The 115,343-nt window shown below is 66.5% G+C and carries 98 protein-coding genes, 2 tRNA genes and 2 pseudogenes (1 of these 102 running past the window's edge); 56 read left to right on the top strand and 46 right to left on the bottom strand.

Annotated elements, in window-relative coordinates:
- The 4 genes from LGY53_RS06790 to LGY53_RS06775 form a co-directional block, all read left to right on the top strand.
- Nucleotides 1-169, top strand: the 3' end of a protein-coding gene (locus tag LGY53_RS06790) for a hypothetical protein (protein WP_225725782.1). The gene continues 194 nt to the left of window position 1, outside the view; the window shows 169 of its 363 coding nt (coding positions 195-363); its start codon lies beyond the left edge, outside the window; the stop codon is at nt 167-169.
- A 484-nt stretch (nt 170-653) separates the two neighbouring features.
- Nucleotides 654-1,484 carry a hypothetical protein gene (locus LGY53_RS06785; RefSeq protein ID WP_225725781.1) on the top strand — a complete coding sequence of 277 codons (831 nt, stop codon included), beginning with the start codon at nt 654-656 and terminating at the stop codon, nt 1,482-1,484.
- A gap of 31 nt (nt 1,485-1,515) precedes the next feature.
- Nucleotides 1,516-3,456 (top strand): fumarate reductase/succinate dehydrogenase flavoprotein subunit, encoded by a 1,941-nt coding sequence (locus LGY53_RS06780; protein ID WP_225725780.1) that lies wholly within the window; start codon nt 1,516-1,518, stop codon nt 3,454-3,456.
- Between the two features lie 2 nt (nt 3,457-3,458).
- Nucleotides 3,459-4,205, top strand: coding sequence for a succinate dehydrogenase/fumarate reductase iron-sulfur subunit (locus LGY53_RS06775; protein WP_225726258.1), 747 nt, complete (start codon nt 3,459-3,461; stop codon nt 4,203-4,205).
- Nucleotides 4,206-4,262: 57 nt separating this feature from the next.
- On the opposite strand, the gene LGY53_RS06770 is transcribed toward LGY53_RS06775, so the two are convergent.
- The 4 genes from LGY53_RS06770 to LGY53_RS06755 all read right to left on the bottom strand — a co-directional run bounded on the left by LGY53_RS06770 (nt 4,263) and on the right by LGY53_RS06755 (nt 5,969).
- On the bottom strand, nt 4,263-4,460 hold the full coding sequence (locus LGY53_RS06770; protein ID WP_225725779.1) for a hypothetical protein: 198 nt from the start codon (nt 4,458-4,460) through the stop codon (nt 4,263-4,265).
- A gap of 144 nt (nt 4,461-4,604) precedes the next feature.
- Nucleotides 4,605-4,832 carry a DUF397 domain-containing protein gene (locus LGY53_RS06765; RefSeq protein WP_167478811.1) on the bottom strand — a complete coding sequence of 76 codons (228 nt, stop codon included), beginning with the start codon at nt 4,830-4,832 and terminating at the stop codon, nt 4,605-4,607.
- A 13-nt stretch (nt 4,833-4,845) separates the two neighbouring features.
- Nucleotides 4,846-5,043, bottom strand: coding sequence for a DUF397 domain-containing protein (locus tag LGY53_RS06760; RefSeq protein ID WP_167478812.1), 198 nt, complete (start codon nt 5,041-5,043; stop codon nt 4,846-4,848).
- Nucleotides 5,040-5,969, bottom strand: a complete 930-nt coding sequence (locus tag LGY53_RS06755) for a helix-turn-helix transcriptional regulator (RefSeq protein WP_225725778.1) — start codon at nt 5,967-5,969, stop codon at nt 5,040-5,042. Before LGY53_RS06755 ends, LGY53_RS06760 begins: the two co-directional genes overlap by 4 nt.
- A gap of 466 nt (nt 5,970-6,435) precedes the next feature.
- Between LGY53_RS06755 and LGY53_RS06750 the strand changes: the two genes are divergently transcribed.
- Nucleotides 6,436-6,621: a hypothetical protein gene (locus LGY53_RS06750; RefSeq protein WP_308102823.1), complete on the top strand. Its 186-nt coding sequence runs from the start codon at nt 6,436-6,438 to the stop codon at nt 6,619-6,621.
- 53 nt (nt 6,622-6,674) lie between these two features.
- On the top strand, nt 6,675-6,875 hold the full coding sequence (locus LGY53_RS06745) for a hypothetical protein (protein WP_225725777.1): 201 nt from the start codon (nt 6,675-6,677) through the stop codon (nt 6,873-6,875).
- 5 nt (nt 6,876-6,880) lie between these two features.
- On the opposite strand, the gene LGY53_RS06740 is transcribed toward LGY53_RS06745, so the two are convergent.
- The gene (locus LGY53_RS06740) at nt 6,881-7,786 is read right to left on the bottom strand and encodes a DNA-3-methyladenine glycosylase (RefSeq protein ID WP_225726257.1); all 906 of its coding nucleotides are present in this window, start codon (nt 7,784-7,786) and stop codon (nt 6,881-6,883) included.
- 357 nt (nt 7,787-8,143) lie between these two features.
- Between LGY53_RS06740 and LGY53_RS44085 the strand changes: the two genes are divergently transcribed.
- Both LGY53_RS44085 and LGY53_RS06730 read left to right on the top strand, forming a co-directional pair.
- Nucleotides 8,144-8,686 carry a DUF3887 domain-containing protein gene (locus tag LGY53_RS44085; RefSeq protein ID WP_225725776.1) on the top strand — a complete coding sequence of 181 codons (543 nt, stop codon included), beginning with the start codon at nt 8,144-8,146 and terminating at the stop codon, nt 8,684-8,686.
- Between the two features lie 46 nt (nt 8,687-8,732).
- The gene (locus LGY53_RS06730; protein WP_225725775.1) at nt 8,733-10,058 is read left to right on the top strand and encodes a serine hydrolase; all 1,326 of its coding nucleotides are present in this window, start codon (nt 8,733-8,735) and stop codon (nt 10,056-10,058) included.
- Between the two features lie 424 nt (nt 10,059-10,482).
- On the opposite strand, the gene LGY53_RS06725 is transcribed toward LGY53_RS06730, so the two are convergent.
- On the bottom strand, nt 10,483-13,404 hold the full coding sequence (locus LGY53_RS06725) for an FAD-binding and (Fe-S)-binding domain-containing protein (protein WP_225725774.1): 2,922 nt from the start codon (nt 13,402-13,404) through the stop codon (nt 10,483-10,485).
- 26 nt (nt 13,405-13,430) lie between these two features.
- Nucleotides 13,431-14,246 (bottom strand): SAM-dependent methyltransferase, encoded by an 816-nt coding sequence (locus LGY53_RS06720; RefSeq protein ID WP_225725773.1) that lies wholly within the window; start codon nt 14,244-14,246, stop codon nt 13,431-13,433.
- Between the two features lie 415 nt (nt 14,247-14,661).
- On the opposite strand from LGY53_RS06720, the gene LGY53_RS06715 reads away from it, so the two are divergent.
- Nucleotides 14,662-16,542, top strand: coding sequence for an ABC transporter ATP-binding protein (locus tag LGY53_RS06715; RefSeq protein WP_225725772.1), 1,881 nt, complete (start codon nt 14,662-14,664; stop codon nt 16,540-16,542).
- Nucleotides 16,543-16,546: 4 nt separating this feature from the next.
- On the opposite strand, the gene LGY53_RS06710 is transcribed toward LGY53_RS06715, so the two are convergent.
- A complete protein-coding gene (locus tag LGY53_RS06710; RefSeq protein WP_225725771.1) occupies nt 16,547-17,272 on the bottom strand; it encodes a TetR/AcrR family transcriptional regulator in 726 nt (241 codons plus the stop codon).
- Between the two features lie 126 nt (nt 17,273-17,398).
- Here LGY53_RS06710 and LGY53_RS06705 point away from each other — a divergent pair, with 126 nt between their 5' ends.
- Complete coding sequence (locus LGY53_RS06705) at nt 17,399-18,928, top strand: MFS transporter (RefSeq protein WP_225725770.1); 1,530 nt, start codon at nt 17,399-17,401, stop codon at nt 18,926-18,928.
- Nucleotides 18,929-19,135: 207 nt separating this feature from the next.
- Here the strand turns inward: LGY53_RS06705 and LGY53_RS06700 are convergent, their stop codons facing one another.
- Both LGY53_RS06700 and LGY53_RS06695 read right to left on the bottom strand, forming a co-directional pair.
- Entirely contained in the window at nt 19,136-20,131 is a 996-nt protein-coding gene (locus tag LGY53_RS06700; RefSeq protein WP_225725769.1) for an acryloyl-CoA reductase, read from the bottom strand.
- Nucleotides 20,132-20,183: 52 nt separating this feature from the next.
- Nucleotides 20,184-21,248: a DNA polymerase IV gene (locus tag LGY53_RS06695; protein ID WP_225725768.1), complete on the bottom strand. Its 1,065-nt coding sequence runs from the start codon at nt 21,246-21,248 to the stop codon at nt 20,184-20,186.
- Nucleotides 21,249-21,351: 103 nt separating this feature from the next.
- On the opposite strand from LGY53_RS06695, the gene LGY53_RS06690 reads away from it, so the two are divergent.
- Nucleotides 21,352-21,960 carry a DUF1707 domain-containing protein gene (locus LGY53_RS06690; protein ID WP_225725767.1) on the top strand — a complete coding sequence of 203 codons (609 nt, stop codon included), beginning with the start codon at nt 21,352-21,354 and terminating at the stop codon, nt 21,958-21,960.
- Nucleotides 21,961-22,007: 47 nt separating this feature from the next.
- Here the strand turns inward: LGY53_RS06690 and LGY53_RS06685 are convergent, their stop codons facing one another.
- Together LGY53_RS06685 and lon are read right to left on the bottom strand one after the other, a co-directional pair.
- Nucleotides 22,008-23,606, bottom strand: a complete 1,599-nt coding sequence (locus LGY53_RS06685) for an FAD-dependent monooxygenase (protein ID WP_225725766.1) — start codon at nt 23,604-23,606, stop codon at nt 22,008-22,010.
- A gap of 146 nt (nt 23,607-23,752) precedes the next feature.
- Nucleotides 23,753-26,104 carry an endopeptidase La gene (gene lon, locus LGY53_RS06680; RefSeq protein ID WP_374111153.1) on the bottom strand — a complete coding sequence of 784 codons (2,352 nt, stop codon included), beginning with the start codon at nt 26,102-26,104 and terminating at the stop codon, nt 23,753-23,755.
- Between the two features lie 265 nt (nt 26,105-26,369).
- On the opposite strand from lon, the gene LGY53_RS06675 reads away from it, so the two are divergent.
- From LGY53_RS06675 to LGY53_RS06620, 12 genes and pseudogenes are all read left to right on the top strand, one after another.
- Complete coding sequence (locus LGY53_RS06675) at nt 26,370-27,182, top strand: alpha/beta fold hydrolase (RefSeq protein WP_225725765.1); 813 nt, start codon at nt 26,370-26,372, stop codon at nt 27,180-27,182.
- Nucleotides 27,183-27,186: 4 nt separating this feature from the next.
- Nucleotides 27,187-27,978: a MerR family transcriptional regulator gene (locus LGY53_RS06670; RefSeq protein WP_225725764.1), complete on the top strand. Its 792-nt coding sequence runs from the start codon at nt 27,187-27,189 to the stop codon at nt 27,976-27,978.
- 54 nt (nt 27,979-28,032) lie between these two features.
- Nucleotides 28,033-28,680 carry a DUF4097 family beta strand repeat-containing protein gene (locus tag LGY53_RS06665; RefSeq protein WP_225725763.1) on the top strand — a complete coding sequence of 216 codons (648 nt, stop codon included), beginning with the start codon at nt 28,033-28,035 and terminating at the stop codon, nt 28,678-28,680.
- A 24-nt stretch (nt 28,681-28,704) separates the two neighbouring features.
- Nucleotides 28,705-29,493 carry a CPBP family intramembrane glutamic endopeptidase gene (locus LGY53_RS06660; protein ID WP_225725762.1) on the top strand — a complete coding sequence of 263 codons (789 nt, stop codon included), beginning with the start codon at nt 28,705-28,707 and terminating at the stop codon, nt 29,491-29,493.
- A gap of 90 nt (nt 29,494-29,583) precedes the next feature.
- Complete coding sequence (locus LGY53_RS06655) at nt 29,584-30,102, top strand: hypothetical protein (RefSeq protein WP_225725761.1); 519 nt, start codon at nt 29,584-29,586, stop codon at nt 30,100-30,102.
- A complete protein-coding gene (locus LGY53_RS06650) occupies nt 30,099-31,166 on the top strand; it encodes a PrsW family intramembrane metalloprotease (protein ID WP_225725760.1) in 1,068 nt (355 codons plus the stop codon). Before LGY53_RS06655 ends, LGY53_RS06650 begins: the two co-directional genes overlap by 4 nt.
- An 87-nt stretch (nt 31,167-31,253) precedes the next feature.
- The gene (locus LGY53_RS06645; RefSeq protein ID WP_225725759.1) at nt 31,254-32,609 is read left to right on the top strand and encodes a hypothetical protein; all 1,356 of its coding nucleotides are present in this window, start codon (nt 31,254-31,256) and stop codon (nt 32,607-32,609) included.
- 101 nt (nt 32,610-32,710) lie between these two features.
- Complete coding sequence (locus LGY53_RS06640; protein ID WP_225725758.1) at nt 32,711-33,502, top strand: TIGR03084 family metal-binding protein; 792 nt, start codon at nt 32,711-32,713, stop codon at nt 33,500-33,502.
- 446 nt (nt 33,503-33,948) lie between these two features.
- Nucleotides 33,949-34,587: a hypothetical protein gene (locus tag LGY53_RS06635; RefSeq protein ID WP_225725757.1), complete on the top strand. Its 639-nt coding sequence runs from the start codon at nt 33,949-33,951 to the stop codon at nt 34,585-34,587.
- A 17-nt stretch (nt 34,588-34,604) separates the two neighbouring features.
- Nucleotides 34,605-35,795 carry an L-2-hydroxyglutarate oxidase gene (gene lhgO, locus LGY53_RS06630; protein WP_225725756.1) on the top strand — a complete coding sequence of 397 codons (1,191 nt, stop codon included), beginning with the start codon at nt 34,605-34,607 and terminating at the stop codon, nt 35,793-35,795.
- 183 nt (nt 35,796-35,978) lie between these two features.
- Nucleotides 35,979-36,449, top strand: coding sequence for an SRPBCC family protein (locus LGY53_RS06625; protein WP_225725755.1), 471 nt, complete (start codon nt 35,979-35,981; stop codon nt 36,447-36,449).
- A 10-nt stretch (nt 36,450-36,459) separates the two neighbouring features.
- Nucleotides 36,460-36,927, top strand: a pseudogene (locus LGY53_RS06620) (ribonuclease H); the annotation flags it as partial.
- Between the two features lie 321 nt (nt 36,928-37,248).
- Here LGY53_RS06620 and LGY53_RS06615 read toward each other — a convergent pair.
- The 9 genes from LGY53_RS06615 to LGY53_RS06575 all read right to left on the bottom strand — a co-directional run bounded on the left by LGY53_RS06615 (nt 37,249) and on the right by LGY53_RS06575 (nt 46,909).
- Nucleotides 37,249-38,169 carry a hypothetical protein gene (locus tag LGY53_RS06615; protein WP_225725753.1) on the bottom strand — a complete coding sequence of 307 codons (921 nt, stop codon included), beginning with the start codon at nt 38,167-38,169 and terminating at the stop codon, nt 37,249-37,251.
- Nucleotides 38,170-38,300: 131 nt separating this feature from the next.
- Nucleotides 38,301-39,482: an MlaD family protein gene (locus LGY53_RS06610; RefSeq protein WP_225725752.1), complete on the bottom strand. Its 1,182-nt coding sequence runs from the start codon at nt 39,480-39,482 to the stop codon at nt 38,301-38,303.
- On the bottom strand, nt 39,479-40,561 hold the full coding sequence (locus LGY53_RS06605; RefSeq protein ID WP_225725751.1) for an MCE family protein: 1,083 nt from the start codon (nt 40,559-40,561) through the stop codon (nt 39,479-39,481). Before LGY53_RS06605 ends, LGY53_RS06610 begins: the two co-directional genes overlap by 4 nt.
- 8 nt (nt 40,562-40,569) lie before the next feature.
- A complete protein-coding gene (locus LGY53_RS06600) occupies nt 40,570-41,661 on the bottom strand; it encodes an MlaD family protein (protein ID WP_225725750.1) in 1,092 nt (363 codons plus the stop codon).
- The gene (locus LGY53_RS06595; protein ID WP_225726255.1) at nt 41,661-42,656 is read right to left on the bottom strand and encodes an MCE family protein; all 996 of its coding nucleotides are present in this window, start codon (nt 42,654-42,656) and stop codon (nt 41,661-41,663) included. Before LGY53_RS06595 ends, LGY53_RS06600 begins: the two co-directional genes overlap by 1 nt.
- A complete protein-coding gene (locus LGY53_RS06590; protein ID WP_225725749.1) occupies nt 42,656-43,699 on the bottom strand; it encodes an MCE family protein in 1,044 nt (347 codons plus the stop codon). Before LGY53_RS06590 ends, LGY53_RS06595 begins: the two co-directional genes overlap by 1 nt.
- Complete coding sequence (locus LGY53_RS06585; RefSeq protein ID WP_225725748.1) at nt 43,696-45,225, bottom strand: MlaD family protein; 1,530 nt, start codon at nt 45,223-45,225, stop codon at nt 43,696-43,698. The genes LGY53_RS06590 and LGY53_RS06585 overlap by 4 nt, the downstream gene beginning before the upstream one ends.
- A 6-nt stretch (nt 45,226-45,231) precedes the next feature.
- Entirely contained in the window at nt 45,232-46,095 is an 864-nt protein-coding gene (locus LGY53_RS06580) for an ABC transporter permease (protein ID WP_167478840.1), read from the bottom strand.
- A 4-nt stretch (nt 46,096-46,099) separates the two neighbouring features.
- Entirely contained in the window at nt 46,100-46,909 is an 810-nt protein-coding gene (locus LGY53_RS06575) for an ABC transporter permease (RefSeq protein WP_225725747.1), read from the bottom strand.
- A 564-nt stretch (nt 46,910-47,473) separates the two neighbouring features.
- On the opposite strand from LGY53_RS06575, the gene LGY53_RS06570 reads away from it, so the two are divergent.
- Nucleotides 47,474-48,136, top strand: coding sequence for a S1 family peptidase (locus LGY53_RS06570; protein ID WP_225725746.1), 663 nt, complete (start codon nt 47,474-47,476; stop codon nt 48,134-48,136).
- A gap of 51 nt (nt 48,137-48,187) precedes the next feature.
- Here the strand turns inward: LGY53_RS06570 and LGY53_RS06565 are convergent, their stop codons facing one another.
- Both LGY53_RS06565 and LGY53_RS06560 read right to left on the bottom strand, forming a co-directional pair.
- The gene (locus LGY53_RS06565) at nt 48,188-49,648 is read right to left on the bottom strand and encodes an MFS transporter (protein WP_225725745.1); all 1,461 of its coding nucleotides are present in this window, start codon (nt 49,646-49,648) and stop codon (nt 48,188-48,190) included.
- Between the two features lie 40 nt (nt 49,649-49,688).
- On the bottom strand, nt 49,689-50,300 hold the full coding sequence (locus LGY53_RS06560; protein WP_225725744.1) for a hypothetical protein: 612 nt from the start codon (nt 50,298-50,300) through the stop codon (nt 49,689-49,691).
- 259 nt (nt 50,301-50,559) lie between these two features.
- Between LGY53_RS06560 and LGY53_RS06555 the strand changes: the two genes are divergently transcribed.
- From LGY53_RS06555 to LGY53_RS06520, 8 genes are all read left to right on the top strand, one after another.
- Nucleotides 50,560-51,771: a serine hydrolase domain-containing protein gene (locus tag LGY53_RS06555; RefSeq protein ID WP_225726254.1), complete on the top strand. Its 1,212-nt coding sequence runs from the start codon at nt 50,560-50,562 to the stop codon at nt 51,769-51,771.
- Between the two features lie 15 nt (nt 51,772-51,786).
- Entirely contained in the window at nt 51,787-53,181 is a 1,395-nt protein-coding gene (locus LGY53_RS06550) for a cytochrome P450 (protein ID WP_225725743.1), read from the top strand.
- 350 nt (nt 53,182-53,531) lie between these two features.
- Nucleotides 53,532-54,437, top strand: a complete 906-nt coding sequence (locus tag LGY53_RS06545) for a L,D-transpeptidase (protein ID WP_225725742.1) — start codon at nt 53,532-53,534, stop codon at nt 54,435-54,437.
- Between the two features lie 370 nt (nt 54,438-54,807).
- A complete protein-coding gene (locus LGY53_RS06540; protein ID WP_194252459.1) occupies nt 54,808-55,737 on the top strand; it encodes a carbohydrate ABC transporter permease in 930 nt (309 codons plus the stop codon).
- 71 nt (nt 55,738-55,808) lie between these two features.
- The gene (locus tag LGY53_RS06535; RefSeq protein ID WP_225726253.1) at nt 55,809-56,600 is read left to right on the top strand and encodes a carbohydrate ABC transporter permease; all 792 of its coding nucleotides are present in this window, start codon (nt 55,809-55,811) and stop codon (nt 56,598-56,600) included.
- A gap of 15 nt (nt 56,601-56,615) precedes the next feature.
- Nucleotides 56,616-57,944, top strand: coding sequence for an ABC transporter substrate-binding protein (locus LGY53_RS06530; RefSeq protein WP_225725741.1), 1,329 nt, complete (start codon nt 56,616-56,618; stop codon nt 57,942-57,944).
- A 55-nt stretch (nt 57,945-57,999) separates the two neighbouring features.
- Complete coding sequence (locus LGY53_RS06525) at nt 58,000-59,079, top strand: ABC transporter ATP-binding protein (protein ID WP_225725740.1); 1,080 nt, start codon at nt 58,000-58,002, stop codon at nt 59,077-59,079.
- A gap of 46 nt (nt 59,080-59,125) precedes the next feature.
- Nucleotides 59,126-60,316, top strand: a complete 1,191-nt coding sequence (locus LGY53_RS06520) for an alginate lyase family protein (protein ID WP_225725739.1) — start codon at nt 59,126-59,128, stop codon at nt 60,314-60,316.
- A gap of 60 nt (nt 60,317-60,376) precedes the next feature.
- On the opposite strand, the gene LGY53_RS06515 is transcribed toward LGY53_RS06520, so the two are convergent.
- From LGY53_RS06515 to LGY53_RS06505, 3 genes are read right to left on the bottom strand one after another with little or no spacing between them, the layout of a single operon-like run.
- Nucleotides 60,377-62,395 carry a M13-type metalloendopeptidase gene (locus LGY53_RS06515; protein WP_308102818.1) on the bottom strand — a complete coding sequence of 673 codons (2,019 nt, stop codon included), beginning with the start codon at nt 62,393-62,395 and terminating at the stop codon, nt 60,377-60,379.
- Between the two features lie 55 nt (nt 62,396-62,450).
- Nucleotides 62,451-62,834 (bottom strand): DUF397 domain-containing protein, encoded by a 384-nt coding sequence (locus LGY53_RS06510; RefSeq protein ID WP_225725738.1) that lies wholly within the window; start codon nt 62,832-62,834, stop codon nt 62,451-62,453.
- 9 nt (nt 62,835-62,843) lie between these two features.
- On the bottom strand, nt 62,844-63,695 hold the full coding sequence (locus LGY53_RS06505; RefSeq protein ID WP_225725737.1) for a helix-turn-helix transcriptional regulator: 852 nt from the start codon (nt 63,693-63,695) through the stop codon (nt 62,844-62,846).
- 172 nt (nt 63,696-63,867) lie between these two features.
- On the opposite strand from LGY53_RS06505, the gene LGY53_RS06500 reads away from it, so the two are divergent.
- On the top strand, nt 63,868-64,386 hold the full coding sequence (locus LGY53_RS06500; RefSeq protein WP_225725736.1) for a hypothetical protein: 519 nt from the start codon (nt 63,868-63,870) through the stop codon (nt 64,384-64,386).
- Here LGY53_RS06500 and LGY53_RS06495 read toward each other — a convergent pair.
- The gene (locus LGY53_RS06495) at nt 64,358-64,837 is read right to left on the bottom strand and encodes a DUF4190 domain-containing protein (RefSeq protein ID WP_225725735.1); all 480 of its coding nucleotides are present in this window, start codon (nt 64,835-64,837) and stop codon (nt 64,358-64,360) included. The genes LGY53_RS06500 and LGY53_RS06495 overlap by 29 nt on opposite strands.
- An 88-nt stretch (nt 64,838-64,925) precedes the next feature.
- Complete coding sequence (locus LGY53_RS06490; protein ID WP_225725734.1) at nt 64,926-65,693, bottom strand: pirin-like bicupin family protein; 768 nt, start codon at nt 65,691-65,693, stop codon at nt 64,926-64,928.
- 271 nt (nt 65,694-65,964) lie between these two features.
- Here LGY53_RS06490 and LGY53_RS06485 point away from each other — a divergent pair, with 271 nt between their 5' ends.
- From LGY53_RS06485 to LGY53_RS06475, 3 genes are all read left to right on the top strand, one after another.
- The gene (locus LGY53_RS06485) at nt 65,965-66,432 is read left to right on the top strand and encodes an NUDIX hydrolase (RefSeq protein ID WP_225725733.1); all 468 of its coding nucleotides are present in this window, start codon (nt 65,965-65,967) and stop codon (nt 66,430-66,432) included.
- Nucleotides 66,433-66,510: 78 nt separating this feature from the next.
- Nucleotides 66,511-67,845, top strand: coding sequence for an MFS transporter (locus tag LGY53_RS06480; protein WP_374111132.1), 1,335 nt, complete (start codon nt 66,511-66,513; stop codon nt 67,843-67,845).
- A 126-nt stretch (nt 67,846-67,971) separates the two neighbouring features.
- Entirely contained in the window at nt 67,972-69,564 is a 1,593-nt protein-coding gene (locus tag LGY53_RS06475) for a DUF4185 domain-containing protein (RefSeq protein ID WP_225725732.1), read from the top strand.
- 24 nt (nt 69,565-69,588) lie between these two features.
- Here the strand turns inward: LGY53_RS06475 and LGY53_RS06470 are convergent, their stop codons facing one another.
- From LGY53_RS06470 to LGY53_RS06440, 7 genes and pseudogenes are all read right to left on the bottom strand, one after another.
- Complete coding sequence (locus tag LGY53_RS06470; RefSeq protein WP_225725731.1) at nt 69,589-70,443, bottom strand: biotin-dependent carboxyltransferase family protein; 855 nt, start codon at nt 70,441-70,443, stop codon at nt 69,589-69,591.
- Complete coding sequence (locus tag LGY53_RS06465) at nt 70,443-71,144, bottom strand: allophanate hydrolase subunit 1 (RefSeq protein WP_225725730.1); 702 nt, start codon at nt 71,142-71,144, stop codon at nt 70,443-70,445. Before LGY53_RS06465 ends, LGY53_RS06470 begins: the two co-directional genes overlap by 1 nt.
- 88 nt (nt 71,145-71,232) lie before the next feature.
- The gene (locus LGY53_RS06460; RefSeq protein ID WP_225725729.1) at nt 71,233-71,988 is read right to left on the bottom strand and encodes a LamB/YcsF family protein; all 756 of its coding nucleotides are present in this window, start codon (nt 71,986-71,988) and stop codon (nt 71,233-71,235) included.
- Between the two features lie 129 nt (nt 71,989-72,117).
- Nucleotides 72,118-73,425: a sulfate/molybdate ABC transporter ATP-binding protein gene (locus LGY53_RS06455; protein WP_225725728.1), complete on the bottom strand. Its 1,308-nt coding sequence runs from the start codon at nt 73,423-73,425 to the stop codon at nt 72,118-72,120.
- A 669-nt stretch (nt 73,426-74,094) separates the two neighbouring features.
- Nucleotides 74,095-74,853 (bottom strand): annotated as a pseudogene (locus LGY53_RS06450) (ABC transporter permease); the annotation flags it as partial.
- A 47-nt stretch (nt 74,854-74,900) separates the two neighbouring features.
- Nucleotides 74,901-75,671 carry a molybdate ABC transporter substrate-binding protein gene (gene modA, locus LGY53_RS06445; protein WP_225725727.1) on the bottom strand — a complete coding sequence of 257 codons (771 nt, stop codon included), beginning with the start codon at nt 75,669-75,671 and terminating at the stop codon, nt 74,901-74,903.
- A complete protein-coding gene (locus tag LGY53_RS06440) occupies nt 75,668-76,066 on the bottom strand; it encodes a molybdopterin-binding protein (protein WP_225725726.1) in 399 nt (132 codons plus the stop codon). Before LGY53_RS06440 ends, modA begins: the two co-directional genes overlap by 4 nt.
- A 121-nt stretch (nt 76,067-76,187) precedes the next feature.
- Here LGY53_RS06440 and LGY53_RS06435 point away from each other — a divergent pair, with 121 nt between their 5' ends.
- Nucleotides 76,188-76,967, top strand: coding sequence for a hypothetical protein (locus tag LGY53_RS06435; RefSeq protein ID WP_225725725.1), 780 nt, complete (start codon nt 76,188-76,190; stop codon nt 76,965-76,967).
- Between the two features lie 8 nt (nt 76,968-76,975).
- On the opposite strand, the gene LGY53_RS06430 is transcribed toward LGY53_RS06435, so the two are convergent.
- Nucleotides 76,976-78,436, bottom strand: coding sequence for a CCA tRNA nucleotidyltransferase (locus LGY53_RS06430; protein WP_225725724.1), 1,461 nt, complete (start codon nt 78,434-78,436; stop codon nt 76,976-76,978).
- Nucleotides 78,437-78,523: 87 nt separating this feature from the next.
- Here LGY53_RS06430 and LGY53_RS06425 point away from each other — a divergent pair, with 87 nt between their 5' ends.
- From LGY53_RS06425 to LGY53_RS06390, 8 genes are all read left to right on the top strand, one after another.
- Complete coding sequence (locus LGY53_RS06425) at nt 78,524-79,060, top strand: NUDIX hydrolase (RefSeq protein ID WP_225725723.1); 537 nt, start codon at nt 78,524-78,526, stop codon at nt 79,058-79,060.
- Between the two features lie 50 nt (nt 79,061-79,110).
- The gene (locus LGY53_RS06420; RefSeq protein ID WP_225725722.1) at nt 79,111-81,612 is read left to right on the top strand and encodes a DUF6049 family protein; all 2,502 of its coding nucleotides are present in this window, start codon (nt 79,111-79,113) and stop codon (nt 81,610-81,612) included.
- 278 nt (nt 81,613-81,890) lie between these two features.
- Nucleotides 81,891-86,015, top strand: a complete 4,125-nt coding sequence (locus tag LGY53_RS06415; protein ID WP_225725721.1) for a murein biosynthesis integral membrane protein MurJ — start codon at nt 81,891-81,893, stop codon at nt 86,013-86,015.
- A gap of 340 nt (nt 86,016-86,355) precedes the next feature.
- Nucleotides 86,356-86,916: an RNA polymerase sigma factor SigM gene (gene sigM, locus LGY53_RS06410; RefSeq protein ID WP_167479973.1), complete on the top strand. Its 561-nt coding sequence runs from the start codon at nt 86,356-86,358 to the stop codon at nt 86,914-86,916.
- A gap of 109 nt (nt 86,917-87,025) precedes the next feature.
- Nucleotides 87,026-87,829 (top strand): hypothetical protein, encoded by an 804-nt coding sequence (locus LGY53_RS06405; RefSeq protein WP_225725720.1) that lies wholly within the window; start codon nt 87,026-87,028, stop codon nt 87,827-87,829.
- A 76-nt stretch (nt 87,830-87,905) separates the two neighbouring features.
- Nucleotides 87,906-88,889, top strand: coding sequence for a thioredoxin-disulfide reductase (gene trxB / locus LGY53_RS06400; protein ID WP_225725719.1), 984 nt, complete (start codon nt 87,906-87,908; stop codon nt 88,887-88,889).
- A gap of 31 nt (nt 88,890-88,920) precedes the next feature.
- A complete protein-coding gene (trxA, locus tag LGY53_RS06395) occupies nt 88,921-89,244 on the top strand; it encodes a thioredoxin (protein WP_225725718.1) in 324 nt (107 codons plus the stop codon).
- Between the two features lie 238 nt (nt 89,245-89,482).
- Nucleotides 89,483-90,670 (top strand): N-acetylmuramoyl-L-alanine amidase, encoded by a 1,188-nt coding sequence (locus LGY53_RS06390; protein ID WP_167478870.1) that lies wholly within the window; start codon nt 89,483-89,485, stop codon nt 90,668-90,670.
- A gap of 88 nt (nt 90,671-90,758) precedes the next feature.
- On the opposite strand, the gene LGY53_RS06385 is transcribed toward LGY53_RS06390, so the two are convergent.
- From LGY53_RS06385 to LGY53_RS06375, 3 genes are all read right to left on the bottom strand, one after another.
- Complete coding sequence (locus LGY53_RS06385) at nt 90,759-91,490, bottom strand: GNAT family N-acetyltransferase (RefSeq protein WP_225726250.1); 732 nt, start codon at nt 91,488-91,490, stop codon at nt 90,759-90,761.
- 329 nt (nt 91,491-91,819) lie between these two features.
- Nucleotides 91,820-92,854, bottom strand: a complete 1,035-nt coding sequence (locus LGY53_RS06380) for a ParB/RepB/Spo0J family partition protein (protein ID WP_225725717.1) — start codon at nt 92,852-92,854, stop codon at nt 91,820-91,822.
- 53 nt (nt 92,855-92,907) lie between these two features.
- Nucleotides 92,908-93,861, bottom strand: coding sequence for a ParA family protein (locus tag LGY53_RS06375; protein WP_225725716.1), 954 nt, complete (start codon nt 93,859-93,861; stop codon nt 92,908-92,910).
- Between the two features lie 2,159 nt (nt 93,862-96,020).
- Between LGY53_RS06375 and LGY53_RS06370 the strand changes: the two genes are divergently transcribed.
- A complete protein-coding gene (locus tag LGY53_RS06370; protein ID WP_225725715.1) occupies nt 96,021-96,866 on the top strand; it encodes a class I SAM-dependent methyltransferase in 846 nt (281 codons plus the stop codon).
- A 598-nt stretch (nt 96,867-97,464) separates the two neighbouring features.
- Here LGY53_RS06370 and LGY53_RS44375 read toward each other — a convergent pair.
- The 7 genes from LGY53_RS44375 to rpmH all read right to left on the bottom strand — a co-directional run bounded on the left by LGY53_RS44375 (nt 97,465) and on the right by rpmH (nt 101,777).
- The gene (locus LGY53_RS44375) at nt 97,465-97,905 is read right to left on the bottom strand and encodes a GNAT family N-acetyltransferase (RefSeq protein WP_225725714.1); all 441 of its coding nucleotides are present in this window, start codon (nt 97,903-97,905) and stop codon (nt 97,465-97,467) included.
- Between the two features lie 226 nt (nt 97,906-98,131).
- The gene (gene rsmG, locus LGY53_RS06360; RefSeq protein ID WP_225725713.1) at nt 98,132-98,899 is read right to left on the bottom strand and encodes a 16S rRNA (guanine(527)-N(7))-methyltransferase RsmG; all 768 of its coding nucleotides are present in this window, start codon (nt 98,897-98,899) and stop codon (nt 98,132-98,134) included.
- 107 nt (nt 98,900-99,006) lie between these two features.
- Nucleotides 99,007-99,504: a protein jag gene (locus LGY53_RS06355; RefSeq protein ID WP_225726249.1), complete on the bottom strand. Its 498-nt coding sequence runs from the start codon at nt 99,502-99,504 to the stop codon at nt 99,007-99,009.
- Nucleotides 99,505-99,644: 140 nt separating this feature from the next.
- On the bottom strand, nt 99,645-100,763 hold the full coding sequence (gene yidC, locus LGY53_RS06350) for a membrane protein insertase YidC (protein ID WP_225725712.1): 1,119 nt from the start codon (nt 100,761-100,763) through the stop codon (nt 99,645-99,647).
- A 4-nt stretch (nt 100,764-100,767) separates the two neighbouring features.
- Nucleotides 100,768-101,169 (bottom strand): membrane protein insertion efficiency factor YidD, encoded by a 402-nt coding sequence (gene yidD / locus LGY53_RS06345; RefSeq protein ID WP_225725711.1) that lies wholly within the window; start codon nt 101,167-101,169, stop codon nt 100,768-100,770.
- Complete coding sequence (rnpA, locus tag LGY53_RS06340; protein WP_225725710.1) at nt 101,166-101,612, bottom strand: ribonuclease P protein component; 447 nt, start codon at nt 101,610-101,612, stop codon at nt 101,166-101,168. The genes yidD and rnpA overlap by 4 nt, the downstream gene beginning before the upstream one ends.
- Nucleotides 101,613-101,633: 21 nt before the next feature.
- Nucleotides 101,634-101,777: a 50S ribosomal protein L34 gene (gene rpmH / locus LGY53_RS06335; RefSeq protein WP_058854877.1), complete on the bottom strand. Its 144-nt coding sequence runs from the start codon at nt 101,775-101,777 to the stop codon at nt 101,634-101,636.
- A gap of 651 nt (nt 101,778-102,428) precedes the next feature.
- Here rpmH and dnaA point away from each other — a divergent pair.
- The 10 genes from dnaA (at nt 102,429) to LGY53_RS06285 (ending at nt 115,162) form a co-directional block, all read left to right on the top strand.
- Entirely contained in the window at nt 102,429-104,360 is a 1,932-nt protein-coding gene (dnaA, locus tag LGY53_RS06330) for a chromosomal replication initiator protein DnaA (RefSeq protein ID WP_225725709.1), read from the top strand.
- Nucleotides 104,361-105,231: 871 nt separating this feature from the next.
- The gene (gene dnaN / locus LGY53_RS06325; RefSeq protein WP_225726248.1) at nt 105,232-106,392 is read left to right on the top strand and encodes a DNA polymerase III subunit beta; all 1,161 of its coding nucleotides are present in this window, start codon (nt 105,232-105,234) and stop codon (nt 106,390-106,392) included.
- Nucleotides 106,393-106,407: 15 nt separating this feature from the next.
- Complete coding sequence (gene recF / locus LGY53_RS06320; RefSeq protein WP_225725708.1) at nt 106,408-107,592, top strand: DNA replication/repair protein RecF; 1,185 nt, start codon at nt 106,408-106,410, stop codon at nt 107,590-107,592.
- A 444-nt stretch (nt 107,593-108,036) separates the two neighbouring features.
- Nucleotides 108,037-108,594, top strand: coding sequence for a DUF721 family protein (locus LGY53_RS06315; protein WP_225725707.1), 558 nt, complete (start codon nt 108,037-108,039; stop codon nt 108,592-108,594).
- A 510-nt stretch (nt 108,595-109,104) separates the two neighbouring features.
- Complete coding sequence (gene gyrB / locus LGY53_RS06310; RefSeq protein ID WP_167471259.1) at nt 109,105-111,153, top strand: DNA topoisomerase (ATP-hydrolyzing) subunit B; 2,049 nt, start codon at nt 109,105-109,107, stop codon at nt 111,151-111,153.
- A 61-nt stretch (nt 111,154-111,214) separates the two neighbouring features.
- Nucleotides 111,215-113,728, top strand: a complete 2,514-nt coding sequence (gene gyrA, locus LGY53_RS06305; protein WP_225725706.1) for a DNA gyrase subunit A — start codon at nt 111,215-111,217, stop codon at nt 113,726-113,728.
- A gap of 41 nt (nt 113,729-113,769) precedes the next feature.
- Complete coding sequence (locus LGY53_RS06300) at nt 113,770-114,717, top strand: DUF3566 domain-containing protein (RefSeq protein ID WP_225725705.1); 948 nt, start codon at nt 113,770-113,772, stop codon at nt 114,715-114,717.
- A gap of 136 nt (nt 114,718-114,853) precedes the next feature.
- Nucleotides 114,854-114,927: transfer RNA gene (locus LGY53_RS06295), tRNA-Ile, on the top strand.
- Nucleotides 114,928-114,956: 29 nt separating this feature from the next.
- Nucleotides 114,957-115,064: a DLW-39 family protein gene (locus LGY53_RS06290; RefSeq protein WP_225725704.1), complete on the top strand. Its 108-nt coding sequence runs from the start codon at nt 114,957-114,959 to the stop codon at nt 115,062-115,064.
- Nucleotides 115,065-115,089: 25 nt separating this feature from the next.
- Nucleotides 115,090-115,162 (top strand) — tRNA-Ala (locus tag LGY53_RS06285).
- Nucleotides 115,163-115,343 lie beyond the last annotated feature (181 nt).

Raw genomic sequence — 115,343 nt, 5'->3', positions numbered from 1 at the left:
CGGCGTCTACGCTTCCGGGCCGTTCCCGCTGTACGGCATCGGGTCCTACTACAACCTCACCTACCCCTTCACGCCGACGGGTCAGCGCACCTCGATCGGCTGCACGGGTACCGGTCCCGGTGTCGTCGGCGTGGTGACCAACGCCTACGTGGAGATCTACCGCGGCTGATCCATCCGCCTGCGGCACAACAATTTTCGTCGCACCACCACCAGCGGTCACGACATCTACCGACGATGTCGTGGCCGCTGGTCGTTTGCGGCCTCGCGATCATTGAAAAGCACTGCGGCCCAGTAGTTATCCCGCGCATCTCCGCATTCGCCGAAACAACTCGCAGCCCATGGCGGATAGCGAACCTTTTGGTCGAATCCGAATAATTTGCGGTCGGTTCACCACAACGCACCAATCGGTGCCGAATGTCCGAATGTGGCGCAAATCACGGGCATTCCGGCGGGTCAGGTTTGCCGGGACCCTGCTCACGCCATCACCAGGGTGTCGTATGGTGCTCAGCATCACATTCGACTGCGGAGGTAATCATGACCAACCGCACAGCAGATCAGCGAGGCATCCACCCCGTGAGCGAGCGGAGCGAGCGAACCATGAACACAGCGCCCTCGGCGGTCACGACGGAGCCGAGCGCCAGCGAGGTGCAGTCGTGAGTGCCGCACCGACAGTCACCTCGGAAACGGGGACCGGAGTATTCAGCAGGACAAGGGCCCGGATCGGCGAACGCACGCTGCGCACCGACCGATGGTGGGTGCCACCGCTCGCCACGGTCGTCGGCCTGGCCGCGTTCATCATTTACGCGACCGTCAGAGCCTATGTGCGAGCGGATTATTGGGACGAGCGCTACCACTACCTGACACCGTTCTATTCACCGTGTGTCAGCACCGATTGCGCGACGGGCTCCACCCATTTCGGCGCCTGGTTCGGGCATATCCCGGCCATCCTGCCGCTGGGCTTCATGGTGCTGCCGTTCCTGCTCGGCTTCCGATTGACCTGCTACTACTACCGCAAGGCCTACTACCGCTCGGTGTGGTTCTCCCCGCCGGCCTGCGCGGTCGCCGAACCGCACGCCAAGTACACCGGCGAGACCAGGCTGCCGCTGATCATCCAGAACGTGCACCGCTATTTCTTCTATGTGGCGGTGATCGTTTCACTCGTCAACACCTGGGACGCGATCTACGCCTTCCACGGTCCGAAGGGCGGCTTCGGCTTCGGCCTCGGCAACATCATCATCTGGATCAACGTGATCCTGCTCTGGGCGTACACGCTGTCCTGCCATTCGTGCAGGCATATCGCTGGCGGCAGGCTCAAGCACTTCTCCGCCCATCCGGTGCGCTACTGGTTCTGGACCCAGGTCTCCAAGCTCAACACCCGGCATATGCAGTTGGCCTGGACCACCCTCGGCACCCTCGTGCTCACCGATTTCTACGTGATGTTGGTTGCCGGAAAGCACATTTCGGACCTGCGGTTCATCAACTGACCGCCCACAAACTTCAGGAGTATTCGCTGCCATGCCAGAAGTGGAACGGCACAAGTACGACGTCGTCGTGATCGGGGCCGGCGGCGCCGGTCTGCGCGCGGTGATCGAGGCCAGGGAGCACGGACTTTCCGTCGCGGTGGTGTGCAAATCGCTGTTCGGTAAGGCGCACACCGTGATGGCCGAGGGCGGCTGCGCCGCCTCGATGGGCAATGCCAACGAAAAGGACAGTTGGCAAACCCATTTCAAGGACACCATGCGCGGCGGCAAATTCCTCAACAACTGGCGCATGGCCGAACTGCATGCGCAGGAGGCGCCGGACCGGGTGTGGGAGCTGGAAACCTATGGGGCGCTGTTCGATCGGACGGCCGACGGCCGGATCAGCCAGCGCAACTTCGGCGGCCACACCTATCCGCGGCTCGCGCACGTCGGCGACCGCACCGGCCTGGAGATCATCCGCACCATGCAGCAGAAGATCGTCTCGCTGCAGCAGGAGGATCACGCGGAGACCGGCGATTACGAGTCGCGCATCAAGGTTTTCGCCGAATGCACCATCACCGAACTGCTCAAGGACGGCGACCGGATCTCCGGCGCGTTCGGCTACTGGCGCGAATCGGGCCGGTTCGTGCTGTTCGAGTCGCCCGCAATCGTTTTGGCGACCGGCGGCATCGGCAAGTCGTACAAGGTGACCTCCAATTCCTGGGAGTACACCGGCGACGGTCACGCGCTCGCGCTGCGGGCCGGGGCGACGCTGATCAATATGGAGTTCCTGCAGTTCCATCCGACCGGCATGGTGTGGCCGCCCAGCGTGAAGGGCATCCTGGTCACCGAGGGTGTGCGCGGTGACGGCGGGGTGCTGAAGAACTCCGAGGGCAAGCGGTTCATGTTCGACTACATCCCCGCGGTGTTCAAGGGTCAGTACGCGGAGACCGAGGCCGAGGCCGATCAGTGGCTGAAGGATAACGATTCCGCGCGCCGCACCCCGGATCTGCTGCCCCGCGACGAGGTGGCGCGGGCGATCAACTCGGAGGTGAAGGCCGGGCGCGGCACCGAACACGGTGGCGTATTCCTGGATATCGCCTCCCGGCTGCCCGCCGAGGAGATCCGGCGGCGACTGCCCTCGATGCACCATCAGTTCAAAGAGCTTGCCGACGTCGACATTACGAAGGAGCCGATGGAGGTCGGCCCCACCTGCCACTACGTGATGGGCGGAATTGAGGTGGATCCGGATACCGGAGCCGCCACGGTGCCGGGGCTTTTCGCGGCGGGCGAGTGTTCCGGCGGTATGCACGGCTCGAATCGCCTTGGCGGAAACTCACTTTCGGATCTGCTCGTCTTCGGTAGACGTGCGGGGCTCGGCGCGGCCACCTATGTGGAGCAGCTGTCCGAGCGGCCGACGGTGTCCGACGCCGATATCGATGCGGCCGCGAAATCCGCTGTCGCACCGTTCGATCCGCCGAGTGCGGGGGCCGGCGAGAATCCCTACACGCTGCACACCGATCTGCAGCAGGCGATGAACGATCTGGTCGGCATCATCCGCAAGGAGCACGAACTGCGGCAGGCCGTCGAGAAACTGGCCGAGCTGCGCAGCCGCTTCGCCACGGTGACGGTCGAGGGGCACCGGCAGTTCAACCCCGGCTGGCATCTGGCCCTCGATCTGCGAAATATGTTGCTGGTCAGCGAATGTGTCGCGCATGCGGCCCTGCTGCGGACGGAGAGCCGCGGCGGGCACACCCGCGACGATCATCCGTCCATGGACGCCGACTGGCGCAACAAGCTGCTGGTGTGCTCGATCGATCCGGCGACCGCGAAGAATCCGGTACCCGATGTGCGGGTGGTCCCGGAGGACCAGGTGCCGATGCGGGAAGACCTGCTCGCCCTGTTCGACCTGAGCGAGCTCGAAAAGTATTACACCCCCGCCGAACTCGCCGGACATCCGGCCAGCTCCGGCGCGGCCACGGAAGGTGAGGCGTGACAATGGGTTACGACGCCAAATTCCGCGTATGGCGCGGCGACCTGGACGGCGGCGCGCTGCAGGATTACACAGTGCAGGTGAACGAGGGCGAGGTGGTCCTCGATGTCATCCATCGCCTGCAGGCGACCCAGACCCCCGATCTGGCGGTGCGCTGGAATTGCAAAGCGGGCAAATGCGGTTCGTGTTCGGCCGAGGTGAACGGACGACCGCGGCTGCTCTGCATGACCCGCATGTCCACCTTCACCCAGGACGAGCTGATCACGGTGACGCCGATGCGCACCTTCCCGGTGATCAAGGACCTGGTGACCGACGTATCCTTCAACTACGAAAAGGCAAGGGAGATACCGTCGTTCACGCCGTCGCCGGATCTCAAACCCGGTGACTACCGGATGCGGCAGGTCGATGTGGAGCGCTCGCAGGAGTTCCGCAAATGCATCGAATGCTTCCTGTGCCAGAACACCTGTCACGTGGTGCGCGACCACGAGGACAATAAGCACGCGTTCGCGGGGCCGAGGTACCTCATGCGGATCGCCGAGTTGGAGATGCATCCGCTCGATGTGGCCGACCGGCGCCAACAGGCCCAGGAGCAGCACGGCCTCGGCTACTGCAATATCACCAAATGCTGCACCGAGGTCTGCCCGGAGCACATCAAGATCACCGACAATGCCCTGATCCCGCTGAAGGAGCGGGTGGTGGACCGCAAGTACGACCCGGTGGTCTGGTTGGGCAACAAGCTGTTCCGCCGCTGAATCGCTGGACGCAACCGGCCGAGGTGAACTCGGCCGGTTGTTTCGGCGCACCCGGGTTCACATAAGCGCCACGACGCCGACCGCGACCGCCCATACCAGGACGCCGACGAACAGCGCCGACAGATACGAACCGGTGAGGATGAAGATACCGACCGCCGACACCGCGAAAAGCAGCGTGACGATCAACCATTCAACCCAATCGCCCGGCCGCAATTTCCGATACCGGGCGTTGGAATTCTTCAGCCCACGGTCCACAAAAGGTGGTCTACCCGGCAATCAGGACAGTCAAACGCGGTTCCGTTGCCGAATGTGTTCCATTTTGTAACGACCCGCGCAAGATCGCGCAGCCGATCCGGCACGTAGTCCGGGCCCGGCGCACCGCCGGACCCGGCCGCGGTCCTACTTGCCGGGACGGTCGAACTCGCCGTCCTGTACGCCCGCGATGAACGCGGCCCACTCGCCCGGCGTGAAGATCAGCGCCGGTCCGTCCGGATTCTTCCCATCCCGTAGGCCGACGTGACCGTCCGCGAGCATTGCCACCTCGACGCTGTCCTTACCGGCCCCATCGCCCGCCCGCTGCCACACGGCATTGGTCAGGTCGACAGCGGCGCCCTTGTTGACGCTCATACCGTGGTGCTCCTCAGATCGCGCCGCCGGCAACGGCAGCGGTGAACGTATCCCACTCTCCTCGGTCGAACACTAGCGCCGGCCCGGCGGGGTTCTTGCTATCGCGCACTCCGACGCGATCGCCAGAGAGGAACGCGACCTCCACACAGTCCTTGGAGGCTCCGCTGCGTGTGCTCTTGAACCAATTTGCCTGGGCCAGTTCACTGTTCATGCAACATACTCCTTCGCCAGCTGCCGGAGCAGATGTCTGCTCTCCTGAATATCCAACGCACAGCGCCGCAGGCACTCGTGCGCCAGATGGTAACGCCGGACATCGGCCAGCCTCTCCAGGTAGAGATCCCCGGTGAAGCCCTCGACATAGACCACCGGTGGCTCTACAGGCTGCCCTTTGTTATCTGTCCCGAAACACAGGACGGTGAACGGTCCGGTCGAATCCCCGAGGGGTATACCGGCCGCGAACGGCAGGATACGCAAAGTGATGTTGGGCCTGGTGCTCAAATCGGCGAGATGGCGTAGCTGCGCCGCCATCACCTTCACGCCACCCACTACCCGCCGCAATACCGATTCATCAAGCACCACATCGACATTCGCGGGCGAGGCCTTGCGGGTGATCAGTGCCTGCCGCTGCATCCGCAGCTGCACCCTGCGCTCCACCTCGGGCTCGGACTCCTCCGGCTTGCCGAGCCGGATCAGCGCCCGCGCGTAATCGGCGGTCTGCAACTGGCCGAGCACGAGTTCGGACTGATAGGCGGTGAGCTGTTTGGCCGAGGCCTCCAAACCCACGTAGACGTCGAAGTTTTCCGGAATCAGGTCACCGTAGGCGTGCCACCAGCTCTTCACCGCAGCCTGCAGCGCAAGGCCTTTCAGCCCTTCGGTGACCGGGTCGGGTATGCCGTAGATGCGGCACAATTCCTGCACGTCGATGGTGCGTATGCGGTCCGCCTGGCCCTTCTCCAGCCGCTGCAAAGTGCTCGCGCCCCACTCCATCAGGCGCGACGCCTCGGCGATGGTGAGTCCGGCCTGGGTGCGCCAGTCCCGTAGATACCTGCCGAGCTGTCTGCGCGGCAGCGTCGATGACGCGCTTTCGTCGCCCTCGTCGTCCGAATTCTTCGCCGCTTTCGCCGATCTCGGTGACACAGCCCGCTCCGTTCTGTGTTGTTCGCGTCCGCCGCGCGGGATCGCCGCGCCGAGGACGCCCATGGGTCGGATCCGACCCGAGCGCGCACGGGGCCACCACAAGCTCGGTTCCCCGTGACTTCGCTTGGGCTCAGGGCAATTCAGTGACAGTGCACGTCGCGAGCAACGGTCGCTCCCTCGTCCACTATGGAGAATGTTCCTCCCCCCGATGGATTTCGTGCTGGGAATTCGCGCCAAAAGTTTGGATATCCACCAAGGGCGCCTTTCGGTCCACTGCGCGATGGTGTGCTGTGCGTGTGCCCGGCGCCGAGCGGACGGAACGGCTGCCGCACGGCGAAATGTCCGGGCCCGCTTCAGGTATCGCACGCAGGAACGAGGAGTCATGGCTGTACACGTCATAGGGTCGTCGTTGATGACCAGCGATCTTTCCCCCCATCAAGCCCGCAGTGTCGGGCAGGAAAGCTGGGTGGTTTCCTATCTCCCCGGGCGCACGCTAACCGGCGCACAGGCCGTCGCCGCCATGCAGGTAGCCGATGTGGTGCCGCCGCTGGTCGCGGCGGTCGGCGCCTTCGCCGACGATGTCGGCCTCACCACGCTGGAGGCCGTTGGCATGGTGGTCTGGCAGGCGCCGTGGGCGGGCCGATGCAATTGAACAGCGTCACGCAGCGACTCGTTGAGGGGCGGTGGCCGGGCGACGGGTGGGCGATGCGTGAGCCGGTGGTGGCGCTGCTGGCGTGTGGCCGGGATCCGGGGGAGATGACGACCCAACAGGCCCATGCCGCAATGCAATTGCATATCGACTGCACCGTCGATCGGTGCCGGGTGCGGCGACGGGCGCGCACCACCTTGGTCGAGGCGGGCAAATGCGTGCTCGACGAGCGCGCGCTACCGTATCCGCCGCGATGAACTCTTCAGTGCCAGGTGTGGTCGGTGAGCGGGGTGCGCGGGCCGAATTTCGGTTTGTGCGCGTGGCCGCTGACCTCGAGCAGCCGCACGGCCCGATAGCGGTGTGGCCGTAGCGGTTCCAGATACTCGACCATCTCGTCATCGTCGATGGGGTGGCCGAGCAGGGTCCAGCCGATGATGTCGGCCAGGTGGTAGTCACCCACCGAGAGCGCGTCGGCGTCGCCGTAGGCACGCTGGGCGATCTCGGCGGCGGTCCACACCCCGATGCCCGGCACGCCGCACAGGCGCCGGGCCGCCTCGGCCGGAGCCAGATCCGCGGTTTTCTCCAGCGAGCTCGCGATCCGCGCCGCCCGGACGATGGTCTGGGCCCGCTGCGGTCCGACATTCGCGCGGTGATACGTCCAGGACGGAATGCGGCGCCAGGTCTCGGCGTCCGGCGGCAGCAGCAGGCCGTCGGGCGCCGGGCCCGGTGCCGGAGTACCGAACTGGCGCACCAGTTTTCGCCACGAGGCCCGGGCGGATACGGTGTGCACCTTCTGTTCCAGCACGGCCGGGACCAGCGCCTCGAACACCAGGCCGGTGCGCAGCATGCGCAGGCCGGGAAAGCGGCGGTTGGCGTCGACGAGTTTGGGATGTGCCGGGGCGAAACCGGATACGTCCTCGTCGAGACACAGCATGTGGTCCAGCCGGTCCAGGAATTCGGTGGCGCCCGCACCCCAGGCCGCGGCGTCGATCGTTCGCCGATCCAGCTGTCGCAGGCGATAGGTAACCGGTCCGGTCGGCATTCGCGAGGCGTGCCAGTGCGCGCCGTCGCCGGTCACCCGGTGGCATGGATCGCCGGTGCCACGGCCGAGCGGGGCCACGGTCGCGGCGAGATCGATCGGGCGGTCCGCGGTGATGCGGCGACGCATCGGCTCGGATATCCGGTGACCGACGGGGTGGGTAAGCACCGTGACATTCTGCCGGGCCGCGCGTGAAACGCCGCACAGATTGACCGATATGTCAGCACGTTTTAATATTCGTGCCAACTGTGTGGCACGAAATTGGAGATTATCGTGGCTGGAAGCGCGAAAGAGCAGGTCTGCCCGGTATGCGGTCGCCCGCTACCCGCACCGGCAGATCGCGGACGCAAGCGGCAATACTGCAGCGCAACCTGCCGTAGCGCGGCGCGGCGGCAGCGTGGCCGCACGGAATCGAATCCTGCGCACCGGACTAACCCCGTAAATAAAGGCTTGACAGCCGATGCCCGTAAAGCTGATATTTACGACGTGGTCACGAATCCGACTTCGCCGCTGACTCGGGTGGCGAGTGCGCGGGACACCGCCCGCAGCGCCGACGAGGCACTGCGCGCCGCGGTGGACCGGGCACGGGATGCGGGCCACACCTGGCAGGAGATCGGCGAGGTGCTCGGCACCACCAGGCAGGCCGCATTCCAGCGGTTCGGCAGGCATATCGATCCGGCGACCGGGGCGGCCATGCCGAGGGAATCCACCCGAACCGACCTCGTCGAACACGCGGTGGCGCTGCTCGGCGCGTGGCGCGAGGGCCGGTGGGCGGAGGTCCGCAGGGATTTCGACGACACCGCGCTGCGCGAAATCACCGAGGACCGGCTCGCGGATGCCTGGGCGACGGTCGTCGGCCTCGTCGGCCGGTACGAGGGAATGGGCGCGCCGTTCACCAGGCGGACGGGCGCGCACATCATGGCTTACGTACCAATGCAATTCGAGGGTGGGGAGATGACGGGGCGAGTGTTCTACGACGAGAACGCCAAGGTCACCGGGCTGTTCATCAGACCTCCCGAGGCCGTATAGCCGCCGCCAGGGCAGCAGTCGATACACGTCTCACGCGGAGGACACAATGGGAAATACACGTCGGGCCAAGCGGATTCGGCGGATCGGCGCGGCCTGCGCGCTCGCCGCCTGCCTGCTGCTGACGCCGGCGACGAGCGCGACCGCCGCACCGCCGTCCGCACAAGCCCAGCTGAGCTGGTTCGTGGGCGCGTCGGCGCGTGCCCCGATTCCGGAATCCGAAGTCACCGAACATCTGTCCGCCGCGGCGCTGTCCGCGGTCGGCGGGGTCGACGGTTTCAACAAGGCGCTCGTCCACATCGGCAAACTCACCGAACAGCCAGGGGCACAGGCGAGTCCGACCGCGGTATCGGCCCTGCTCGATTCCGCCGACGGCACCCGGCTGACGGTGCTCGCCGTCGACTCGGCGGGTTTGATCACGATGCTGCAGCTGGCGCCGATCGCCAAGAGCTGGGCCGAGATCGATGACGAACTCCGCGCTGCGGCGCCGGAGGCATCGTTCGCCGCGGCCGAGATCGACTCGAGCGGTTGCCGCCTGATCCACGGCGTCAACCCGGATACCGCCCGGCCGCTCGGTTCGGCATTCAAGCTGTACGTGCTCGGCGCGCTCGGGCAGGCGGTCGCCGACCACCGGCTGAATTGGACCGATCAGCTGGCGGTGAACGAGGACTGGAAGAGCTTGCCGTCCGGCGTATTACAGGATCGCCCCGCGGGCACGCGACTGAGCCTGCAGGAGTACGCCAATTACATGATCTCGATCAGTGACAACACCGCCACCGATCACCTGATCCACACCATCGGCCGGGATGCGGTCGCCGCGCAGCTGTCCCGCTTCGGCAATGCCGATCCGCAGCGCAACCTACCGTTCCTGACCACCAGGGAGCTCTTCGCGCTCAAGGGCAATTCCTACCCGACCGCCGCGAACGCGTATCTGGCGCTGCCGCAACCGCTGCGCGCCGCCGCACTGCCCGCGCTCGATGCCGTGCCCAGGGACCGGATAACCATCTGGCAGCGGCCGGAGAATATCGACACGCTGGAGTGGTTCGCCTCGCCGAACGATATCTGCCGGGCGTATTCCGGTCTGTGGCAAGCGAATTCGCAGCCCGACGGCGGCGGAATCGGGACCGCGCTCTCGATCAACAACAGTGGTATCGCGCTGCCGACATCGCAATACCCGACGGTGTGGTACAAGGGCGGTTCCGAGCCCGGCGTGCTGACGCTCAACTATCTCGTGCGGACCGCAGGCGGGAAGTTGCTGGTCACCAGCGTGATGCTGTCCGACCAGCAGGCGGAGCTGCCCGCGACCACGACGCTGAACGCGGTCGGTATCGCGCACGCCGCGATCCGGCTCGCCGATCAGGAGGTCACGCGCTGACCCTTTGATTCGGCCGGTGCGAAATCCGTTGTCGCACCGGCCGAACCGCTGCTTTGCTATATCAATTCGATATAAGCGCTAGGCGCACGGTATTTTGTAACGCGACTAGTGAATGTGGCGATAGTGAATCCGATCGGCAAACAGCTGGCAGGCGCCACGACGGAGGTATCGAATGATCACCAATTTGCTCAACTGGTTGCTCAATGCTTGGGGTAACGTTTCCGCAGGTAGCTCGGGTTATCAGATTCCGCCGGGCACCCTGCCGTTCGGCAGCTGACGCCCTTCGCCGCGCACCCGTCGCCACCGCTGTGGCCGGGTGCGCGGTTCGTTGTTCGCGGTAGGCGGCCGAGTCGCTGATCGAGTGGACCGGTTATCGCGGTACGAGGCCCGAGGTCGCTCGCCGGGATCGAATCATCGTGCCGCGTCAGCCATCCGCGGACGTGTCCTGATCTGTGCCGAGCCCCGACAGGAGCTGTGCGAGGTGGACACCGCGCCTGCCCGCCAGCTGCGCGGCCTGCGTCCGACAGGAGAAACCGTCGGCGAGCAGGATCGCCGACGCGTCCGCCCGCAGCGCGGGCAACAGGCCGTTCTCGGCGACGGCAACCGAAATGCCGTATTTCCCGCGCCGCATTCCGAAGTTTCCGGCAAGTCCGCAGCATCCAGTGATTTCGGTCACTTCCACACCGGCCTTCTCCAGTAATTCCCGGTCGGTTCGGAATCCGAGAATCGAATGCTGATGACAATGCGGCTGCACCACAACGGACTTCCCGGTTCGGCTGGGCGGCCGCCACTCGGGATGTTCGGCCAGAAACTCCGCGAGCGTGCGCACGGCGGCCGCGGTGGCGGCGGCCCGTGGATCATCGGGCAACAGCTCCGGCAGATCGGATCGCAGCACCGCCGTGCAGGACGGCTCCAGGCCGACGACGATCCCGCCGGCGGCCACATGTTCATCGAGCGCGGCAAGCGTCGCGCGCAAACGCTTCCGGGCCCCGTCGAGTTGGCCGGTGCTGATCCAGGTGAGCCCACAGCACACCCGCCGCTGCGGAATCCGCACCCGGTAGCCCAGCGACTCGATCAACTCGACTGCGGCCCAAGCAATCTCCGGATCGAACGCATCGGTGAACGTGTCGACCCACAGCATTACGCCGGGCCGGTGTTCGCCCGCCGAGGCCGGTGCGGCCGAATCCGCAGTACCGCCCTGGACGAATGCCGAATCCGACTGAGCGACAGCGGGCCGTCCCGGAGTGGGCGCGACTGCATCACCGGACTGTCCGGCACGGCGCTCCGATGCGCGCTCTCGCCACATGCGGCGGAAGCTGCGCTCGGCCAGGCGGGGGATCTCGCGGTGCGAATCAATTCCGGCGGCGGGCAGGCCGATGCGGCGCAACCAGGCGATATCGGCTATCGCATTGGCCAGCTTGGGTATTCGCGTCGCCACGGTGAGCCAGCGAGGGAGTTGGCCGAGGGTGTAGTGGTCGATCGGGCGGGGACGACGGCGATAGCGCCGGTACATCGCCTCGGATTTGTAGGTGGCCATATCGACGCCCGCCGGGCAGTCGGAGCGACATGCCTTGCAGGACAGGCACAGATCGAGCGATTCGGCGACCGCCGGATCGGACCACGGAAGCGCGCCGCGCACCACATCCTGCAGCACCCGGGCGCGGCCCCGGGTGCTGTCCTTCTCGTCCGCGGTGGCCAGATAGGACGGGCACATGAAACCGCCCGCCGCTCGGGTGTCGGCGCGGCATTTGCCGACACCCACACAGCGGTGCACCGCGGTCAGCAGATCGCCACCGTCGTGCGGGTAGGCGAAACCACCTGCGGCGCCGACCTTTCGCAAACCCGCCAGCCGTAGGTCGACATCGATCGGGCGCGGGTCGACGAGAACACCCGGATTCAGCACATTGTCCGGATCGAAAAGTGCCTTGTATCCGGCGAATACGTCGAGCACCTCGCGGGAGTACATGACACGCAACAATTCCGAGCGAGCGCGCCCGTCGCCGTGTTCGCCGGACAGTGATCCGCCATGCCGGACGACCAGCTCCGCGGCGTCGAAGAGGAAGGCGCGGAAACGTTTCGGCGCATCGGCGATCGGCAGATCGAGCCGCACATGGATGCAGCCGTCGCCCATGTGGCCGTATAGCAGTCCGTCTACTCCGTGCGCGCGGGTCAGCTCGCCGAATTCGCGCAGATACGCGCCGAGATTCGCGGGTGGAACGGCCGCGTCCTCCCAGCCCGGCCAGGCCGGCCGGCCGTCGGGGGTGCGGCCGGCCAGTCCGGCGCCGTCCGCCCGGATATGCCAGAGCGCCGCGGCGGCAACGGGATCGGTGACGATCCTGGCGTCGATCGCCCCCGCGGTCCGGCACAGTCGTTCGGCCGCCGCATATGCCTCGGCCTGATCATCGCCGACCGTCTCCACGAATAGCCAGCCGTCGCCGCGCGGCAGATCCGGCACCGCGCCGCGGTGGGCGCGCACCACCTCCACCAGCCGCGCATCGATACCCTCCACCGCGATCGGCCCGCAGGCCATGACCGAGGCGATATCGTCTGCGGCACTTGCCATATCGGCGTAGCCGAGCACGGTCAGCACCGTTGCGCGCGGCAGCTCGACCAGTTCCACCGTGGCATCGAGCAGCAGCCCGCAGGTGCCCTCGCTGCCGACGAACGCCTTCGCCACGGCCGAATTACGCTCGGGCAGTAGATGTTCCAGTCCGTACCCGGATGCCTGCCGGTCGAACCGGCCGAGGTCGGTGCGCAGCACGGCCAGGTTCGCCCCGGTGAATTCGGCGAGTCCCGGCACCGCCGACAGCTCGTTCGCGAGGATCCGCTCGGTGCCCGTGCCATCCAGAATTCGCAGTTCGCGCACGGTATCCGAGGTGCGGCCCCAGGCGACGGCGCGCGGACCGCAGGCATTGTTGCCGATCATCCCGCCGAGCGTGCACCGGTTCTGCGTCGACGGATCGGGGCCGAACCGCAGCCCGTGCGGCCGCGCCGCCGCCTGTAGTCGCGACAGCACAACGCCCGGTTGCACCCGGGCCAGCCGGGTTTCGGCATCGATCTCCAGGATCGCGTTCATATGCCTGCTGAAATCGAGCACGAGCCCGGGCCCGATCGAATTGCCCGCCACCGAGGTGCCCGCACCCCGCGGTGTCACCGAAATGCCTTCAGCCCTGGCAAATTCGAGTGTCGCGGACACATCGGCGGCGGACCGCGGAAATACGACGGCCAGCGGTGGCACCCGATAGTTCGACGCGTCGGTGGCGTATTCCGTCCGCCGCCGCACCGAACCATCCACCTCGCCCGCCAATCGCCCGCGCAGCGCGGCCACCATCCGATCCTCGGCCATTAAGTCAGCCTAGATGGGGCCGGGGATCACTTCTTCCGGCAGATGGCGCTCAGCAGGGCGAGCCGGGTGACCGGCAGGTTTTCGTCGAGCCAATCCTGGATCGGCACCAGGCCGGGTTCCATCAGTTCGAAGCCCTCGCAGAACCGGGCGATCTCGGCCTCCGAGCGGAATCGCACCTGCGCCGAACTGCCGAAGGTGTCGTTCGAGGATTGAACGATGAACTCCCTGGCGCTTTCGTCCCATACGTGGGTGAAGGCCAGGTAGCTGCCCGGCGCCATGGCATCGCGCAGGTGGGCGAAGATTTCGGCGGGGTCCTCGTCGTCCATGACGTAGTGCATGACGCCGACGATCACGATCGCGACCGGCTCGGACCAGTCGATTCCGGCTTCGGTGTGGCACCGCTCGATGAGCTCATCGGGCCTGCGCACATCGGCGAGGATCGGCGTCACGCCCGGCGCGGCGGAGAACGCCGCGTGGGCATGCGCGTCGACCACCGGGTCGTAGTCGACCGAGGCCACCAGGGCCGTCGGCTGGATCTTCCGCGCCACCTCGTGCGCATTGGGTGAAATGGGTATTCCAGCGCCGATATCGATGAATTGCCGGATGCCCTGCTCGGCGGTGAACTGCACCGAACGCAGCATGAATTGTCTGCTGAACCAGGCCATGGTTCTGGTATCCGGCGCGACGGCGAGCATCCGATGGGCGACCAATTGATCAATTTCATAGTTGTCCTTGCCGCCGAGCATGTAGTTGTAAATCCGTGCCGCATTCGGCTTCGACGGATCGACGCCCACCGGTGCGCGCTGATATTCCGGCACCGTGCCTCCCCTCGAGTCAGTCATCGGCTCCGCGCCATCGATCACGCCGATTCGCTTGTGGTATCAGAGGTTTCGCATACCTCCGATATGTCTCAATTCTCCTGTCGCATCGTCGACGGCGCGATGCTATCCCAGCGGTTCGCGCCGCGATCCGGCGTGCCCGCACCCGGGGAAACCGCCCGCACCAGCGGTAAATCCCGGATGCTCACATTCTCACCGAAGTAAACAACGCACCACCTGGCGTTCGGGACCGAAACCGGCGAACGATTCGCCCCTTTCCAAAATGCCGGTTCCTGCTGGAACGGCCGCGAAGACGACCCGGCGAATTCGCCATCGGCGAACTCCGGCGGGCCCGGGAACACTTGCCCTCAACTTTTGTTGAGGTCTTAGTGTCGGTGCACCGGAGTTGGATGGTCCGGGCATGGAAGGAACGGGTGGCATGAGTATCGAGTCGGTGGCCTGGAGTCAGCTGTATCGGCAGGCGCACGCGCCGCAGGAGCGGCGCGCGTTCAGCCGTGCGACGGCCCGGCGCATCTTCGCGTTCGCGCGGCCGCATCGGCTGCCGCTGCTCGGATTCCTGGTGTTCAGCATCGCATCGGCGCTGCTCGCGGTGGCCAATCCGGTGCTCGCCGGGCGGGTGGTGAACGATATCGTCGGACATGCTGCCCCGCATTCGGTGGTGACGCTCGCGGCGATCATCGGCGCGGTGGCCGTGCTGGACGCCGCGCTCGGTATCGCGATCCGCTGGCTGTCCGCCCGCATCGGCGAGGGCCTGATCCTCGACCTGCGGACCGCCGTCTTCGATCACGTACAGCGGATGCCGGTCGCCTTCTTCACCCGCACCCGCACCGGGGCGCTGGTGAGCAGGCTCAACAACGATGTGATCGGCGCGCAGCGGGCATTCAGCTCGACGCTGTCCGGTGTCGTCACCAATATTGTGACGCTGCTGCTCACCCTGGCGGTGATGGTGCGGCTGTCGTGGCAGATCACGCTGCTCGCACTGCTGCTGTTACCGCTGTTCATGATTCCGGCGCGGCGCATGGGCGTGCGGGTCGCCGGTATCCAGCGCGAGGCCGCCCAGCTCAACGCCGCGATGAGCACCCAGATGACCGAGCGGTTCTCCGCGCCCGGCGCCACCCTGGTCAAACTGTTCGGCAGACCGCAGCAGGAGTCCGACGAATTCGCGCTGCGCGCCGGACGGGTCCGCGATATCGGGGTGCGCACCGCCATGCTGCAGACCGTCTTCGTCACCGCGCTGACATTGGTTTCCGCGCTGGCGGTGGCGCTGGTGTACGGGCTCGGCGGTTGGTACGCGCTGCGCGGGCAGCTGGATGCCGGTGCGGTGGTCTCGCTTTCGCTGCTGCTCACCCGGCTGTACAGCCCGCTCACCTCGCTGGCGAGCGCCCGCGTCGACATCATGTCGGCGCTGGTGAGCTTCGAGCGGGTCTTCGAGATCCTGGATCTGAAACCGCTCATCGAGGACGCGCCCGATGCGAAACCGGTTCCGGCCGGCCCGGTTTCGGTGGAATTCGACGATGTCCACTTCGCCTACCCGGCCGCCGACAAGGTTTCGCTCGCCTCGCTGGAAGATGTCGCGACCCTGGACACCCGCGGCGGAGTCGAGGTGTTGCACGGCATTTCGTTCCAGGCGCGGGCCGGGCAGATGATCGCGCTGGTCGGCTCGTCCGGCGCCGGGAAATCCACCATCGCCCAACTGGTTTCGCGCCTGTACGACGTGGACGGCGGCGCGGTCCGGCTCAACGGCGTCGACGTGCGCGAGCTGACCGGCCGGTCCATCCAGGACACCGTCGGCCTGGTGACCCAGGACGGCCATCTCTTCCACGCGTCCGTGCGGGAGAATCTGCTGCTGGCCCGGCCCGAGGCCACCGAGGCGCAGTTGTGGGATGCCTTGACGCGCGCCAGATTACGCGAACTGGTCGAAAGCATGGCCGATGGTCTGGATACCGTGGTCGGCGAGCGCGGCTACCGGCTTTCCGGCGGCGAGCGCCAGCGCCTGACCATCGCGCGGCTGCTGCTCAAACAACCGCGCGTCGTCATCCTCGACGAGGCCACCGCATCGCTGGACTCGACCTCGGAGGCCGCGGTGCAGGAGGCGCTGGCCGAAGCCCTCGACGGCAGAACGGCTTTGGTGATCGCGCACCGTTTGTCCACCATCCGCAACGCGGATCGGATCCTGGTGCTCGAGGACGGCCGGATCATCGAGGAGGGCACGCACGGACAGCTGCTCGGCGCGGACGGGCGGTATTCCGAGCTGTACCGGACGCAGTTCGCCGACGACACCGAAGAGGTGGCGGCCTGATCGGTCAGCCCCGGCGGGTCTGCAGGCCGTCGAGCATGCGGTCCAGGCCGTAGGCGAATTTGCGGTCGCGGATCCGCTCCGGATCCTCCCAGTCGGAGGGCGGACTGGAAGCCTGAACGCGCGGAAGGTCTTTCGTGGCCGCCTCGACGACGGGCCGCAGCTCGGCGAGCATCTCCCGCTCCGTCTGGCCGCTGCGGTTCAGCACCGTCAGCCATGCGGCCTCGGTGATGCTCATACCGATGACGTAGCTCCACAGGGCGGTGATGGCGTCGCCCGCCTCCTCGGCGTCGAATCCGCCGACCTCGAACAGCGCGACGGATTGATCGGTCGTCCGCATGTAGTTCGGCCCCAGATAGGACAGACCGACCTGGCCGAGGGTCATCGCCATCCACGGATGACGCAGAATCATCGCCCGCAGGCTGCCCGCGAATTCCGTTGTGGCCGTGCGCCATTGCTCGCGCTTACCGATCTTCGGCACCCGGATCTCGCCGTACACCTCGTCGACGACCAGCTCGATGAGCTCATCGCGATTGGCCACATGGCGGTACAGGGAGGTGGCGCCGGCATTGAGCCGGGCACCGAGGGTGCGCATGCTCAGCGCGTCCATACCGTCGGCATCGAGTAGCCCGATCGCCTCGGCGACGATGTGCTCCCTGGTCAGGGCGGGTTGTTCGCGGCCACGGCGCGGGCGGGTCCAGACCGAGCTGACCGCCGGTTTTTCGGTTGGCACTGCATCTCCCTTCGTTACCGCGAGCATAGCGCACGTCGTTCACTCTTGCGTACGTCATGAATCTGTGCGTACAGTGTTCGCAACACGGAAACGTTGTACGCAACACCGCGAGAGAAGAGTTATCCGATGGACACGACCGCAACGCGCGATCCGCGGCGCTGGTGGATCCTGATCGTGCTGTGCCTCAGCACGCTCGTCCTGGTCATCGACAATTTCGTACTGGCCGTGGCGGTCCCGCCGCTGGCCGCCGACCTGCATGCGAGCGCCCAGGACATCCAGTGGATCCTGGACTCCTACATCCTGGTCTTCGCGGGCGCCCTGCTCACCGCGGGCAGCCTCGCCGACCGCTTCGGCAGGCGGCGGGTGATGGTGCTCGGCCTGGCCCTGTTCGGCCTCGCCTCACTGGCCGCGACGCTGGCCGCCAGCCCGATCGAGATGATCGCGGCCCGCGCGGTGATGGGCGTCGGCGGGGCACTGGTGCTGCCGAGCACGCTCTCCATCCTGATCACCGTGTTCGACGACGCGGAACGCCGCAAGGCGATGAGTTGCTGGAGCGCCGCGTCGGTGCTCGGCCTGGTCGGCGGTCCGGTACTGGGCGGTGTGCTGATCGCGCACTTCTGGTGGGGCGCGGCCTTTTTGATCAACATTCCGGTGGCCGCGCTGGCCATCGTCGCCGCCCTGCTGCTGATGCCGGAATCCAAGGGTCCGTGGACCAAGCCCGACCTGCCGGGCGCGCTGCTGTCGGCGATCGGGATGACCGCGCTGGTGTGGACCATCATCGAATTCCCCAAGGGCGGCTTCGATCACGCGAGCACACTGAGCACGCTGGCCGTCGCCGTCGTTGCCCTCATCGCCTTCGTCTGGTGGGAGCGGCGGGTCGAGCACCCGATGGTGCCGCTGAGCCTGTTCGGCAATCGGGATTTCAGCGGCGGCAGCCTCTCGCTGACGCTGGTGCAGGTCGCCAACGGCGGTCTGTTGCTGGTGCTCACCCAGTACCTGCAGTTCGTGCTCGGCTACTCGCCGACCGAGGCCGGGCTGGCCTTCATCCCGATGCTGCTCGCCTCGATAGTGTGCAACGCGCTCGGCGCCGGACTCGGCACCAAGATCGGCAACCGGACCCTGGCCGTCACCGGCATGCTGATTTCCACCGCGGGACTCTGCCTGCTGGCCAACATGTCCGCGGACAGCGGCTTCCCGCTGGTGGCGTGCGCACTGGTGGTGCTCGGGGCGGGCGCGGGGTTGGCCCAGCCCGCGGCGGTCGCCACGCTGATGAGCGCGGTGCCCGCTGAACAGGCCGGGGTCGGCTCGGCGCTGAACGACACCATTCAGCAGGCGGGCGCCGCCCTCGGCATCGCGGTGCTCGGCAGCGTCCTGTCCAGCACCTTCGGCAACACGATGCCCGCCACTGCGCCGGAGGCCGCGCGCCGCTCGATCGGTGACGCGCTGACCATCGCCGCGCAGACCGGTGATATCGGACTGGTCGCCACCGCCCGCGACGCCTTCACCCATGCGATGTCGGCCAGCTTCTACGCGGGCGCGGCGGGCATCCTGGCGGCGGCGGTGGTCGCGCTACTGGTCATGCGCAATCGCAAGACTCCCGCCGCGCCGGAGGAAGCCGCCGCCGCGGCGGAACCCGAACTGTCCCTTGCCGAGTGACACCGCTCTGCCGCCCGCGCCGACGATCGCGAGTGCGGGAAGCGGAACCACAATTAGACCCGCCGATTCCTCGAATCGGCGGGTCTAGGAGCCACGCCACGCAGATCGGGGAAGCGAAGCGCCCCCGATCTCGGAACAACGCCTGGTACGCACGACGAAAGCCGAGCGTCAGCGAGGCGTCGTCGTGCGTACCCCACCTGCGGCAGATCAGAATTCGCCCGCGACGCCCAGAATCGTTCGGCCCGAATGCGTTCCACCCTGGATGGCGCGCAGCACCTTTTCCGCGTCGGTGATGGGCGCGTAGTTCTCCAACCGCGAAAGATGTTGCGGCCGGTACTCTTTGCCGAGTTTGGTCCACAGCTCCCGGCGCCGGTCGATCGGCACGTACGCCGAATCGATGCCGAGCAGCGCGACACCGCGCAGGATGAACGGCATGACCGTGGTCGGCAGGTCGGAGCCGCCGGTGAGCCCGCTGACGGCGACCGCGCCGCCGTAGCCGATCGAACTCAAGATGTAGGCCAGCGACTTACCGCCGACGCTGTCCACCGCGGCGGCCCACTGCGCCTTGCCGAGCGGGCGCAGCTTGGCCTCGGGATCCTCGGGCAGTCTGCCGATCACCTCGTTCGCGCCGAGTTCGGCGAGCAGATCGCCCGCGTCGGTCTTACCGGTCGACGCGATCACCTCGAAGCCGAGGCCGGAAAGAATATCCACCGCGACACTGCCGACACCGCCGGTCGCCCCGGTGACCAGGACCGCCCCGTCGTCCGGGGTCAGGCCGCGATCGAGCAGCGACTGCACGCTCAGCGCCGCGGTGAAACCCGCGGTGCCAAGCGCGGCGGTGTCCCTGGCGTTGAGCGTGTCCAGTTTGACCACCCAGTCGGCGGGCACCCTGGCGTATTCGGCGAAGCCGCCGTTGTGCGACACCCCGATGTCGTAGCCGTGCGCGACCACCAGATCGCCCGGCGCGAAATCGTCGACGTCGGTGGCGAAGACCTCGCCGATGATGTCGATGCCGGGAATGATCGGATACTTGCGCACCACGCCACCGCGCGGGGTGATCGCGAGGGCGTCCTTATAGTTCGCGCTCGAGTAGTGCACCTTGATCGTGACGTCGCCAGGTCCGAGGAAATCCGCGCCGACCTGCTGGCGCGCCAGCACGATCCCGCTATCCGATTCGTGTGCCACCATCGCCAAGAACTCCATGGACTCGAGCATACGAGCGGCGCGGACGATCGGCGCGGCTATGAAACGCGCGCTACTGCGGCACCAATTCCAGCCGGACGCCGAGCAACCGCACGGGCCGATCCAGCTCGAATCGGTCGACGATGCGCAGCGCCGCCGCGACGATCGTCGGCACATCGGTGGTGGGCTCGGCCAGCTTCTCCTGTTTGCTGCGGGTGAAGAAGGTATTGCTGCGCACGGTCACCGAGACCCGCATCGGGATCCGGCCCGCGGCGGCCATCTCCTCGGCGACCTCGGTGGCGAGGCGAGCCACCTGGGCGCGGATCTCGGCACGGTCGGTGAGATCGTGTGGGAAGGTCTCGGATTTGCTGCGGCCCACCGGAATTCGCGGCTCCTCGGTCACCTCGGTATCCCCTTTGCCGCGGCCGAGCACCCATAGGTACGGGCCCGTATTCGGGCCGAATTCGGCGGCGAGACGGTGCCGGTCGGCGGACATCAGGTCGGCGACGGTGTTTATGCCGAGTTCGGCGAGCCGGGCCGCGATCCGGCTGCCGATGCCCCACAGCGCATTCGTCGGCCGGTGCGCCATCACCTCCGACCAGTTCTCGGCGGTGAGCCGGAACATCCCCTGTGCGGCGGCGATATTCGGCTCGGCCGAATCCTTGTGCGACGACTTGGCGAAGCCGGTGGCCAGCTTGGCGGTGAGCTTGTTGTCCCCGATGCCGATGGCGCAGGTGAGCTCCAATGTGGCGATGGCGGCGCGGATTTCGCGGGCCAGCGCCTCCGGATCGTCGGTGTCGGCGGCGAGGAAGGCCTCGTCCCAGCCCCAGACCTCGACCCGGCCGGGAAAGGTGCGCAGCAGCGACATGACCTCGTCCGACGCCTCCTCGTATGTGGCCATATCCAGTGGCAGGAAGATGCCGTCCGGGCATTTGCGCTGTGCGCTGCGCAGCGCCATCCCGGCCCGCACGCCGTAGGCCCGTGCCGGATAGGACGCGCAGGTCACCACCTTGCGCGGCTCGGTGGGGTCGCCGTTGCCGCCGACGATCACCGGCAGACCGCGCAGCTCCGGATGACGGCGGAATTCCACCGCCGCCTGGAACTGGTCGAGATCGACGTGCAGCAGCCATCGGGCCATAGGTCGTTCCTACCGCACACCGGTGACAACCTGGGGAATTCCGGCCATCGGGTCGCGACCGCCGCCGAGTCGTACGATTCCGGAGAGAGCGAGGGGAGTCCACATGGCCGACACATTCGAACCGCGGCTTCCGGCCCAGGTTCCGCAGAACCTGATCGGCGATACCGATCGCGAGCTGGCCGCGCGCCAACTGCAGCGCGCCGTCGAGGAGGGCAGGATCGACCTGTTCGAACTGGATAAGCGGCTCGTCGCGGTATATGCGGCGCGAACCTCGACCGAACTCGTCGCGGTCACCGCCGATCTGCCCGCGCCGGTGGCCGAACCACTGGAGCTGCGCACCGGGAGCGGATCGCGGGAGAAGGTCGGCAGCTGGATCGTCCCGTCCGAGATCACTCTCGAAGTCCGTTCCGGCTCAATCAAACTCGATTTCACGGAGGCGTTCTGCCCGCATACCGAGGTGACGGTACGGGTAAAAATCGGGTCCGGCTCGCTGTTGCTGCTGATGCCGCGCGGCTGGCAGGTCGAACTCGACCGAATCGAGGTCCGCAGCGGCGACCTGAAGAGCAAGGTGACCGAACCGCGGCAGCCGGGTGCGCCGCTGCTGCGATTCGAGGGCCAGGTCGGTTCGGGTTCGGTGTTAGCCCGCTATCCCCGCCCGCCGCGCCGCTCGTTCTGGGCGTGGCTGCTGCGCCGCCCGCGCCCGGTGGCCTGATAACGGCCGGTGGCCGGATCACGAACGGCGGCAACAATTCACCGCGATCACGCGGACTCCGCGTAGTCGGCCGCGACGACCTGGCCGGTGATCCGGCGCACCACCTCGGTGAGCGATGCCGGATCCAGACCTGCGTCCGAGCGCGCCGCGACATGCATATCCGGGCGCACCAGCAGCGCACCGCCCTCCGACAGTCCCGTGCAGGCCGACCACTCCGCGGCGGGCAGCGCGTCGACGGTGATGTCGATTCCGGTGTCGCGCTGGGCTTTTGCCGCGGCGTCGCGCCAGCGCGCCGAGGTGCCGGCGATCAGAAGACTGAATCCGGGGCCGGGCAGGTCGACGGTGGAGACCTGCTCGTCGGCGTCGATCCACATGTGCGGCACCCTGGTGCCGACCTGACCGGTCAATTCCGGGACGTTCCCGGCGGATTCGCCGCCGAACAGGGCCGTGGATTCGTATCGGTATTTCATCATCACGGTGCCGAAATCCAGCTTTCCGACGAAGGCTTCGGCATTGTCGGCGGTCCGGATGCCGTAGCGGGCATCGAAATCCACATTCCGCATCGTCTGTTCGACGGCGACGACGGCACGGGGGCGGCGTTCTGTCTGGTAGCTCTCCAATAGCGCGTCCTCGGCGACACCCGACAACACCGCCGCGAGCTTCCACACCAGGTTGTGCGCGTCTGCGATACCGGTATTGACACCGAACCCACCCCATGGCGCAAATCGGTGGGCCGCGTCACCCACGAGGAAGATACGGCCGCGGCGGTATTCGTCGGCGACGAAAACGCCGGTGTCCCAAGCCGCTTTGCCGAGCACCTCGACCGGAATATCGGGGATGCCGACGGCTGCCCGGATCAATTCGACGCAGCGCGTGTCCGGGTAGTCGGCAATGCTTTCCCGATCCGGATCGTATTCGAGATGGAACGACCATTCGTCGGTATTGTTCTTCGCCAGCACCAGGCAGCGCACTGTGTCGTTGCGAATTTCGCACTGGCTGAAGGTTTTTCCGCCGAGCACCGCGGTGAGGTCGACCCGCGCGAAGGTATTGATGTAATGCTCGGTCGGCGGTACCGTCCAGCCGCCGATGCCGAGTGCCTGCCGCACCGGACTGCTCGCGCCGTCGGCGGCGATGAGGTAATCGGCGCGAATGACCCGCTCGCCCTTGTCATCCCGCACACGGGCCGTGACACCGGCGGTGTCCGCATCGAATTCGATCAATTCGGTACCGAAGCGCAGATCGCCGCCGCGGGCCCGGGCCGTTTCGACCAGTGCCGGTTCGAGCAACACCTGCGGGGCGAAGCAAAACTTGGACGGACTCGCCACCCCGCCCGTGACGCCGTGGCGCAGGTGCCCGAGATCCAGCTGAGTCGCGGTGGTGAGGGTCGCGCCGCGGCTCGCTCCGCCGAAGGAGCCCGCCTTGACCACGGCCGCGGATACCTGCTCGACCTGCCGCTCGACACCGACCTGCCGGAACATCTCGCTGGTCCTGGTGTGTACGCCGCGGGCGCGCGGCAACGCCGACACAGAGTTCCGGCGTTCGACGAGAAGGTATGGGATGCCGTGATATTCGAGGAACAGTGCGGTCGAGATACCGACCAGGCCGCCCCCGACCACGAGTACCGGGACACGTTCGGTTGTTGTCATGGGCCAAGTTTCGGTAAGCACGCTTGCACGACTCTTGCATCGCGGTGTCGGCTGGCCCAGCCCGGTCGGCTCCACGCCCAGCAAGTCCGGATAAGCGAACGAGCCGTGCGCGTCCGAAGACATCGCACGGCTCGTTCGCGATCCGGTCAGGCGGTCGCGGCGAAGGCGCGACCGTCCAGTGCCGGTTCGGCGACCGGCTCGATGGCGTAGGCCAGGATATCGGCCACATCGGCGACCGGCCGGACATCCAGTGCGGCAAGCACATCCGCCGGGACCTCGTCCAGATCCGGCTCGTTGCGGGCCGGGATGAACACGGTCTTCAACCCGGCGCGCTGGGCGGCGAGCAGTTTCTGCTGCACCCCGCCGATCGGCAGCACCCGGCCGTTCAGCGTGACCTCACCGGTCATGCCGACATCCGCGCGCACCTGCCTGCCCAGCGCCAGCGACACCAGGGCGGTGACCATGGTGACGCCCGCGGACGGACCGTCCTTCGGCACCGCGCCCGCCGGGAAGTGGATGTGGATATTGCGATCGAGCACCTTCGGCTCGATTCCGATCTCCTCCAGGTGCGAGCGCACGTAGGTCAGCGCGATCTGCGCGGATTCCTTCATGACGTCGCCCAGCTGGCCGGTCAGGGTCAGCGAACGTTCACCCTCGGCGGCGTTGGCCTCGATGTAGAGGACGTCGCCGCCCGCGCCGGTCACCGCGAGGCCGGTCGCGACGCCGGGCACCGCGGTGCGTTCCACCGAATCCGGGGTGAACCGCGGACGGCCGAGGTAATCCTTCAGCTCGGCTACGTCGATCTCCAGTTGCCTTGCGGCCGAGCCGGATTCGACCTTCGGCAGGTCGTAGCCCAGCTCCGCGTCGTAGCCGAGGTCGACGATCGTCGGACCCTCGGACAGCCGGGTGGCCGCCTTGCGCAGCGCCTTCGCGATCAGCCGCTCCATCTGCCGCACACCGGCTTCCCTGGTGTAGTTCGCGGCGATCTCGCGCAGCGCCGCCTCGGTGATCGAAACCTCCTCGGCGGTAAGGGCATTGCGCTCCAACTGCCGCGGCACCAGGAAGTCGCGGGCGATGGCCACCTTGTCGGCCTCGGTGTAGCCGTCGACGGTGATCAGCTCCATCCGGTCCAGCAGCGGGCCGGGGATGGTCTCCATGACGTTGGCGGTCGCGATGAACAGCACATCGGACAGGTCGAGATCCAGATCCAGGTAGTGGTCGCGGAAGGTGTGGTTCTGCGCCGGATCGAGCACCTCGAGCAGCGCCGCCGCGGGATCGCCGCGGAAATCGGAGCCGACCTTGTCGATCTCGTCCAGCAGCACAACGGGATTCATCGATCCCGCCTCCTTCATGGCGCGCACGATCCGGCCCGGCAGCGCCCCGACATATGTGCGCCGGTGACCGCGGATCTCGGCCTCGTCGCGCACGCCGCCGAGGGCGACGCGAACGAACTTGCGGCCGAGTGCCCGCGCGACGGATTCACCCAGCGAGGTCTTGCCGACACCGGGCGGGCCGACCAGCACCAGCACCGCGCCGGAGCCGCGACCGCCCACCACCTCCAAGCCGCGCTGGGCGCGCCGGGCGCGCACGGCCAGGTATTCGACCATCCGGTCCTTGACCTCGTCCAGGCCGTGGTGGTCGGCGTCCAATACCGCCCGCGCGGCCGAAACATCGGTGGAGTCGGTGGTTTTCACGCTCCACGGCAGCTCGAGCACGGTATCGAGCCAGGTGCGGATCCAACCGGATTCGGGGCTCTGGTCGCTGGACCGCTCCAGCCGGTCCACCTCGCGCAGCGCGGCCTGACGGACATTGTCGGGCAGGTCGGCCTGCTCGACCCGGGTCCGGTAATCGTCGGCGCCGTCGGGCTCGCCCTCGCCGAGCTCCTTGCGAATGGCGTTGAGCTGCTGGCGCAACAGGAATTCGCGCTGGCTCTTCTCCACGTTCTCGCGGACCTCGTCGCTGATCTTCTCGGTGACCTCGGCCTCGGCGATATGCGCCTTGGTCCAGTCGATCAGCGTGGTCAAACGCTTTGCCACATCCGGGGTTTCGAGCAGCTCACGCTTCTGCTCCGGTGTCAGGTAGCTCGCGTAGCCCGCGGTGTCGGCGATGGCCGACGGATCGGTCAGCTGGTTGACCGCGTCGATGATCTGCCACGCCTCGCGGCGCTGCAGCACCGAGACCACCAGCTTCTTGTATTCGGCGGCGAGTTCCCTGGTCCGGCCGTCGGCGGCGGGGGTATCGACCGGTTCGGCCTCGACCCAGAGCGCGGCGCCGGGTCCGGTGACCCCGTGTCCGATCTTCGCGCGGCGCTCGGCCTTCAGCACGGCGGCCGGCGCGCCACCGCGCATCCTGCCGACCTGTTCGATGGTGGCGACGACGCCGTAGCTGGCGTACCCCTCGTCGAGCCGAGGCGCGATGAGAACCTGGCCCTCCTTGGCGGCGCGCGCGGCGTCGATCGCGGCCTGCGCGGCCTCGTCCAGCTCGATGGGCACGACCATGCCCGGCAGCACGATCGGATCGGTCAGGAACAGCACCGGCAGGTTCTGTGGTGTAGTCACGTCTTCGACCCTTCTTCAGTACGCAAAAGTTGAGCGATGCCTACTCAACCCCGCTCCCTCCCGGTTTGTTCCGCACCTGGTCCGACGTTCGCTGAGGGCGAATCACCCCTCCCGCCGAACGTTCGACAGGCACGTCGGGTGTCGGGCGGCCCAACCGGAATTCGCGCGTTGACCTTGACCCGAGGTGCAGGTGCACGCTCATCGCATGACCACTTCTTCGCACTCGAGAACTTCCGCCTGGACCGGCATGGTGCCGGTCGAGGACACCGCGCTGGCCGTGACCGACACCGGTGGACCCGGTCTTCCCGTCGTCTATCTGAACGGCACCTTTGCCAGCCAGAAGCACTGGCGACACGTCATCGCCGACCTCGGCCCCGGCTACCGGCATATCAGCTACGACGAGCGGGCCCGCGGCAAATCGAAGCGGTCGGCGGACTACACCTTCGAGGCGTGTCTGCGTGACCTCTATGCCGTCCTGGCGGCGCGGGAGGTGCGGGAGCGGCCGCTGCTGGTCGGCTGGTCCTACGGTGCGCTGCTCGGTGTGCATTGGGCCGACCGGAACCCGGGCCGAGCCGCGGGCGTCGTCGGGGTCGACGGCCCGTTTCCGGTCGGCTGGACCGATGAGGCCGGCCTGGAACGAGTCCGGAAACTGTTCGGGCGGTTACGGTTCGTGCTGCCGCTGGCGGCCCCACTGGGCCTGACCGCGCGGATGTCCGCCGCCAAACACGCCGAGATCGCCATCGAGGCCCACGCGCTCCACGCCGCCCTCCGCCCGATCCTCGAGAACCTGACCTTCCCGGTCCGGTATGTGGTTGCCTCGGGTGATCACATGGGCGCCGAGGGCGGTGAGATGGACCAGGCGCGCGCGACCCTCCCGCCACTGCTGGTTCGCAACCCGAACCTGACAATGAGTGCGAAGGTCGCGAGCAACCACGAAAAGATCCTGGCCAAGGATTCCCCTGCGGTCGCTGCCGCGGTTCGCGAGCTTGCCGCCACTGTCGATCGCGCGGTTGGCTGAGCGGATGATGAACGGGCTGACGATCGGGCAGGCGGCGGCGTTCGTCGGCGTCACTGTCAAGACGGTGCGGGTTTATCACGAGCACGGGCTCATCGTGGAACCACGACGCGACAGCGCGGGCTACCGCCGGTACGGATCCGACGATCTGCTGCGGCTGGTTCAGGTGCGCACGCTGGCAGCTGCCGGCGTGCCGCTGGCCGAGATCGGTGATCTGCTCGATGCCGATCCCGACCGGTTCGCCGCCGCGCTCGTCGACGTCGACCGACGCCTGTCCGACCGGATCGAGGAGCTGTTCACGCGGCGGGACATGCTGCGCCGCATGTCCGGCGGTGACCGGCTCCTGCTACCCGATCGTGCCTGCGCGTTGCTGGACCGACTGCCCGGGCTCGGCTTCACCACGGCCGACGTGACGACAAGCCGAGAGGCCATGGTGCTGGTCAGGGCCCTGGTGCCGGAGGGCTTCGATGACTATCTCGCCCATATCGAGCACATCCTCGACGACCCCGTCTATGTCCGCCTGCTCATGCGCGCTCTGCGCGCGGGCGAGTGGGAACCCGACGACCCGCGGATCGAGGAACTCGCCATCGCCTTGGCCGACCACCTCATCGCCAATCCCGCACTGCTGGCCGTCCCGGCCGGACTGCGGACTCGCCATGACGGCGCGGCCCGATTCCAACTGCTCCACCACCACGCGGACCAGAATCCGGTCTGGGCCCGGCTGACCAAGTTGGGCGAGGAACGTCTGCGCTCGGCCGACATCGACATCGCCGACCAATTCACCGGCTGGGTCCACTGACCCGTCACCGGTTCCACACATCACACCCCCACGTCACACCATTGGAGTACAGCCATGCCCACATTCCCTGCTCCGCGACCGATCGCCGTCACCGCCGACATACTCCGCGGCAACGTCACGGTCATCGCCACCGACCGCACCGAGGCCGTCGTGCGGGTCCTGCCGACAGACGAGTCGAAGAAGAACGACGTACGCGCCGCCGACCAGACCCGGGTCGATTTCATAGCTGGCATTCTCACGGTGAAAACACCGAAGGACTGGCGCACCCACACCCCGTTCGGCGGCAACAACCACTCGATCGAGGTCACCATCGAGGTGCCCACCGGCTCCCGGCTGAAAGCCACCGTCAGCATGGGTCGGTTGTCGAGCACCGGCGCTCTCGACCAGTGCGACCTGGAATTGACCTCCGGCGACATCACCGTCGAACACGCACTCGGTTCGGTGACCGCGAAAACCACCAAAGGCAATATCCGCATCGGCGAAGCGGCACGCGGCGAGCTCCGGCTGGAAACCGCCATGGGAGAGCTGGAGGTAGGTATCCGCCCGGGCAGTGCGGCGTGGCTGGAAACCAACGCCCAGTACGGCACCGTGCGGAATCTGATGCAACCGGTCGACCGGCCCGCCGAACATGCGGACATCGTGCGGGTGTACGCACGAAATTCCTTCGGCAACATCATCATCCGGCACGCCACCGCGGTCTGACGCGCGGCACGAGGAATTCCTGGCATGCGCGCCCTTGACGACACGCGATCGAATGGAACAGTCCGGCTGCTGCTGAGCGACCGCCACCCACTGCCGCTGGCCATCGCGTTGCATCTCGTCCCCGGCCTCCTGATCGTCGCCGCCTACCTGCTCATCGGCGAACCATTCGTCGAAGCCATCGGTTATCCGGCCTTCCTTGGCTGGGCGATCGCCCTGTGCCTGGTTCTGATCCCGATCCTCCTAGGGCTGCTGTGGCTGGGCCATCGGCACAACGGCCGCCTCTCGCTACACCACGTACTGCACTACACCGACAAGCCGGTCCCGCGTGGAAAGCTCGTGGCCATGGTCATCCCACTGATCGTGTGGATGATGCTGCTGGGGTTTGCGTCGGCACCGATGAACACCTTCTTCCGGGACTTCTTCACCTGGCTCCCGTACGCAGACACGAGTGGCAGCGGCAACAACACCTATCTCCACGGGTACTCGCATTCGATCACCCTCACCACGATGGTGATATGCCTGGCGCTCACGGGAATCTCCCTGCCCCTCATCGAGGAGCTGTACTTCCGCGGATTTCTGCTGCCGCGCATCGCCTACCTGGGCGGATGGGCACCGGTTGTCAGTACGGTCCTGTTCTCGGTCTACCACTTCTGGTCGCCGTGGGCGTTTGTGTCGCGGGTGATCTTCACGTTCCCGGGGTTCTGGTTGGCCTGGCGGCACAAGGACATCCGGCTGTCGATCGGAATGCACGTCGGCTCGGCAGCGATCCTGGCAACGGTCGGCACCATCGCCGTCGCACTGAACCTCGTCTAGTGGTCCCGATGGACCGCGTCGAAAATCGGTGCCCTCGGCCAGGCGCGTCTCAGCGCGCATTTCGGGTGCGGTCCGCCGAAGATGGGCGGTATGCGTGATTGGCGGCAGGCGGGGCTGGTGCTCGCGGCGACTGCGGTTTTGATCGGCGGACCCGTCCTGATCTCGGCGAACGTGCCGACGAAGCAGACGCCGGTCGGCGCCGAGCGGATCGAGGTGACCGCGCCGGGCGATTCGCCCGATACGGTCGGCTTCACCGGCGTGAACGGATGGTCGCGCAGGCCCACCGGGGACCAGACCACCGCACTGCTGGACGCGCCCGACGGTTCGGTACTGCTGGTTACGGTGACCAATGGCGTCACCGATCTGCCCGCCGCACTCGAGTGGCGACGAAAAGTGTTGGGACTACAGGCCTTCGACGCGGTATTCGACGGCGGCGAGATCGGCAATCCGGCCGGATTCCACGGGCTCACCTGCCGGGCCGCCACCTCGTCCGGGGTGTGCGCGGTAATCGGGAAGGACAATCTGGTGGTGAGCGTCGCGCTCGCGGGCGGCGGCGCGCGGCTGCCGGAACTGCTGCCGATCGTGCAGAGCATGCAGGTGGCGTCATGAGGTGGTTTCAGCCGAGTTCGGCGCTGTTCTGGGTGTATTTCCTGATCGTCTGCGTCGGCTGGGTCGGTCTGGTGCTGCAGCTGCTCGGCGTCTTCGCGCTGACGGCGTCGGAGGTGCTGGTCGGCTTGCCGTTCACGCTGGCCACCCTGGTGATCTTCGGCTGGGTCATCACCCGGCTGGACCGGCTGCGGGCGCGGCACGTGCTGCGCACCGGCCTGCGGTTCGGCTTTCTGTGGGGCGCGCTGGCCGGACCCGGTATCGCACTGTTCGGCAACGACCACCTGATGCGGGTGGTGCAGAACATCGCCGGCGACGATTTCGCCAACGACTGGCAGGCGCCGATCTCCGCGACCATCGTCGAGGAGGGCATCAAGGGCATCGGCGTATTCACCGTCGCCTGGCTCGGGCGGTGGATATTCGTCCGGCCGATGCACGGGCTGCTGCTCGGCGGCTGGGTCGGGCTCGGCTTCCAGGTGGTGGAGGATCTGATCTACGAGGCCAACGCGGGCTTGACCTCGGCGCAGGGCGGTGCGACGCCCGCCATCCTGGTCGGGGCGGTCCGGCTCGTCGCCGGTATCGCATCGCACTGGATGTTCACCGCGCTGGCCGGTATCGGCATCGTCGTCGCGGTGGCGCGGCGGGACTGGTCGATGACGCGCAGGCTCGGCGTATTGGCGGTCTTCTATTCGATGGGGTGCGCGCTGCACTTCGGTTGGGATGCACCGGATACCGCGCATATCGAATACCTCGGTATCGGGCTCAAACTGGTCGTCTATGTCGCGTTCTTCGCGGCCGTATACGCCTGGGTACTGCGCGGGGAACGGGAGTGGTTCCGTTCGATGATTCCGATAGCCGCCGCCCGCGGTATCGCGACGCCGGAGCAGCTGGCCACGCTGATCACCCGGCGCAGTCGGCGCGCCGCCCGCAAACCCCTTCGGGCACAGGGTTATTCGAATCGCCAACTGATCGAAGGGCAGCGCGGGCTGCTGGAGCGGATGCAGCGTCTCGGCACCGAACCGGTCGACCGGCTCGTGCCCGCGGGCGGCTGGCCCGCGGCGCGTTGACACCTCGGAGAGGGCAATGAGAATGTGGGGCCGCAGCTATCTCATACCGACGGTCACGTCGGTTTCGGACTAGGGGAGAATCCAGCGATGACCACACTTTCGGCCGGTGTGCTCATCGATTGGGAGCAGCTGACCGGCCAGCCGAAGTTGGTGGTCGATCTGATCACCTTCCCGGTCTTCAGCGCGCTCGCCGGATGGCTGACCAACTGGACCGGTGTGCTGATGTTGTTCTGGCCGGTCCGGTTCCGTGGCATCCGCATTCCGGGACTCGCGGTGCTGTACCCGTACCTGCCGCGCCGGGTGCAGGTGCTGCCGACGTTCTCCGGCGACGGCAAGCAGATCGGCTTCCAGGGCTTCATTCCGGCGCGGGCCGAGAAGATGGCCAGCATCTGTGTGGACAAGGCGCTGATGCGGATCGGCAACCCCAAGGATTTCATCCACGAACTGGATCTGGAGGCCGTCGCCGATTACATCGCGGTGCTGGCCCGCAAGGAAGTTCAGCCGCTGGTCAACGAGCTGATGCTGCGGGAGAATCCGGATCTGTGGCGGGGTGTTCCGCGCACCATTCAGCAGATCGTCTATCAGCGGGTGGAGCGGGAGCTGCCGACGCTGTGCCGCAACGCCTTCCAATCGCTCGGCGACAATGTCGATCAGCTGATCGACATCAAGAGCTTCGTCATCCGCTATCTACGGGCCAATCCGGACATCCTCAAGGATCTCACCACCAGCATCGCGGCGCCGGAGCTGCGTTTCATGGTCCGCGTCGGGCTGCTCGGCGCGCCGTTCGGCCTGCTGCTCGCGCTGTATATGAATGTGCACCACAGCATTCCGGTATTCGGCTGGCTGCCCGGCTGGATCATCGTGCTGGCCAGTGCGGCGGCGATCGGGGTGCTGGTGAACGTGATCGCGATCAAGATGGTGTTCGAACCGGGCGATCCGCAGCCGCGCTACCGATATCTGTGGCGGCAGGCGCTGCTGGCCAAGCGGCAACCGCAGGCCGCGAGCGATCTCGCGAAGATCCTGGCCTACCAGGTGCTCACACTGCCCAATCTGGCCACCGAATTATTGGAAGGCCCCAACGGAGACAAGACTTTTCAGCTGCTGGAGCGGCTCATCTCGGCGGAGATCCACCGTCAGCTCGGGCCGACCACCTCGGTGGTTCGGGCCGCGTTCGGGCGGCGTCAGTTCGACAACCTGAAGGTGGGCGCTGCGGGTGCGGCGGTGAGCCTGGCGCCGAGTCTGGTGGAGGATCAGGCCTTCGCGCTGGAGCAGGCCAAGAAGATCGATGAATTCGCCGCGCGCAAGCTGCAGCAGCTGAGCCCGGGGGAGTTCATGGAGATGTTCTACGCCTCGGTCGAGCAGGATGCCTGGCTGCTCTACCTGCACGGTGCGGTGCTCGGGCTGGTGGTCGGGGCGGCGCACCTGATCGCCTTCGGCTGGTGAGCCGATAAAACAAGCATGCGTGCTTGCATTTCTTCGGGCTGATTGCGATGCTGGACCGCGAGCCGCGTTCGGCTCGTCGCCCGCGGGAAGACAGGGATCAGATGGCCGACCTCGACGCTCTGCTCAGCGATTTCACCGCCGAATGCGCGGATCTGGAGCGCCTGGTCGCCCCGCTGGACCCGGGCGAATGGGCCCGCCCGACGCCGGCGCCCGGCTGGACCATCGCCCATCAGATCGGTCATCTGGCCTGGACCGACGAGGTCGCGACGACCGCGGCCACCGACGCCGATGCCTTCGCGAAGCTGCTGGCCGCCGCCGCGCCGCGCGCGCTGACCTTCGTCGACGAGGGCGCCGACGAGGCCGCCGCCACCGCACCCGCCGAACTGCTCGCGCGCTGGCGGGCCGGGCGAACCGGACTGGTCGCGGCGCTGCGCGCGGTTCCGGCCGGAACCAAACTGCCGTGGTTCGGCCCGCCGATGAGCACCGCATCGATGATCAGCGCCCGCATCATGGAGACCTGGGCGCACGGACAGGATGTCGCCGACAGCCTCGGCGTCGACCGCACCCCGACGGCACGGCTGCGCACCGTCGCCCATATCGGCGTGCGCACCAGGAACTTTGCCTACTCGGTGCACGGAAAGCCCGCTCCGGCAACGGAATTCCGGGTAGAGTTGACCGCGCCCGATGGCGGGGTATGGACCTGGGGTCCCGAGGACGCCGAACAGCGGGTGAGCGGTCCGGCGGTGGATTTCTCCCTGCTGGTCACCCAGCGCAGGCATCGCGACGATCTGGCACTGTTGACGATCGGCCCGGATGCGGCCGAATGGCTCACCATCGCACAGGCTTTCGCCGGACCTGCCGGTAACGGCCGAAAGGCGGGCCAGTTCAACTGACCCGCCCGATGCTCCGGCCCTGCGGGGGGCCGATCGCGACACCCCGACTCGCGGCGGCAAATCGCCGCCGCGCACACGATTTCTCCTGCGCGCGGAACTATTTGGACGCCGGCGAGCGCCACACTTGGGTGCGCCGTTCGTGTCGACGGCCGGACGCCGTTGGCCGGGGTGTCTCGATGTGGCAGTCGAGAATGGCGCTCGCCGACTAAAAAATGTTTTACCCCGTTGTCGACGCACGGAAACATGAACGTCCCTCGGCATTAGAAGCGATACGGCATCGTGCCGGGCCAAACGTGATCTTGACCGCACGGCTACCGCCTGTTCACCCGGGGCACCGTAACCTGGACGAGCGTACGGCTTTCAACGACGCGGGCCGCCATATCCGATCCGCGGCGTAGGCAAATCTCGCCTGAACGCCGCCAACCGGCGGAAGGAGAGAACGTATCGTGTCGGCAACCAGGCTCGCCCATCACCCCGCATCGAAGCGCTCCACGACGCCGGGCCAGATCGCGCGGCATACCGCGATCGTGCTCGCCGGAGCGGCCAGCCTCACCCTCACCGTCGTCGCCGGGGCGTATGTCGCCAATCAGATGACCGCGACCGGCGGTCTGTCCGGCGCACACGCCGCACCGGCCACCCCGACGCCGCGCGAGGACATCGTCACCGGCCCGGTGCGTATCGAGACGGTGCTCACCAGCGAACGGCACGAATTGCCGCCGCCCGCCGCTCCGTTATCGACCGAAGTGACGAAACCGGCTGTATCGCAAGCCGATTCGCCGGTCCGACGGACGGGTGGACGGCTCGGTCTCGGGGCGGCCTTCGTCGGCGCGCAGCTGGATCCGCCGCGCACCGGCTCGTACGGCGTCACGGTCGACACCAACGCCTTCACCGTCCTGTCCGAGATGTTGCTGCCGAACCAGGTCCGGCAGCGCCTCGGCGTTGCGCCGGATGGAATCACGAAGGTGCGCACCGAAATCGACACCGGCAGAGGTGTTGTGCTGCTGACGGTCTCCGATCCGGCCATCGGTGAGCAAAGCCTGTGCCTGACTCGGCCGCACGGAGATACCGCGCGCACCGTGGCGTAGAAGTACTGTCCGAGGACATGTACGACTACTGCGTCATCGGCGGGGGGATCGTCGGGGTCGCGACCGCGCGGCGGATTCTGCAGCGCCATCCGGGGGCGGAACTGGTGCTGCTGGAGAAGGGCGCGCGGCTGGCCGGACATCAGACCGGGCACAACAGCGGGGTCATCCACTCCGGAATCTATTACGAGCCGGGCAGTTTGAAGGCGCGGCTGTGCCGCCGCGGCGCCGCGCTGACCAAGGAATTCGCGGCCGCGCACGACATTCCGTTCCGCAGCTGCGGAAAGCTGCTGGTCGCAACCGATTCCGCGGAGCAGCGGCGGATGCTCGCGCTGTATGAGCGGTCGGTGACCAACGGCGTCGAGGTCGAGCTGATCGACGCGGCGGAGCTGGTGCGCCGCGAACCGCATATCACCGGAGTCGGCGCGCTTTTCGTACCGGATACCGGCATCATCGACTATCGCCGGGTGACATCGGCCATGGCCGACGAGGTGCGCGCCGGAGGCGGCCGCGTCGAACTATCCGCCGAAATCACCGCCATTACCGAAACCGATTCCGCGGTAGCGGTTTCCGGGCCCACCGGCGGATGGACCGCGAAGCGGCTGGTGGTCTGCGGCGGTCTACAGGCCGATCGGCTGGCCCGGCTGGCGGGTGTGCGCACCGATTTCCGTATCGTCCCGTTCCGCGGCGAGTACTACCAATTGCCCGCCGCACGTGCGGAATTGGTGCGCACCCTGATCTATCCGATTCCGGATCCGAGCCTGCCCTTCCTCGGCGTGCACCTGAGCCCGACCATCGACGGCGAATTGACCGTCGGCCCGAACGCCGTGCTCGGGCTGTCCAGGGAGGGTTACCGGAAGGGCAGTTTCGATGCCGGGGACGCGCGCGAGGTGCTCGGCTTTCCGGGTATGCACCGGGTGGCCCGCCGCTACGCGCGAACCGGCCTGCGTGAGTTGCGCAATTCGCTGTTCAAACGCGGCTATCTGGCCGAGTGCCGTCGCTACTGTCCGGAGCTCACCGTCGCCGATCTGCGGCCGCGCGAGGCGGGTATCCGCGCCCAGGCGGTGCTGTGCGACGGAACCCTGGTGCACGACTTCATGATCGAGCGCACCCCGCGCTCGGTACATGTGCTCAACGCGCCATCGCCCGCGGCGACCTCCGCGATGCCGATCGCCGAACATATCGTCGATCAACTGGATACCGACCAGTAAATACCAACCGACCACCCGGTCGTGATGTGGAAATCCTGTTCACCAAATTTCCGGGCAACGCTCCAATAAAGAGGAGAGCTGTAGTACTTTTGTCCGCAGCCGCGGCGACGCGGCACCAGCGACGGGCCGGATGCGGCAGTTTGCGTCACAGGCACCGCGAATGCCGCATATCAGGAGGGGCCGATGGGCCACATCAAGTTTGCGAGTGACGTCGGAGCACCGGTCGAGGTGGCGTTCGGATACGCCGACAACCACCTGTTCGTCCCCGACTGGATGTTCGGCGTCGTCGGATTCGAACCCACCGGCGAGGTCGACAGCGGGCCCGGCGCCACCTTCACCACGACCGCACGAATCGGCCTGTGGCGCCAGGTATTCGAATGCGAGATCACCGAATACCGGCGCAACGCGGTGCTCGCCTACACCCTGCGCGGCAAGCTGCACGGCACCCTTACCCTGCGCTTCGATCCGCTCGGCTACGGCCGCTCGGCGCTCACCTCGGAGGCGGAGTACGCTGCACCGCGTGGCTTCTTCGGAAAGCTCTGCTCCGGATTGGTCGATGCCGCCGCGAAATCGGCGCTGCGTCGTACGGAAGCCCAATTGCGAAGGGAGATAGAGGAATTCCACGGTACCGATCTTGTCGGTCGGATTGCGTAGGGTGCCAGCCATGATCATCGTGAGCACCGACGGATCCTGCCTTCGCAATCCCGGCGGCGCCATCGGCTGGGCCTGGGTGAACCACCAGGGTGCGACGCGCAGCGGCGGCGCCCCCTCCGGCACCAACCAAATCGCCGAATTACGCGCGGTATTGGAGGCCATCGTCGCGCATCCCGGCGCGGAGCCCATGCTCATCGAAAGCGATTCGCTCTACGCCATCAAATGCGCGTCGGAGTGGATCGCGAGCTGGCGGCTCAACGGCTGGCGCACCTCCGCGGGTGCGCCGGTCAAGAACGCGGACCTCATCAAGCAGATCGATCGGGCCATCTCCGGGCGTCCCGGGCCCGTCCGATTCCGCTGGGTCCGTGGACACGTCGGCAACTACTTCAACGAGCAGGCGGACGCGCTGGCCGGGGAGGCCGCACGCCAGGCGGCAGCGGATCCGGCTGCGCTCGCGGCGGAACCGACAGCGCCGGAACTTACGTCGGATCTGGCAGTGCCGGATCTGGCAGTGTCGGAACTGACAGCGCCGGAACTGACGATGTCGGAACTGGCAGTGCCGGAATTCGCGGCATCGAAATCGGCAGCGCCGAAATCAGCGGCGAAGCAAACAACCGTCTCGTCTTCGAACGGGGGCGCGCAGCCCGCTGCGCGCTCGCGGGCCGCGGGGAAGACGGTCACGCAGGCTCAGACGCTCACGCTGTTCTGAGTCGCGCGCGACCGTAGTGGCCCGCCCGAAAAGACCTCCGGCGGTGGTGGCTCGGGCCCACCGCCGGAGGTCGCGGCTCAACTCCTACTCTCAGTTGCCCTTCGGCGGCGCGGGCGGATTCGCCGGTTGGTTCGGCGCGGGCTGCCCCTGCTGCGGCTGCCCCTGATCCGGTCCCGACGGCACCGGTACACCGCTGGGCAATCCGCCGTTCGCACCCTTCAGCTGTGGCGACTCCAGCTTGTCCACCAGCCACTTGTCACCGTCGCGCTTCATGGTCGCGGACAGCACCAGCAGTGCCCGTTCCGGGGCGCTGCCCTGCTGGGTGAAGTTGGCGCGGTACTCGGTCAGCGAGATGAGCACCTTGCCCGAATCCTTGTCGCCGGATTGGTAACCGCACAGCACGTCATCGGACCACGACTTCACCTTCGCCTGCACCATGGCGTCCTTGAGCAGCTTCGCCGCATCGCCGTACTGGGAAAGGAATTCACCGGAGGATTCGGACTTGATCTTGTTGATCCAGCCGTCGAGATCCTTCGAATAGTCGTAGGTCGCGATATCCCGGCCGAATGCGCAACCTGCGGATGTCGCGTCGTCGCGGGCCGCCAACTTATCGCTGCGGTCCTTGGCCTGCAGATAGAACACCACCACCGCGGTGATCGCGCCGACCAGCAGCACACCGGCGACGAATGCGGCGACGATGGCCATGGTGTTCGACCTGGCCGGTGCGGCATCCGATTTCGGCTCTGCGCGCTTCTTGTCCGGCTTCACCTTGCCCTTTTTATCCGCGGCGTCGGACTTCTCGGCCTTCGCCTCCGCCACGGAATCCTCGGCTGCGGCAGCGCCCTGCTCGTCGGCCTTCGCCTCCGCCGCGGTTTCCTCGGCTTTGGCTGCGGCAGCGTCCTTTTCGCCCGCGGCATCATCCGACTGCGCCGCGGCGTCGGTATCCTTCTCGTGCTCGGTGTCCTCGGTGATCGCGGTATCCTTGCCGGTCGCGGCGTCGTCGGTAGACATCGATATATTCCTGCACTTTCCCGGCGCGCGGGCGCGCCGATCGGCTGACCGGCTCGCTGGGGTCGAGCCGGTTCGCGTTCCACCGGCGAGTATGCCCGGACCTGCGGTGTCACCGCCGGGCCGGGTACGACTCACCGCACCGGGGGCAGGGTCCGTTCGTTCGGATCCACACCCGGCGGCATATGCGCGCCATTGTTCGGCACGTCGGGCCGCGGTGCATTGGCCGCGCCGCGGATCTCCTGACCAGGCGGCGGGTTGTCACAGTAGTTCCACTTGGGCAGGCTGCCGTCCTGCACCACCTCGGGGCGAATCGGCTTCGCGTTGGGGTACTCGCAGAACGGCCGCATCCAGATGTCGATGATCGCGTGGAATTCACCGTCCCATGCGGGCACGCCGAGCGCATCGGCGCCCAGTGCCAGCGAGGGGAACAGCGCCCGCAGCGCGGGCGTGCGCAGCTGCGCCGCCTTGGTCATCGCCGCGAAATTGGCGGCGAGGCTGGTGATCGGGTCGGCGGTCTTGTCCAGCACCGCGCCGAGGCTCTTCAGCTGACCGGGCGCCTTCTCCAGCACCGCCTGCAATTCCTGATTGGCATTGTTGAACTGCTGGAACAGCGCACCCGAATTCCGGGTGAGGGTTTCCAGATCGGGTTGGGCGTGCGTGGTGGTCTCGGTGATGGTGCGCAGGTTCGCGATCAGATTGGTGGTCTGCGGCAGCAGATTGTCGAAACCCGCTGAGGCCAGGCTGATTCCGTTCACCAGGCCGCGCAGCTGATCCGGGCCGCCGCTGAGCGCGGTATCCAGCTCGTTGAGGATGACGCTGAACTTCTGCGGATCGATCTGGGCGATCAGCGCGCTGGAATTGTCCAGCACCGACCACACCGGGGTCGGTGTCTTGATCTTGTTCGGATCGAAGCGCACCACGGAACCGTTGCTCAGATACGGCGATTGGTCGGTGCCCGGCCGGAAGTCGATGTACTGCTCACCCGCGCCCGAGAGCGCCTGCACCGAAATATCGGAATCCACCGGAATCCGGTACTTGCTCTCGATCTGCGCGACCGCGGAGATGGACTGCCCACGATCGGTGAGCTTGATCGAGGTGACCTTGCCGATGCGGTAACCGCGCAGGGTCACATCGTTACCCGGCTGCAGGCCGCCGGAGCGGTCCAGATTTATCGTCACGTCGTAGGTGGACTTCAGCGGGTTCACCCGCATGACGCTCACCATCAGATACGACGCACCGATGACCAGCACCACGGCCAGGCCGAGGTTGGACAGAAAGATCTTGCTGCGCAACAGTTTCCGCAGTCGGGTCACCGATGGCCTCCTTGCACCCGCTGCTGCACTATCTGCAGCACCTGGATCAGGCTGCCCGCGAAATCCTGCAGATCGTTGAGATCCTGCAGCTTGCCGTGCTGCGGATCGGTCAGCGCGCTGAGATCCAGGTTGGTCGCGTAGGCGAAGACCGCGAAACCGCTGCCGCGGAAGGTCGCGTCCACCTTGGGCCGGATGGTGTGCAGGCGATCCAGCAGCACGCCGAACTGATCGCCGGTCCGGCTGAGCGCGTCCATCAGCGCTTTGGTGTTGTCGAGCAGGCCGGCCAGCTGCTGGCTGGAGGTGTCGGCGTAATCACCCAGTGCCGCACTGGTTTTCGACACCTTCTGCAGCAGATCGCCGAGCGCTCTGTTGTTCTCGGCCACCGCGCCGATCATCTGCGGCAGCGTATCGGCCACCTGGCCGAGTTCGTTGCGCCGCGATTCGATGGTGTCGGCGAAACCGTTGAATTCACCGAGCACCGCGTCGACCCGGGCCGAGTTGGCATTCAAATTGCTGACCACGCTGGTCATTTGGGTGATCAGATGGGCGAGCTGATCGCCGCGCCCACCGACGATCGAATCCAGCTCCGAGGTGAGCTTGCTGAGGCTGGCGATGCCACCGCCGTTGAACAGCATGGAGATCGAGATCAGCAGCTGCTCGACGGTCGCGCCCGCCGACGTCTGCTCGATCTTGTCGCCGTTTTTCAGCATGGCGGCGCCGGGTTCGGTCTTCGGCTTCGACACCGCGACGAAGACGTCACCGAGCGGGGTGGCCTGCCGCAGTTCGGCGCTGCTGCCCTTGGGCAGTTCGATGTCTTTGCGGATGGTCAGATCGACGATGGCCTTGAAATTCTTGGTCCGGATATTCGAGACCACCCCGACATCGGAGCCGCCGATCTTCACCTTCGCCTGATCCGGCAGATTCAGCGCGTTATCGAATTCCGCTGTCACCGTGTAGGTTTCGCCGGAAAGGCCCGGTTTGGGCAGCGGCATCTTCTCCACCGTCAGGCCGCAGCCCGAGGTGACGCCGACGGTGGCCACCGCGGTGGCCGCGAGCAGCGTGCGACGAACCTTGCTCATTCGGCGTGTCATTTCGTCAACCCCAGCAGTGCCGCGGTGAGCCCGTAATCGGGCCCGAAATCCTGCATATTGCCGGTCCGGCAGCCGTCGGCCCGCATCTGGACCCGCTCACAGAAGACGCTGACCATCTCACCCGACAGCGCCGTGCCGATCAGCGCCTGCAGCCGGACGTAGTTGTGCTGCCGATTCATCATGTTGTCGATGTTCTGCATCAGCATCGGCGCGACATCGACCACCTCGGTGATGCCGTATGCGTTGGCGCGCAACTGATTCGTCACATTGGTCAACCCGGCCAGCGAACTCGCCAGCTTGTCCTGGTACTGCGAGAACGCCCCATTGGTATTGGCCAGGAAGGCGTTCATCTGATCCAGGGTGGCCTGCAGGCCGGGCGCCTGCTCGGCGAGCAGGCCGGTGAGCTGCGTCGTCCGGTTGCTGAAATCCCTTACCGCCTGGTCGTTTTCGGCGAGCATGGTGGTGAGCTCGTTCAGCTTGATGATGATGTTGGAGACGGCGTCCTTATTGTCGACACCCACCTTCAAAGCACTGGACAGCGCGTTGAGCGTATCGCGCAACTTCGTGCCGTTGCCGTTGAGCATCGGGTAGAGCACCCGGCCGGACAGCGGGCCGACACCGTCCTGCCCCGGTTCCGGTTTCAGCGCCGCGGCGAACTGATCGATGGTTTTGATCATCGTGTCGAGTTCGACCGGGGTCTTGGTCTTGGCCAGCGGCAGGTGCGCGCCGTCCTTCAAGGTGTCACCCGCGGTGTACACCGGGGTGAGCTCGATATGCCGGTCGGTCACGATGGATGGCGAAATGATCGCCGCCATCGCGTCTTTCGGGATCTTGACGTCTTTGTCGATCGACATGTGGACCTCGATCATGGTGCCGTGCGGCACGATCTTCTCGACCTTGCCGACATTCAACCCCAGCACCGTCACCGGGTTGCCCTCGTACATGCCCGCGATGTTCTGGAAGTCGGCGGTGATCTTGATCGTATTGCCGAGCGAATCGTTCACCGAGCTGGGCAGCAGCGAGCAGCCGCCCAGCGTCAATGCCAGCACGCCGGCCGCGAGCGCCCGTGTCGCCGATTTCAGTTTCATCACTGGCACCCCTCGATGACCTTGGTGGCACACAACCAGTTGTCCGGGAAGAGCCACGGCACCCCCAGCGAGCCGTACGGGCCGTTACCGCCGTACGAATTGGCCAGGTAACGAACCGTCGGCGGCATGATGGACAGCAGCCGGTCCAGGTTGTCCTTGTTCTTCTGCAGACCCTCGGCCATGGTGTTCAGCTGATCGATGGTCGGGCCGAACTTGCCGTTGTTCTGATCGCCGATCTCCCGCAGCTGCCTGGTCAGCGTCGCGATATTGTCCAGCAGCTGGCGCAGCAGGCCCTGCCGCTCCATCACCCGATTCGCGATGGCCTCACCCTGGGTGATCACCAGCAGCACGCTGTTGCGGTTGTCACCGAGGATCTTGGTGACCCGGTCCAAATCCTTGAGCAGGCTGTCCATTTCGCCCTTGCGCTGATCCATCACCTTGGCGATGGCGCCGATGCTGTCCAGCGACTGCGCCACCAGCGCGGGGGAGTCGCCGAGCTGCTTGTTGATCAGGTTGAGCGAATCGGCGAGCTTCTTGGTGTCCAGCGCCTCGAATTTCGGGGTGCCCTCCTGCACGACATCGGCCAGGTTGTACGGAACGGTGGTGTTGGACACCGGAATCCGGCCGCCCTTGAGTCCGGAGCCATCACCCGGATCCACGTCGACGTAGCGGGCGCCGAGCAGGGTGGCCATCTTGATCGACGCCTTCGCGTCGGGCCCGAACTTGATGCCGTGGTCCACATTCAGGGTCAGCAGCACGTGGCTGCCCTCCAGTTTCGCGCCCGCCACCTGGCCGACCTGAACACCGGCGACATTCACCTTGTCGCCCACCTTGATGCCGGCGGCCTGCACGAATTCGGCCTTGATGGACTGCTGTCCGACCCCGAGCAGTTTGAACGTGCTGGAGCCGACGAGCAGCAGCACGACGAGCGCGCCACCGATGATGCCCAGCCAGAAGTAGCGATTGTTGTTGAAGCGGGTCCGCAGCTTGGTCATCATGGTCTGCACACCGCCGAATGCTGGTTGCCGCCGATCTGGGAGAACAGTCCGCGCGGGAAGAGCACGCCGTACAGCGAGACGTCGAGACCGCAGATGTAGCCGGTCGCGTAGCCGCCGTCGGAGGTGTGCCTACCCGCGTCGGCGAGGACGCTCGGCAGATCGATCGCGGCCTGGTCGAGCTTGGCGCCATTGGCCAGCAGCAGGGCCAGCGCCGCCGATGTCGAGTTCTGGGTATCCTGCAGCTTCGGCTGGATCGTGCCGATCATATCGACCAAAGAGCTTGTCGCCGTTGCGATTTGCACCGTGGACTGCTGCAGCGACTGGCCCTGTTCGTAGAGCCCGCCGATCAGCGCCCGGGTCTGGGTCACCAGGGTCTCCAATTCATCACCTCGCTTGGCCAACCCCTGCATCACGCCGGACAGGTTGCCGATCACATCGGACAGAATCGCGTCGCGTCGCTGGAAATCCGACGCCAATGTCGCGGCCTGGGTGACGAACGTGCTCAGCGACACGCCATCACCCTGCAACGCCTGGATGAACGTTTCCGACAGCTGGTTCACCTGCTCGGGCTGCAGCACCTGGAACAGTGGCTGAAAACCGTTGAGCAGCGCCGAAACATCGAACGACGGTTCGGTGCGGTCCACCGGGATGCTCGCGTTGTTCTTCAACTGCCGCGGCGACTGCGCGCCGCCGGGCGCCAGCGCCACATACCGCTGCCCGATCAGGTTCTGGTAGCGGACAAGGGCTTTGGTGTCGTCGAAGATCGGCTGATCGCGCTGCACGACGAAGGTCACCTTGGCCACCGACTTGCCGAGCTTCGAATCCCGGGCCACCGCTATCTTCTCCACCTTGCCGACCCGCACGCCCGCCATGCGCACGTCATCGCCCTCGTGCAAGCCGAGCACATCGGTGAATGTCGCGGTGTAGGTGTTGGTTTCGCCCGTGACGACGCGGGCCAGCGTATTCCACACCAGCAGCGTCACCAGGACGGAGACGATCGCGAAGAGTCCGAACCCGATCAGCGGTTTGCGAATACTCATCGGCCGGAACCCTTTTCGGACACGGTCATGGTCCCGCCCTTCAAAATCGAACTCAGCAGCAGGTATTCGGCCGCGGTCGGTCGACGGCCGAGCAGCGCGGTCATCGCATCCTGACCCTGCAGCGCGATCGGGGCGGCCGACGGCGTGCCCTCGGCCGGGGCCTGCGGCGGCGCCGGCGGCGCGGCGGGTGCGGGCTGCCCGAGTCCGGGCAGTGCCGGGATCAGTCCGTCCAGCGGCGTACCCGCGAACGGGTTCGGCACGCTCGGCAGGGTCGGCAGGGTCGGCAGGGTCGGCAACTGCGGCAATCCGGTGATGCCCGAAGCCATATGCCCGTCCGGACCCGGCATGGTGATGCCGGGAATGAGCGGCAGCCCCGCCAGCGGAAGTACCGGCGGCAGTCCCTTCGCCGAATCCAGCGCGCGCGGCTTCAGTTTGTCGGGCAATTCACCGACATCGGCGACGGCGGGCGCGGTGGCACAGCTCGGCCCGGCCAGATCGCCGTAGCGCGGGCAGTCGGCCACGGTGTACGGGCCGTACGGGGTGAGCGTGACGCCGACGTTCCACACCATCTGCTGTTGCGGACCCCACTTGAAGGTGGTGTCCAGCTTCCTGACAGTTTCGCTGAGGTTGAGCAGCGCCTGGGTGACGGCGTTCGGATCGCTGGTGAGCGCGCCGAACATATCGCTGGTGCCCGCCGTGACCTGCTTGCCGATATCGCCGTTGCGGGCGAACAGGTTATTGACCGTATCGACCGTGCCGCCCGCCCCGGTGAGCAGCGCGACCAACTGGCCGCGCCGGTCGGCGATGGTCTTGGCCGTTGTCACCGAGGTGCCGAGCACATCCATCAGCTCCGGTGCGGACTGGTTCAGCGCGTGGAAGGAATTCGAGAAATCGTCCAGCTGCGCACCGAGATTCGGCACCGCGCCGCGCACCCCGGCCAGCCAGTTGTCCAATCGCTCGACGGTGGATCCCGGCATCCGGCCGCTGCCGTCGAGTGCCTGGGAGAGGGTGCCGAGCACCCGGCCGAATTTGATCGGGTCGATCTTGTCCAGGATATTGCGGACCGTGGTGAGGGTGTCCTGCAGCGCGATGGTGCCCTCGCTGCGATCCTCCTCGATGGTCGAACCCTGGTGCAGGTACTTGTCGCTGGGCCCGTTGAACACCAGCTCCACCGAGGTGACCGCGAACAGGTTGCTCGGCACCACGCGCGCGGTGACATTCGACGGGATATCACCGGCGAACTCCGGCTTCAGATCCATATGGACCTGCTGCAGTTCACCTTTCGCGGCGACGGAGACATCCTTGACCGCGCCGACCAGCACGCCGCGGAACTTCACATCGGCATCCGCGGGCAGCCCGTCACCGGTGGTGGTGAGATTCGCCGTCACGCCGACCTTTTCCTGCAGCAGCCCCTTGTACCGCACCAGCAGGAAGCTCAGCACCAGCGCGAAGACAACGAGGCCCGCGACCCCGGCCAGCAGCAGCTGGCGCATCGTCGGGCCGCGCCCGCTCGGATCAATGATCATGTGGTCTTACCCCGAAATACGGATTCCGGGGTTGACGCCCCAGATGGCCAAGGTCATGAAGAGGTCGACGAATACGACGGCGATGATGCAGTTCTTGATCGCCCGGCCGGAGGCGACACCGACACCCTCCGGGCCACCAGAGGCGAAAAAGCCGTAGTAGCACTGGATGAAGGTGGTGATCGCGACGAAGATCAGCGCCTTGAGCAGCGAATACAGCACATCGTGCGGTATCAGGAACTGGTAGAAGTAGTGCTGGTAGGTGCCCGCCGCCGTGCCGCCGATCAACTGGACGGTCAGCGAGCAGGAGATGTAGGCGACCGCGAGGCCCAGGCAGTACAGCGGAATGATCGCCACCATGGCCGCGAACATTCTGGTGCTGATGAGGTAGGGCAGCGGCCGGATGGCGATCGACTCGAGCGCATCGATCTCCTCGGAGATCCGCATCGCGCCGAGCTGCGCGGTGAAGCGGCAGCCCGCCTGCGCGGCGAAGGCCACCGAGGCGAGCAGGGGACCGATCTCCCTGGTGGTCGCGAATGCGGAGATCGCACCGGTGATCGGGCTGAGCCCCAACAGGTTCAGCGAGTTGTAGCCCTGGATGCCGACGGTTATCCCGCCGAACCCGCTCAGGATGACGACGACGCCGATGGTGCCGCCGCCGACGACGAGATTGCCGTTGCCCCAGGTGACATCCGAGATCAGCCGCCAGACTTCCTTCGGATAGTGCTTGAGCGCCAACGGAATCGAACCGAGCGAGCGCAGCAGGAAGAACACCTGGTGGCCGATTCTGGCCACCCAGTCCAGCGGCGCCTGCGCGCCGCGCTGAACCGCGCGGAAGGGCCGCAGCAGCGGTGGTACGTAAGTTGAGGACACCGGATCAGCCCACCTGTGCCGGGAACAGTGCGTTGTAGATCTGGGTGATGATCAGGTTCACCCCGAACAACATGATCGCGGAGCTGACCACCGCCGAGTTCACCGAGTTGGCGACGCCGCCGGGGCCGCCGCGGGTGTTCAATCCGGTGTCACAGGCGATGATCGCCGCGAGCAGTCCGAAGATCAGCGATTTGATCAGCGCGGCGAGCAGGTCGCGGGTCACCGCGAAGGAGGAGAAGGTGCTGATGTAGGAGCCCGGAGTTCCGTTCTGCGCGAAGACATTGAAGAAGTAGCCGGTCAGGAAGCCGACGAAAACGACGAAGCCACAAAGCAATACGGATACGATCATCGCCGCGCCGAGCCGGGGGGCAACCAGCCGGTGCAGCGGGTCGACGCCCATCACCTTCATGGCGTCGATTTCTTCGCGGATGGTGCGGGAGCCGAGGTCGGCGCAGACCGCGGAGCCGACGGCGCCGGCGATCATCAGCGAGGTGACGATGGGCGCGCCCTGCTGGATGATGCCGAGGCCATTGGCCGCGCCGATGAACGAGGTGGCGCCGACCTGACCGGCGACGGATCCGACCTGGATGGAGACGATGACGCCGATCGGGATGGCGACGAGCAGCGTCGGGGCGGCCGAGACGCTGGACATGAAGGCGCATTGCCGGATGAATTCCCCGAACGGGAAGCGCCGCCGGAAGATCGAGACGAAGAGTTCGGCGACGGCGGCGAACCCCATGGTGATCTGGCGGCCGAAGGTTTCGACGGAACGCTTCGGGTGGTCTTCCCAATAAGCCTTCGTCCAATCGACCACATCACTGAACCGCGAACCTGGTGGACTCTCGGTCGACTGCACTGGCTAACCCCTCTCGACGCCGGTTGCCCGCCCCGACGACTTGTTTGCTTGACGCACCTTACTACGGAGTAGTGCGGAACACACCACTGTCGTGTGATTGCGGTCATAGATGAACGTCACCTTCACGAAAATGACGTGACCAGGGCCGGGAGACTTGTCCGGGAGACCAAGTGACCAGCCCGTCTTCTGGTACAAGTTACAGTGAAGCCGCACGCCAGACCGGCCGCTCAGAGCCCGATTCTTGATTTAATCGGATTGGACTCGTAAAAATTATTCTGAAAATCTAAAACGGACAACGCGCAAAAGTCGGCAAAATGAAACACTCGCGACACGCGGTCCGATGATCAGTGCAATAGCCCTTCGCTATCGCTGAGCTATATGAGACGCGGGGCTAAATCTGTCCGAAAAGTGTACAGAAGCACCATTTTGGACACCCAGAAGTACGTGACGCGCCCGAGACCGAATACTGACACGATGGGTGCGACAGATTGATATGGTGCGGCTTCCGACGTCTGGAGGGACATGTTCAGCAAACTCGCCAAGGCGGCCACTGCCGTCTTCGCCGTTGCCCTTGGTGCGGCACTGCTCGGGACCGGCGCCGCGCACGCCGCGGGACCGGTCATCGGTGGGGGCTCGGGCATCATCATCGACAACCAGTTCGAGTGCACGGTGACCACCGTCGGCTGGGACAACTCCGGACATCTCATCGGGCTGACGGCGGGGCACTGTGGCGATCCCGGCGCCCAGGTGTTCGCCGAGAAGGACCGCGGCGCAGGCCAAATCGGCCGATTCGTCTACTCCAACCACGACCTCGACTACGCGATCATCCAGTTCGACCCGGACAAGATCACCCCGGTCAACCGCATCGGCAACGTCACCATCACCGGACTCGGCCTACCCGCGCAGTTCCCCCAGATCGTCTGCAAGGAGGGCCGCACCACCGGCAATACCTGCGGTATCACCTGGGGTGACGTATTCCAGACGAATGTCGAGACCTGGTCCCAAATGTGTGTGGTGGAAGGCGATTCCGGCGCACCCGTGGTGGTCGGCACCACGCTGGTCGGCATGGTGAACGCCTACCTCGCCCTCGCCTGCTTCGGCCCCGAGGTCGGCACCAATATGAATGCGATCATGGCCGATATCAACGGTCGCGGCGGTGTCGGAGCGGGCTTCAACCCGATCTGATCGACCAGCGTCCCTCGAGATTTCGGATGAGCGAGCCCCCAGCGGGCTCGCTCATTTTTTATCGGCGACCGGCAGCGACGGCGCCACCGCGGGCCCGCCGACACCGCACTGCGGCAGGCAGTCGACATTGTCCAGTTCCGGCCGGCGCCGCTCGGGCCGCAGCATGACACCCGCGAGCAGGGCGCCCGCCACCAGCAGTCCGGCGCAGATACCCATCGCGACGGTGAATCCGTGCGCGAAGACATCCGGGTCGTGTAGCGAACCGGAGATACCGGCCAGGCCGGGCAGCGCGGCGACCGCGAGCAATTGCGCGGTCCTGGCGACGGCATTGTTCACCCCGGACGCGATACCCGCCTCACTGGACGGCACCGCGCCGAGCACCGCACCCGTCAACGGGGCGACCAATGCCGAGAGGCCGAGTCCGAACACCAGGACACCCGGCAAAACATCGGTGAGATAGGCGGTTTCGCGCCCGATCCGCAGCAGGAGCAGCAGACCGGCCGCCGCGAGCAGCGGACCGATCGTCATCGGGATGCGCGGGCCGTGCGCCTGCGCCCAGCGACCCGCCGGCGCGGAGAGCACCAGCATCAGCAGGGTGATCGGCACCGTCGCCGCACCGGCCAGCAGCGGTGAATATCCCGCCACCAGTTGCAATTCCAGCGTCAGCAGGAAGAAGACGCCGCCGAGCGCCGCATACACCGCGAGGGTGACCAGATTCGCCGCGGTGAACACCCGCGACCGGAACAGTGATGGCGGCACCAGCGGATGATCACTGCGCCGCTCCACCACCACGAACGCCGCGAGCAGCACCAGCCCGGCCACCGCGAGCAGCGGCATCCGGTCGATCAGGCCGAAGGTCAGCGCGCCGAGCCCGAGGGCGACCACGACCGCGCCCGGAACATCAAGGCGCGCGGGGGCATTCGGATCGTGACTGTCCGGCACGTGGCGCAGCGCCACCAGCACGACCACCGCGGCGAGCGGCACGTTGAGGAAGAAAATGGAGCGCCACCCGGCCAGATCGATCAGCCAGCCGCCGAGGAACGGGCCGAGCGCGCCCGCAACGCCGCCGAATCCGGACCACAGCCCGATCGCCGAACCCTGATCCCGCGAATCGATCGACGAGGAGATGAGGGCCAGGCTGCCGGGGGTGAGCATGGCGCCAGCGACGCCCTGCAGCACCCGCGCCGCGACCAGCATCTCGATATTCACCGCCGCACCGCACACCACCGAGGCGATCGCGAAACCGATTGTGCCCCAAACGAATACCTTGCGACGGCCGAGTTTGTCGCCGAGTGACCCACCGAGCAGGATGAACGACGCGAGGGTGAGCGTGTAGCCGTTGAGCGTCCACTGCAGGCCCGCGACATCGGTTTTCAGCTGATCGCCGATGCGGGGGAGGGCGATATTGACCACCGTCGCATCCAGCATCGCGACCGCGGACCCGAGGATGGTGGCCAGCAGGATCCAGCGACCGGAAGCCGATCGCAGACGCGGCAGCTCGGTGCTCGTCACGTCTCACAACATACGCAGGACGACCGACAACTCGGGCGATTCAGAGGTCTTGGACGCAAACCACGAAGTGGCGTTCCTTCTTGACGAATCCGCTGTTGCCCGCGCCGCAGCTGTTCACATCGGCGACGTTCTGCAGGATCTTCAGCACCTTCACCCCGTCCTTGGTGTGCGGGGTGCAGTCGATGCGTTTGGCGATATCGCCGCCGACATCCATGCAGCCGCCGACCACCCAGTCGATATCCAGGCAGAACGCGCCCTGTTCGACGCCGTTGACGGTTTCCACGTAATAGCTGTCGCGGTCGCTGACGCATTGTGAGCTGCGCTGCGTCTTGCCGATCACCTTGTAGTTCGATTCCGGGCTGCCGCAGGCGGCCTTATCTATGGTGGCGTCCTCGGTGGTGCCGCCGAGGGTGACGCAGTCGCCGATCTCGGCCTGGAAATCGGTCTTACCCGGCTTGGGTGCGGTGGTCGGTTTATTGGACGGCGTCGTCGGCGGCTTGGTGACCGAAATGGCGTCGACGGTGCCGTTCGCCTCGGGTTCGGCCCGGCCGCTGATCGTCGAACCGCATCCGGTGACGAATACGGCCGTGAGCAGAGCCAGCGCCACAACGACCAGCCGACCCAATGCCCCTCGCTTCCATTGCCGAGACACGAGTCCTCCAACGCCGCCGAACATCACGCCATAAATACACCATGCATCAGGTGCCGTCGAGTCGGCGTAACTTTCGGCCGCGGTGCGTGTTTCGTCCGGATCAGCCCGTCGGAGCTGCGAAGTTGCCCGCGATCGCTACCCTGGGAATTCAGCCCCGTTGGGGACCCTCGGGTCAGGAGGTGTGGCGATGGTCGCGGCTTTCCAACCCCTACCGGCCGATGGGCCCGCGAGCGGCCACCGGCTGTCCGCCCCCAGGGAGATGCTGGTGACGCCGGAGTTCATCCGGCTGGCCGATCACTTCTTCGGCATGTTCACCCAGCCGAACCGCGGCGGCGGTGCGCTCGCCGTCTACTTGCACGGACGTCCGGTAGTCGATATCTGGGCCGGTTGGGCGGCCAAGGATCGGCGCTGGAACGGCGATAACGTCGCGCTCACCTTCTCCACCGGAAAGGGTGTCGCGTCAACCGTGGTGCACCGACTCGCCGAACGCGGGCTCATCGACTACGAGGCGCCGGTCGCGAACTACTGGCCGGAGTTCGCCGCACATGGAAAACACGACATCACCGTCCGCGATGTGCTCGCCCACCGGGCCGGATTGCATCGGGTGCGCGGGCTGGTGCCGGGCCGCGAGGGCATTCTCGACTACGACGCCGTGGTGCGGGCGCTGGCCGACAGCCCGGCCGATCCGCGGCGCATCCGCTCCTCCGGCTATCACGCGATCACCTTCGGCTGGCTGGTGGCCGAGATCGTGTCCAGGGTGACCGGTCGATCGTTCACCGATGTGGTCAGGGCGGAGATCGCCGAGCCGTTGGGCGTCGACGAATTCTGGTTCCGGGTACCGGAATCCGAGCGCTACCGGATCGCGAAGATCTTCCCGCATCTGAGCCCGCCCGGAATCCGCTGGAATACCGCGTCATCGGTGCTTTCCTGGGTGCGCCCGATCCGCGGGCTCGCCGAGGCGGGTATGCCGGAGAGCTTCGACGAGCTGGTCCGCGATCCGCGGGTGCACGACGCGGTGATGCCCGGCTGGAACGGCGTGTTCTCGGCGCGGGCGCTGGCCAGGATGTATGGGGCCATCGCCAACGGCGGCCGGATCGACGGCACGCAGTTTCTGCGGCCGGAGACGGTCGAGATCATCGGCGAGACCCAGCCCGCCGAGGGCCGCGACTATGTGCTCGGCTTGCCGCTGCGCTTCACCCTCGGCTATCACCGGCCGGTGCTGATGTCCAAGCAGCAGCCGCGAAAAGCCTTCGGGCACTACGGTATCGGCGGTTCGGGCGCCTATGCCGACCCGACCAGCGGAATGGCGATCGCCTTCGTCACCAACCGCCTCGGCAATGCCGCGACCGCGCTGGGCGACGCGCGCCTGGCCCGGCTGGCCGCCCTCGCACAGCACACGGTGCACCGCATCGAATCCGGCGCCGGTGCGCCGTCCGATACCGGTGCGTCCCCGAACCGACTGACGGGTTAGTTCGTATACATCGATATGGGTGTGCGGGCGCGCGGTGCGAATGGCGAAATGCGCGGCGGCCCGCGCCCGCCCCGGCTCAGCGCACTGCACGCGGTGGCGGCCGGAATCGATTTCGAGCGGTACTTCCGCTGGCGGCGGGCCCGCGAGGGCGATCCGTTCTACGTGCGCTTTCCCGGATTCGATCCGGTGCTGTTCACCGGGACGCCCGATGGCGCCCGCGAGATTTTCCGCGCCCCGGTCGACGCGCTGAAACCGCCGCGGCCCAATCCGATCGAGCCGATGGTCGGCGGCGCCTCGCTGATCCTGACCGCGGGCGAGCGGCACCGCCGGGACCGGGCACTGCTGGCTCCCGCCTTCCATGGCGCCCGGATCCGCGCGCTCGCCGAGCGCATCCGGGATTCGGTCGAAACGGAAATAGACGGCGGCACAACGGGTTCCGGGAAGGCCTGGACGCCGGGCCGACTGATCGATTCGCGAGCGGCGGCTCGGGCCATCACGCTGCGGGTGATTCTGGAGGCGGTGCTCGGGGTGGACAGCGAGGGCCGCCGCGCCGACTACATCGCCACGACCGCCGAATTCCTCGACGGGTTCTCCGGGCCGCTGCTGCTGCCCGCGCTGCGACTCGGACTGTTCGGGCATGCGCCGTGGGATCGATTTCTGGCGGCGCGGGACCGCCTGGACGAATTGCTCCGCGCCGATATCGCCAGGCGCAGAGCCGATTCCACGACAGCGCGCCCCGATATTCTCAGCGCGCTGCTGAATTGCACCTACGACGACGGCAGCCCGATATCCGACGCGGACCTGTGCGAGCAACTGCGCACGCTGCTGGTGGCCGGTCACGAGACGACGGCGACCACGCTGGTGTGGGCGCTGTTCCACCTGCATCGCGAGCCGGCACTGCTCGGCCCGCTGCGCGCGGAGGTGCTCGCGGCGGGCCGCGGCGCCAGCGCGACCGAGCTGGCGGGCCTGCCGTACCTCGATGCCGTCTGCCAGGAAACGCTGCGGCTGCATCCGCCGGTGCCGATCGTATTGCGCGGGCTCACCGAATCTTTCACGCTGCGCGGGGTGCCGCTGGCACCGGGCGACATCATGGGGGTCGCGGTGCCATTACTGCATTCGGATCCCGAGATTTGGGATGAACCGGAACAATTCCGGCCCGAACGCTTCCTCGATCGCGGCGAAAAGGGTAAATACTCCATGTTCGAGTTCGCGCCGTTCGGCGGCGGGCATCGCCGCTGCGTCGGCGCGACGCTCGCCGAATACGAGCTGCGAATTGCGCTCGCCACCATCGTTTCCCGCGTCGAATTGCGTTTGACCACGCGCTATGCCGATGGTTCCGCACCGCTGCCGGTGCCGCACAACATCGCGACCGGTCCGCGCCGCCCGATCCCGTTCGAGGTGGTCGGTTAAGTCCCACCGGCTCAACCTCTTTGAGTGATTTACATCACTAAGCCGTTTGGACGCGCCGGAATCGGCCGATGGGATACCCGCCGGTAGCTCCGCCGGACACGCCGATCTGACCGGCAACTTTCACGAAATGCGGTGCCACACAATGCGATATGTGTCGCTCGACACACCGGACGGTCTGCTGGAATTACTCGCGAATACCGCTGGCATACGCCCACCGCCGGACGGTAGGAATGTCGGAGGGTCGGGCCGTCAAAATCCGCGGGGCGCTTCGTCGCAGGCCCCGCACCAAGGAAAGAAATCTCCCTCGCCGTCGCGTGTGCGGGGCGAGAGATGGAATGGACGAGAAACCTATGCATGCCGCTTTGTACAACAGGACACCGCTGCAATCCCGTCGGGAAGGACGGCTATCCCGCCGACTGCGGCAGGGCCTGTTGTTGACCGCCGCCTGCGCGGCGGCAGGCGCGGCGATCGTCGCTCCCGCACAGGCCGACACCGGCCTGCCCGGCCTGCTCGGCTCCGGTTCCTCGGGTAACGCGGTCCAGCCGCCGCAGCAGCCGAATTTCGCGCCGCCATCGATCAACGTGGCCGACGGTGACACCGTCGGTGTCGCACAGCCGATCGTCATCAGCTTCAAGGATCCGGTGCCCGATCACGCCACCGCCGAGAAGTTCATCAAGATCACCTCGTCGAAGAAGGCGCCCGGCCACTTCTACTGGCGCGGCGACCAGCAGGTGCGCTGGCGGCCGGACCAGTTCTGGCCGGACAACACCGACGTCAAGGTGGAGGCCGGCGGCACGACCACCTCGTTCAAGATCGGTGACGCGCTGGTCTCGACCGCCGACGACAACACCCACCAGATGACCATCACCCGCAACGGCGAGGTCATCAAGACCATGCCGATCGCGATGGGCAAGACCAAGCACGAAACGCCCAACGGCACCTACTACGTCGGCGAACAGCTGCGCAAGATGATCATGGATTCGTCCACCTACGGCGTGCCCACCACCGACCCGGAGGGCTACAAGGTGGAGGTCGAGTACGCGACCCGGATCTCCTACAGCGGCATCTTCGTGCACGCCGCCCCGTGGTCGGTTGCCCAGCAAGGCAATTCGAACGCCAGCCACGGCTGCATCAACGTGAGCACCGAGAACGCCAAGTGGTTCTTCGAGAACGCGAAGAAGGGCGACCCGGTGATCGTGCAGAACACCAAGGGCGGCACGCTGAGCCCGTCCGACGGCCTGGGCGACTGGAACTAGTCCCGCCTCTCCGCGTCTTCGGGCCAGACCTAGGTGCGGAGACCGTCACGTTGGCGACCGGCGGTAAGGCGTTGGGTCAGGCTAGCCCGTCCCGGCGAGTTACCCATGTTCGTGCGAGATCAGATGTCGCCTCGACCTGCCGGAGCGGCAATTGGTCAGCCAGGTCGAGCGCCTTCCCGAGTTAGAAGTTCATACCTCGTTGGACAGATGGTCCGCCGTTTTCGTGACGGCGGGCCATATGTCCGTTTACGCTCCCTGAGGATTTAGAGCGCGACAACGATTTCGGGAGACCATGAGTAAGACGTCAAAGTTCAGCGTGTCGGCGTCTACCGTTAACCGAACGTTTGCTCCTGTACGTAAAGTCTCCGCAGTGCGAACGAAGCCGGAACGTGTACTGCCCCAGCCGAAAGGCCGCGGCCTACGCAATCGGCCCTGGCAGGACTATGCGCTGTTCCTGGTACTCGTGGTACCGAACCTGGCATTGCTCGGGCTGTTCGTCTACCGACCGCTGATCGACAACATTCGACTGTCGTTCACCGACTGGAACATCTCGGATCCGTTCGTCAACTACGTCGGGCTGGACAACTACAAGGAGTGGTTCGGCCGGTCCGACTCCTGGCAGATCGTCACCAATACGGTGGTCTTCACCGTGGCCGCCGTGGTCGGCAGCATGGTGCTCGGCCTGGCGCTGGCCCTGCTGCTCGATCGCAAACTGTTCGGCCGCAATGTGGTTCGCTCGGCGATCTTCGCGCCGTTCGTCATCTCCGGCGCCGCCATCGGCGTCGCCTTCCAGTTCATCTTCGAGCCGAGCCTCGGTCTCATCCAAGACCTGCTGCACAAGGTGGGCGTGGAGAACGTGCCCGACTTCTACCAGAATCCGCACTGGGCGCTGTTCATGGTGACGGTCACCTACATCTGGAAGAACCTCGGCTACAGCTTCGTCATCTACCTAGCGGCGCTGCAGGGCGTGCGGGCCGAGCTGATGGAGGCGGCCGAGATCGACGGCGCGAGCCGCTGGACCACCTTCCGCAAGGTGTTGCTGCCGCAGCTGCGGCCCACCACCTTCTTCCTGTCCATCACGGTGCTGCTCAACTCGCTGCAGGTCTTCGACATCATCAATGTGATGACCCGGGGCGGGCCGGTGGGCACCGGCACCACAACCATGGTCTACCAGGTGTATCAAGAGTCGTTCCGCAATTTCCGCGCCGGCTACGGCGCGACGGTGGCCACCATCATGTTCCTGGTGCTGCTGATCATCACGCTGGTGCAGGTTCGGGTCATGGATCGGGGCGAACAGTGAAACACGTTGGCCCGGAATCCCTTTCGTATCACCGCCGGGTGCTGCTGGTTAAGGTGCTCGGCTATGCCGCCATGGCGTGCGTGCTGCTCATCGTCGGGGTGCCGCTGTTCTGGATCCTGATCACCTCGTTCAAGGCGCGCCCGGATATCTACACCCACCCCGCGGTGTATTGGCCGCACAGCTGGCATCCCGAGAACTACAAGGCCGCGACCACCGACCTGCCGTTCTGGACCTTCCTGCGCAATTCGCTGATCATCACCGGGATCATCTCGCTGGTGAAATTCGTGCTCGGCGTATTCAGCGCGTACGGGCTGGTCTTCCTGCGGTTCCCCGGAAAGACCATCATCTTCCTGGTGATCATCGCGGCGCTGATGGTGCCCAACCAGATCACGGTGATCTCCAACTACGCGCTGATCGCCCAGCTGGGCTGGCGAAATACCTTGCAGGGCATCATCGTTCCGCTCTGCGGCGTCGCCTTCGGCACCTTCCTGATGCGCAATCACTTCCTGTCGCTGCCATCGGAGGTGATCGAGGCGGCCAGGATGGACGGCGCCAACTGGTGGCGGCTGCTCACCAGGGTGGTGCTGCCGATGTCCGGGCCGACCATGGTGGCCTTCGCGGTGGTCACGCTGGTGAACGAGTGGAACGAATACCTCTGGCCCTTCCTGATGGCCGACGACTCGCGGGTCGCCACCCTGCCGGTCGGCCTGACACTGCTGCAGAACACCGAGAATCCGAGCAGCACCAACTGGGGTCCGGTGATGGCCGGCACGCTGCTGACCATGCTGCCGATCCTCATCGTCTTCCTTGTGCTGCAACGGCACATGATCAAGGGCCTCACCTCTGGTGCGGTCAAGGGATAAAACAGGAGAAACCACGTGTCCAGTTCCAAATTTCCCGCGCTGTCGCGACGCGGATTCATCGGCCTGGCCGGCGCGGCGGCCGCGGGTGCGGTGCTCACCGCATGCGCTGGCAGCGGCGGTGGTTCCAAGCAGGGCGGCGACGCCAACACCATCACCTTCTGGTCCAATCACCCCGGCACCTCCAAGGACCAGGAGACCGAGCTGATCAACCGCTTCCAGGCCAAATACCCGGACCTGAAGGTGAAGCTGATCGACGCCGGCAAGAACTACGAGGAGGTGTCACAGAAGTTCAACGCGGCCCTCTCCGGCGGCGACCTGCCGGATGTGGTTGTGCTGTCGGATGTCTGGTGGTTCAACTACGCGCTCACCGGCGCCATCGAACCGCTCGACGCGCACTTCGCCGACGCGGGCGTGAAGCTGGACGACTACGTCGACTCGCTGGCCGCCGACTACCTGTTCAACGGTAAGCATTACGCGCTGCCGTACTCCCGCTCGACCCCGCTGTTCTATTACAACAAGGATGTGTGGGCGAAGGCGGGCCTGCCCGACCGCGGCCCGAACAGCTGGCAGGAATTCGACGAGTGGGGCCCGAAGATCCAGCAGGTCGTCGGCTCCGGCAAATTCGCGCACGGCTGGGGTGACGCCAAGAACTACCTCGCCTGGACCTTCCAGGGTCCGAACTGGACCTTCGGCGGCGCGTACTCCGATCAGTGGAAGCTGAAGTTCAACGAGCCCGGCACCATCGCCGCGGGCAACTACCTGCGCGACAGCATCAACAACAAGAAGTACGCCGCCATCCGGCCGGATATCGCGACCGATTTCGGCACCGGCGTCATCGCCTCGACCATCGCGTCCACCGGTGACCTCAAGGGCATCAAGGCCAATGCGACCGGCAAACTGGAATTCGGCACCGCCTTCCTGCCGCACCCCAGCGGTCCCGGCGTCACCACCGGCGGCGCGGGCCTGGCCATCCCGGCGCGCATCTCCGATCAGCGGAAGAAGAACGCGCTCAAGTTCATCGAGTTCATCACCAACGCCGAAAGTACGGTCTACTTCTCCCAGGCCACCGGATACATGCCGGTGCGCAAGTCGGCCGCGACCAACCCCGCCGAGGCGGATTTCCTGGCGAAGAACCCGAATTCGAAGGTCGCCATCGACCAGCTGCCGCTGACCAAATCGCAGGATTACGCGCGCGTCTTCCTGCCGGGCGGCGACCAGATCATCGGCACCGGGCTCGAGCAGATCGGCCTGCAGAACCAGGATGTCGCGACGGTGTTCGCCGATGTCAGCAACAAGCTGCAGGCGATATACGACCGGCAGATCGCGCCCAAGCTGCCCAAGTAATTCACCGCGGGAAACCGCGCCGGAACAACGGATTTCGATAGGAGACCGGATCAGCATGGCGACAGTGCAATTCGAGGGCGTCACGCACCTGTACCCGGGTGCGCCGACCCCCGCGGTCGACAAGCTGGAGCTCGATATCGCCGACGGCGAATTCATCGTTCTCGTCGGCCCGTCGGGCTGCGGTAAGTCGACCAGCCTGCGCATGCTGGCCGGGCTCGAATCGGTGGAGGACGGGCGGATCCTGATCGGCGGCCGGGACGTCACCGGCCTGCCGCCGCGGGCCCGCGACGTGGCCATGGTGTTCCAGAGCTACGCGCTCTACCCGAATATGACGGTCGCGGAGAATATGGGCTTCGCGCTGCGCAATGCGGGAATGAACAAGGCCGACACCATGGTTCGGGTGCAGGAGGCCGCCAAGATGTTGGAGCTGGAGCATCTGCTCGACCGGAAACCGGCCAAACTGTCCGGCGGCCAGCGCCAGCGCGTCGCGATGGGGCGGGCCATCGTGCGCCGCCCGCAGGTGTTCTGCATGGACGAACCGCTGTCCAACCTCGACGCCAAACTGCGGGTGAGTACCCGCTCGCAGATCGCGGGCCTGCAGAAACGGCTCGGCACCACCACCGTCTACGTCACCCACGATCAGGTGGAGGCGATGACCATGGGCGACCGGGTGGCGGTGCTGCGCGACGGCAAACTGCAGCAGATCGCCGCGCCGCGCGAACTCTACGACAATCCGGTGAACACCTTCGTCGCCGGATTCATCGGCTCACCCGGGATGAACCTGCTGGAGGCGCCGGTCCGGGATAACGCCGCCGAACTGGGCGAGCTGCGAATCCCGTTGCCGCGCATCGCGAAAGCGGGCGACCGGGTGATCGTCGGCATCCGGCCGGAGTCCTGGGAGGTCACCACCGAACCGGACAGCCTCGCGGTGGACGCGGAGCTGCTGGAAGAGCTGGGCGCCGAATCATTCGTCTACAGCCACGGCGTCACCGAGGATTGGAACAGCCGCTCCGGCAAGGTGGTGGCCCGGGTCGACCGGCGATTCCAGGTCGCGCTCGGCGACCGGCTCCGGTTGCGGCCCAAGCTGGACGAGATATTCTTCTTCGACGCCGCCACCGAGGAACGGCTGCGCTGAAGATAAAGTAGCTCTGCCCCAAAGCATTTCGGAGAAGATTCACCCGATGAGGTATCGCAACGGCACCCGTCGGGTCGCCATACTGGTGGCCGTCACGGTCGGTCTGCTGTCCGGATGCGCCGCACCGCATACGGTCGCGCGGGCGCACGCCGCTCCCGCCGCGTTCGTCCATCCCGGCGTGCTCGTCTCCCGCGAACAGCTGGACCTGGTGAAGGTGCGCCTCGCGGTCGGCCTGCAGCCGTGGAAATCCGCCTACGACAAGATGATCGGCAGCGAATACGCGTCGGCGACCCATGCCGCCAAACCGCGGCCGGTGGTGGATTGCGGCCCGTACGACAACCCGAACAATGGGTGCAGCGACGAGCGTCGCGATGCCATCGCGGCGTATACCGACGCGCTGGCCTGGTATCTGTCCGGCGATATCCGCTACGCGCACAAGGCGATCGAGATCATGGACGCCTGGTCGGCAGCGCTCACCGACCACACCGGAAGCAACGCGTCGCTGCAGAGCGGCTGGGCGGCATCGATGTGGACCAGGGCGGCCGAGATCATCAAATACGCCTACGGCGACTGGCCGAATTCCGGACGATTCGGCGACCTGTTGCGAAATGTGTACCTGCCCAAGGTGATCAACGGCTCGTCGTCCAACGGCAATTGGGAGCTGACCGAAATGGAGGCGGCCATCGGGATCGCCGTCTTCCTGGAGGATCGCCCGGTCTACGACAAGGCGGTCGGCATGTACCTGGACCGGGTACCCGCCTACATCTACCTGACCTCCGACGGGCCGCAGCCGAAGATCGCCGGACGCAATAAGCAACGCACGCCCGAGGAGATCACCAAATACTGGTACGGCCAGACGACCTTGGTGGACGGGCTGGCCCAGGAGACCTGCCGCGATTTCGCGCACACCGGATATGGGTTGTCCGCCATCGCGCATATCGCCGAGACTGGCCGCATCCAGCATCAGGACCTCTACCCGCAGGTCGCCGACCGGTTACGCGCGGCCTTCGAACTGCACGCGAAATACCAACTGGGCGAACCGATGCCGGATTGGTTGTGCGGCGGCCACCTGGAGCGTGCGCTCGGCCAGGTCACCGAGGTCGGTTACAACGCGCTGCACAACCGGATGGGCCTGGATATGCCGTACACGGGCAGGCTCACCGAGCAGCAGCGACCGACCGGAGCGGATATGTTCTCCCTCTGGGAGACGCTCACCCACGCCGACAATCCGGCGTAATCCCGCGAACGCCGGGATCCAGCCGCGGTGGCACGGCTTGGATCCCGGCACGTCCGGCGATCACCAGATCTTGACGCGCGCTTCGGGTTCCAGATACAGCGCATCGCCGGGTTCGACGCCGAACGCCTCGTAGAAGCTGTCGACGTTGCGGACGACGCCGTTGCAGCGGAACTCCGGCGGCGAATGCGGATCCACCGCGAGCCGCCGGATGGCCTCCTCCCGGCGCACCTTGGACCGCCACACCTGGGCCCAGCCGTAGAACACGCGCTGCAGGCCGGTGAGTCCGTCGATCTCCGGCGCATCCTTGCCGTCGAGCGAAATCTGGTATGCCGCAAGCGCGATCGAGAGGCCGCCGAGATCGCCGATATTCTCGCCGATGGTGAATTCGCCGTTCACCCGGTGCTCCGGGCCCAGCTCCTTGGGCGCGAACTCGCTGTACTGCTCGATCAAAGCCTTTGTGCGCTTACCGAATTCGGCGCGGTCGGCATCGGTCCACCAGTCGACCATATTGCCGTCGCCGTCGTATTTGGCGCCCTGATCGTCGAAGCCGTGACCGATCTCGTGGCCGATCACCGCACCGATACCGCCGTAGTTGGCGGCGTCGTCGGCGTGCATATCGAAGAACGGCGGCTGCAGAATCGCGGCGGGGAAGACGATTTCGTTCATGCCCGGGTTGTAATAGGCGTTCACCGTCTGCGGGGTCATGAACCATTCGGCACGGTCGACGGGGCCGCCGAGCTTGCCGAGCTGGCGATCGTATTCGGCCGCGACGCCGCTGCGATAATTGCCGACCAGATCGGTGGGATCGATCACGACGGCCGAGTAATCGCGCCACTTGTCGGGGTAGCCGATCTTCGGGGTGAACTTGGCGAGTTTGGCCAGCGCGGCCGCCCTGGTGTCCTGACCCATCCACTCCAGGTCGGTGATGTTGCGGCGGTACGCCTCCTGCAGATTCGCGACCAACTCCTCCATCCTGGCCTTCGCCTGGGGCGGAAAGTGTTCGGCCACATACAGTTTGCCGACGGCCTCGCCGAGCAGATCCTGCACCAGCCCGACGCCGCGCTTCCAGCGCTCCCGATTCTCCTGCGTGCCGCTGAGGGTGCGGCCGTAGAAATCGAAGTTCGCCTCGACGATCTCGTCGGTGAGCATCGGCGCACGCATCCGCAACACCCGGATCGCCGCCCAGGCCTGCCAATCCGCCAGATCCTCGCTCGCCCACAGTCGGGCGAAGGTGCGCAGATAGTCCGGCTGACGCACGACCATCTCGGCGAGCAGCTCGGGGCCGGGCCGGTCGACGCCCGCAGCCAACGCCGAAGCCCATGCGGCCCAGTCGAATTCCGGATTCTCCTCGGTCAGTGCGGCGAATGTGGTGAGGTTGTAACTCAATTCGGCGTCGCGGCGGCGCACCACATCCCAGTGGCCCTCGGCCAGTTTGCGTTCGAGTTCGAAGATCCGCTGTGCGGCGGCATCCGGATCGGCGGGCAGCAGTTCGGCGATGCCCGGATATCCGGCGGCCAGCCGGAACATCCCGGACACGAAATCGAGGTACTTCGCCCGGATCTCGGCGTACTCGTCCTTGCGGTAGTAGGACTCGTCCGGCAGGCCGAGCCCGGACTGGGACAGGTTTACCAGGTAGCGGCTGGAGTCTTTGTCGTCGGTGTCGACGAATGCGCTCACCGCGCCGCCGACACCGGTGCGCTGCAGCCGGCCGAGCAGTTCGGCGAAGGCCGACCGATCCGAAACCTCCTTGATCGCGGCCAGTTCCGCGGCGATCGGTTCGAGTCCGGCGGCGGCCACCGCGGCGGTATCCATGAAGCTGGCGTACAGGTCGCCGATTTTGCGGGCATCCGAACCCGGCTCGGCGTCCGCGGCCGCGGCGTCCTGGATGATCTTCTGGACGTCCAACTCGGCCTGGTCGTAGAGCGTGCGGAAGGCGCCGTCGACCGCGCGGTCCGCCGGAATCTCGTGTGTGTCCAGCCATTTACCGTTGACGTGCGCGAACAGGTCGTCCTGCACGCGCACGCGCTCGTCGAGGTGGGACAGGTCGATACCGGAGGCGCCGGTCAGCTCGGAAGTCACGCAGTCCAGTATGCCGATGCGAGGCTGGCCTGCGTGTTCTCCATCGGCGAACGGGTCAGGCCGGCAGCATGATCCGATCGAATTCACCGTCGCGCACACCGGCGAGGAAGGCATTCCACTCGGCGGGCGTATAGGTGAGCACCGTGGCGCCGTGCCGCAGCGCGGTGCCGCCGTCTGCGGTATCACCCGCGAACAGCGACGGTCCGAACGGTGCGGTTCCGGCCTTGAGATGGGTCAGGAACGAGGTCCATTCGCTGATGTTTACGGTGATGATGGGCTCTTCGGCGGTGCGGTTGGCCGGGTTGCGGCGGTATTTGCTGTCGCGGATGAGCACCGCATCACCATCGAATCGCACCTCGACGCATTGGTTGCCATTGTTGGATCGGGAAGAGGTGAACCAGCCGGTGGAAGCCGGCCATGGGCGGGCGGTGGTGGCCATGGTGAAATTTTACATGTGAGTGTTTCGCCTGATCAGAGCCAATGATTCGGTACGTGTCAACGATTGGCCCAATACGCGCAGATAGGCGAATCCGAGATCGCGCACCTGGTCCGGATCGTCGACCGAACCGCCGAATACCGCACTCTCCGCCCAGCCGAAGGTCGGCAGTTGCTCGCCCGCGAAATCGATCAGGTGGAAGCTGGAACCGCCGAGTATCGCGCCCTCGGGCGCGCTGAACGGAATGACCCTTATGTCGATGGTCTCGAGCTCCTCGAGCAGATCGGCCAGGTATTCCAGCTGGCCGCGCAGCACCTCGGGTCCGCCGGTCTGCTGCAGCAGCGTCGCCTCGCCGATCACCGCGGTCAGCTCCACCGGGTCGGCGCCGCGCAACCGCTCCTGGCGGCGCATCCGAATGGCGACAAGCTGTTCCACCTGCACCGGCCGGATCATGACATCGGCGCTGATCAGCGCCCGCGCGTAGGCCTCGGTCTGCAACAGGCCCGGTACGACGAGGCTGTCGTAGCTGCGAATGCTCTGCGCGCCGTACTCCATTCCGTACAGTCGCTGCAGATCCGGGCCGATGAGCGCCGCCGATTTGGCCCACCAGCAGCGCTGCTTACTCGCCTCCAGCAGGGCGAGCAGTTCCGCGGACTCCTCGGCATCCACCTCGAGCAGGTCCAGCACGGGACCGATCGTGTTGCCGGTCAACACCCGTCGGCCGTTCTCCACATGCGACCAGTTGGCCGGGGTGAAGCCGACGCGTTTGGCGAAGGTGGCCGAATCGAATCCGCGCTGCTCGCGCAGCTCCCGCAGCCGAAGCACCAGCTCCCAGCGCGCGACGGTCGGCGAGACGGGTGCCATGCACGGATGCTACGCCCGCGACCTGGTGCGACGGCGCGGCCACCGTCCGAAACGACACGACGTCAACACCGGGCCGTGACTATTGTCAACCCACTTGTGCCGGACTAGGGTCGGTTCCACGGTCGGTCACCCACTCCCCGCGCGATCCACCCGGCATTAGGCGAGGTTCGGCATGACAGGTAGTGAGACGGTTCCCGGGGGCTACGCGGCAGCCCAGGATTACACGGCCGTTCAGGACGCGATCGTGCGCTGTCGCGGCTACCGCAAGGATCACGGGCTGTACGGCGTCGTCGATCCGGCACTCGGCCGAATCATGTTGGAAATAGGTGCAATCGGCGCCGTCGTCATGCCCGCGCCGCTCGGTGCTCGGGTCCGCGACCGGCTCACCGCCGTCGGCCCGGTGATCGCGCATCCGCGCTCCAACCGGTGGACCTTCCTGACCGGGCCCACCGATAACTCCTACCTGGATATGAACCTCTTCGCCGACCTGTTCCGGGTGTGCGCCTCGGTGGCGCTGCCCGGCACCAGAATCGTGCTGCCGTCACCGACCGACGAGCGGGGCGGCTACCGCACCTGGATCGCGTTGCCCGACGGCGACTATCGGCCCGCGCTGGCCGAGGTCGTCGCCGTCACCAGGGCCTGCGCCGGGGGCTGGCACGAGGTCACGGAGTCGGCTGTGGAGTCAGGGTGACGCTGAACTTGTTCTCCAACGTCCCCTTCCAGTCCTGGTTGCACTTGTCGATCTTCGCCTGATCGCCGTTCGCCTTGTTGACGCAGTCGTACAAATCCTTCACGCCGGTATTAACCGCGAAGATCGTCGCTCCGATCGCGATGATCAGGCCGATGACGCCGAGAATGATGCCGGCGATGGCCATACCCTTGCCGCCGCCGTTCTTGCGCGCCAGCGCGATCACGCCGAAGATCACGGCGAGCAGGCCGAACAGATAGGCGCCGAAACACGTCACCAGCGCGATGATGCCGAGCACCAGCGCGGCGATCGCCAGGCCCTTGCTCTTGGGGGATTCCTGCCAATAGGGCCCTTGACCAGGGCCGGGGTATTGCGTCGGCGGATATTGCCCCGGCGGGGGCTGATGTTGACCAGGATCCTGGGGGTACTGATCAGGCGGCGGATACTGCGACATGTATTCCTCTCGATCGATACCACAACGTCGGGGACGGCAGGAGGTACTGATCGCGCCTGCTACACAGGAATGTTAATAGGACAAATCGTCACTGGGCGCCCAACCGGGCATGCATCTCCCAGACCAGGATTTCCGATGGCCGCCGCGCCGTCACGCGCTGCCCGCCCGAGCGGGTCAACCGCACCGCATCGCCCTCGTAGAGGGTGCCGACACCCTCCATATCCACCTCGCCACGCGCGACGAACAGGTGCAGATACGGCGCGTCGGGCAGTTCGACAGCGCCTTCCGGCATCCGGGCAACATGAAAGGCCGAATGGCTGCTGTTGATCGCGATCGCGGTTCTGTCGCGGTAGCGGGGCAGACCGGAGGCCACCGTCACCAGACGGCCGCTCGCCAGCTCGTCATCGATCTCCAGCTGCTCGTAGCCCGGCGTCAGGGCCGGTTCGTCCGGGACGACCCACATCTGCACGAAATGCACCGGTACGTCGTGTTCGGCGGCATCGGACAGCCGCCACGAATCGTTCTTCTCCGAGTGCAGGATTCCGGTGCCCGCGCTCATCCGCTGGGCCAGCCCCGGATAGATGACACCGCTGTGCCCGAGCGAATCCTGGTGCACCAGCGAGCCATCCAGCACCCAGGTGACGATCTCCATATCCCGGTGCGGATGCGTTTCGAAGCCCTGCCCCGGTGTGACGATGTCCTCGTTATTCACCAGCAACAGGCCGTGGTGGGTGTTTTCGGGGTCGTAGTGCTCGCCGAAGGAGAAGGAGTGTTTCGAATCGAGCCAGGAGACGCGCGTTTTCATGCGATCGCCCCCACGATGTACATCGATGTGTGGTGTCGTGAGTGTGGACATCGGGGTCCTCCTCTCGGGACCGTGCACCGATCGCCTTTCAGGGTAGGAGTACTTCCGTCGCGGTACTCCGAATTCCTAGTAAATTGTCCTGCACAGGGCATTTTACGCGAGCGACCTACGGGTGAACGCAAGGCGAGCAGTACCAACCGGTTCGTCGAATCGCCGGTAGCGCGGGCGTGCAGCGCGGCCGCACCGGCGCCGCGGTCGCGCGCGGGCACCGCGGCGTCGGCGTATCAGAATGGGGCACAACGGATCCGGAGGTGACGATCGCATGCGACCCGAGGCGCTCGCGGGCATCGAGCGACAACTCCGCAACCAGGCGCGGCGAGACGGCATCTCGCACTTCGTAATCGGCGTCGCGGTCTTCCGCGACCGGAAACTGCTGGTGGTGCGCCGAGTTCCGGACGACTACCACGGCGGCATGTACGAACTCCCCGGTGGCGGAGTCGAATCCGGCGAAACCTTCGCCGAATGCGTGGCGCGCGAACTACTGGAGGAGACCGGGTTGCGGGTGCGGGAAATCGTCGAATTCCTCGGCGGTTTCGACTACGCGACCCGCACCAAGGATCGGGTGCGCAAATTCACCTATGTGGTCGAGGCGGAGCCGGGCGAGGTGGCGCTGGAACCCGGCGAACACGACGCGTTCGCCTGGATCGACGCGGACGCCCTGTCGTCCCTGCCGATGGCGCCGGATATGCGCGCGGCGGTCAGCGTGCTGGTCAACGGCGCTCCGGAATGATTCCGCGGTGATCCACCGGTGATTCCCGCCGACTCGCGGTACCGGTGGTAGCGGTCGGACGCACGGTAGCCTCACGGCGTGTCCCTTGGTCGCCCCGACAGCTCCACCCCCGCGGACGAGCAATCCACATCGCTACGCGCGGCATTGCGCGGCCGGGGCGTCGCCAGATTGGCCATCGTGCGATTCACCGGACAGTTCGGCGACGGGATGTTCCAGGCGGCGCTGTCGGGAGCCATCCTCTTCAATCCGGAACGCCAGACCGACCCGCTGGCCATCGCCGCCGGATTCGCGGTGCTTTTGCTGCCGTATTCGCTGATCGGTCCCTATGCCGGTGCGTTGCTCGACCGGTGGGACCGGCGGACCGTGCTGCTGGTGGCCAATGTGCTGCGGGCCGTGCTGATCGCGGCGGTGGCGGTCGGGCTGCTGGCCGGGGCCGGGGAGATACCGCTGCTGCTGCTCGCGCTCGCGGTGGTCGGCATCAGCCGCTTCGTCCTCGCCGGCGTTTCGGCGGCGCTGCCACGGGTGCTGGAACAGCACTGGCTGGTCGCCATGAATTCGGTGCTCGCCACGGTGTCGTCCGGCTGCGCGGGCGCCGGGGCCGCGATCTCGGTCGCGATCATCGGCGGGATCGGCGCGGGCGATTTCGCCTCGGCGGTCGCGGTCGCGGTCAGCGCGATCGGCTCGGTGCTGGGCGCGCTGGCCGCCGCCGGATTCGGCGCCCGTCAGCTCGGCCCGGAGCGGGGGAGTACCGCGACCGAGGGCGCGCTGCGCGCGATCGCCACCGGCCTGCGCACCGGCGCGCGGGCGGTGTGGGAGTCGGGTGAGGTGACCACGGCGATGATCGGCATCGGCACCCATCGAATCGTCTTCGGACTCAACACCCTGATCATGGTGCTGGTGCTGCGCCAGGCGCCGGCCGAGGGCGCCGGGCTCAATAGCGGGCTGCTCGGTTTCGGCGTCGCCATCGGCTTCGTCGCGACGGGCATGCTGGTGGCCGCGGTGGTCGCGCCGCTGCTGATCCCGCGCCTCGGGCGGCCCAGGACGGTGCTCACCGGACTGGTGTTGGCCACCCTGGTGCAGCTCACGCTGGTGACGGCCACCGCCGTCGCCAGCTCCGGCGCGCATCAGCTGCTGCTGGTGGGTGCGTTCCTGCTCGGGCTGGCCGGGCAGACGGTCAAACTCACCGGCGACGCGACGTTGCAGGTCGATATCGACGACGATCGGCGCGGACAGGTGTTCGCACTGCAGGACACCGTCTTCAATATGGCCTTCGTGCTGGCCATCGGGATCACCGCGCTGGTGATTCCGGCCAACGGCCGATCGCTGCCGGTGGTATTGGCCGGGGCCGTAATCTATTGCGGCGGAATGGCCGCCATCGCATTGAACGGCAGGCGCCACCCCGCCACCAGGTGAGCGCGAATTGGTTTGCCGGGCCGGGCTTTTCCCGCGAGCCGCCGAAATAATGCGATACCGATATGTGATTCGGTTCGTCCCTATCGTCCCGCATTTTCACGATCGATTCGGGTATGTTCACCTGCCATGGGAACCCGTTGCGCACCGGCACTGTTCGGTGTGGCGCTCACCGGGCTGCTCGTCCTGCCGTGTCCGCCAGCCGAGGCCGCGCAACATCCCTGGGCGCCCCCGCCGGTAAACAGTTGCGGCGAAACGGGTTTCGATCCGCTCAATCGCGAACCGGATCCGAGCCTGCCGCCACCGCCGATCATCCAGGTACCGCCGACGATCGATATCCCGGTGCCGGTGCCCGAGCTCACCCCGGTGCCGGTGCCCGATCCGCCGCAGGACAACACCAGGATCGACGCCGAACCGCTGCCCGAGGATCCGTGCCGGAATCCATGTCCCGACATCAGGGACACGCCGAAGCCGCCGGATCCGGCCACCGACCCGGATCCGGCACCCGACCCCGGCGGCCCAACCGGATCCAGTTCCGGTTCCAGTTCGGGCTCCGGCACCGGCTCGTCGGGATCCGGATCTCCGATCAAGATTCCCAGCGTGCAGTTCCGCCCGGAGATCGAGCCGATCCCGATTCCGGTGCCCGGCGGTCCCGGTGATCCGCCGCAGCCCGCACCGCCAGAGGTGGTGCATCCGGCCGAACCCGGGCCGGTGAGCGATCCGGTGCCGCCGCCGCGGGTCGATTCGGTCGATCTGGTCGGTCAGGTCACCGGGCACGGCTCGCAGAACCGCACCGATATGCGCTGGCAGGTGGACGGCACCGACCTCGGCATCACCTGGGAGACCAAGCCGGGCGAGGTCGCGGTGATCTTCGGCGACACCTTCGGCGACGGCTGGGAGGCCGGCGGCGTCGGCGGGCCGGACTGGCGCAGCAACGTCATCGGATACAGCACCAACCGCGACCTGTCCAAGGGGCTGGTCATCGACAATATGGTGCAGAACAGCCGGTGCCACGCCGCCGAACTGCTCGGCAGCCGCAAGATCAAGAACTGGGAGACCACCACCATCCCGACCTCCGGTTTCGCCCTCGGGAACCGGCAGTACCTGAGCTATATGTCGGTGAACCACTGGAGTCGGATCCCGGGCCTGTGGTCGACCAACTTCGGCGGCATCGCCTACTCCGATGACGACGGACGCACCTGGGTCAAGGATCAGCACGCCCACTGGGACAACCTCTTCGGGCTCGGCCGGTTCCAGGTGGCGGCGATGGTGCCGCAGGGCGACTACGTGTACATGTTCGGCACGCCGAACGGGCGGGTCGGCGTGATCGGCCTGGCCAGGGTGCCCAAGGACGAGGTGCTGAACAAGTCCGCCTATCAGTACTGGGTGGGCGGCACCTGGGCGCCCGCCGCCGAAAACCTCGCGACACCACTGGTTCCCGGCATCGCGAGCGAACTCTCGGTGCGCTACGACCAGGATTCCGGGCAGTGGCAGATGGTATATCTGGATACCGCGCGCGGGACCATCGTGCTGCGCACTTCGGCTACGCCGCAAGGGATTTGGACCGATGAGGTGCCGCTGGTCGACACCTCGGACTATCCCAAGGCGTACGGCGGCTTCATCCACCCCTGGTCCACCGGTAAGGATCTGTACTTCACCATCTCGGCCTGGGACACCTACAACGTGTACCTCATGCACGCCCGCTTGGATTCGGCGAACTGAGCTGAGGCCCTGTGTCGAAGGCCCTCAGGCCCGGCGGAATTCGATGATCCGGCCGGGACGCGCCTGCGCGACCGCATCGATATCGGCGTCGGCCACCACCGCGATCACCGGATAGCCGCCGGTGATCGGGTGGTCGGCGAGGAAAATCACCGGCTGTCCGCTCGGCGGCACCTGGATCGAGCCGAGGGCCATGCCCTCGGTCGGCAGTTCGGCGTCGATGGCGCGGCGCAGCGGCGGACCCGACCGGCGGTCGAGCCGGGCGCCGATCCGGTCGGTATCGGTGGACACCACCCACCGGCCCGCGAAAAGCGTTGCGGCATCGGCGAACCAGTCGTCCCGCGGGCCGAGGTACGCGCCGATGATCAGCGGTTCCATGGAAGGCGCCGGCACAGGGGCGAATTCGACGATGGGCATGGTGCGCGGCGGTGGGCCGACCGGCAAGCGGACGCCTGGGCGCAGCGGCTCCGGACCCAGGCCGGAAAGGGTGTCGCGGCTGCGGGATCCGAGCACTGGAGCCACATCGATACCGCCGCGCACCGCGACGTAGCTGCGCAGCCCGCTCGCGCTCAGCGCCAGCCGCAGCACCTGGCCTTCCGCCAATTCCAGCACGCTGGCATGACCCACCGGGGTGCCATCGATGGACGCCTGTGCCTGCGCCCCGGTCACCGCCACTGTGACGTGCCGTTCGGCGCGCAGCGCCAATCCGCCGAGCAGCACCTCGATTCCGGCGAATTCCTCCGGATTTCCGACCAGGCGATTGGCGAGGCGCAATGAGCCGCGATCGGCCGCGCCCGCCGGACCGACGCCGGAATCGAACCAGCCGGGACGGCCCAGATCCTGGATGGTGGCCAGCGGTCCGACCTGCTCGACGACGATCATCACCGCACCGCCTCGAAGCGGACCGAGGCACCCGCCCGGACAAGTGCGGGCGGATCTCGTTCCACATCCCACATGGTGAGTTCCGTTGTGCCGATGAGCTGCCAGCCGCCGGGGGTGCCGCGCGGATAGACCGCGCTGAAACCGCCTGCCAGCGCGACGGATCCAGCCGGGATCGCGGTCCGCGACTGAGCGCGCCGCGGCACGGTGAGCCTGCCGTCGGGGGATTCCAGATAGCCGAATCCGGGTGCGAAACCGACGAAGGCGCAGCGCCACACCGTACCGGTGTGCGCGGCGATCACCTCCGCGGTGGTCATGCCGAGATGTGCGGCGACATCGGCCAGATCCGCGCCGTCATAGCGAACCGGGATCAGCACAGGCTCGTCGGCAAAATCATTGCGCGCCACTGTTTCACGGGAAACATCGGCCGAATCCCGCGCTCCCGCCGCTGTATCCAGGCGATCGAGCAGTTCCCTGCGGACCGGCTCGGCGGCCTGCGGCGAAACCAGCGTCACCAGAATGGTTTCCGAGGCGGGCAGGATATCGGCGATACCGGTGACGGGTTCCCGGCGCAGCCGGTCGGCCAGCAGCGTCGTCGTCGCATGATCCGGCGGGGTGAGCAATAGCGCGCGATCACCGGCAGCGCGAATCAGCCGAGCCGGGTCGAGCCGGGTCGGCGGGCCCTTCGGGGCCGGATCCGTCATCGCACCGCATCCATTACCGCAGCACCGGAGGTTATCCGGTGGTTCACCAACCGTGGGAGCAGATGGTACCGCGCGGAAAGTGGGGACCTCACACGAAGGCTTCGACCGGAATTCCGGCCTCGGTGAGACTGCCACGGATCAGCCTCGCCATCTCCACCGCGGCCGGAGTATCGCCGTGCACGCACAGACTCGCCGCGGCGACCTGCACCTCACCCGAACCGTCGACGATCCGCGCGGTACCCGACATCGCGATCGAAACCGCCTGCGCCACCGCCTCCTTCGTGTGCAGCACCGCGCCGGGCAGCTTGCGCGAGGCCAACAGACCCTCGGCGGTATAGGCCCGATCGGCGAAACCCTCGCCGACGAACCTGATCCCGGCCTCCTCGGCGGCCTTCGCCATATGCGTATCCGCCGGCCCGAGCAGGGCCAGCTCGCCGTCGAAATCGACCATCGCGCCCACCAGCGCGGCCGCGAGCCTGGGATCGCCGGCCGCCGAATGGTAAAGCGCGCCATGCGGTTTCACGTATCGCACCCGATCACCCGCGGCGCGCGCGAAAACATCCAGGCTGCCGATCTGGTACAACACCTCGTCACGCAGCTCGGCCGGTTCGATGGCGATCGCACGTCTGCCGAAACCGGCCAGGTCGCGATGACCGACATGGGCGCCGATCCGGACGCCGCGCTCCACGGCGAGCGCACACGTGCGGCGCATGATCGACGGATCGCCCGCGTGAAAACCACACGCGATATTGGCGCTGGTGACGATATCGAGCATGGCGGCGTCATCGCCCATGGTCCACGACCCGAAACCCTCACCGAGATCGCTATTGAGATCGAGCGGCATCAGGGCTCCTTTCTATGACGCGAGGACTATCTCCAGACTGTCACGTCCGCGTCGGGTCGGCTTACCCGATCAGCATGTACGACGGGCGGTATTCGGCCGTCGCCGGGGGCAGGCCGAAATCCAGACTGCTCAACACGGGTAGACGTGCACTTCGGTCGCCTTCACCGCGAAGTAGACCGGCAGACCCGGCGCGAGATCCAATTCCGCGACGGCGGCGGGCGTCAGGTCGGCGGCCAGGCCGGGGGAGCCGTCGGGGTTGTCCGCACCACGCACTCTGATGATTCCGCCGCGATCGGTGAGTTCGGCGATCCGGATCCGGAAGGTATTGCGCGGGCTGCCTTCCGGCTGTTCACGATGCACCGCCACCGCCGAAGGCGCGAACACCGCAGCCGCCCGGCCGCCGCGGGTCAGCGCGCCGTCAACGCGTCCCAGCACTTCTACACCGTCGGCCAGTACCGCGCCGACCTCGTCATTTCCGGCCCCCGAACTGCTCGCGGCCGTGCCGACCAACAGGTTCACCCCGGCGACCCGCGCCGCGAACCCGCTGCGGGGACGCGTCAAAACCCTTGTGACTGGACCTGATTCGACGACACGGCCCGACTCGATCACCACCAGGCGATCGGCCAGCGTGAGCGCATCGATGATGTCGTGGGTCACCAGCACCGCGCTGCGGGTCGCCCGCGAATGGTCGATTGTTCCGCGGCCCGCCGCCGACCCGGGATCATTCGGCACCGAGCCGCGTCGCGCTCGCGCACCGGCAAGGATGCCGCCCAGCGATCTGATTCGGTCCCATGCTGTAAGGCTCGATCTGCCGACAGCCCATGCGGCAGAGCTTGATTCGAAATCCAGCGGGTCGGCGGCGGGATCACGCAGTACCTGGCGCAGCAGCGCCCGCATCGCCGGTGCCACGGCGACATCCAGTGCCGCCATCGGCTCGTCCAACAGAATCAGCCGCGGCTGTACGGCGAGCGCCCGCGCCAGCGCCACCCGCTGCGCCTGGCCCCCGGACAGTTGCCCCGGTTTGCGCCGTGCCAACTCCAAAGCGTCGACGGCGGCCAGCCATTCGTGCGCGACGGCCCGCGCGGCGCCCGCCCGCAGCCCACCGCTGCGCGGCCCGAATGCCACATTCTGCGCCACCGTCAGATGCGGAAACAGCAGCGGATCCTGCGCGAGCAGCGAGATCCCGCGCCGATGCGGCGGCACGGCAATCGATTTCCCGGTATCGGTCAGCGTCCGCCCACCGAGCCGCACCTGCCCGGCGTCGGGTCGTACCAACCCGGCGATCACATCCAGCAGCGTCGACTTCCCGGCCCCATTGGGCCCGAGCACCGCGAGCACCTCACCCGCGCCCACCTCCAGCCGCACATCGAAATCCCGATCCGCCAGCCGTGCACCAACTTCCAATCCCGCATTCGGGTCATCTGCCAGCCCGGTCATCGCCGACCACCGACCATCTGCCCCACGGACGGCCCCCAATCCCAGTTCGTACCGAACCCCGTTGCCGCGGGCCACCGGCATACGCACACCGCTACGTCCACGAGTGGCTGTGCACCGACGGCACCACTGTGAGCCGATCGCTGGCTACGAATCCCGTTCGCATCGCGCCAATCCGGCACAAAGCGAGATGGCTCACTTGCTGACCGATCCGCCCACCGGCGCACGGATACGCCGCGTCGCCACCATGGCCGACCCATCAACCCTTGCCGCATGGCCCAATTCCATTCGCACCACGCCAATCCCGCGCAGGACGGGATCGCGCAACCGCTGACCGATCCCGCCTCCGGTGCGCAGTCACCTCGCGTCGCCATGGCAGACCCGGCATCGACTGGTCGTTTCTCTCGATCCCATTCGCGCCAGGCCTATTCGGCACAGCACGGGAATGCACGCTCACCGGTTGCCCGCACATCGCCGCGTTTACTTCCCGGCGACGCCGTTCCGTTATCCCACAGCCGATTCCCGAATCCCATTCATGCGGCACCGATACCACGACGACGCGGCTCATCGGTCGGCTCCCGTGTCGGGGCGCGGTTGGGTTCCGGGGCGCCACCATTCGCGGATTGTCGAACGGCCGCTTTGGAGGGCGGTGCCGGGCATTGGGCCGGAGCGGCGGTAGGCGATCAGGACGATGAGGACGGCGACTATGACGAGCAGGACCGAAAGGGCTACCGCCGCATCGGGATCGGCTTCGCGTTCCAGGTAGATCTCCAGCGGCAGGGTGCGGGTGCGGCCCTGCAGGCTGCCCGCGAAGGTGATGGTCGCGCCGAATTCGCCGAGGGCACGGGCGAAGGACAGCACCGCGCCGGACAGCAGCGCGGGGCGCAGCAGCGGGAGGGTGACCCGCCACCACACCGTCGTCGGGCGGGCGCCGAGTGTCGCGGCGATCTGCTCGTAGCGGTTACCCGCCGTGCGCATCGCGCCCTCCAGGGTCAGCACCAGAAAGGGCAGGGCGACAAAGGTTTGCGCGAGCACCACGGCGGTGGTGCTGAACGCGATATGAATTCCGGCCGCCTCCAACTGTTTTCCGAGCAGCCCCTGGCGCCCGAAGGTGTACAGCAGCGCGATACCGCCGACCACCGGCGGTAATACCAAGGGCAGCAGCACCATTGCTCGCAGCAGCGGCAACCCGCGCCAGCGCGACCTGGCCAGCACCGCCGCCATCGGCACCCCGAGCAGCACACAGAGCACGGTGCTCGCGGTCGCGGTGCGCAGGCTCAGCCAGAGCGCGTCCTGTGAGGCGGGTGTGCGCACCGCGGTGAGAAAGCGCGACCATTGGACCCCGTCGGCCAGCGCCACCAGCGGCAACAGCACCAGCGCGAACCCGGCCGCCGACGGCAGCAGCAACCAGCGCGGAAGCCCCGTCTTCACCGGAAATACCCGCAGGCATTACCCCGCCGCTTCGCTCGCGCGGCCACCTACGGCGCCCCGAATCCGGCTCCCTGCAGCGCCGCCCGCCCCTTCGGCCCGGTGACCAGGCCCTCGAATTCGTGCGCCAACTTCTCCTGCTTCGAATCCTTCAGCACCGCAATGGGATAGGTGTTGACCGCGGCGGCGGACTCCGGCATCGAAACGGTGGCCACCTTCGCACCCGCCGAGGCTGCGTCGGTCACGTACACCACGCCCGCATCGGCCTGGCCTGAGGTCACCTTGGTGAGCACATCCGTCACCGACTGCTCCTCGCTCACCGGTTTCAGCGCGACACCCGCCGCATCGGTGACCTTCTTGGTGGCCCGCCCGCACGGCACCGGCGCGGCGCACACCACCAGCTGCAACCCGGGTTGGGTCAGATCACGCAGTCCGGCAATGTGTTTCGGATTGCCGGGCGCGGTGACGATGGTGAGCACATTGGTGGCGAAGTTCTGGGTGGCCTCGGTGATCCGGCCGCCCTTGACCGCGGTATCCATGGTCACCGGGTCGGCGGCGGCGAAGACGTCGGCGGGCGCGCCCTGATTGATCTGCGCCGCGAGGTCGGAGGAACCGGCGAAGGAGAACTGCACCTTGGCGCCGGGATGATCGGCCTCGAACTGTTCGGCCAGATCAGTGAACACCTGCTTCAGCGAGGCGGCCGCGTATACCGTCACGGTGCCGGTGTCCGAGCCGGATTTACCGGAATCATCACTGCCGCAACCGGTTACCACCACCGCGGCGAGCGCGCCGACGACCGACGCGGCGACCACCCGGTTCATTCGGCGGCCGTTTCGACCACGACGGTGGTCGCCTTCACGCTGGCCATCGCCACGCTTCCGGGTTCCAGCCCCAGCTCGCGCACCGCATCGGCGCTCATCAACGACACCATTGTGAACGGTCCGCATTGCATCTCCACCTGAGCCATTACCGTGTCGGTCACCACGCGAGTGACCAAGCCGGGAAACCGATTACGCGCCGAGCTGGCGCTGCCGAGCCGAGCCCGCGGTGTCCGTGCCTGCTCGACGGCCAGGGCCGCGAGTTCTTTGCCATCGATCACCAACCGGCCGGAGGAATCCTTCGTCGCGGTGAGCGCACCGGCATCGATCCAACGGCGCACGCTGTCGTCGCTGACGCCGAGCAGTTCGGCGGCGTCACGGATTCGCAGGGTCGCCACGCGCCGAGCTTAGTTCCGCGAACTCGGACAAACCAATCGTATGAATCCGCAAACGCGGAGGAAAACCGGGCGGACATGGTTGTGTTCTCCGCCGAGCAGTACGCTCGACCGGGTCATGGCCATGAATTTCGTTGACTTCGGTCGGCGCCTGTTCGACCCGTCCTGGCTCGAGCAATGGATCACCGTCACCACCGCGTGGGTGGATCCGGTTGCCGACCTGGGCTCGGGTGCGGTCACCGCGCTGGTTCCCGATGTCCTGATGACGGTGCTCAGCGAGGGCATCCTGAGCCGCTTCGGCGGGCAGGAGGTCAGCGCCACGCTGCTCGGCCACGACCTGCACGCCACGCTGGACGTGCTGAAGGTGCGCAGGCGCGGCGCGCATTTCCAGACCAAGACGATGCTGTCGGCACTGCGCTGGGACGAACATCCGATCGAGCAGGTCACCGTCATCGCGCACGGCGTCCGCCTGATCCCCGGCGTGCCCGCGAAGGTACGCAGCTCACAGCTCGATATCGACGGTGTCATCACCACGGCGGCGCTGGTCGGCTGGCTCAACACCCGGCAACCGGAGTGGCGGCTCACCGTGCACAAATCCGGCCTGATCCGCGCCCATCACCGCAAAAGACGCCTGACCGCCCTGGTGGACGCCTCGGTGACGGACAATCAGCTCGCGCTGGAGATCAAGCGGGCCGGCTGGTTCGGCATCCGGCTGCCGCGCCGCCTCTACCGCGTGCCGCCCGTCCCGCTGACCGACCTGCCGAACAACGCCCGCGTCGTACAGGCCGTCCGCGACGGCCACCTGATCCGCTGGCGCGTCGAACTCCCGGAGATAGTGGGCTCCTTCGATTTGGCGCAGATCCGCGCCGCGATCGTCGCGGGCACCACCCTGATCGTCTTCTGAAACCCGGCTCAGCCCTGGGTTTTCCACCATTCCCGCAGCGCGGCCTCGGCCTCCTCGCGGGTCATCGGACCGCGATCGAGCCGCAGCTCCTTGAGGTAGCGCCAGGCCTTGCCGACCTCGGGTCCCGGCCGCAACCCGAGCAGTTCCATGATCGCATTGCCATCCAGGTCCGGCCGCACCCGATCCAGATCCTCCTGCTCCTGCAGCCGGGCGATCCGCGCCTCCAACTCGTCGTAGGTGGCGCGCAACGCGGCGGCTCGGCGCTTATTGCGGGTGGTGCAGTCGGCGCGGACCAGCTTGTGCAGCCGGGGCAGCAGCTCACCCGCGTCGGTGACGTAGCGGCGCACCGCGGAATCGGTCCACTGTCCCTTGCCGTAGCCGTGGAACCGCAGATGCAGGAACACCAGCCGGGCCACGTCCTCGGTGAACTGCTTCGGATACTTCAGCGCCCGCATCCGCTTGCGCACCATCTTCGCGCCGACCACCTCGTGATGGTGGAAGCTGACGCCGCCGCCCGGCTCGTTGCGCTTGGTATCCGGTTTGCCGATGTCGTGCAGCAGCGCGGCCCAGCGCAGCACCAGGTCCGGATCGCCCTCCTCCTGATCGATCGCCTGCTCCAGCACCGTCAGCGAATGCCAGTAGACATCCTTGTGCTGATGGTGCTCGTCGATCTCCAGCTTCATCGCGGGCACCTCGGGCAGCACCAGCTGTGCCAAACCGGTCTCGCACATGATGTTGATGCCATCGATCGGATGCGCGGCGGCGATCAGTTTGTCCAGTTCGGCGCGGACCCGTTCGGCGGTGATCCGCTCGATCTCACCGGCCATCTCGGTGATCGCCGCCCGCACCCGAGGGGCCAGCTCGAATCCCAGCTGGGCGACGAACCGGGCAGCGCGCAACATCCGCAGCGGATCGTCGTTGAACGAATCATGCGGCGCCGCAGGGGTATCCAGTATTCCCGCGAGCAATGCGTCCATTCCGCCCAGCGGGTCGACGAATTCCAGCTCACCGTCCGCGCCGATCTTCACGGCCATCGCGTTCACCGTGAAATCGCGGCGGATCAGATCACCCTCCAGCGTGTCACCGAAGGTGACCTGCGGATTGCGCGAAACCCGGTCGTAGGCGTCGCTGCGGAAGGTGGTGATCTCCAACTGCTGGCCGGATTTGCTCGCGCTCACCGTGCCGAAGGCGAGCCCGCCGGTATCCCACAGGTGATCGGCCCAGCCGCGCATCAGCTCCTGCACCACCTCGGGCCTGGCGTCGGTGGTGAAATCGAGATCGGTGCCCAGCCTGCCGAGCACCGCGTCACGCACGCTGCCACCGACCAGATACAGGTCGTGCCCGTGTGCGCCGAACAGCGCACCGAGGGGCTTCAATACATCGGACAACCGTTCCAGCGTGACCGCCGCCGCGGCGAGCAGCCGGGTACGTCGATCCAGCACTGCATCCTCGGACTTGGGCGAAACCACGAAGAAGCAGCTTACTGATTTCGCTGCCGCCCTACCGATACCCGGTGGTTGCACGGGTGCGGAATACCAACCCAGTAGGATTGCTTGGTGTCTCCGGCCGATCGTGCGAACAGTAGACGCCGCCAGCCCCGGCGCCGCGGTTCGGCCGCCAGCGCGGCGAAACCGCGCATGCGCACCGTCCGGGAAACGTCGGCGGGCGGCCTCGTCGTCGACGGATTGGACGGCCCGCCCGAAAATCGCAGTGCCGCACTGATCGGTCGCACCGATCGGCGCGGCAGGCTGCTGTGGTCCCTGCCCAAGGGACATATAGAAGAGGGTGAAACCGCCGAGCAGACCGCGATTCGCGAGGTGGCCGAGGAGACCGGAATCAACGGGGTTGTTGTCGCCGAATTGGGCAGCATCGATTATTGGTTCGTCACCGACGGCCGTCGGGTACACAAGACCGTGCATCATTATTTGCTGCGTTCGGTCGGCGGCGAGCTGTCCGACGCCGATGTCGAGGTCACCCAGGTCGCGTGGGTTCCGTTGAGCGAGTTGGATTCCCGGTTGGCCTACGCGGACGAACGCAGGCTGGCCGAGGTGGCGAACCGACTGATCGACCGGATGGAGACCGGCAAGCGATGACGCGTGGACCGCGCCCCGAGCGCCGGGCTCGGCCGAAACAGCGAAGTGTAATGCGGCTCGTCACGGCGTTGCTGGCCGTCCTCGGCTCGGTGACACTGGTCGGGCCCGCCGGTGCACAGCCGAGCAGCACCACCAACGCCCCGACGGCGCCGGAATTCCTGAAGCTGACCCTGGATTCGGTGAGCCCGACCGCGGTGACCGCGAACAGCGATCCGCTGCTTACGGTTTCGGGCACCGTCACCAATATCGGCAACCGGGTGGTGAAGGACATCATCATCCGGCTGCAGCGCGGCGCGGCCATCAGCGCTCCGGCCAACCTGCGCGCGACGCTGCGCTACGACCAGGTGAACTTCGACACCCCGGCTCCGTGGGAGGACATCTCGAACGAATTGAGTCCCGGGCAGCGCCAGCAGTTCACGCTGAGCGTCCCGCTGCGGGGCAAGCCCAATCAATCGCTCGAGATCACCAAACCCGGCGTCTATCCGCTGCTGCTGAACGTCAACGGGCAGCCCGATTTCGGCGGGCCCGCCCGGCTCGACGACGCTCGCTTCCTGCTGCCCGTGCTCGGCCTGCCGCCCTCACCGGACAGCTCCGACCCCGGCCCCGTACTACCGCCCACCGACGCCCCGATCGCCACCACCATGATCTGGCCGCTGGCCGACCGGCCGCGCATGGTCGGCGGCCAGCTCGGCACGGTGGACCGGCATGTCGAACTGACCGATGACGAGCTGGCCGCCTCATTCGGCAAGGGCGGCCGCCTCGATCAACTGCTCGGCGCACTCGAATCCGTGGTCGGCACCAGCACCGGCCGGGACCGGCCCGCCGTCGCCAACGCCATCTGCATCGCCGTCGATCCCGATCTGGTGCGCACCGCACAGGCCATGGTCAAGGGTTATCGGGTGCTGGCGAGCCCATCCGATCCCGGCGGCGCGACCCGACCCGGCACCGGCGCCGACGCGGCACAGGCCTGGCTGGACCGCCTGCGTGCGCTCGCCGAAACGATGTGCACGATCGCGCTGCCGTTCGCCCAGGTCGATCCCAGCGCGCTGGCCGCGGTGAACGATCCGGACCTGTCCGCCGAGGCGCTCAACGCGCCCGCCGACATCGTGGACGAGGCGCTCGGCATCCGGTCGCTGCGCGGTGTCAGCCTGCCCGACTCCGGCAGCATCGACGCCGGCGCCGGAATGCTGTTGCGCGGCCGCGGATTCGGCACGACGGTGCTCGCGGACTCGGCGGTCACCGCGGTCGGCGATCCGACCCCGAAGGACGCGCCTGCGAGCGCCGGTCATGGCTCGGGCACCGCAAGCCAGGCCGCGAGTCAGTCGGTGGTCGAAACCGGTACGCCGGATATGGTCCGGCTGCCCGATATCACCGGCCCGGCCGCCCACCCCGAAACTCCGGCGACCCCGCCCGCCGATCCGGCGCTGCGCGCGGCCACCTTCGACATCTGGTCGGCCACGGCACTCGCCGCGGTCGGATCCAACCCGCCGACCCCGTCGTTCACCCCGGCCAAGGTCCGCTACGACGTGGCCGCCGACTCCAGAGCCGCCCGATTGCAGGACGCGCTCGGCGCGGTCTCCTGGGCCGCGCTCAACCCGCAACCGAATCACCCGCGCACGCTGCTGCTCATGCCGCCACAGCAGTGGGGCGCGAACCGGGACGAGGCCATCACGCTGCTGCGTCACCTCGACCTGATGATCCACGGCAATCTGGCCACCGCGCGCCCGTTCGCCGAACTGCTCGCGACACCGCCGGACCCGCAACCGTACGAACTGGATTATCTGCATCGGGCGCAGCAGGACGCGGTACCAGGCGGTTTCGTACTGCCGGTGCGGGACCAGGCCGCCCGGATCACCGATCTGCAGCGCGCGCTGCTCGACGTCCCTGAGGCCAAACCGACACCGCAGGACTACCTCACCCCGCTGCGCGACGATCTGATCCGCGCGCTGACCCTGTCCGACCGGCGCACCGGCGACACCGCCCAGCCGGATACCTTCGCCCAGCGGCGAATCGCGCAGACCACGCGCGCGCTCGACGACCTCTACGGCGGCGTCACCGTGCTTCCGCCCGGCGGGGTCTACACCCTCGCCACCGAGCAGAGCCCATTGCTGCTGGTCGTGCGGAATAAGCTGCCGGTGACCGTCCGGGTGAAGTTCAAGATCACCGCGCCGCCCGAGACGAAGATCACGGATCTCCCCGAGCAACAACTGCCACCGAACAGCACCCGTTCGTTCCAAATCCCGACCGAGGTCACCTATAGCACTAGCCTGCGCATTCCGATCTCCCTTACCACGCCGGACGGTATTGCGCTAGGTGCGCCGACGGAAGTATCGGTGCGTTCGAATGCTTATGGTCAAGCGTTCGCGATAATTACCGCATGTGCCGGAATACTGCTGTTCCTGTTGGTCGGCCGTCGCCTGTGGCGTCGGTTCCGCGGGCAACCCGACCCGGCGGACGAGGGTGTCGACCCCAACACCCAGCGCCGGGTCTATAGGTACTGGCGTGCGCGGAACCGAGTGCTGCAGCAGGAACAGGAACACCAGGAGGTCTGATGAGCGACGATGAATATTCCGCTCATCGCCCCAGGTCAGGCGACCGCCCCGAGGGGCAGCCGCCCCGCCGCGCACCCGCAGCCCCCTGGGAGCGGGGTGTGCCGCCGCACTCGGACCCGGAGGAGCCGGGCCAATACGACGACTCCTATGCCGACCCCCGCGTACCCAGAGTGAGCCGTCCCGGACCCCCGCGGCGCATTCCGCATCCGTCAGGTCCGCTGCCACCCGTCCCACCTCCTTCCGGCGGCATGCGGCAGGTGCCGCCACCCTCCGGACCAATGCCACCCGTGCCACCGCCCACCGGCGGAATGGCGCCGATCTCCCGGCCGATGCCACGGCAGCAGCCCGCCCCACCGCAGCGCCCCGGCCCGCATCCGGGTGAGCGGCAGTATCCGGCGCCGCCGCAGCGACAGAACCCGCCGCCACCCCAGCGGCAAAATCCGGCACCGCCGCGGCAGAATCCGCCGCAGCAGATGCCGCCGGGCCCGCGCCCGGCACCGCCGAACCGGATGCCGCCACGGCGGCCCGGCCCGCCCGGCACCGGTCCATTCCCCGCCGCGCAGCCGACCCGGGTGCCGCCGCCGCACTACGACGCGCCCCGGCCGCAGTACGACACACCACCACCGGCCCGTCCGCCGCAGCCACCGGCGCGCCGCCCGCGACCGCTGGTCGAACGCGCGGATTCACCGGCGGACCACACCGTCACAGGTGAGTTGTCCCAGGTCAAGGCGCCAGAGAAACCGCAGAACGCGAACGCCCGCCTGGTCAGGGACTCCGGTTCCATCGCGGTCGCCACGCTGATCAGCCGGATCACCGGCTTCGTGAAGACGCTGCTGCTGTTGACGGTGCTCGGCCCGGCCATCGCCAGCGCTTTCCAATCGGCGAACGTGGTTCCGACGATGATCACCGAGCTGGTGCTGGGCGCGGTGCTCACCGCGATGGTGGTCCCGACGCTGGTCCGTGCCGAGCAGGAGGACGAGGATGGCGGCGTCGCGTTCACGCGCAGGCTGGTCACCATCGCATTCGCGATCCTGTTCGTGGCGACCGTGCTCGCGATGGCCGCGGCGCCGGTATTGGCGAGCCGCGTCTTCCTGTCCTCGGACGGCAAGGTCAACACCCATCTGACGACTGCGCTGACCTGGCTGCTACTTCCCGCGATCCTGTTCTACGGGATGTCGGCCCTACTGATGGCCATCCTGAATACACGGCAGGTATTCCGTCCCGGGGCCTGGGCGCCGGTGCTGAACAATGTCGTCGTACTCGCCGTACTGGCGCTGTACGCGCTGACGCCGGGCGAGATAACGCTCGACCCGGTTCGGATGAGCGATCCGAAACTGCTCGTACTCGGCATCGGCGTCACGGCCGGTGTGGTGGTCCAGGCGCTGAGCCTGCTGCCCGCGATCCGGCGCAACCGGATCGACCTGCGGCCGCTGTGGGGCATCGACGATCGGATCAAGCAGTTCGGCAGGATGGGCGCGGCCATCATCCTGTACGTGCTGATCAGCCAGGTCGGCTTCATCGCGGCCAACCACATATCCTCGGCCGCCGACGAGGCGGGTCCGGCGATCTACCAGACGGCCTGGCAGCTGCTTCAGGTCCCGTACGGCGTTATCGGCGTCACGCTGCTCACGGCGATCATGCCGAGGTTGAGCCGCAACGCCTCGGCCAACGACACGCCCGCCGTAGTCGATGATCTGTCGGTCGCGACCCGGCTGACGATGATCGCCATGGTCCCGATCGTCACCTTCATGACGGTGGCGGGGCCGCAGATCGGCGAGGCGCTCTTCGGTTACGCGCGATTCGCCCACAACGCCGAGCGCCTCGGTCATGCGGTGAGCTGGTCCGCCTTCTCGCTCATTCCATACGCCATGGTGCTGATTCATCTGCGCGTCTTCTACGCGCGAGGTCAGGCATGGACGCCGACCTGGATCATCCTCGGCATCACCACCGTCAAGATCCTCGTCTCGGCACTGGCCCCGGTCATCGCGAGCGACAGCGATCAGGTCGTCGTCATACTCGGTTTCGCCACCGGACTCGGCTTCGCCACCGGCGCCATCATCGGCGGCTACCTCCTGCACCGCAGCCTCGGCGATCTGCGCATGGTCAACGTCGGACGCACCGTGACCAGAGTGGTCCTGGCTTCGCTCGCCGGCGCGGCCGTCATGTACATCTTCGACAGAGTGGTCGGCTTGGACCGGCTGCACGGCGGCCCCGGCGCGCTCATCCGGGTGACCCTGTCCGCCATCGTCATGTTCGGTGTCGCGTTCGGTCTGATGCGGCTGGCCGGAATCCCGGAAATCGTCGCCATCACCGTCGCGATCTCCCGGCGGCTCGGCTTCACCCCGCCCGCGCCGGAACTCGATCTGGAGAGCCCGGTCGAGGACGAATACGCCACGACCGTGCTGCGTAGGCCCGACTACTATGCCTACCCGGCATTCGACCCGGTCATGGACACCCAGACCATGGTGCTACCCGTGATCCGACCCGACACGGTTGACAACACCAGGGTGGGTCAGTTCCCGTACCCTGTTCGGCAGAGAAGCACAAGTGGCGAATTCACCGGAACTTCGACACATCAGGGCGAAGGAGGAACGAGGGTGAGCGACGACGCGGTGGGCGGCGTCCCGGCCGCCGATTCTTCTGCGACCACGGCAGGTGGACTTTCCACGGATGTCCCGCCCGTCGCGGGGGATGCGTCGAACCCCGCCTCCGTGAAAGAACCGGATACCGGTCCGCCGGGTATGCCCGATGCGCCGGAGGAGGAGCAGCCGGAGGAGCACGACCCGGTCTACGACACGGGTATGCATCCGGTCGCGTCGCAGCTGCCGCCGATGGGCGGTGGCGAGCCCGCGGGTTCGCGCCGGACACCGCGCGGTCCCAAGCTCATTCCGGGCGCTTCGGTCGCAGGCGGCCGCTACCGGCTGCTGGCCGGCCACGGCGGCGCGCGCGGCCTGAAGTTCTGGCAGGCCCTCGACATCAAACTCGATCGCGAGGTCGCGCTCACCTTCGTCGACGCCGATCAGAAGGCCACCGAAAACGCCGGTCACGACGGCCCGCAGGCCATCCTGTCGCGCACGCTGCGGCTCGGCCGCATCAATTCGCCCGGTCTGGCCCGCGTGCTCGATGTGGTGCGCGGCAGTTCCGGCGGCATCGTGGTGGCCGAATGGACCCCGGGTCGGTCGCTACGCGAAATGGCCGAGACGGTGCCGTCACCGATCGGCGCCGCTCGCGCGATCCGCGCCCTGGCCTCGGCCGCCGAGCTCGCGCATCGCGGCGGTGGGTCGCTGTCGATCGATCATCCGGACCGGGTGCGCATCAGCGCCTCCGGTGATGCGGTGCTCGCCTTCCCGGGCACCCTGTCCGATTCGGACGCGCAGTCCGATGTTCGTGGTCTCGGCGCCATGCTCTACGCGCTGATCACCGCCCGCTGGCCGATCCGCACCGGCGGTATGACCGGAACCGCCGCGACCGTCGGCGGGCTGCGGCTCGCCGATTTCGGCCCCGACGGCACCCCCATCGAACCGCGCCAGATCCGGCCCGAGGTGCCGTTCGAGATCTCCGCGGTGGCGGTGCGCTCGCTGGAGTCGAACAAGGGCGTCCGCACCGCGGCCACCGTGCAGCACGTGCTCGAACAGGCCTCGGTGGTCGACCAGAAGACCGATTTCATCCCCGTACTGCGCCTCGGCCAGCGCCAGGGCACTCGGGAGAGCGACGATTCGCTCGCCGATCCGGAACTGCTCGCCGCCGAGCGGGAACGCTCGCAGCGGATGATGTGGATCATGGTCGGCCTCGGCGTGCTGGCCGCGCTGGTGGTCGGCATCGTGATCTGGTGGATGGTCAGCGTCTTCGCGCCCGGCGCCTCGGACGCACCGTTGAACGAGCAGCGCAATATCGGCCTCACCACCGCGAGTGCGCCGCCGCCCGCACCGTCCGCATCCGGTCCGAGCCCGACCCCGGCGGGCGGCGTTCCGGTGCCGATCACATCGGTTTCGGTGTTCTCCCCGGAGGGCACCCCCGACAACCCGGGTGGCGTCGCCGCGGTGCTGGACAGCAACCCGTCCACCACCTGGCGCACCGATCAGTACTTCCAGCAGTTCCCGGCCCTCAAGAAGGGGGTCGGGATCATGGCGACGCTACCGAGTCCGGCGAAGCTGACCACGGTCGCGATCACCTCGCCGAGCCCGGGCACCCAGGTGGAGATCCGCACCTCGCCGACCGAATCGCCGACGCTGGACCAGACCCAGCTGATCGGCTCGGCACGACTAAACGACGGTGTCACCGAGATCCCGGTACGCACCGACCAGGCCGCCCGCTACGTACTCGTCTGGATTACCGGGCTCGCGAACAACGGCGGCCAATTCCAGTCCGCCATCGCCGAAATCCGCTTCGACGCCGCACCCTGATTCGACCAACCCGGCCGGTGTAGCCACCCCGGTCGTCACCTTCCGCCCGCCGGTGTCCGCTCCCCGGGCCCGAGAAAAACTTCCCACTTCCCGCATTCAACCGCTGCGGTCTGGTTGCTGCCGAATCGTCCCGGAAGTTATGATTCGCTTCGCGCTCTCGAGCAGGGGAGCTTCCCGGGATCTGTCGTTTCGATTCCGGATGCTGCGAAAAACTGGCGGCGGTCTCGCATGTCCGCCGTCGCTATGAGCGCTATTCGAGGGGTTGGCTTTGTCGTCGGAACGGAACGAGAATTTCCGCGGGGGAACAGCGCGCGCCGCCGTGCACCGCGAGCGCTCGTTCATGCTCGATGAGCTCACCGACGTAGAGCTATTGAAAGCGCACGTTGGCGGCCAGCGGCACGCATTCGCCGAGCTGCTGCGCCGCCACAACGACCATCTCTGGCAGACCGCGCTGCGCACCTCGTATACCCGCGAGGACGCGGCCGACTCCCTGCAGGACGCGCTGCTCTCGGCGCACCGCACCGCTGCGTCGTTCCGGGCCGAGGCCGAGGTCCGCAGCTGGCTGCACGCCATCGTGGTGAATGCCTGCCTGGACCGGATCCGCCGCAACAAAACGCGGTACGCGATCTCGCTCTCGCCGGAAACCATGCCCGAACCGAGCGACGACCGCGACGAATTCGCCGAGCTGGAGATGTCCCTGGTGGTCGACCGCGCACTGTTCTCGCTGCCGCCGGATCAACGGACCGCCCTGGTTGCGATCGATCTGGAGGGGTATAGCGTGTCGGAGGCCGCCGCGATGCTGGGCGTCCCGGAGGGGACGATCAAGAGTCGATGCGCGCGGGCCCGCCAGCGACTTCAGGAACGGCTGGAATTTCTGCGGGATCCGGGGAACCGGAAGTAGTTGAGATGCGTCATTAATAGTGACGACCCACTGAACGATGTACATGCAGGCCCCCCGGTGCTCGGGGTTTGCCCGTGATGTCAGCTGAGAAAACGAAGGCGGAGGTGCGATGGCGACCCGGTCCGTGCCGCAGCCCCCGTTCTCACCGGAACTGCTCGCCGATCTGCACGCCGACAACGTGGCCCCGGAGCTGCGTGCAGAACTGCTGCCCGCCGTCCAGCGCGATCCGGAGGCGATGCGCTTCCTGAATTCGCTCGACGCCGTCGACGCGGAACTGCGCGCGCTCGGCCGTGATGAACGCATCATCCATCCGATGCCCGATGACGTGCTCGCACGACTCACTCGGTTCGTCGACGATCTGGATATCTCCGAAGGCCCGACCGAGCGGGTCGCGACCGTGCACCGGCTGCCGGTCGCCGCACCACCCGAATCGACCGCAGGCCCAACGGATTCCGAGCCGATGGGTTTCGCGGAACCGATCGACCTGACCGCCCGCCGGAACCGGCGATTTCGCTGGCTGGCCGCCGCGGCGGCCGCGGTAGCGGTGGTCGGCGCCGCCACCTTCGCGATAACCATGACCACCGACCGCTCGGTCCCACCCACCGCCATGCCGTCCGCCACCGCGACCGGTTCGAACAATGCCGACCTGACCCCGGCGGCGGCGCTCAGCGCGCTCGGCCGCTTCGATGTCACCGGCCCGCTCTCCGGTCCGAACGCGCTGAACCGCTGTGCCGCCGCGGCCGGATACGAGCACCGCACCCCGCTCGGCGCGGTCAACTGGACCTACGAGGGCAAGGATGCCGTGCTGGTCCTGCTCACCGGACCGGTAGCACCGAAGATCACCGCGCTGATCGTCGGAACCGGTTGCACCGCAGGCGATCCGCAATACCTGTACGCCACCGACATCGGCTAGCGGACTTGCCGGGAACAACAGCGTTTACCCTGTTGTTGATCGACACATACCCTGATTGTCTTTTCGGAAGGGCCCCATGAGCAACGTTCGCGACCTGATCATCGTCGGCTCCGGTCCCGCCGGCTATACCGCCGCCGTCTACGCGGCCCGGGCCGAGCTGCAGCCGCTGGTGTTCGAGGGCACCCAATTCGGTGGCGCGCTGATGACCACCACCGAGGTCGAGAATTTCCCCGGCTTCCGTACCGGCATCATGGGCCCCGACCTGATGGAGGAGATGCGCGAGCAGGCCAAGCGCTTCGGCGCCGAGATCCGCACCGAGGATGTCGAGGCGATCGATCTATCCGGCCCGATCAAGTCCGTCACCGTCGGCGGTCAGACCTACCAGGCCTACGCGATCATCCTGGCCATGGGCTCGGCCGCCCGTTACCTGAACGTCCCCGGCGAGCAGGAACTGCTCGGCCACGGCGTGAGCGCGTGCGCCACCTGCGACGGCTTCTTCTTCAAGGGCCAGGACATCGTGGTGGTCGGCGGGGGCGACTCCGCCATGGAGGAGGCCACCTTCCTGACCAAGTTCGCCTCCTCGGTCACCATCGTGCACCGCCGCGAGGAATTCCGGGCCTCCCGCATCATGCTCGAGCGCGCCAAGGCCAACGAGAAGATCAAGTTCGTGCTCAACACCGAGGTCGTCTCGGTGAACGGCGAGTCGAGCGTCACCAGTCTGACCCTGCGCGACACCAAGACCGGCGAGACATCCGAGCTGGCCGCGACCGGGCTGTTCGTCGCGATCGGCCACGATCCGCGCAGTGAGCTGGTTCGCGGGCAGATCGATATCGACGAGAACGGCTACGTCCAGGTGCAGGACCCGAGCACGGCCACCAAGGTTCCTGGCGTATTCGCCGCGGGCGACCTGGTCGATCACACCTACCGGCAGGCGATCACCGCCGCGGGCACCGGCTGCCGCGCCGCCATCGACGCCGAGCGCTGGCTCGCCGAACAGGGCGACATCACCGCCAATACGCTGGACCACGCGGGTCAAGCGGTTGCGGTGTCCGCCAACTGATTTCGAGTTTTCACCCGCCGAAGGAGTTCCCATGTCCAAGACGGTCACCGTGACCGACGCGTCATTCGCCGACGACGTACTGCTCAACGAGAAGCCGGTACTCGTCGACTTCTGGGCGGACTGGTGCGGCCCGTGCAAGATGGTCGCCCCGGTGTTGGCGGAGATCGCGGACGCATACGCCGACAAGCTGGTCATCGCCAAGCTGGATGTGGACGCGAATCCGAACACCGCCCGGGATTACAAGATCCTGTCCCTGCCAACTATGATGCTGTTCCGCGGCGGCAAGCCGGTCAAGCAGATCGTTGGAGCCAAGGGCAAGGCCGCCCTATTGCGCGAACTCGAAGGCGTCATCTAGACACTGCGCGGCCGGCAGCGCCCGAGGGCATGCTGAGCATCTGAAGCACCCGCGGACGCAGCGCGGCCGACGGCGGCAAACGACGCCGTGATTCGACGACGCGCCGTAGGATGCCTGGACCCGGTATTGCCGAAATCCGGTCCGGGTCTGAGACAATCGACCACGCTCCGGTCGTGCGAAGGTGTACCCCCTCGCATGAGTGGGTACCCGGGTTGACGGAAGGAAAGGGCTCTCCCGCATGCACCGACTTCGTCACGGCGATACCGGTCCAGCCGTCGCAGAGGTTCGGAGCACCCTGGCAAGTCTCGGGTTCCTACACGCGCACGGCACCGATCACGCCGACGCGCAGTACTGGAAAGATACCGAAGCCTCCTTCGACCATCACCTCGATTCCGCCGTACGCGCCTTCCAACAGCACCGCGGTCTGCTGGTCGACGGAGTGGTCGGGCCCGCCACCTACCGGGCCCTCAAGGAGGCGTCCTACCGGCTCGGCGCCCGCACCCTGATCTATCAGCTGTCCGCACCGCTCTACGGTGACGATGTTGCGACGCTGCAGCGCAGGCTGCAAGACCTCGGTTACTACGTACACCGGATCGACGGCTACTTCGGTCCGCACACGCACGACGCACTGAGCACCTTCCAGCGGGAGATCGGACTGTCCGCCGACGGCATCTGCGGGCCGGACACCCTGCGCTCGCTCGAACTGCTCGGCGCGCGGGTCACCGGTGGCAATCCGCATCGCATCGCCGAGGAAGAGGTGGTGCATCGGGCCGGGCCACAGCTCACCGGTAAGCGGATCGTCATCGATCCCGGCCTCGGCGGGCCGGACAAGGGTTTCGCGGTGCCAACGGAATTCGGCGATGTCTACGAGTCGGAGATCCTGTGGGATCTGGCCAGCAGGCTGGAGGGCCGGATGGCCGCGACCGGCATGGAGACCTTCCTGTCCCGCCCGTGGGGCGCCAACCCGACCGACGCCGAGCGCGCCGAGACCTCCAACGCATTCGATGCCGACCTGATGATTTCGCTGCGTTGCGCCACCAATCCGAGCCCGTCGGCCAACGGTGTCGCCAGCTTCCACTTCGGCAATTCACACGGCTCCACCTCGATGATCGGCCAGGTGCTTGCCGGTTTCATCCAGCGTGAGGTGGTGGCCCGAACCTCCTTGCAGGACTGCCGGACCCACCCGCGCACCTGGGATCTGTTGCGGCTCACCAAGATGCCGACGGTTCAGGTCGACATCGGTTATATGACAAACGAATACGACGCCTCGGTGCTCACCAATCCCCGCATGCGCGACGTCATCGCGGAGGCGATCCTGATCTCGGTGAAGCGGCTGTACCTGCTCGGACAGGACGATCAGCCAACGGGTACATACACTTTCGCCGAACTGCTGGCCGAGGAATTGGCCGCCGCCGACCGCATGTAACCGAAACGTATTTCGATAGAACGCTTTTCACGAATGTGCCCCGCCCGATTCACTTCGGACGGGGCACATTCTTTCGTTGGGGGACAGGTTATCTGGCGCCGACTCGGGTAGGCGCCGTCATCGATGCGGCCGCGAGCAACTGATCGAGGGCCCGTTCCACATCCTCTTTCCAGCCGTGATCAGAGTTGAGCTCCAACCGCAGCCGAGGGAACCGGTGATGCGGGGCCACCACCTTGAAACCGAAATCCTCCAGGAAATCGGCGTCGATCATGCAGGTCTCCGGCGAACACGCGGTGGCGGCGCCGGCCGAGACCAGGGTGTCGCGCACCGAATCTATGCGCTCCATCAGCTTCATCGAACCGAGGGCCCGCTCGGTGAGCGCGGTCGCCGGGGGAGTGCGCCGAATTCCGAACGCTTCCAGCGCACGCACACCGCGACGCACCAGATCGGCCACCACGGCCTGAATCAGCCGATGGGGGATATCGCCCTCATGATGCGGGAATTCGGCCCGCAGCGTGGTCAACAGGACCGCATCCGGGCTCACCGGCGAGGTAGGGAAGACCGCGGCCCGCGGCACCGCACTCGGCGGGGCGTAGAGCGCGCAGCCGGCGGGATTCCCGTCGACGGTCGCGACCTGCCCGCACGAACCCCACTCCAGCATGACCGTCGAAAGCCATGCCTCCTTTTCGAAAACGGGATCGCTGAACTCGCGGCAATTCTCGGCGATGGCGGGATCGATCTCCCAGAACACACACCGCCGGGCATGCCCGGGGAGTTTGTCCAGCCCGCCGAGGGTTAGTGCTGTGACGCTGGTCGACACCGCTCTGCTCAGCCTCCAGCTGTCCGATTCATCCACGCTCATACCGCCGCCTCGCTGCGTCCGGCCGAGGCATAAGCGTGCGCACGGCTGTCTGTATCGTTCGCTCGCTCATGCCGCTGCCTCGCCGCCGCCCGACTGTATGCGCGAGGAAGCCTTCTCTCGCCAGCAAGAATAAGCGATCAACGAGAACCCGCCTCATTCCACGTCACTGTGCTATTGGTCAGGTGCCTTACCTCGATAGCGGGCGCGCATAAGACGTCCTGTCACAGTGACGTTTTACTGCCAGGGGCCAACTACCAGGCACTACAAGGCTATTTTGCCCGAATTTGTCACGAACCGAGCTGCTGCTGCTCCATCAGACTGACGATGCGTTCCAGATCCTCGACCGAGCCGAACTCGACCACGATCTTGCCCTTGCGCTTACCCATGCTCACGATCACCCGCGTGTCGAATGAATGCGACAGGCGATCGGCCACCTTCTGCAGCCCGGGCATCTCGATCGGCTTACGGCGGGGAGTCGGATCCTCGTCGCGCGGTTCCGGCTCCGGCTCCAAATTAGCCAGCCGGACGGCCTCCTCGGTGGTCCGAACCGATAGACCCTCGGCCACAATCCGTTTGGCCAGTTCCTCCTGGGCCGCCGGTCCGGCGTTCAGACCGAGCAGCGCCCGCGCATGCCCGGCGGACAATATGCCCGTGGCGACTCGCCCCTGCACCGCGATCGGCAAGTTGAGCAGCCGGATCATATTGGTGACGACCGACCGGGACCGCCCGATGCGCTTGGCCAGTTCCTCGTGGGTGACGTCGAACTCCTCCAGCAACTGCTGGTAGGCCGCCCCCTCCTCCAACGGATTGAGCTGGACTCGGTGGATGTTCTCCAGCAACGCATCTCGCAGCATCGAGTCATCGGCCGTTTCCCGCACAATCGCCGGAATGGCCGTCAGACCCGCCAATTTGCTGGCCCGCCAACGCCGTTCGCCCATGACGAGCTGATATTTCTCAGCATCCCCATCGATTCTGCGCACCACGATCGGCTGCATCAGACCGAATTCGCGGATCGAGTGGACGAGCTCGTCGAGCGCCTCGTCCTCGAAATACTGACGCGGCTGCTTCGGATTCGGCTCGATCTGGTCCGCTGGGATCTCGCGATAGACCGCACCGCCCGCAGCGAGTTCGGCAGTCTCGTCCGCGAGATCGGGGACCCGATGCAGATAAGACGGTGGTTGCGGGCCAACCGGCTCGATCCCCAGCTCCCGGGCCGCCGAGGCACTGAGCCCTGGTCCGCCAGTCCCCGGCCCCGGTGGGATCAGAGCGGCAAGTCCGCGCCCGAGTCCGCCTTTTTTCGCCTGACCCTTAGCCTGACTCATCGCCTACCGGCCCCTTCCTCGTATGCCACCAAACCGGATCTCGCCGACCCGGATCACGCCGCTCCGCCTGCTCCACTCTGCTGCGCCATAGCGCGCGCGGCCATCTCGCGACCGGCATCGAGATAGCTCATCGCGCCCCGGGAACCCGGATCATAATCGAGCACCGTCATGCCGTAGCCCGGCGCCTCGGAGACCTTGACACTGCGCGGAATCACCGACCGCAGCACCACATCACCGAAGTGGCCGCGCACCTCCTCGGCCACCTGGTCGGCCAGCTTGGTCCGGCCGTCGTACATGGTGAGAATGACGGTGGAGACGTGCAATTCAGGATTGAGGTGCGCCTGCACCAGACCGATATTGCGGAGCAACTGGCCGACGCCCTCCAGCGCGTAGTACTCGCACTGGATCGGAATCAGCACCTCCTTGGCGGCCACCAACGCGTTGACGGTGAGCAGGCCCAGCGACGGCGGGCAATCGATCATTACGTAGTCGATGTCGTATCCGGCGATATTGGCCTCCTGGATGGCCGCCTTCAGCCGACCCTCCCGTGCCACCATCGAGACGAGTTCGATCTCGGCACCCGCCAGGTCGATGGTCGCCGGGATGCAGAGCAGTCGTTCGCTATGCGGGCTCTGCTGAATCGCATCCTTGACCGAGACCTCGCCGATCAGAAGTTCGTAGCTGGAAGGAACACCCGAGTGGTGTTCGATACCGAGTGCGGTGCTGGCATTGCCCTGCGGATCGAGGTCGATTACGAGCACCGTCATCCCCTGGTGGGCCAACGCTGCCGCGAGATTCACCGCGGTGGTGGTCTTTCCCACGCCGCCCTTCTGGTTGGCGATTGTGATGATCCGTTGCTCGTGCGGTTTCGGCACTGTCACCTTTCCTGGATGCAAGATCTGACTGGCGCGTTGTGCTTCGGCCGCAATCGGGGTCTCACTGGGGGAGATGTGCCCGAACGGCGTACTTCCGAATGCGTCCGCGTCGAAGTTGCTGGAGTCCAGCATCCCCGGCACTCGCGACGTTGTTTCCCGTGAAACATTCGCCGGTCCGCTCGACATAGACAGCTCCTAACCCGAGAACTTCAGATCACGTGCTTCCGACGAGCGCCGGCGACGTGTCGTATACATCCGTGTCGGATCGAACAGTGATGCGCAATCGGGACCGGCGGCGCCCGATCGACCGAGCGGAGCTCTCGCCGCTTGTGACACCCACATCCCTCCGTGGCACCTACGCACGCCGACGCCCAATAGCTTGCCAGTCCCGAGCGGTATAAGAAAGCTGAATCGCGGCACGCCGCAAATGACACGCGAATCTGTCCGAATTCTGCGCACTCGATCCCGATGTTTCACGGGAAACATCGACGCGATCCGACCACGGGCGGCCTGGCGGTCCGCTGACACCGGTATCTAAAACCTCCATCGCAGACACACACTCGGCGAGCGATCTAGAGCTCCACAAGATCCGTCGAGGGGAATCGGGTTCACAAGTTGGGCGCTGGGGGAGTGGACGGACCTGCCTTTGACCAAGGCGCCAGCGCGCGTCACACCCGCGACCACCTCCATCGCGCATCCGCCAGTCCTACATCTTCCAGACAATCCCGATCGACGAAGCGTTGTTTCACGTGAATCAATGACAAGGCCGAACCACACGCCCCCATCGAAGCAATCCCTTGTTCTCAACCGTCATCGACGTCGTCGCAACCCACCCACTGCGGCTTTCTGCCTCCGCCCACCGCCCTCCACCACGCGTGCCACCCGACCACCGCCCTCCACCACGCGCGCCATCCGACCATCGCCGCCCCTCGGGCCACCGCACGCCCTCAGCGCTACCGACTAGCCCGCCTGCCGCAGCACGCGCCACCCCGGCGACTTCCCCACGCACGTTTACAAACGGAGGGCTGTTGGAATGTTCGATCTGTCACCGCGAGCCGCAGCAGCGCGAGTGTTCCCCGCGGGGGCGGCGGGTCAGTCGGCAGCGGCAAGCAACGCGCGGTGACCCGGAGGGCGGAGGTGGTGGCCTTGAGTGGTGTTCGGAGGACAGCGAGTGGGACGGGTGACGCAAGCGGGCTAGCCCGCACGACAGGCGGCGGCACACGGGTGACTCGCAATGGGCAACGGGCTAACGCGCTCTTGATTCACATGAAACAACCGCTTCGTCGGTCGGGGTTGGGCGCGAAAGGAGGGTTGGTGTTCGCGCGACGAGGTTCGTTTAACGGGTATACCCGCGCGTTGCGTCGTGGCTAGCGGGAGAGCACGGGTTGCTTTCCCTCCCCTTTGATGTTCGAACTCGTGAATCAATTCCCCCGACTGATCCTGCAGGGTGGTGGCGGGACAGGCAGCTGCCGGGGTCAAGAGGCACACGCGATGGCGGGCGGCAGGCGGGTCAGGCACACGCGGCGTGCGGCAGGCGGGACAGGCACACGCGGCGGACGGCAGGCGGGACAGGAGGCACACGCGGCGGCGGGCGGCAGGCGGGACAGTTGGCAGCGGCGAGCGGTGGCCGGAGGGGGTGGCCCGCCCTGACCGCTCGCCGCCCTCCGGCCACCACTCGCCGCCTGACCGCTGCCCAACTAGCCCCCGCCTGCTGCCGCGTGCGGCAACCTGACCGCTCACCACTCGCGGCCAACCCGGCCGCCCCTTTGCCACCTGCCACCACCAGATCGAACCGTCACCACCCGACCGACCGACGACAATCCCCAACCAACCCGCCTGCCGCAGTCACCCCCGGTGTGCCGCATTCGGAGCCTCCCATTAGCCGGGTCGCGTCAATGTTTCCCGTGAAACATCGGATCGAGTCCGCAGAAGTCGGACGGATTCACGTGTCCTTCGCGGCTGAACCCGCCCGCTAGTTCAGCCGCTCGCTCCCCGAAACCGGATAGCCCGCCCTGCCGAAGTCCGTAGACATAGTCGCGTTAAGTCCGCCTATTCATGCTGGGGTCGAGTCGGCAGGTCTCGGGGTCCTGGTGGTGTCCCGGGCGTGGTGGCGTGCAGGCGGCTGTGATGCTGGCGTGCCCGGCCGTTTTGGAGGATTCTGATTGCGAGCAGATCGTGGCTGCCAGGCGATCTGGCGGTGGCCATCAGCGCGCTTCAGGCGCATCCTCTGAAATGCGCAGCGTGGGCGGGCGTGGCCAGCATGCTGGGTTCTGGCCGGCGAGGAGGAATGCGTGGAAAGCGCGCCGAGCAGGACGGCGATGTTTGCGGCTGTGTCGCGTGGATTGTTTCGCCTGGAGACGGCGTCGCCGTGGGTACTGGACGATGTGCTGGCTCTGGTGCTTGTCGGCCCGGTATGGCAGCAGCTGCGAGACCGGTTCGATCCGCTGTTCCCCGGCCTGGTCCGTCGCGAGTCCCGCGCGGCTGTCTGCACCCGCAGCCGGTACGCCGAGGACCGGCTGGCTGCCGGCGCCTTCACGCAGTACGTGATTCTTGGAGCGGGGCTCGACTCGTTCGCGTGGCGGCGGCCGGATCTGCTCGGCTCGCTGACGGTGTTCGAGGTTGATCATCCTGCCTCCCAGGCCTGGAAACTCGAGCGGGTCAGGGAGCTCGGCCTGCCGCGCAGCGACTCGCAGGTATTCGTGCCGGTCGATTTCGAGGCCGAACCGGTTCAGGATGCTCTGGGCCTGGCCGGGTTCGACTGGGCGCAGCCGGCGATGTTCTGCTGGACGGGCGTGGCCCCCTATCTGACGGCACAGGCGATCGAGTCGACGTTGCGCACGATCGCGGCGGCTGCTCCCGGGTCTGAGGTGGTGTTCTCCTACCGGGCCGAGGACCGTGCGCTCGACGACGCGGGGACGGAATTCGCCCGGACCTACACTCCGATCGCGGCTTCTGTCGGCGAGCCTCTACAGCCCGGCTGGCCGGTATCCGAGATCGAGAGGCTGATCAGCCGGTGCGGGCTGAAGGTCGTGGACCACCCCACACGTACCGACCTCCAGCAGCGGTACTTCGCCGACCGTACCGATGGCCTGCGGCCCTATACCTTCGAGACCCTGGTGGCCGCGCGAGTCACCTGAGCGAACGCAGGCCACCCTGGCAACTTCACCGTCTACGAGGGCCATGACGGTACGGCAGAGGAGTACGGCCGGCCAGCGGATCACAGCGGACGCCCAGAGCGGCCAGAACCTGCGGCGCATCCGCGACCCACGCGCCGACCGCAGTAAACGACGCCGCCACGGGCCAGCACCGCCGCCACGGCCGCCATGAACAACAACGTCAGGCTGTGCCGCACGCCGCGCCGATCCCGCGGATCCATGCCAGGTACTCCGCCAAGCCTGGCACTGCCCCGACAGCAGCACACCGTCCACTGCCCGGCAGACGTGGAAGCCTTCCAGGAAGGCGCTGACCGAGGATGATGACAAGGCAGGCACGGTCTTCCGCAGCGATCACTGGATTCAACATCCGCATGATCTTGGAGCAGTGCCTGCGCCGCATCCCGGCGAGCCAACCAGACTCCCGGTCATAAACAAGCCATTACGCCACCGTGCCGAGACCCCTGCCGCCCAGCCCGAGCAGAAATCGGGGTCGACCTATCTAGTTACGGCAAGGCATTGCCATCACTATTGCCGTTCAGCGGGGCTCCGCTGGTCGAGTACGAGTACGAGGTGCTCGTCCTCACCGTCCCAGTCCGAGCCTGTTCGGCGGAAACCGTATTTTTCCAACAGCTTTACCGAGCCGGTATTGCCTGCGAACGGGTCGGCCCACAGTGGACGTGTGGGGTTCGAGTTGGAGGAATAGCCGCTGCGCTTCGGTCCCGACACCGCGGCCCCAGTAACTTCGGCCGAGCCAGTAACCGAGGAAACGCCGATCTCCTTTCCACCAGGACACGATGTTGCCTGCGGGCTCGTCGGTCACGGTGATTGTCCGGACCAAGATGGCGGGCCTGCGAGCACGTTGGTTGTCCAGTGGGTCATGAAGGCCTCGCGATCGCGCGGGGTGAAGCGCGATCGACCGGACGGCTTCGGGATCCTGCTGGTGGGCGAAGAACAGTTCCAAATCTGCCGCTTCGACGTCGCGAAGCCGGACCAATTCGCTTATGACCGCTGAGTGTGCCACCGGGGACCGACACCTCGAGAATGCCTGCGGGGGAACCCATTTCGCCACGCACGTGATCAATCGTTGGTTTCTGTGGCAATGACGCGCCTAGGCCAAGTCTTTGCCACCGGCCGCTCACCTATCGGGACGCCAGCTCGATGTGACAGTGAGACTCGTTGCGCCAGAACGTCTTACGCGGGGGTGTGCGTGTCATTCGGCACCAATGAATCACACGCACATCCGAGTCCTACTCGGTTCTCCGCACCACCCGGCGAGTCCGGCTCTTTTCCCCGGCTCGCGACTTGGCCCGCTCCGCACGGCGAAGGGGAGCCCGCTCGGCGCGGGTCAGGCGTTCGGCGCTGATCACCAGCGTGGGTGTCGACACGACACCGGCGCCGCATTCCAGAACGGCGGGATTGCCCGCGCCGGCCCGGATGAGCGCGTCGCTGTCGCGAGCCAATTCCTCGGCGGCGCTGACGCCCTTGAGCGCCAGCATCCGCCCGTGATCGCGCAGCAGGGGGAGCGACCACTGCGCCAACTTGGCGAGCGGAGCGACGGCCCGCGAGGTGACGACGTCGGCACCGCCCGCCTCCTTCAGCACACCGGACTGTTCGGCCCGGCCGCGCACCACGGTGACATCGAGTCCGGCCGCATCGATGAACTCACTCAGGAAGACGGTCCGGCGCAGCAGCGGCTCGACCAGGGTGATCCGAAGATCGGGCCGGGCGATCGCCAACGGAATTCCGGGTAGGCCCGCGCCGCTGCCGATATCGACCACCGTCGCGCCCTCGCCGATCAGCTCGCCGATCACCGCGCAGTTGAGGATGTGCCGATCCCACAACCGTGGCACCTCGCGCGGTCCGATCAGCCCGCGCTCCACCCCGGCCGTCGCCAGCGCGGCGCAATAGCGCCGGGCGAGATCTAGTCGGTCGCCGAAGACCGTCGCGGCGGTATCCGGAGGTTCCAGCTCGGCGGGCAACGCGGTGCCACCGAGATCTCGTTCCACGTGAAACATCCTTCCGAGCTAGAGACGAACCATCACAACCCGATCGATCGACCGGAACCCACCGGATACGGAAAGAGCCCCCGGTCCGCGACCAGAGGCCCTATCCAATCACGCTTTCAGGAGCGCACGACGACCACGTGCCGGTTGGGCTCGACGCCCTCGCTCTCACTGCTGACACCGTCGATGGCGGCGACCGCGTCGTGCACGATCTTCCGCTCGAACGGGGTCATCGGCGCGAGCGATTCCGGCGCTCCCGTCTCCAACACCCGTTTGGCCGTCGCGGTACCGAGCGCACTCAGTTCGGAGCGGCGCTTGGCCCGCCACCCGGCCACATCCAGCATCAGCCGGCTGCGCACTCCGGTGGCCTGCTGAACGGCCAGCCGAGTGAGTTCCTGCAACGCGTCGAGCACCTCACCGTTGCGCCCGACGAGCTTCGACAGATCCTTGCCGCCGTCGATGCTGACAACCGCACGGTCACCTTCGACGTCGAGGTCGATATCTCCGTCGAAGTCGAGCACATCGAGCAACTGCTCGAGATAGTCGCCCGCGATCTCGCCCTCTTCGATCAGCGCTTCCTCGGCATCGTTCACGACGTCCGGTTCGGCACCTGCCATCGTCGTCGCCACTGTGGCGTCCCCTCCGTCGGTCTCAACAGTCATTTGATTTCCTTCATCTGCTCATCGCCGTCGCACCGAGCGATCGAACCGGCGCCACCGCGAATCAAGGGGTTGCTCCTTGGTTGTCCGCTGCGCGGTCAGCGCCGCCGCTTCTGATTCGCTCGGCCGCGGCCACCCGGACGCTTCTGACCGCTGGGCCGCCGCTGCCCGCCCGACTTGTTCGGCGTGCGCGCGGCGGATGTGCCGTTGGTCGAGGAGGGGGCGTCCTGCAGTTCCGCCGCATCCTGCAATTCGGCGGCGTCCTTCAGTTGGGATGGGTCGGGCCGCTGCGTCTTCTTGCGCGTGTCGACCGGCTTGGCGCCCGGCTTCGGTGCGTTCTGCGCTCGCTTCTCCATCAGCAGCTTCTTCTTCTCCTCTTCCTCCTTGGCCATGCGGCCGAAGACGAGGTGCTGCTGCCCATAAGTCCAGATGTTGTTGGAGACCCAGTAGATCAGGATGGCGATCGGCAGGAACGGACCACCGACGAGCACACCGAGCGGGAAGACGTACAGCGCCAGCTTGTTCATGATCGCGGCCTGCGGGTTCGCCGCGGCCTCCGGCGTCTGCCGCGCGACCGAGGCGCGCGCGTTCATATGGGTGGCGATACCCGCGATCACCATCAACGGAATGGCGACCAGCGCGATGCTGAGCTTGGACGGCACATCGCCGTGCAATGCGAACGCCTGCAGTTCATTGGTCGGCGTGGTGATGAAGGCCGAGATCGGTGCGCCGAAAAGCCGTGCGTGCAGGAAGGACTGAACGTCGTCGACGCTGAAGAGGTAGTTGGGCGTGTTGGCGTTCTGCTCCGGCGACATGCCGAGCTGGCCGAGCCCGTGCCCGGTGCGGTTGAAGGAGCGAAGCACATGGAACAGACCGAGGAATACCGGCACCTGGGCCAGGATCGGCAGGCAGCCCATCAGCGGGTTGAAGCCGTTTTCCTTCTGCAGCTTCTGCATCTCGGTCGCCATCTTCTGGCGATCGTTCTTGTACTTCTTCTGCAGCTCCTTGATCTGCGGCTGCAGCTCCTGCATCTGCTTGGTGGTGCGCACCTGCTTGACGAACGGCTTGTACAGCACCAAGCGGAGCGTGAAGACCAGGAACACCACGGCAAGCGCCCAGGCGATACCGCTGTCCTTGCCGAGGCCCGGTACGGCCGCGAAGACCCGGTGCCAGAACCAGAGGATCGCGGACACCGCGTAATAGATGATGTCGAGCACGGCTCTATGAACTCCCGTCGTTCGTGTCGCCGATCACCGCGCGCGGTGATCCTTTACAAGCCTTCGGTTCCGACGCCGCGGCACTCGGCAGGTCGATGTCCTGCGGCGCGAGGTCGGCAGTTGCCTCGTCCGGCGCGGTGCGGACGGTGCTCCGCCGACGCTCCGGGACGGGGTCCCACCCACCAGGGTGCCAGGGCGCACATTTGGCCAGACGCACGGCCGTCAATCCGAGGCCGATGAACAGGCCGCGGGTGCGCAACGCGGTCACCGCGTACTCGCTGCAGGTGGGGGTGAACCGGCACACCGGCATGCGGGTGGGGGAGACGTAGGTCCGATACAGCTCGATCAGGAAGATCAGTATGTTCGTCGGCCAGCGGGCGATGACGCCGATGCTTCGCCGGTTCACGACCGGCCACCCGATCCCGCCCCGACCGCGGTACCGGGGTCGCGGGCGACACCGAGTTTGCGTAGCGCGCCGCGCAGTTGCCGGAGCAGCTCGTCCGAACCGGCGTCGGCCGCGCCGGGTAGGGCACGGATGACGACATCGGCCTCGGCGGGCAGTTCCGGAATCACCCGGGCGCACATATGACGCAGGCGGCGGGCCACACGGTGGCGTACCACCGCGGAGCCCACCGCCTTGCTGACGATCAATCCGAAACGCGGTCCGCCAACGCGAACCAGCGGCCCGGCCGGTGCCGGACCGTCTTCTCGTCCACTCGCGCCCACGCTTCCGTCATACCCGTGCACCAGCACGTGCACGACCAGGTCGCGCCTCCCGATTCGCTGGCCGCGGCGCACCGTCCGGGAGAAGTCGGCACGATGATGCAACCGATACGGCTCAGGCAACACCCGAGCGTCCGAGAGCGAGGATCAGGCAGTGAGGGTGCCGCGGCCCTTGCGGCGACGCGCCGACACGATGGCGCGGCCCGCACGGGTGCGCATCCGGAGGCGGAAGCCGTGAACCCGCGCCCGACGACGGTTGTTCGGCTGGAACGTCCGCTTGCCCTTGGCCACGGTCAACACTCCTCAGGTTGGTGGGCGCCCGGCGGCGCCCGAAGCTTGTTCGGTGATACGTATGTATTGCGATGAATCGCACGGGGTGGTCATCATCGGCGCGGATCAGCCCTGGCGCTCAGTTGGTCGATTTCGACCGAATACGGTCAGCACAGGACCGCCACCGCACCAATGGGTGACTGTACGAGGGTACTGATCTGGTCTTACGGGGTCAAACTCGGCCCCGCCATTGGACGTATGCGGGCCGGACCCGCTATGGTCTGTCTCCGGTGTTTCGCGGGTCCGGACGACACGCCCGTGCGGTGATCACAAGTTCGTCCACACCCCTAGCCGCAGTTGCGCTCGGCGGCCTCGGTGCTTAACCAGAGGATTGCTGAAGATCCCCAGGTCGGGGCGATACGCTCCCAGCGGGCAAGCGCATTTCACAACTCCCCAGGGTTGTCCACATCTGTGGATAATTGTGTGGAAAGACCCCTGGAGTGGCATATTCGTAGGGCCGACGGTACCGCGCCGCTGTCCGGACGGGGGATCCGAGCAGTGTTCGAACCGGCCCACGGACGTATGCGAGATCACTGAATCCAGCCAGCACGGTGGATATCCCGCGCGCCCCGGCCGTCTGCACCTATCGACTACTCCGGGGAGGCAACTGCATTGGACGACGAGCAGAACGTTTTGGCCACCGTATGGCCCGAGGTGGTTGCCGAGCTCACCACCGGTTCGCCGGATGGTGCCATCCCGGCCGTGACCAGGGCCCAGCAGGCCTGGCTCAAGCTGGTCAAACCGCTGACGGTGGCGCAGGGATTCGCGCTGCTGTCGGTGCCGTCGTCGCTGGCCCAGGAGGCCATCGAACGCGACCTGCGCGAACCCATTCTGCGCTCACTGGCTCGCAGGCTCGGCCTGCAGGTGGAGGGACTCGGCGTCCGGATCGCGGCGCCCGCCACCCAGCCCGCCGACCGATCCGGTGCCAATCCGCGCCACGCCAGGATGACGAGCAGGCCCGAGCGCAACCGGGACGCCGGTCGTGCACAGGGCGGTTATCCGGCTGTGGACTATCCGGCCCGCGGCGACTATCCGGCGCCGCGTTATGCACAGCCGAACGACTTCGCACCATCGGCCGAGTACCCGGGCGCGGCGGAGTACGGACCCGACGCCGAGTATTTGCCACAGGCCGACTACGGCCGCGACGACTACCCGACCACGGAATACCCGGCCCGCGGCGACTATCCGGGCCCCAACGGCCTGCCGCACGATCCGCCCCCGCCGCGCCGTGAATCCGGAATGCCGCCCCGCCGTGATTCCTCGATTCCGCCGGGTCAGGAATCGCTGTTCAATCCCGAGCCGACGCCGACGCCGGCGCCGCGCGGTCAGGGCCGCCCGCAGCTGCGCGAACCCGCCCCGGTCGACGAACCCGGAATCGCCGCGGCACACGAATCGGTGCGCGAGCCGATACCGGACGAGCACGGTGACGACGAGCCGGTGGTCCAGGTCCGCAATCCGGCTTGGCCCACGTACTTCACCAAGAGCCAGGAGAATCCGGCGCCCGCCGCGCCGTCCTCGGCGAGCCTGAATGCCAAGTACACCTTCGAGACCTTCGTCATCGGCGCGTCCAATCGCTTCGCGCATGCCGCCGCGGTGGCCATCGCCGAGGCGCCCGCCCGGGCCTACAATCCGCTATTCGTTTGGGGCGCTTCGGGTTTGGGCAAAACCCACCTGCTGCACGCGGCAGGCCACTACGCACAGCGCCTGTTCCCGGGCATGCGGGTGAAATACGTCTCGACCGAGGAATTCACCAACGACTTCATCAACAGCCTCCGCGACGACCGGAAGGTGGCGTTCAAACGCCGCTACCGGGAGACCGACATCCTGCTGGTGGACGACATCCAGTTCATCGAGGGCAAGGAAGGTATCCAGGAGGAGTTCTTCCACACCTTCAACACGCTGCACAACGCGAACAAGCAGATCGTCGTCTCCTCCGACCGCCCGCCCAAGCAGTTGGCGACGCTGGAGGAGCGGCTGCGCACCCGGTTCGAATGGGGCCTGATCACCGATGTGCAGCCGCCGGAGCTGGAGACCCGCATCGCCATCCTGCGCAAGAAGGCGCGGATGGATCGGCTCGACGTACCGCATGACGTGCTGGAGCTGATCGCGAGCCGGGTCGAGCGCAATATCCGCGAGTTGGAGGGCGCGCTGATCCGGGTGACCGCATTCGCCTCGCTGAACGGGCAACCGCTCGATCTGCCGCTGGCCGAGGTGGTGCTGCGCGACCTGATGCCGGATACCGCCGCGCTGGAGATCAACGCGGCGACGATCATGGCCGTCACCGCCGAATACTTCAACACCACGCTGGAGGAGCTGACCGGCCCGGGTAAGGCGCGGCCGCTGGCGCAGGCCAGGCAGATCGCCATGTATCTGTGCCGCGAGCTGACCGACCTATCCCTGCCCAAGATCGGACAGGCCTTCGGACGCGACCACACCACGGTGATGTACGCGGAGAAGAAGATCCGCAAGGAGATGACCGAACGGCGCCGGGTCTACGACCAGGTTCAGGAACTAACAGCCCGAATCAAACAGCGTTCGCGCTGAGCCTCCGCTAACACCCGAGCACCGCCTCTGACCTGGGGCGGTGCTTTTTTATGGGTTGTGGATTCCTCGAGGAATACGTGTGGAGTCCTCGAGGAATCATGAGGTTATCCACCGGTTCGTCCACAGCTGTGGGGAGCGTCGCGGCGACCGTTCGCTAACACGGTGGAATCCACAGATTCCACAGCCGAATCTGTGCACCGCCCCTGACCAGCGCCGTACCGGCGTTTCGGGCTGTGGAATCCTCGAGGAGTCATTGTTGAGTCCTCGAGGATTCCACGGGTAGTGCACGATTTCCTGCACACGTGTGAACAACCCGGTGAATCCGGTGGAACAACTCGAGGACGGCTCGAGGATGATCGGTGGACAGACTGTGAACCTCCACAGACGCCTCGCGTTCATCCTCGAGTCACCCGACGGTCATCCCCACGGCACCACACCCTGTGAGCTGCGCAAACGGCCCAACTCCACAGATTCCACAGTGCCTACTACTACTTCAGTTCTTCTTCTTAGAAATCTCTCTTCAAAACAGGCTGTGTGGAAAGTTGGTCGACGAGGGTCCGGCCGCCGAGCGACTCACCGACCGAGAAGCAAGGAGAAGACGAACGGGGCTCCGGCGAATCGAGAACGTCGCCCGCACTCGGCGCACAATGACCGGAGGGTCGGACTAGGTAGCCGTCGCGCACGCGGGTACGGTTTGATGTCGGTCGCCTGTGCCAGACTTCGAATCGCGGCGACAAGGCATCCCTGACGAGAACCACGCTGACGAACCGACTACAGATCAGAGATCACGGAACTGGAGAGGACAGATCGGGCGATGGAGCTTGCAAGCACGACGTCTCGGGTCGCCCGAGAGGATTTCGATTCCGGTGCCATGAAGTTCCGGGTCGCCCGTGAGGATTTCGCCGATTCGGTGGCTTGGGTGGCACGCAGCCTGCCCTCGCGCCCGCCGGTTCCGGTGCTCGGCGGTGTGCTGCTGGTCGCCGATGAGGACGGGCTCACCGTCTCCGGCTTCGACTACGAGGTGTCCGCGCAGATGCGGGTCGCCGCCGAGGTCGCCGGTCCCGGCCAGGTCCTGGTCTCGGGTCGCCTGCTCGCGGATATCACCAAGGCGCTGTCCAACAAGCCGGTCGACGTCTCGGTCGACGGCACCCGCGTGCTGATCGCCTGTGGCAGTGCGAAGTTCTCGCTGCCGACCATGCCGGTGGAGGACTACCCGCAGCTGCCCGAGGTGCCCGAGCAGACGGGTGAGTTGGGTGTCGACGTCTTCGCGCAGGCGGTCGGTCAGGTCGCCGTCGCCGCGGGCCGGGACGACACGCTGCCGATGCTGACCGGTATCCGGGTGGAGATCGAGGGTTCGCGTGCGGTGCTCGCGGCCACCGACCGGTTCCGGCTCGCGGTCCGGCATATCGAATGGCAGCCCGCCAAGCCGGATATCGAGACCGCCGTGTTGATTCCGGCGCGCACGCTGTCCGAGGCCGCCAAGACCCTCGGCGCATCCGATCAGCCGGTGCAGCTCTCGCTCGGCACCGGTGCGGGCGCGGACGGCCTGCTCGGCATCGTCAACGCCGGTCGCCGCACCACGACGCGACTGCTGGACGCGGAATTCCCCAAGTTCCGCCAGTTGCTCCCCAAGGAGCACACGTCGATCGCCACACTGCCCGTCGCATCGCTGATCGACGCCATCAAGCGCGTCGCCCTGGTGGCCGAGCGCGGCGCCCAGGTGCGGCTGGAGTTCTCCGGCGACGGCCTGCTGCTCTCGGCGGGCGGTGACGACGCGGGCCGCGCCGAGGAGTGGCTGGAGGCCGACTTCCGTGGCGAATCGCTGACCATCGCGTTCAACCCGGGTTACCTGATCGATGGCCTGTCCGCGCTGCACGCCGAGAGGGTGACCTTCGGATTCACCACGCCGAGCCGTCCCGCGGTGCTGCTGCCCGCGGCCGAGGAGGAGCCCGAGGCGCTGGATTCGGGTGCGTTCGCCGCGCTGGAAAGCGACTACATCTACCTGCTCATGCCGGTCCGGCTGCCGGGCTGATCCATTCGGGCATCTGTGTTCATACGGGCACTCGCGCTGCGCGACTTTCGTTCCTGGGAGCACAGCGAACTCGAATTATCCCCAGGCCGAACGGTTTTCTTGGGATCGAACGGCAACGGCAAGACGAATCTGCTCGAGGCCGTCGGCTATTTGGCCACCCTCGGTTCGCACCGGGTGGCGGCCGACGCACCGCTCATCCGGATGGGAGCCGAGCGTGCGCGGATCGGTGCCACCGTTGTCAACGCGGGCCGGGAGCTGCGCATCGATATCGAGTTGCAGCAGGGTGCGGCAAATCGCGCCCAGCTCAACCGATCTCCGGTGCGCAGACCCCGTGAAATTCTCGGAATCCTGCAGACGGTGCTGTTCGCGCCGGAGGATCTGGCCCTGGTCCGTGGCGATCCCGGGGAGCGCCGCCGGTTCATGGACGAGCTGTGCACAACTCGGCTGCCCCGGCTCGCCGGTGTGCGTTCGGATTACGACCGGGTGCTGCGGCAACGCTCCGCACTGTTGAAAACCGCTGGGCGCCATGTGCGTTCGAAGGCCGACCTGAGCACGCTCGATGCCTGGGACGGTCATCTGGCCACCCATGCCGCGGTGTTGCTGGCGCAGCGGCTGCGGCTGGTGCACGAGCTCTATCCCCATCTGGCGCAGGCATATCGGTCGATCGCTCCCGAATCACGCTCCGCCGCAATCGGATACCGCAGCTCCTATCTACCGCCTGAGTTCCTGGATCCGGCACGCGAACCCCAGGCGGATGACACGGCGACGCTGGAGGCGATCGTGCTGCGGGAATTGGGCGCCGCGCGATCCAAGGAGTTGGAGCGGGGGGTTTGCCTGGTGGGCCCGCACCGCGACGAACTGGATCTGCTGCTCGGCTCGGCACCCGCGAAAGGCTTTGCCAGTCATGGGGAATCGTGGTCGTTCGCGCTGGCGCTGCGGCTCGCCGCATTCGAACTGCTGCGCACCGCGGGTACCGAGCCGGTGCTCTTGCTCGACGATGTATTCGCCGAACTCGATCGGCGCAGGCGCACGGCCCTGGCCGCGGTGGCGGCCGGCGCGGAACAGGTGTTGATCACCGCGGCGGTGCCGGAGGATGTGCCGGTCGAACTGGCGGCCGTACCGCTGCGGGTGGAGACCACCGGTACGGCCGATCGGCGGACCTCATGCATCGTCGAGGCGGCGGGACCGGTCGCCGGGTGATCGTTTCCACAGATATGACCTGATTTATCAACAGTTGTGGAGAGACCGATGACTCGTCACCTGACGAATCTCGGGTGCTGTCGCGGCAAACACTCCACAGCGACATCGCGGACCGGACGACGCCGGGACGCGCGGCACACGGCGGCCGACGGTGCGCTGTCGTACAGTTGCCGTGCGTCGCGGTCCGCGCCGCGCCGCCGCCGTCCCGGATTATCCCCAGGACCTGTGGAGAACTTCGGTGCGGTGATCAGGTCGCGCATCTCAGCTATCGGCTGGACAGGCGGTCGCGGGACCTGTGAGCAACTCGAATAATCACCACGAACGGGTGTTCGATCGGCGACCGTGGTTGTGGGCCACCACGGAACCGTCCGCCAGCAACACCACCCCGGGGCTGGGGATAGTTGAACAAATCTGGGGACAACCCAGTCGGAAACGGAGCGTGCGATGACCGAGCAGCAGGGCGATCGGGAGCCCGGCGCCGAGCCGGAATTGCGCGGTATCGATCTGGCCCGCCGGGCGCTGGAGGAGGCCAGGGCCGCGGCGCGGGCCAGCGGTAAATCGGTCGGTCAGGGCCGGGCCTCGCCGCGCCGGTCCCTGCGGACCGGCGCACGGCGGCGCACCGGTTGGTCGGGCGCTCGGCCCGACGACCGGGACCCACAGCTGCTCTCCAGCCTTACGACATCGATCGCCAAGAGTCGCGGCTGGTCCGGAAAGGTCGCCGAGGGAACGGTTTTCGGCCGCTGGGCCGGTGTGGTCGGCGAGGATATCGCCGCACATGCCACCCCGATTTCGCTGAAGGACGGCGTGCTGAGCATCGCCGCGGAATCGACGGCCTGGGCCACCCAACTCCGGATGCTGCAGAGCCAGATCCTGGCGAAGATCGCCGCCGCGGTCGGCAACGGCGTGGTGACCTCGGTGAAGATCTCCGGTCCCGCGGCGCCCAGCTGGCGCAAGGGCGAGCGGCACATCAAGGGCCGCGGCCCGCGTGACACCTATGGATAAACCGCTGTGCGCTCATCGGCGCGTTATCCACAGAAGCTATCCACATGTCGATGAATTCGTTGATCGACACCGCAACTGCGCCAATCGTTTTCGTATGCCGGAGGTTCGCGGAGGCGCGGTGTCGGCGACTCGAACGACGTCAGGTCCAGCCGACGGACGGTTTCACGTGGAACCCGATGGGCTCGCCGCCCGACGTGCCCGCCCCGCCGCCCCATAGGTCGGCCCGGAACGGTCCGAACGCGCGGAGGGGGCCGCGAAACCGGCCGTAGGCACAACCGGACCCGTGACAATCCGATTTCTCGCATTCACGGAGCCGTGAGGGGTGTCGTAGGTGCACTGTAGGTTGGCCGTACCAGTAGGATGGTGACGTAACTAGCGGCGATACCTTCGGCGCGTTCCGGACAGCCCGCGCGCGGACCCGTAATTCTCGACCAGTCAAGACCACGGGGCCATACGTGTGCTGTTCGACGGCTGCGCCAGGGATCAGCAAGTAAGGAGAGCTACCGACCAGTGGCTGCCAACGACTCCAACGCAGACGGTTCGACCCAGCCCAAGTCAGGCAAGCAGACGTACGGTGCCGACTCCATCACCGTTCTCGAGGGTCTCGAAGCGGTACGCAAACGCCCCGGTATGTACATCGGCTCCACCGGTGAGCGCGGTTTGCACCATCTGATCTGGGAGGTCGTCGACAACTCGGTCGACGAGGCGATGGCCGGATACGCCTCGCAGGTCGATGTCACCCTCTTGGCCGACGGCGGTGTCGAGGTGGTCGACGACGGTCGCGGTATCCCCACCGATATGCACGCGCAGGGCATCCCCACCATCGAAGTGGTCATGACCCAGCTGCACGCCGGTGGCAAGTTCGATGGCGAGTCCTACGCGGTCTCCGGCGGTCTGCACGGTGTCGGCATCTCGGTGGTGAACGCGCTGTCGACCCGCCTCGAGGCCGAGATCAATTACGGCGGCTACCACTGGACTCAGGAGTACAAGGACGCCAGGCCCGGCAAGCTGGTCCAGGGCGAGCCCACCAAGCGCACCGGTACCACCATCCGGTTCTTCCCGGACCCGGAGATCTTCGAGACCACCACCTTCAGCTTCGAAACGGTTTCGCGCCGGCTGCAGGAGATGGCGTTCCTGAACAAGGGGCTGACCATCACGCTGACCGATCAGCGGGTGAACGAGGGCGACATCACCGATGAGGTGGTCAGCGAAACCGCCGAGGCGCCCAAGCACGCCGACGAGAACACGCCGCCGGCCGAGCCGAAGGTGAAGACCAGGACCTACCACTATCCGGGTGGTCTGGAGGATTTCGTCAAGCACATCAACCGGACGAAGCAGCCGATCCACAACTCCATCGTCTCCTTCACCGGCAAGGGCACCGGCCACGAGGTCGAGGTCGCCATGCAGTGGAATTCGGGCTATTCCGAATCGGTCCACACCTTCGCCAACACCATCAACACCCATGAGGGCGGTACCCACGAGGAGGGTTTCCGCGCGGCGCTCACCACGGTGGTGAACAAGTACGCGAAGGATAAGAAGCTCCTCAAGGAGAAGGACGGCAACCTCACCGGTGACGACATCCGCGAGGGTCTCGCCGCCATCGTGAGCGTGAAGATCGCGGATCCGCAGTTCGAGGGCCAGACCAAGACCAAACTCGGCAATACCGAGGTCAAATCGTTCGTCCAGCGCACCTGCAACGAGCACATCTCGCACTGGTTCGAGGCCAATCCGGCCGATGCCAAAACCATTGTGAACAAGGCGGTTTCCTCGGCGCAGGCCCGGGTCGCGGCGCGGAAGGCGCGCGAGCTGGTGCGGCGCAAGAGCGCGACCGATCTGGGCGGGCTGCCCGGCAAGCTGGCCGACTGCCGGTCCAAGGATCCGCACAAGTCCGAGATCTACATCGTGGAGGGTGACTCCGCCGGTGGTTCGGCCAAGTCGGGTCGCGACTCGATGTATCAGGCGATCCTGCCGCTGCGCGGCAAGATCATCAACGTCGAGAAGGCGCGCATCGACCGGGTGCTCAAGAACAACGAGGTCCAGTCGATCATCACGGCCTTCGGCACCGGTATCCACGACGAGTTCGACATCACCAAGCTGCGGTATCACAAGATCGTGCTGATGGCCGACGCCGATGTCGACGGCCAGCACATCTCGACGCTGCTGTTGACCCTGCTGTTCCGCTTCATGCGGCCGCTGGTCGAACACGGGCACGTCTATCTGGCGCAGCCGCCGCTGTACAAGCTCAAGTGGCAGCGCGCCGATCCGGAGTTCGCGTATTCGGACCGGGAGCGCGACGGTCTGCTCGAGGCGGGTCTGGCCGCGGGCAAGAAGATCAACAAGGACGACGGCGTGCAGCGCTACAAAGGTCTCGGCGAGATGAACGCGAAGGAGCTGTGGGAAACCACCATGGACCCGGCGGTGCGGGTGCTTCGTCAAGTGACGCTCGACGACGCGGCCGCGGCCGACGAGCTGTTCAGCATCCTGATGGGCGAGGACGTCGAGGCGCGTCGCAGCTTCATCACTCGCAATGCCAAGGACGTTCGCTTCCTCGACGTGTAGCCGGCGCGGAATTCCGCTGCTACAGCGCCATTTCCAGCCAGGCTTCTAAGGAGACCACCGCATGACTGAGACCACGCTGCCCCCGAACGGCGGTGCAGGCGACCGGATCGAGCCGGTCGACATCCAGAACGAAATGCAGAGCAGCTACATCGATTACGCGATGAGCGTGATCGTCGGCCGTGCGCTGCCCGATGTGCGTGACGGCCTCAAGCCGGTGCACCGCCGCGTGCTCTACGCGATGTACGACAACGGCTACCGGCCGGATCGCGGCTATGTGAAGTCCGCCCGCCCGGTCGCCGAGACCATGGGTAACTACCACCCGCACGGCGACGCGTCGATCTACGACACGCTGGTCCGCATGGCGCAGCCATGGTCGCTGCGCTACCCGCTGGTGGACGGCCAGGGCAATTTCGGTTCGCGCGGTAATGACGGCGCGGCCGCTATGCGGTACACCGAATGCAGGCTGACCCCGCTCGCGATGGAGCTGCTGCGCGAAATCGACCATGAGACGGTCGATTTCGCGCCGAACTACGACGGTCGCTCGCAGGAACCGGTGGTCCTGCCGAGCCGAGTGCCGAACCTGCTGATGAACGGCAGCAACGGCATCGCGGTCGGTATGGCGACCAACATTCCGCCGCACAACCTGAACGAATTGGCCGAGGCCATCTACTGGGCGCTGGACAACCACGACGCCGACGAAGAGGCCACCCTCGCCGCCTGCATGGAACGGGTCAAGGGTCCGGACTTCCCGACCTACGGCCTGATCGTCGGCGGTCAGGGCATCCGCGACGCGTACACCACCGGTCGCGGCTCGATCCGGATGCGCGGCGTCGTCGAGATCGAAGAGGACAATCGCGGCCGCACCACGATCGTCATCACCGAGCTGCCGTACCAGGTGAACACCGACAACTTCATCAACTCGATCGCCGAGCAGGTGAAGGACGGCAAGATCGCCGGCATCTCCGATATCCACGACGAGTCGTCGGATCGCGCGGGTATGCGGATCGTGGTGACCGTCAAGCGCGACGCGGTCGCCAAGGTCGTGCTGAACAACCTGTACAAGCACACCCAGCTGCAGACCAGCTTCGGCGCGAATATGCTCTCGATCGTCGACGGTGTGCCGCGCACGCTGCGCCTTGATCAGATGATCCGGCTCTACGTCGAGCACCAGTTGGACGTCATCATCCGGCGCACCCGCTACCTGCTGCGCAAGGCCGAGGAACGCGCTCACATCCTGCGCGGTCTGGTCAAGGCACTCGATGCGTTGGACGAGGTCATCGCGCTGATCCGGCGGTCGGCCAATACCGATACCGCGCGCACCGGCCTTATGCAGCTGCTCGATATCGATGAAATCCAGGCCACGGCCATCCTCGATATGCAGCTGCGTCGCCTGTCCGCCCTGGAACGGCAGAAGATCATCGACGAGTTGGCCAAGATCGAGGCCGAAATCGCCGATTTGAAGGACATCCTGCAGAAGCCGGAGCGTCAGCGCGCGATCGTGCGCGACGAGCTCGCCGAGATCGTGGAGAAGTACGGCGACGAGCGGCGCACCCAGATCATCTCCGCCGACGGCGACGTCGCCGACGAGGATCTGATCGCCCGCGAGGACGTGGTCGTCACGATCACCGAGACCGGGTACGCCAAGCGCACCAAGACCGATCTCTACCGTTCGCAGAAGCGCGGCGGCAAGGGTGTGCAGGGCGCGGGTCTCAAGCAGGACGACCTGGTCAAGCACTTCTTCATCACCTCGACGCACGACTGGCTGCTGTTCTTCACCAACAAGGGCCGGGTCTACCGGGCCAAGGCGTACGAGCTGCCCGAGGCCAACCGCACCGCGCGCGGCCAGCATGTGGCGAACCTGCTCGCCTTCCAGCCGGACGAGCGGATCGCCCAGATCATCCAGATCAAGTCGTACGAGGACGCCCCGTACCTGGTGCTGGCCACCAAGAACGGCCTGGTGAAGAAGTCGAAGCTGTCCGATTTCGACTCCAACCGCAGCGGCGGCATCGTCGCGGTGAACCTGCGCGATAACGACGAACTCGTCGGCGCCGTACTGTGTTCGGCCGATGACGACCTGCTGCTGGTGTCGGCGAAGGGCCAGTCGATCCGCTTCTCCGCCACCGACGAGGCGCTGCGCCCGATGGGCCGGGCCACCTCCGGCGTGCAGGGCATGCGGTTCAATGCCGATGACGAGCTGTTGTCGCTCAACGTCGTTCGCGAAGACACCTATCTGCTGGTGGCGACTTCGGGTGGTTATTCCAAGCGCACCGCGATCGAGGAATACACTCCGCAGGGACGCGGCGGTAAAGGCGTATTGACCATTCAGTACGACGAGAGGCGTGGCACGCTGGTCGGTGCGCTCATCGTCGATGACGAAGACGAGCTCTACGCGATCACCTCCGGCGGTGGTGTCATCCGCACGGCGGCGAATCAGGTTCGGAAGGCTGGACGACAGACCAAGGGCGTGCGATTGATGAACCTCGCGGATGGGGATACGTTGCTTGCTATCGCGCGCAACGCCGATGAACCCGACCCGGACGCCAACGACGACTCCACCGGTCCTTCCGATCAATAAATCCTCACACCGGCGGCAACGAACGGATCTAAGGAATCCCATTGACCACTCCGAATCAGCCGAACGACGAGCGGCACCAGACGAACGGCGTGACCGAGCGGATCGCACCGTCACCGATCCCGCCGCGGCCGATTCCCCGGCCGGTCGCGTCCGGTGACAACGGGCAGCCGAACGGCGGCCAACAGGGTGGTGCCCAGCCGCACGACAGCCAAGAGCCATCCGGCGCCGAGGCGGCGGCACCGGATAACGCGGAACAGTCCAACGGCAATGCGCAGTACCAGGACGGGTGGTCGCAGCTTCCGCAGCGGGAACCGCAGTCCAACCTGTTCCGGCCCGGGCAGGCGCCGGTCACCGGGCGGCCCGCCGGATCGGTCGGGCTCGGCGGCGGTATGACCAACGCGCGCACCACCGCCGACCTCGCCGCCAAGGCCGCACGCAAAGAGGCGGCGATGGTGAAGTCCGTCGGCATCGACGGACCGACCCGCAGCATCGCCCGCCCCGAACTGATCAAGGACATGCCGGACCTCTCCGAGATCCGGCATCCGCTGCCACCCACCGAAACCACCGGACCGCAGGCGCCGATCTCGCCCGCGGTACCGGTCGCGGTCGCACAATCCGTCGCCACCGGCGAACCATTGCGCGCAACCGTACAAATCCGCCGCATCGACCCGTGGTCGACGCTGAAAATCACCCTGGTGATCAGCGTCGCCATGTTCTTCGTGTGGATGCTCGCCGTCGGATTGCTCTACATCGTGCTCGAGGGCATGGGCGTATGGGGACGGCTCAACAGCAGCTTCACCGATATCGTCTCCTCCGACAGCGGATCCGGCGGATTGATCAGCGCCGGAACGGTATTCGGCTACGCGGGTGTCATCGGGCTCATCAATGTGGTGTTGTTCACCGCACTGGCCACCGTCGGCACCTTCATCTACAACCAGTGCTGCGATCTCGTCGGCGGCATCCAGGTCACCCTGGCCGATCCGGACTGATTCACCGCACTCGCACAACGGCCGGTACCGCCCCTCAAAGGGTCGGCTACCGGCCGTTTTGGTTATCCGACGGGAGGTAAGGTAATCTCGTGCCTCGGTTCGGTTAACAGCTCCGGCAGGCAATCGAACACGATGAGGGCCTATAGCTCAGGCGGTTAGAGCGCTTCGCTGATAACGAAGAGGTCGGAGGTTCAAGTCCTCCTAGGCCCACTCCCGAACATCACAGTAGGGTGGGAACCATGAAAATTCTCCTCACGATCGGTGTTGTTGTAGCGGTTCTCATCGGAATCTCCAAGCTGCGGCAACGCAACGATGCTGACCTGTGGCACGAGGTAACCACCCGCTGAAAAATCCCCACGGGATATCGAGCTCGGGGCCTTAGCTCAATTGGCAGAGCACTGCCTTTGCAAGGCAGGGGTTAGGGGTTCGATTCCCCTAGGCTCCACAAATTGGAGGCGAGTGCTCGCGCGAGCGCTCGCCTTGTTTGTTTCGCGTTGTTTTGTGGGGGGGGGGGCCCCCCCCCCCCCCCCCCCCCCCCGGCGCCCCCCCCCCCCCCCCCCCGGCGCCGACCCCCAACAACACACAGCGAAGGGGGGGGGGGTGGGTGGGGGGGGGGGGTGTGTTTT

It is taken from the genome of Nocardia sp. JCM 34519.1 (genome assembly GCF_020361265.1).
In the GTDB taxonomy this organism is placed as follows: Bacteria; Actinomycetota; Actinomycetes; order Mycobacteriales; family Mycobacteriaceae; genus Nocardia; species Nocardia arthritidis_A.
The sequence above is the reverse complement of the archived record's forward strand: the minus strand, read 5'-3'. Positions and strand labels throughout refer to the sequence as shown.

Coding starts and splice junctions, on each gene's coding strand:
- LGY53_RS06780 (WP_225725780.1), top strand. CDS start 1,516: ATGCCAGAAGTGGAACGGCACAAGTACGACGTCGTCGTGATCGGGGCC.
- LGY53_RS06775 (WP_225726258.1), top strand. CDS start 3,459: ATGGGTTACGACGCCAAATTCCGCGTATGGCGCGGCGACCTGGACGGC.
- LGY53_RS06765 (WP_167478811.1), bottom strand. CDS start 4,832: ATGAGCGTCAACAAGGGCGCCGCTGTCGACCTGACCAATGCCGTGTGG.
- LGY53_RS06760 (WP_167478812.1), bottom strand. CDS start 5,043: ATGAACAGTGAACTGGCCCAGGCAAATTGGTTCAAGAGCACACGCAGC.
- LGY53_RS06745 (WP_225725777.1), top strand. CDS start 6,675: ATGCGTGAGCCGGTGGTGGCGCTGCTGGCGTGTGGCCGGGATCCGGGG.
- LGY53_RS06740 (WP_225726257.1), bottom strand. CDS start 7,786: ATGCGTCGCCGCATCACCGCGGACCGCCCGATCGATCTCGCCGCGACC.
- LGY53_RS06730 (WP_225725775.1), top strand. CDS start 8,733: ATGGGAAATACACGTCGGGCCAAGCGGATTCGGCGGATCGGCGCGGCC.
- LGY53_RS06725 (WP_225725774.1), bottom strand. CDS start 13,404: ATGGCCGAGGATCGGATGGTGGCCGCGCTGCGCGGGCGATTGGCGGGC.
- LGY53_RS06720 (WP_225725773.1), bottom strand. CDS start 14,246: ATGACTGACTCGAGGGGAGGCACGGTGCCGGAATATCAGCGCGCACCG.
- LGY53_RS06715 (WP_225725772.1), top strand. CDS start 14,662: ATGAGTATCGAGTCGGTGGCCTGGAGTCAGCTGTATCGGCAGGCGCAC.
- LGY53_RS06705 (WP_225725770.1), top strand. CDS start 17,399: ATGGACACGACCGCAACGCGCGATCCGCGGCGCTGGTGGATCCTGATC.
- LGY53_RS06700 (WP_225725769.1), bottom strand. CDS start 20,131: ATGGAGTTCTTGGCGATGGTGGCACACGAATCGGATAGCGGGATCGTG.
- LGY53_RS06695 (WP_225725768.1), bottom strand. CDS start 21,248: ATGGCCCGATGGCTGCTGCACGTCGATCTCGACCAGTTCCAGGCGGCG.
- LGY53_RS06690 (WP_225725767.1), top strand. CDS start 21,352: ATGGCCGACACATTCGAACCGCGGCTTCCGGCCCAGGTTCCGCAGAAC.
- LGY53_RS06685 (WP_225725766.1), bottom strand. CDS start 23,606: ATGACAACAACCGAACGTGTCCCGGTACTCGTGGTCGGGGGCGGCCTG.
- lon (WP_374111153.1), bottom strand. CDS start 26,104: ATGGTCGTGCCCATCGAGCTGGACGAGGCCGCGCAGGCCGCGATCGAC.
- LGY53_RS06675 (WP_225725765.1), top strand. CDS start 26,370: ATGACCACTTCTTCGCACTCGAGAACTTCCGCCTGGACCGGCATGGTG.
- LGY53_RS06670 (WP_225725764.1), top strand. CDS start 27,187: ATGATGAACGGGCTGACGATCGGGCAGGCGGCGGCGTTCGTCGGCGTC.
- LGY53_RS06665 (WP_225725763.1), top strand. CDS start 28,033: ATGCCCACATTCCCTGCTCCGCGACCGATCGCCGTCACCGCCGACATA.
- LGY53_RS06660 (WP_225725762.1), top strand. CDS start 28,705: ATGCGCGCCCTTGACGACACGCGATCGAATGGAACAGTCCGGCTGCTG.
- LGY53_RS06655 (WP_225725761.1), top strand. CDS start 29,584: ATGCGTGATTGGCGGCAGGCGGGGCTGGTGCTCGCGGCGACTGCGGTT.
- LGY53_RS06650 (WP_225725760.1), top strand. CDS start 30,099: ATGAGGTGGTTTCAGCCGAGTTCGGCGCTGTTCTGGGTGTATTTCCTG.
- LGY53_RS06645 (WP_225725759.1), top strand. CDS start 31,254: ATGACCACACTTTCGGCCGGTGTGCTCATCGATTGGGAGCAGCTGACC.
- LGY53_RS06640 (WP_225725758.1), top strand. CDS start 32,711: ATGGCCGACCTCGACGCTCTGCTCAGCGATTTCACCGCCGAATGCGCG.
- lhgO (WP_225725756.1), top strand. CDS start 34,605: ATGTACGACTACTGCGTCATCGGCGGGGGGATCGTCGGGGTCGCGACC.
- LGY53_RS06625 (WP_225725755.1), top strand. CDS start 35,979: ATGGGCCACATCAAGTTTGCGAGTGACGTCGGAGCACCGGTCGAGGTG.
- LGY53_RS06615 (WP_225725753.1), bottom strand. CDS start 38,169: ATGTCTACCGACGACGCCGCGACCGGCAAGGATACCGCGATCACCGAG.
- LGY53_RS06605 (WP_225725751.1), bottom strand. CDS start 40,561: ATGAGCAAGGTTCGTCGCACGCTGCTCGCGGCCACCGCGGTGGCCACC.
- LGY53_RS06600 (WP_225725750.1), bottom strand. CDS start 41,661: ATGAAACTGAAATCGGCGACACGGGCGCTCGCGGCCGGCGTGCTGGCA.
- LGY53_RS06595 (WP_225726255.1), bottom strand. CDS start 42,656: ATGACCAAGCTGCGGACCCGCTTCAACAACAATCGCTACTTCTGGCTG.
- LGY53_RS06590 (WP_225725749.1), bottom strand. CDS start 43,699: ATGAGTATTCGCAAACCGCTGATCGGGTTCGGACTCTTCGCGATCGTC.
- LGY53_RS06585 (WP_225725748.1), bottom strand. CDS start 45,225: ATGATCATTGATCCGAGCGGGCGCGGCCCGACGATGCGCCAGCTGCTG.
- LGY53_RS06570 (WP_225725746.1), top strand. CDS start 47,474: ATGTTCAGCAAACTCGCCAAGGCGGCCACTGCCGTCTTCGCCGTTGCC.
- LGY53_RS06555 (WP_225726254.1), top strand. CDS start 50,560: ATGCTGGTGACGCCGGAGTTCATCCGGCTGGCCGATCACTTCTTCGGC.
- LGY53_RS06550 (WP_225725743.1), top strand. CDS start 51,787: ATGGGTGTGCGGGCGCGCGGTGCGAATGGCGAAATGCGCGGCGGCCCG.
- LGY53_RS06545 (WP_225725742.1), top strand. CDS start 53,532: ATGCATGCCGCTTTGTACAACAGGACACCGCTGCAATCCCGTCGGGAA.
- LGY53_RS06535 (WP_225726253.1), top strand. CDS start 55,809: ATGGCGTGCGTGCTGCTCATCGTCGGGGTGCCGCTGTTCTGGATCCTG.
- LGY53_RS06525 (WP_225725740.1), top strand. CDS start 58,000: ATGGCGACAGTGCAATTCGAGGGCGTCACGCACCTGTACCCGGGTGCG.
- LGY53_RS06520 (WP_225725739.1), top strand. CDS start 59,126: ATGAGGTATCGCAACGGCACCCGTCGGGTCGCCATACTGGTGGCCGTC.
- LGY53_RS06510 (WP_225725738.1), bottom strand. CDS start 62,834: ATGGCCACCACCGCCCGCCCATGGCCGGCTTCCACCGGCTGGTTCACC.
- LGY53_RS06505 (WP_225725737.1), bottom strand. CDS start 63,695: ATGGCACCCGTCTCGCCGACCGTCGCGCGCTGGGAGCTGGTGCTTCGG.
- LGY53_RS06500 (WP_225725736.1), top strand. CDS start 63,868: ATGACAGGTAGTGAGACGGTTCCCGGGGGCTACGCGGCAGCCCAGGAT.
- LGY53_RS06495 (WP_225725735.1), bottom strand. CDS start 64,837: ATGTCGCAGTATCCGCCGCCTGATCAGTACCCCCAGGATCCTGGTCAA.
- LGY53_RS06490 (WP_225725734.1), bottom strand. CDS start 65,693: ATGTCCACACTCACGACACCACACATCGATGTACATCGTGGGGGCGAT.
- LGY53_RS06485 (WP_225725733.1), top strand. CDS start 65,965: ATGCGACCCGAGGCGCTCGCGGGCATCGAGCGACAACTCCGCAACCAG.
- LGY53_RS06475 (WP_225725732.1), top strand. CDS start 67,972: ATGGGAACCCGTTGCGCACCGGCACTGTTCGGTGTGGCGCTCACCGGG.
- LGY53_RS06470 (WP_225725731.1), bottom strand. CDS start 70,443: ATGATCGTCGTCGAGCAGGTCGGACCGCTGGCCACCATCCAGGATCTG.
- LGY53_RS06465 (WP_225725730.1), bottom strand. CDS start 71,144: ATGACGGATCCGGCCCCGAAGGGCCCGCCGACCCGGCTCGACCCGGCT.
- LGY53_RS06460 (WP_225725729.1), bottom strand. CDS start 71,988: ATGCCGCTCGATCTCAATAGCGATCTCGGTGAGGGTTTCGGGTCGTGG.
- LGY53_RS06455 (WP_225725728.1), bottom strand. CDS start 73,425: ATGACCGGGCTGGCAGATGACCCGAATGCGGGATTGGAAGTTGGTGCA.
- modA (WP_225725727.1), bottom strand. CDS start 75,671: ATGAACCGGGTGGTCGCCGCGTCGGTCGTCGGCGCGCTCGCCGCGGTG.
- LGY53_RS06435 (WP_225725725.1), top strand. CDS start 76,188: ATGAATTTCGTTGACTTCGGTCGGCGCCTGTTCGACCCGTCCTGGCTC.
- LGY53_RS06420 (WP_225725722.1), top strand. CDS start 79,111: ATGCGGCTCGTCACGGCGTTGCTGGCCGTCCTCGGCTCGGTGACACTG.
- LGY53_RS06415 (WP_225725721.1), top strand. CDS start 81,891: ATGCCACCCGTGCCACCGCCCACCGGCGGAATGGCGCCGATCTCCCGG.
- sigM (WP_167479973.1), top strand. CDS start 86,356: ATGCTCGATGAGCTCACCGACGTAGAGCTATTGAAAGCGCACGTTGGC.
- LGY53_RS06405 (WP_225725720.1), top strand. CDS start 87,026: ATGGCGACCCGGTCCGTGCCGCAGCCCCCGTTCTCACCGGAACTGCTC.
- trxB (WP_225725719.1), top strand. CDS start 87,906: ATGAGCAACGTTCGCGACCTGATCATCGTCGGCTCCGGTCCCGCCGGC.
- trxA (WP_225725718.1), top strand. CDS start 88,921: ATGTCCAAGACGGTCACCGTGACCGACGCGTCATTCGCCGACGACGTA.
- LGY53_RS06390 (WP_167478870.1), top strand. CDS start 89,483: ATGCACCGACTTCGTCACGGCGATACCGGTCCAGCCGTCGCAGAGGTT.
- LGY53_RS06380 (WP_225725717.1), bottom strand. CDS start 92,854: ATGAGTCAGGCTAAGGGTCAGGCGAAAAAAGGCGGACTCGGGCGCGGA.
- LGY53_RS06375 (WP_225725716.1), bottom strand. CDS start 93,861: ATGCTGGACTCCAGCAACTTCGACGCGGACGCATTCGGAAGTACGCCG.
- rsmG (WP_225725713.1), bottom strand. CDS start 98,899: ATGTTTCACGTGGAACGAGATCTCGGTGGCACCGCGTTGCCCGCCGAG.
- LGY53_RS06355 (WP_225726249.1), bottom strand. CDS start 99,504: ATGGCAGGTGCCGAACCGGACGTCGTGAACGATGCCGAGGAAGCGCTG.
- dnaN (WP_225726248.1), top strand. CDS start 105,232: ATGAAGTTCCGGGTCGCCCGTGAGGATTTCGCCGATTCGGTGGCTTGG.
- LGY53_RS06315 (WP_225725707.1), top strand. CDS start 108,037: ATGACCGAGCAGCAGGGCGATCGGGAGCCCGGCGCCGAGCCGGAATTG.
- gyrA (WP_225725706.1), top strand. CDS start 111,215: ATGACTGAGACCACGCTGCCCCCGAACGGCGGTGCAGGCGACCGGATC.
- LGY53_RS06290 (WP_225725704.1), top strand. CDS start 114,957: ATGAAAATTCTCCTCACGATCGGTGTTGTTGTAGCGGTTCTCATCGGA.